This is a genomic window from Streptomyces sp. MK7 (genome assembly GCF_032658145.1).
Classification (GTDB): Bacteria; Actinomycetota; Actinomycetes; order Streptomycetales; family Streptomycetaceae; genus Streptomyces; species Streptomyces spiralis.
In genome coordinates, this window is the sequence record NZ_JAVACL010000031.1 from 1 (window position 1) to 104,207 (window position 104,207).

Consider the following 104,207-nt stretch of genomic DNA (forward strand, 5'->3'; position numbering starts at 1 on the left):
ACGCCCCCGGGGGCCGGGGGGCGCCCCCCGGCCCCCCCGGCCCCCCCGGCCCCCCCCCCCGGGGCGGGCCCCCCCCCCCGGCCGGGGCCCCGGGCGCCCCGCCCGGGGCCCCCGCCCACGGGGGCGCCCCCCCCGGGGGGTCCCGGGGCCCACGCCCCTTTCGCTTGCGGAACCGCCGCGGCGGAGCCGCTACTTCAGACCGGACGTCTTGATCGACTCCACGATCTGCCGCTGGAAGACGAAGAACAGCACCAGCATGGGCAGCGCGGCCACCGTGGCCGCCGCCAGGATGTAGTTCCAGTTGGAGCCGTACTGGGTCTGGAAGGAGGCGATGCCGAGCTGGACCACCGTCAGGGACTGGTCGTTGGTGGCGACCAGCGGCCAGACGAAGGCGTTCCAGTTGGCCAGGAAGAAGAGGATCGCCAGCGCCGAGAGGATGGGCCGGGACATCGGCAGGACGATGTTCCAGTAGACCCGCCAGTGGCCGCAGCCGTCCACGATCGCCGCCTCCTCCAGCTCCCTGGGCAGCCCCAGGTAGAACTGGCGCAGCTGCGCGCGGCGGGCGAGGCGGCGGGTGGCCGAGCGGGTCTGCCGGGCCTGGAGTTCGGCGCGTTTGCGGGCCTGCCAACGCCGGTAGCGGGAAAGGCGGCGGCCTTGGTGGTTGGTGCCGTCACTGGTGGTGGCCAGGTTCACGATGCCCCGGTCGACTCCGATCCAGTCGGTCGGCTCCGTACACCTCGGGATCCGGAATGTCGCAGGTGGCGATCAGGAACCATGTTCCGCCGCGCCGGACGAGATCGCTCTCGCCCTTGCGGTGGGCCACGAGGGTTTTCAGCTGGTCGGGGGAGCAGGCGAAGCGGATGCCCTTCATCCGCCCGTCGATGGTCCAGATGGAGACGGTTCGCGCGTCGTACTGCCAGGACAGGCAGCGGTCGTCGAACGGCTGGGCCGCCTCCGGGCGGAAGGCGATCGGGGTGCCGACCGCCTTGCGGTACCGCTTGGCGGTGGGCGGGCCCAGGTTCCCGGCCTGCAGGTTGGCCTTCAGGACGGCGTAGGCGTCGACGACCTTCTTCACCACCCGCACCACCGGTTGCGCGGACAGCCCGAAGGTGGCCTTCAGGTCCGTGTACACCTCCCTCTGCAGACCGTTGCGGTCTTTGAGTTCCTTGGCGAAGGCAACCTGCGAGGCGTAGGCGGCGGCCCGGTTGCAGGCGCGCAGGGTCGCCTCCAGCGCCGACGCCTGCCCGGGCGACGGCAGCAGCTTCACCTGCACGACCAGCTTCATGACGTCGGACCGTAATACGACTTCCGCACACACAACCGCCGTTCACCCCACGCTCGGCACAGCAGGTGACCCGTAGGACGGTTGTTCGCATCCCCCGGATCCGCCGGGCAGCCAAGCCGGGCGCTCCGCGCCCGACCACAAAACCGATGCGGCGACGCTCCGCGTCGCAGCCGCAGGAGGCGATTCCTCCCCGGCGTGAACGCCCGGGCATCCTCGTCAGAACCAGGTGAAGTTCTCGGCGCTGATGGAACGGCTCACGGCACGCGTCCTGCGGGAGATGCCGTCGAGTCCAAAGGTCGTCATCGTGTCTTGCCCTCATGGTGGAGTACGGAGGCGCGCGCCGCGGGCCGGCTGGGGCACCGTGGGGCGCGGAGGGAGCGAGGCGGCATCGACACCGCGGTGGAACACCTCTGAAATCCATTTCACCGAAACGTAGAGGGGGTCCCCAGGGGTGTCAAGAGGTGAGACTCCCGGGCGTTTCGGGGCGTAGGCCTTGTCCAGGCCAAGGCCTCTCACCTGGAGAAACCGCGCCTGTCGCGCGGACCCTTGACCTTGAAATCGATTTCTGCAATGGCCCTGGACATGCCTCGCAACGCAGTCATCGGCGTGGACATCGGCACGTCGAGCAGCAAGGGCGTCCTCGTCGGCCTCGACGGCACCCTGATCCGCTCGGCCGTACGGGAGCACAGACCCGCACGGCCGGGACCCGGCCACTTCGAAATGGACGCCTCCGTGTGGTGGCGCGAGTTCATCGAGCTCGCCCGCGAGCTGACCGGCCCCGCCGACACCACCGTCGTCGCCGTCGGTGTCAGCGGCATGGGACCCTGCGTCCTGCTGACCGACGAGCACGACACCCCGCTGCGCCCCGCGATCCTCTACGGCGTGGACACCCGCTCGGTCCGCCAGACCGAACGGATCGAGGAGCGGCTCGGCGCCGAGGAGATCATCCGGCGCTCGGGCTCGGCCCTGAGCACCCAGGCCGCGGGGCCGAAGATCGCCTGGATCGCCGAGGAGGAGCCCGAGCTCTACGCCCGGGCCCGCCGCCTCCACATGCCCAGCTCCTGGCTGGTCCGGCAGCTCACCGGCGCCTACGTCCTCGACCACCACTCGGCCAGCCGGTGCACCCCGCTGCCCGGCACCGCAGTCGCAGCGACCCCGGCGCCGGGGCGAGCGGGCAGGCATCCGCTCGCCCCGACCGCCCGCAGAACCCCCGGTGTCCGGCCCGCCCCGCGCGCGGGCCGGACACCGGGCACCAGCACGTGAACCACTGACCGAGCGAACAGGAACCCCCACGACTCCGAGGAGGTTCGCATGGCAGGTTCACAACACTCGGGGCCGCGACACCCGGGCCCCGGCCCTTCGGCCGCGCGCAGTGCCGGCCCAAGGGTCCACGGCCCGCGCGCTTCGACATCGGAGTCGGCCCCTCTCTCCGGCGGGGCACCGGCATTGCCTTCGCTGTCCTTCATTGCAACGCTTCGTTGCATTCAAATCACTGCCATTGCATCGATTTTGCGGCGACGAGCTGGGAGAACCCCTCTTGGTAGATTGACGTGACCATGAACGCAACGTAGCTTTCCGGAAGCGTCAAACACGTCATATCGCGAGACGAGGAATGGCCATGAGCGAGTCCCTCCACACCGTCACGACGCTGCCGACCGCGCGTCCGACCGGCTGCCCCTTCGACCCGCCGGCAGAGCTGCTCGACGCCCGCAGGCACGGCGCCATCAGCCGCTACACCCACCCCGGCGGCAGACCCGGATGGCTGATCACCGGATACGACCTGGTCAGGTCGGTCCTGGCCGACCCGCGGTTCAGCTCGCGCAAGGAGCTGCTGAACGTGGGCGACTTCGAAGTGCCTCCTGCGCCGCCCGGCGAGTTCCTCCTCATGGACGAACCGCAGCACGGGCGCTACCGCAAGCCGCTGGTGGGCAAGTTCACGGTACGGCGGATGCGGCTTCTCACCGAACGCATCGAGCAGATCACCGCCGAATGCCTGGACGCCATGGAGACGGCCGGGCCGCCGGCCGACCTGGTGACCGCGTTCGCCAAGCCCATCCCCACCATCGTGATCTGCGAGATCCTCGGGGTGCCGTACGAGGACCGGGGCTCCTTCCAGCAGCAGATCGACACGTTCATGGGCGGGGAGGTGAGCGACGAGGAGCTGATCGCGGCCTACACCGCGACCCAGGAGTACCTCGCGCGGCTGGTGGCCGCCAAGCGCGCGAACCCCACCGACGACGTGCTCAGCGAACTGACCGACAGCGATCTGACCGACGAGGAGCTGAAGGGGATCAGCCTGATCCTGCTGGCCGCCGGATTCGACACCACCGCCAACATGCTGTCCCTCGGCACCTTCGCGCTGCTGCGGAACCCGGAGCAACTGGCCGCGCTGCGCGCCGACCCCGCGCTCACCGACAGGGCCGTCGAGGAGCTGCTGCGGTATCTGAGCGTCGCCAAGACGTTCATGCGCACAGCCCTCGAGGACGTCGAGCTGGGCGGACGGACCATCGAGGCCGGCACGACGGTCGTCCTGTCGTACAACACCGCCAACCGCGACCCCGAGCGCTTCACCGACCCCCATGTGCTCGACCTCCACAGGCAGGACGCGGCCGGTCACCTGGCCTTCAGCCACGGAATCCACCAGTGCCTGGGGCAGCAGCTGGCCCGCGTCGAGATGCGCGTCGCGTTCCGCGCGCTGGTCGACCGCTTCCCCGCGCTGCGCCTGGCCGTACCGGCCGAAGAGGTCGCCCTGCGCCCGGAGACCGCGGACATCTACGGGGTCAAGAGCCTGCCGGTCACCTGGGGCAAGGAGGAGTCGTGACGACGACGCGGCTGCACGTCGACCGGGAGCGCTGCATCGGCGCCGGGATGTGCGCCCTGACCGCCCCCGAGGTCTTCGACCAGGACCCCGACGACGGCCTCGTGATCCTGCTCCACGCCGAGCCGCCCACCGCCCATCGCACGGCCGCACGGATGGCTGCCAGCGTCTGCCCCTCCGGGGCGATCACCCTCCACGAGCCGGAACCCGGCGGCTCCTGACACCGCGGCGACCGCACCCGCACCACACCCGGACCGCCCCCAGCCACACCCCGACCGGGAACCCGCACCACACCCCGACCGGGAATCCGCACCGCGCGCCGGTGGGAGCCCGCACCGCGCGCCGGTGGGGGGCTCGCGTGTCCGGCACGCGTCAGGAGCCGTCACGCACCGCCCCGGCGGCAGCGGGCAGCGGGTTCGGGGCGGGCGGGAGGCGACCGTCAGCGCTTGAAGTCCATCTCCTCGACGCGTGTCTGCACCGTCCGGCCGCTCTCCCACGCGTTGGCGCCCGGCGCCACCTCCGGCATGGGGATGTCCGCCCGGTTCCGCCGCTTGCGGGAGGTCGAGACGCCGAGCCTCTCGTCCCGGGCCCGGACCATCTCGTCCGCGGCCTGACCGTCCTCGGTGAGGCCCATCATCAACTGCGGAATCCCGTAGGGGAAGTCGTCGCGGTCGTACTGCCACGTGTGGAACGTCTTCCCATAGGTGGTCACGAGGTCCTCGAAGTAGGCGTGTTCGGCCATGTCGGGGATACCGGGGGCGGTGAGGATGCCGGACTTGACCTCGTAGTGGTGGCTGTGCCACAGCCGTTTCTCGTCCTCGGGCAGGCCGCGGAAGCGCTCCTCGCCGATGATGTACTCGATGCCGATCAGACGGGCGTCGGGCGCGTTGCGGTCGAAGATCACGCACTGGTGCAGATCGTGCCGGAGGTGGATGCAGAAGTGCGTCGCCTCCACCTGCCGGCCCATGTCGTCGGCGTACAGGTGGAAGCCGTTGAGATAGGTGCTCATCGCGTCGAGCGGGTACTTCGGCTGCATCGCGCCGGCCGCCAGGTCCAGCGCGCGGTGCTTGAGCGGGTGCCCCGAGCCGATCTTGCCGATCGTGGCCGCCTTGCGCCCGAGCCGGAGGCCCGCCGCAGCCGTCACACCCGCTGCGGCACCGAGGCCGATGGACGCGGCCGACCTCCGGCGGGAGCCGCGCGAACGGTGCGTGCCCAGTGTGAGTGCCATGGGCAGCGAGTGCCCCGTGCCCGGTGCCCGTAACGGACCACCGGCGGTGTTCCGGAGCGAGAGGGCGGCGTCCTTCGTCCCGCCCGCCCCCGCCGCCGATGGCCGCCGGGCAGCGCCTCGGTAGTCTGCTGCCTGATCGAGTCGACCGGGGCCGGGTTCGAACTCCCCACTGTCGTTCCGCAGAGCGGTCCGGAGTGCCGAGGGGCCGGCCGACGCACGCGAACACCGAGGTGAGGGATGCAGTTCACCACCCGACCCACTCTCCAGGGCACCTTCGGCATGGTGTCCTCCACGCACTGGCTGGCCTCGCAGTCGGCGATGGCCGTGCTGGAGGACGGCGGCAACGCCTACGACGCCGCCGTGGCCGGGGCGTTCTTGCTGCACGTCGTGGAGCCGCATCTGAACGGGCCCGCCGGTGAGGTGCCGATCCTGCTCGCGCCGGCGGGCGGTGGGGTGCGGGTGCTGTGCGGTCAGGGTGTGGCGCCGGCCGGGGCGACGGTCGCGCACTACCGGGGGCTCGGGCTGGATCTCGTACCCGGTACCGGACCGCTCGCCGCCGCCGTTCCCGGCGCCTTCGACGCCTGGATGCTGCTCCTGCGCGACCACGGCACCAAGGACCTCGCCGACGTCCTGAAGTACGCCATCGGGTACGCGGAGCACGGGCACGCTCCGGTGGAGCGCGTCGGGGAGACCGTCGCGACCGTACGGCCCCTGTTCGAGACCGAGTGGACCTCCTCCGCCGGGGTCTATCTGCCCGGCGGGCACCCGCCGCGGCCCGGGGAGCTGCTGCGCAACCCCGCGCTCGCCGCCACCTGGAACAGGCTGCTCGCCGAGACCGCGGGCGCCGGCGACCGGGAGGCCCGGATCGAGGCCGCGCGGGAGGTGTGGCGCTCCGGCTTCGTCGCCGAGGCGCTGGTCCGGCAGGCTCAGCGGCCCACCATGGACACCAGCGGCGAGCGCCACGCCGGCACCCTCACGGCCGCCGACCTCGCCGCCTGGTCCGCGACCTACGAAACCCCGGCGACGTACGACTGGAACGGCTGGACCCTGTGCAAGGCGGGCCCCTGGAGCCAGGGCCCGGTCCTCCTCCAGCAACTCGCTCTGCTCCCGCCGGAGCTGCCCCCGTACGGATCCGCCGACTACGTCCATCTGCTGATCGAGGGCTGCAAGCTCGCGATGGCCGACCGGGAGGCCTGGTACGGGGACGCCGCCGACGTACCGCTGGCCGAACTGCTGTCCGCGGAGTACAACGCCGAACGGCGCAAGCTGGTGGGCGACACGGCCTCCTACGAGCTGCGGCCCGGCAGCCCCGGCGGGCGCGCCCCGCGGCTGAGCACGCACGCGCACCGGATCGCCGCGGAGACGGGGGAGTTCGACGCCCTGGGCGTCGGGGAACCGACGGTCGCGGGGCCGTCGACCTCTCCCGTGCCGGGTGAACCGGAGGTCGCCCCCGACGGTGGCACCCGTGGCGACACCTGTCACATCGACGTCGTCGACCGCTGGGGCAACATGGTCTCCGCCACGCCGAGCGGCGGCTGGCTCCAGTCCAACCCCGTCGTGCCCGAACTGGGCTTCCCGCTCGGCACCCGGCTCCAGATGACCTGGCTGGAGGAGGGCCTGCCCAATTCGCTCACCCCCGGCCGTCGTCCGCGCACCACGCTCACCCCGTCGATCGCCCTGCGTGACGGCGTGCCCGTCATGGCCTTCGGCACGCCCGGTGGCGACCAGCAGGACCAGTGGCAGCTGCACTTCTTTCTCGCGGTCGCCCTGCGCGCCGCCGTCCGCGGCGGCCTCGACCTCCAGGGGGCCGTCGATGGCCCGAACTGGCACAACGACTCCTTCCCCGGGTCGTTCTACCCGCGCGGGATGCGCCCCGGCAGCGTCACCGTGGAGTCCCGCACGGCCCCCGGGGTCGTCGCGGAGCTGAGCCGCCGCGGCCACCGCGTGACGATCGGTGACCCCTGGTCCGAGGGACGGCTGTGCGCGGTCGCCCGGGACCCCGGGAGCGGCATCCTGTCGGCCGCCGCGAACCCGCGCGGGATGCAGGGGTACGCGGTCGGGCGCTGAGGCGGCCGTGCCCGGCACCCTCTGTTCATCCCCATTCCACCCGCAGTGCACCGGGTGGGCGGGGATTGTCAGCGGGGCGTGTTCTCATGGAGGCATGATCGAACAGACGGAAACCTGGAGGTCCCCCCTGGACGAGATCCTTGTGGGAGAGTTCGTCGAGCGTCACTCGGCCGACGTGGAGGAGGCGGTCCGCAAGGCGGCCGCGGCCGAGATCATGCCCCGCTTCCGCCGGCTCGCGGACCACGAGGTCGACCAGAAGTCCGGCCCGCACGACCTGGTGACGGACGCCGACCGGCTGACCGAGCGGTACCTCACCGACATCCTCGGCGCCCTGCTGCCCGGCTCCGTCGTGGTAGGCGAGGAAGCGGTGCACGCCGACCCCACCGTCTACGAGGCGATTCGCGGCCAGGCTCCAGTTTGGATCGTCGATCCCGTGGACGGCACGCGGCAGTTCGTCCACGGCGACCCCGGCTTCTGCACCCTGGTGGCCCTGGCCCGGGGCGGGGTCGTGCTGGCCTCCTGGACGTACGCGCCGGCGCACGACCGGCTCGCCACCGCCGTTCGCGGCCGCGGCGCCCTCCTCGACGGCGAGCCGCTGCGTTCCGGCACGCCCGACCCGGAGTGCGCCCTGCGGGTGGCCACCTCCCACCCGGACTACACGACGGACGAGCAGAAGCGTGCCCTGCCCGGCCTGTGGACGGACGGTGTCGAACCCCGGGCCTGCGGCTCGGCCGGGCTGGAGTACCTCGCCATCGCCCGCGGCGAACTGGACGCCACGGCCTTCTCCTGGGAGGCCGCCTGGGACCACGCGGCGGGCCTGCTGCTGGTCGAGGAGGCGGGCGGCGCCCACCTGACGACGGCCGGTGAGCCGTTCCGTGTCACCGGCGGCAACAGCCTCCCGTTCACGGCGGCCCGGGACGCGGCGACGGCCCGCCGGGTGGCCGGTCTGCTGACGCCCTCGCACTGAGGAGGGCCTGCCCGCCGAGGGCCCGGTGCGACCGTCGGGAACCCTCGTTCGGCCGCCGGGAGTCCTCGTTCGGCCGCGGGAGTCCGAGCTCGGCCGGCCCCCGCGATCGGCCGATGAGGTCCGCGTTCGGCCGCCGGGAGCCCGCGTCGGGCCGCCGTATCGACCCGGCCGGGTGCCTCCGTGGCGGAACCTCAGGCTCCGCGGCCCGGTGCCCATGGGTGTCAGTCCAGCGGCATATCCTGACCACGAGTGACCATCGGCTGACGAAGGGGTCCGAAGGTGCCGTCGATGCTCGATGCGGTCGTGGTGGGTGCGGGACCGAACGGACTGACCGCTGCCGTGGAGCTGGCACGCCGGGGCTTCTCCGTGGCCCTGTTCGAGGCGAGGTCCACCGTCGGCGGCGGCGCCCGCACCGAGGAGCTCACCCTGCCCGGCTTCCGGCACGACCCGTGCTCGGCCGCGCACCCCCTCGCCATCAACTCGCCGGCGTTCCGCGCCCTGCCCCTCGACCGCTACGGCCTTCAGTGGCTGCACGCCCGGCTGCCCATGGCCCACCCCTTCCCCGACGGCACCGCGGCGGTCCTGGCCCGCTCCGTCGCCGAGACGGCCGCCTCCTTCGGACCCCGCGACGCGGGCACGTACCGCAGGCTGGTCGCGCCGTTCCTGCCCAAGTGGGACACGCTCGCGCGGGACTTCATGTCCCTGCCGCTCACCGCGCTGCCGCGCGACCCCGTCACCCTCGCCCGCTTCGGCCTGGCCGGGCTGCCGCCCTCGACCTGGCTCATGCGCCGCTTCCGCGACGAGCGGGCCAAGACCCTCTTCGCCGGCCTCGTCGCCCACGTCATGGCCCCGCTCGGCGGTTTCGCCACCGGCGCCATCGGCCTGGTCTTCGCCCTGGCCGCGCACGCCCGCGGCTGGCCCGTGGCCCGCGGCGGCTCGCAGGCGATCTCCGACGCCCTCGCCGCCTACCTCAAGGATCTCGGCGGCGCCGTGCACACCGACTACGAGGTCAAGCGCCTGGACGACCTGCCGCCCGCGCGCGCGTACGTCTTCGACACCTCACCGACCGCGCTCGCCCGCATCGCCGGCCTCGGCCGCTACTACGACGCCTACCGGTACGGCCCCGGCGTCTTCAAGATCGACTACGCACTGGACGGCCCGGTCCCGTGGACCGCCCCCGAGGCCCGCACGGCAGGGACGGTGCAGATCGGCGCGAGCCGGGCCGAGATCGGCACCGCACTGCACGCCGCGTCCCGCGAGGGCCGCGCACCCGGCAGACCGTTCCTGATCACCGTTCAGCCCGGCGTGGCCGACCCCACCCGCGCCCCGGAGGGCAAGCACGTCTTCTGGGTGTACGGCCATGTGCCCAACGGCTGGGACGGCGACCTCACGGACGCCATAGAACGCCAGCTGGAGCGCTTCGCCCCCGGCTTCCGCGACCTGGTCCTGGCCCGGGCCACCGCCGGCCCGGCCGAGGTGGCCGCCCGCAACGCCAACTACGTCGGCGGTGACATCGCCACCGGCGCGGTCTCCGGGCTCCAGATCATGCTGCGGCCCAAGCTGTCCCTGTTCCCGTACCACACCCCCCACCCGGCCGTTTTCATCTGCTCGTCGGCCACCCCGCCGGGCCCCGGCGTGCACGGCATGTCGGGGCACAACGCGGCGAAGGCCGTCTGGAGGAGGCTGCGGCAGCCATGACCACCACCATCACCCTCGCCCGGGGCGACATCACCCGGCAGAGCGCCGACGCCATCGTCAACGCCGCGAACTCCTCACTGCTCGGCGGCGGAGGCGTCGACGGCGCGATCCACCGGCGCGGCGGCCCCGCGATCCTCGAGGAATGCCGCGCCCTGCGCGCCTCCCGGTACGGCGGAGGCCTGCCCACCGGCCAGGCCGTCGCCACGACGGCGGGCGAACTGGACGCCCGCTGGGTGATCCACACGGTCGGACCCGTCCACAGGGGGCCCGGCAGTGACCCGTCGCTCCTGGCCTCCTGCTACCGGGAGTCCCTGCGCGTCGCAGACGAGCTCGGGGCGCGCACGGTCGCGTTCCCGGCCGTCTCCACCGGCGCCTTCGGCTGGCCGCTGGACGACGCCGCGCGCATCGCCGTAGAGGCGGTGCGGGAGTCGGACACCGACGTCGAGGAGGTCAGGTTCGTCCTCTTCGACGAACGGACCTACGAGGCGTTCGCCGCGCAGGTCGGCTGACCACCGGTTCGCGGTACGGACCCCGGCCCGTACGAGGTGATCCGCGTACGAGGCGATTCACGTACGAGGCGATCCGCGCTCTTCCAGCACACTCGACGTCGACGTCGGATTCCCGCCAGCCCCGGGCCGCTCCGTGTCCGATGCTGGACGCATGCAGAAGGGGACGTACATCGATCGGGAGCGCTGCGTGCGCGCCGTCCGCTCCAAGGACGCACGGTTCGACGGATGGTTCTACACGGCCGTCCTGACGACCGGGATCTACTGCCGGCCCAGCTGCCCGGTGGTGCCGCCCAAACCGGAGAACATGACCTTCTACCCGAGCGCCGCCGCCTGCCAGCAGGCCGGGTTCCGGGCCTGCAAGCGCTGCCGGCCCGACACCAGCCCCGGCTCGCCGGAGTGGAACCAGCGCGCCGACCTCGTGGCCCGCGCCATGCGGCTGATCGCCGACGGCGTCGTCGACCGCGAGGGTGTGCCCGGGCTCGCCGCCCGACTCGGCTACAGCAGCCGCCAGGTCGAACGCCAGCTCCTCGCCGAGCTCGGCGCCGGCCCCCTCGCGCTCGCCCGCGCGCAGCGCGCCCAGACCGCCCGGCTGCTGATCGAGACCACCGCCCTGCCGATGGCGGAGATCGCCTTCGCCGCCGGATTCTCCTCGATCCGCACGTTCAACGACACCGTCCGCGAGGTCTACGCACTCTCGCCCAGCGAACTGCGCACCCGAGCGCCCGGGACGCTCACACCCACGGGAACCCCTGGCACCTTCGGGACCACCCCCACCCCCGGCGTCATCTCCCTCCGCCTCCCCTTCCGCGCACCCCTCAACCCGGACAACCTCTTCGGCCACCTGGCGGCGACAGCCGTACCCGGCGTGGAGGAGTGGCGGGACGGCGCCTACCGGCGCACGCTGCGGCTGCCGTACGGGCACGGGATCGTCGCCCTGACGCCCAAGCCCGACCACATCGCCTGCCGCCTCACCCTCAGCGATCTGCGTGACCTGCCCGTCGCCATCAGCCGCTGCCGGCGCATGCTCGACCTGGACGCCGACCCGGTCGCCGTGGACGACCAGCTGCGCACCGACCCGGTCCTCGCGCCCCTGGTCGACAAGGCCCCCGGCCGACGGGTGCCGCGCACCGTGGACGAGGCCGAGTTCGCCGTCCGGGCCGTACTCGGCCAGCAGGTCTCCACGGCCGCCGCCCGCACCCACGCGGCCCGCCTGGTCACCGCCCACGGCGAGCCGGTCGACGACCCCGAGGGCGGCCTCACCCATCTCTTCCCCGCACCGGAGGCGCTGGCCGGCCTCTCCCCGGAGTCGCTGGCGATGCCCCGCACCCGGCGCACGACCTTCACCACACTGGTCCGCCACCTCGCCGACGGCACACTCCACCTCGGTGCCGAGAGCGACTGGCAGGAGACCCGCGCCCGCCTGCTGTCCTTCCCGGGATTCGGCCCCTGGACGGTCGACGTCGTCGCCATGCGCGCCCTGGGCGATCCCGACGCCTTCCTCCCCACCGACCTCGGCATCCGCCGCGCGGCCAAGGAACTGGGCCTGCCCTCGACACCGGCGGCGCTCACGGCCCGTGCGGCGGCCTGGCGCCCGTGGCGGGCGTACGCCGTGCAGTACCTGTGGGCCACGGACAGCCACCCGATCAACTTCCTACCCGTCTGAGGACGTTCACGATGAACACGAAGCAGCACGCCGTCGTCGACAGCCCCTACGGCCCGCTCACCCTCGTCGCCGAGGACGGTGTCCTGTGCGGCCTGTACATGACCAACCAGCGCCACCGCCCACCGGAGGAGACGTTCGGCGCACGCGCCGCCGCACGGGCCTTCGACGCCGCCGAGGAACAACTGGAGGCCTACTTCGCGGGCGAGTTGAAGGAGTTCACCCTGGAACTGCGCCTGAACGGAACACCGTTCCAGCGCCGTGTCTGGGACCGGCTGCGCACGATCCCCTACGGCGAGATCCGCACGTACGGAGAACTGGCCGGCGCACTCGGCTCCCCGGGCGCCTCCCGCGCCGTCGGCCTCGCCAACGGCAAGAACCCCATCGGCATCATCGTCCCCTGCCACCGCGTCGTCGGCGCCGACGGCAGCCTGACCGGCTACGGTGGCGGCCTGGACCGCAAGAAGCGCCTGCTGGACTTCGAGAGCGGAACGGCCTTGTTCTAGACCTGTCCGCTCACTCCGTCGGCCCAACCGCGGTGGTGGTGTGCCCTCGGCGGCGTCCAAGCTCGTAGGACGAACCGTGCAGGCAACAGGGGCCGCTACCGCCAGGAGGACGATTGTGGCGCTCACGGAGGGCGAGCTGCTCGACGCCGGTGACGAAGGCCTCGTGGAACTCTTCGGCGCGAGCCCGGCCGGTGACATTCCCAAGGGTCCGCTGGAGGGCACCGGCATCGTGCGGTGGGGAGGCGGCCGGGTCGCCCGTCCGCTCGCCCGGCTGGTGCGCATGGCCGTGTGGCGGGGCAAGGTCTTCGACCCCGAGGGCTATCTGAGCAATCGCATGACCTCGTTCGACGTGCTCGCGGTGGTGGCCCAGGTCTACAAGGGCCCGAGCCTGATGGACGAGCAGGAGTGCATCGTCATCGACTACTCCAGGATCTCCCTCGCCGCCTGCGGGGTGCGGGACGAGATGCGCCAGGTCGATGAGGGCCTGTACCTCGGTGTGGTCTGGCTGTTCGGGCTCAGGGTCGGCTGGTTCGCTCTCAGGGTGCCGGAGGTCGACCGCACCCTTCCCGGGAAGGGTGCGTGAGCAATGAGGTCTTCCGGTATATCCGTCCGCCGGCCGGCGTCCGCCGCTCGCTCCCGGCGGAGGGGACGCAAGGTCAGATCCGCGCTGCGTGCCTCGGCCGCGGCAGCCGCCTCGGTCGCCGTGGTCCTTGGCACGCCGAACGTCCCGGCGTCCGCCGCGTCCGTCAGCGCCGTACCGGGCACGCTGCACGGCACCGTCACCGGCGCGAGCAAGCCGCTTCCGGGAGCCCGGGTCACGCTCTTCGCCGGCTCTCGCACAGGTGTGCGGGAACTGGGCCACGCGACGACCGACGCCACCGGTTCCTTCGCGATCTCGTACGCTCCGCCCGCTGCCGGAGTCCTCTACGTGGAGGCCGCGCCCGCCGATGACCACCGACTGCTCCTGCGCTCCGTGGTGGCGGTCGGCGAGGGCGGCGCCGTCCCGGCACGAACGGTGAGCCGGGTACGGGTCAACGAGCTCACCACCGTCGCCGCCGGCTACGCCCTGGCCCAGTTCAGCGGGCCACGCGGCGTCGACGGGCCCGGCCCGGGTCTGCAGAACGCCGCGGCGACCGCGTTCAACCTCGCCGACCCGGTCACCGGCGGCCCCGGAGAGGTGGTGACGAACGCCGACAACGGCACCGCCAACGAAACCCTCGCCACCCTCGACACACTCGCCAACCTGGTCTCCCTCTGCGTGTCGGACACCGTCCGGTGCGACCGGATGCTCCGGCTGGCCACACCTGTCGGCGGCACCGCTCCCCGGGACACCGTGCAGGCGGTGCTGAACCTGGTCCGCAACCCCACGTTGTCACCGGCCGGGCTCCATGACCTGGCGCGCACCGCGAGCCACTACACCCCGGCACTCGCCGCGCCGCCCATGGCCTGGATCCTCGCGCTGCGCTACACCGACACCGACCTGTACTCCCCCGGCCGCATCGCCTTCGACGCCAAGGGCAACGCCTGGACATCCAACAACTGGCTTCCCGGCACCCAGAATCCCACCCCCTACATCAGCGTGCTCGACCCGACGGGCCGCCCGATCCTGGGCAGCCCGATCCAGGGCGGCGGCATGAAGGGCGGTGACTGGGGTGCCGCCGTCGCCCCCGACGGCTCCGTCTGGATGAGCAGCTACGGAGGCAACTCGGTGGCGCACTACTCGGCCACCGGCCGGCCTCTGTCTCCTCCCGCGGGGTGGAAGAACGGCGGGCTCATCCACCCGCAGGGAATCGCCGTGGACCAGCGGGGCAACGTGTGGATCGCGAACAACTACGGCCTGGAGACCGCTCCCGGACTGGGCAACGTGGTGGTCTACCCGCACGGCGATCCGTCCAAGGCGATCACGATCACCGGCGGCGGCCTCAACCACCCGTTCGCCGTTCAGATCGACGGCTTCGGGCGTGCCTGGGTCACCAACGCCGGACTCGGCGGCGCCCAGCTGGTGAACACACGCCTGGCGCCGCTCATAGGCAAGTTCAGCGGCAGCGTCACCGTGATCGGGCCGGACTTCAGGCCCACGGCGTCCTCGCCGATCGAGAGCAGCTCCTTCAAGTGGCCCTTGAGCATCGCCATCGACTCCAGGAACAACGCCTGGATCAACAGCTATCTCAGCAGTGAGATCACCGAGCTGCGCCCTGACGGGACCGTGGCGGGTGTGCACAAACTGCCCGAGCGGACCCTTCCCTGGTCGGTGGCCGTCGACGGGTCCGACCGGGTGTGGGTGGCCGGCTTCCTCACCCCGAGCGTGTGGACGCTGTGCGGGGCCGACACCACCGCCTGCCCGCCCGGCAGCACCACCGGCACCATCCTGTCTCCCGCGCAGGGCTACCGGAACAAGGCGATCCAGCACCTCACCGCGGTGCAGGTCGACCAGTCCGGCAACGTCTGGCTGGCGAACAACTGGTCGCACATCGTCCCACCCGCCGGCGGCACGGGACTGGTGGAACTCATCGGACTCGCCACCCCGGTCTGCACACCCCTCACCCCCGTCCCCACGCGCCCGTCCGCGGCGACCGCCACCGCCTGCCCCTCCCGGACCACGGCAGCCACCCCGCCCACCGGAAAACAGGCCGGCACCGGCACCCACCCCTACACCGTGCGCCCCGGAGACACCCTCGCCACCATCGGTCGTGCCCACGGCGAGTCCTGGCAGGCGCTGTACGAGAAGAACAGGACCGCCGTCGGACACGACCCGAACCTGATCACTCCGGGCCTGCGCCTGACCCTCCTCTGAACCTCAGGAACCGGCCTCCTCCAGGGTGCGCAGCAGTGCGGGGAGCGCGGTGCCGATCGGTTCGCGGACGACCTCGTCGGCGATCTCGTCGTAGGGGGTGGGTTCGGCGTTGACGATGATCAGGCGGGCGCCGTGGTCGGCGGCCACTGCGGCGAGGCCGGCGGCGGGCTGGACCTGGAGGCTGGTGCCGACCGCGATGAATACGGTGCAGGCCTTGGTGATGGCGACGGCCTCGCCGAGGACCGCCGGGTCCAGATGCTCGCCGAACATCACCGTGGCCGACTTCAGGATGCCGCCGCACTTCCGGCAGGGCGGGTCGTCCTCGCCCGCCTCGACGCGGGCGAGCGCCTCGTCCATGGGGCCGCGGACCTTGCATCGGGTGCAGACGACGCCGCGGGCGGTGCCGTGCAGTTCCAGTACCTTGCGGGCGGGCATCCCGGCGAGCTGGTGCAGGCCGTCCACGTTCTGGGTGATGACCCGGACCGGCACCCCGGAGCGTTCCAGCTCGGCGACCGCGCGGTGCGCGGCGTTCGGTTCGGCCCGCAGGGTGTGGGTCCTCCGTCGCATCTGCCAGGAGCGGCGGCGGATCTCCGGGTCGCTCATGTAGTAGTCGTAGGTCACGAGCTTCTCGGCCTCCGGATCCCGCCGCCACAGCCCGTTCGGGCCGCGGTAGTCGGGGATACCGGAGTCGGTGGAGACACCGGCGCCGCTGAGGACGGCGACGAGGGGCTTGGTCATGGGACAGAGGGTAGGGGCGGGGAATCGGGCGGGCGAACGGATATTCGTCCGCTCGGGGCCCGCGCGGTGCTACGGTCCGGGCATGGCCAAGGTGACCGTCTCGCTCGACGCCGAACTCGTCGTGGAAGTCATGGTGCTCGCTGGGGTGGGCAGCCCGCAGGACGCCGTCGAGCTGGTCGTCCGCGACTACATCGAACGCGGCCACCGTACGGAGGCGAGGGTGGCCGCGCGTGACGAGGAGCTGCGCGAGATCGACACCAAGCCCCGGGACGTGGAGGGCTGACCCCCGGGCGGGGCCGGTCAGCCGACGCGCCGGCCGTTCTCCAGTTCCGCCGTGCCCGCGTTCTCGGTGAGGACGTCGAGGGCGGCAAGGACGCGGCGGCCCAGGGCATCCGGCAGGTGGGCGGCGAGTTCGCCGCGCGGGACGAGTCGCCAGGACAGCAGCTCCTCCTCCTGGAGGCGGATCGCCTTGAGGTCCTCCTCGGCGAGGACTCCGCCGTCGTAGACGTACGCCACCAGCGGCGGGCGTCCCGTGCCGGGCACCCAGTCGACCGCGAGCAGCCGCCCCGGCTCCCGGTCGAGGCCGATCTCCTCCAGCGTCTCGCGGCGCGCGCCCTGGCGCGGTGTCTCACCGTCGTCCGACTCGACCGTGCCGCCCGGCAGCGCCCATCCCTCCCGGTAGTTGGGCTCGACGAGCAGCACCCGCCCCTCGGCGTCGCGGAAGAGCACGGCAGCACCGGCGAGGACACGGGGCAGCCCGGCGATGTAGGTGGCGTAGTCCGGGAAGTCGGGAGTGGTCATCCTGGAAGGGTAGCCAGTCGCAGCGTCCGCTGCGCCAGGTCGCTGATCCGTACGCCGTCGAAACCGAAGACCGCGCTGCGCACGGTGTCCTCCAGAGGGTCCTTCCACTGGGCCGGGATGCCCTGCGCTCCGGTGAGCACGCCGGCCACCGAACCGGCCGTCGCGCCGTTGGAGTCGGTGTCCAGGCCGCCGCGGACGGTCAGTGCGACGGTGCGGGTGAAGTCGCCGTCGCCGTAGAGCAGACCGGCCGTGAGGACGGCGGCGTTCGGGACGGTGTGGATCCAGCCGAGCCCCGCGGTCTCCTCCGCGAGCGTGGTCAGGGTGTCCTCCCAGGGCAGCCGCGTCTCGTGCAGGGAGACGGCGCGGCGTACGGTGCGGGCCAGACGGCTGCTCGCCGGGATCACCGTGAGCGCGGTGTCGAGCGCGGCACGGACGCCCGGCGCGGTGAACGCCGCCGCGATCAGCGCGGCCGCCCACATGGCGCCGTACACACCGTTGCCGGTGTGCGACAGCACCGCGTCGCGGCGGGCCAGCGAGGCGGCGCGGCGCGGGTCGCCAGGGCTGGTCCAGCCATGGATGTCGGCACGGATCAGGGCGCCGATCCACTCCTGGTAGGGGTTGTCGTACGTCGCGGTCAGGGGCGGTTTGAGACCGTTGGCCAGGTTGCGGTACGCGGCGCGCTCGGCGGTGAACGTCTGCAGATACGGCAGCCGCAGCAGCCACAGGTCGCCGACCTGCTCGGTGCTGAAGCCGAAGCCGTGGGTCTCCAGCAGGTCGAGGCCGAGGATCGCGTAGTCGATGTCGTCGTCGCGGCAGCTGCCGCGGATGCGGCCGCGCACGCAGCTGCGCCACTCGGGCCGCAGCTCCGGGAGGTCGTCGGCTCCGACGGGTTCGGGGAGGTAGTCGGTGAGCGGCAGCGCGGCGGCCCGGCGCAGATAGCGGTCGATGCGGTCGCGGGTCCACACCTCGCCCTGCTCGACCGGCTTGCCCAGCATGTTGCCCGCGATCCGGCCCAGCCAGCCGCCGAGGACGCGGTCGGCGAGTTCCGCGCGGTCGGCAGGGGCCGGACGGTCGGCGGCGGCCGGACGGTCGGTGAGCGTCGGATGGTCGGCGCGGCCCGGATCGGTGCCCACAGGGGTCATAGGATCGGTGTACCCGCTTTCGTCCGCGACGTCCCCCGGCCGTCCTCGGCGGTCCCCTGTGCTTCTCAGGGAGCGGGCGGGGCATGGCGCGGGGGACGGTCGCCGGTTATGGTCGCAGCGGCGCGACTGGCCCCCCTGACGTGCGGGGCCCGGAGAGCAAGGGGATTGCAAGGTGGTGGACGCTGCAGTGCACGGCACCCGCGGGGTGCTGGTTGCCGCGGACAAGTTCAAGGGCTCGCTCACGGCCGTACAGGTGGCCGAGCGGGTGACGGCCGGGCTGCGCCGGGTCGTGCCGGACCTCCAGGTCGAGGCGCTGCCCGTGGCCGACGGCGGCGACGGGACCGTGGACGCGGCGGTCGCGGCCGGGTTCGAGCGCCGTGAGATACGGGTCGCCGGCCCCCTCGGCGACGAGGTGACGGCCGCGTTCGCGCTGCGCGGCGACACCGCGGTCGTGGAGATGGCGGAGGCGAGCGGGCTGCAACGGCTGCCGGCCGGTGTCCTCGCGCCGCTCACGGCGTCCACGTACGGCTCCGGCGAACTGCTGCGGGCCGCGCTGGACGCGGGGGCGCGGACGATCGTGTTCGGTGTCGGCGGCAGCGCGACCACGGACGGGGGCGCGGGGATGCTGTCCGCGCTCGGGGCCCGGTTCTCCACCGCGGCCGGTGAGCCGATCCCGCCGGGCGGCGGCGGACTGGCGGAACTCGCCCACGCCGACCTGTCCGGCCTCGACCCCCGGCTCGCCTCGGTCGAGTTCGTGCTCGCCAGCGACGTCGACAACCCGCTGACCGGACCGAAGGGGGCGCCCGCGGTCTACGGTCCGCAGAAGGGCGCGTCCCCGCAGGACGTGGAGACGCTGGACGCGGCGCTCGCGCACTACGCGAAGGTTTTGGAGGAGGCGATCGGGGCCGGGGCGGCCGAGTACGCGGCGTCGCCCGGGGCCGGGGCCGCGGGCGGCATCGGGTACGGCGCACTCATCCTCGGCGCCCGGTTCCGGGCCGGCATCGAGGTCATGCTGGACGTGCTCGGCTTCGCGCCGGCACTGGCGCGGGCGTCCCTGGTGATCACCGGTGAGGGCTCGCTGGACGAGCAGACCCTGCACGGCAAGGCCCCGGTGGGGGTCGCCACGGCAGCCCGCGCCGCGGACAAGGAGGTCGTCGCCGTCTGCGGGCGCCTGGCGCTGGCACCTGAGGTCCTCGGCAGGGCCGGCATCCGCCGGGCGTACGCCCTGACCGACGTGGAGCCCGACGTGTCGAAGTGCATTGCCGACGCCGGCCCGATCCTCGAACGCGTGGCGGAACACATCGCCCGGGACTTCCTCCTCTGACGACTCCCGGGCGAGCGAACCGACCGCCCGACACCCGGAGGAACCCCCGAAAGAGGCAGGGCACCCTCGGCCCGGCGCTCCCTTGGCCCGGGGGTTCCTCCTCGGCCCTCGTGCCTCCCTCGGCCCGCAGGGCTCTTCGTGGCGGGGGGCGCTTGCCCGGCATACGGGTGGCTCCTCGGGGCGGGGTGCTTGCCCGGCCTACGTGCGGCTCCTGGCGCCCGGTGCCTGCTCGGGCCCGCGGGCTGTGCTCGGTTCCGGGAGCCCCGGGTGGATTCGGCAGCCTCGCCGCGCCGGCGCACGACCGGCGGGACGACCGCGCCCCGGACAGCGGAAGGGCCCCCGAACCGTGAGGTTCGGGGGCCCTTGCCCGTCGTACGCCGTACGCGACCGCTACGGCAGCTGAGCCGCCCGTGCCTCGCGGCGGTTGTCCCGGAAGTTGTTCACCCGGCGCGCCGTGGCGAACAGCGGGATCACCGCGCCCATGACCAGCTGCAGCGCGCAGCCGGTCTGGAGGAGCAGCTGGCCGCTCGGGGCGTCCAACGCCCAGGCGGCGAGCAGGCCCATCGACAGCACGATCCAGGAGAGCATCGCCACCGCCAGGCGCCCCCGCGGCTTGGGGTACTCCACGCGGCTCACCATCAGCCACGCCGTGCCCAGGATCGCCAGCAGCGTCGCCACGAAGGGCAGCTCCAGCAGCACGATGGACACCACCGTCAGCGCGCCGAAGGGCGAGGGCATGCCCTGGAACATGCCGTCCTTCATGGTCACGCAGGAGAATCTCGCCAGCCGCAGCACTACTGCCAGCAGCACCACGATCGCGCCCAGCGCGGCCACCCTCTGGTGGGCGTCGTCCGCGACCATGCCGTAGACGAGGACGAAGTACGCCGGGGCCAGGCCGAAGCTGATCAGGTCCGAGAGGTTGTCCAGCTCCGCGCCCATGGGGGAGGAGCGCAGCTTGCGGGCGACCAGGCCGTCGAACAGGTCGAAGACCGCCGCGCACAGCATCAGGATGACGGCCGTGGCGGCGCTGTGCCGGGCCATGCCCGACTCGCTGCTGCCGGTGAGGTGCGGGATCAGGATGCCGGTGGTGGTGAAGTACACCGCCATGAAGCCGCAGGTGGCGTTGCCCAGGGTGAGGGTGTCCGCTATCGACAGGCGCAGCGAGAGGGGCATCTCCTCCTCGTCGTCCACGTCATCGGCCTCGGGCACCCAGCCGGCCTGGGTGTCGGGATCAATCACGGTCAATGCGAGTCACCCCAGCCACGGTCTTCTGACCGACCTCGACCGCGACCTCCACGCCCTCGGGCAGGTAGAGGTCGACGCGCGAGCCGAAGCGGATCAGACCGATCCGGTCGCCCTGCTCGACCTTGGTGCCCGACGGGACGTAGGGGACGATACGGCGGGCCACCGCGCCGGCGATCTGGATCATCTCGATGTCGCCGAGCTCGGTGTCGAAGTGCCAGACGACCCGCTCGTTGTTCTCGCTCTCCTTGTTGAACGCCGGAACGAACCCGCCGGGGATGTGCTCGACCGACGTCACAGTGCCGGAGAGCGGGGCACGGTTGACGTGGACGTTCAGCGGGCTCATGAAGATCGCGACGCGGGTGCGGCCGTCCTTCCAGGGCATGATGCTCTGCACCACGCCGTCGGCGGGCGAGATGACCCGGCCCTGGGCGATCTCGCGCTCCGGGTCGCGGAAGAACCACAGCATCCCCGCCGCCAGCGCGGTGGCGGGGACGGCTACGGCCCTGGCCGCGCCGGAGCGGCGGGCGCGGACGAGGCTGACGGCCGCGGTGGCGACGGTCGGCAGAAGCCACGGCGATGCTCCGCGCGCGAGGCGTACGCCGGCGAGGCTGTCGCGAGGTGCAGAGGTTTGGCTGTGGGGCATGGATGACCTTCGTAGCGGATGATGCCGCGCTTCGACGGGGGACGGCGGCTTTCCGCGATCGTAGCGGTTAAGGGCCACAACTGGGTAAGCCGGGAAGCCGAGTCGGCGGCCGATAACCGTTGACGGGGTGTGATCTTCTTCTCGGCGAAAACACCCCGTATGCGGACAATCAGCCCTGGAACCGATACTCTTCGAGCAGTCTGCGGCCGATGATCATTTTCTGGATCTCGGCGGTACCTTCACCGATGAGCAGCATGGGGGCCTCGCGGTAGAGGCGCTCGATCTCGTACTCCTTCGAGAAGCCGTAGCCGCCGTGGATGCGGAAGGCGTCCTCGACGACCTCCTTGCAGTACTCGGAGGCCAGGTACTTCGCCATCCCGGCCTCGAGGTCGTTGCGCTGGCCGGAGTCCTTCTTCCGGGCCGCGTTGACCATCATGGCATGAGCGGCCTCGACCTTGGTGGCCATCTCGGCGAGTTTGAACTGAATGGCCTGATGCTGGGCGATCGGCTTGCCGAAGGTGTGCCGCTGCTGGGCGTACTGGACGCCCAGCTCGAAGGCACGCTGGGCGACGCCGCAGCCACGCGCCGCCACATTGACCCGGCCGACCTCGACGCCGTCCATCATCTGGTAAAAACCCCGGCCGGTGGTGCCGCCGAGCACCCGGTCGGCCGGAATCCGCAGGCCGTCCATGATCAGCTCGGTGGTGTCGACACCCTTGTAGCCCATCTTGTCGATCTTGCCCGGGATGGTGAGGCCGGGGCGGACCTCGCCGAAACCGGGCTCCTTCTCCACCAGGAAGGTCGTCATCGACTTGTGCGGCGCGGTGCCCTCGGGGTGACCCTCGTCACTGCGGACCAGGACCGCGACCAGCGAGGAGGTGCCGCCGTTGGTCAGCCACATCTTCTGGCCGGTCAGGACGTACTCGTCGCCGTCCTTGACCGCCTTCGATGTGATCGCCGACACATCCGAGCCCAGCGCCGGCTCCGACATCGAGAACGCGCCCCGGATGTCACCGAGGGCCATCTTCGGCAGGAAGTAGTCCTTCTGCTCCTGCGTGCCGTGCTGCTTGAGCATGTACGCGACGATGAAGTGGGTGTTGATGATGCCGGACACCGACATCCAGCCGCGCGCGATCTCCTCCACGCACAGCGCGTACGTCAGCAGCGACTCGCCCAGGCCCCCGTACTCCTCGGGGATCATCAGACCGAACAGGCCCAGCTCCTTCAGGCCGTCCACGATCTGCTGCGGGTACTCGTCGCGGTGCTCCAGATCGGTCGCGACCGGGATGATCTCCTTGTCGACAAAGTCGCGGACCGTGGAGACGATCTCCTGCTGGACGTCGGTCAGACCGGCGGTCTGGGCGAGACGGGCCATGGCCTACTTCTCCTGCTGCTCGAGTTCCGGGCGGCCCGGCTGCTCGCCGCCGCGCTCCTTGATGTACGTCTCGGTCGGCACCATGACCTTGCGGCGGAACACGCACACCAGTGTGCCGTCCTGCTTGTAGCCCCTGGTCTCGACGTGGACGATGCCGCGGTCGTTCTTCGACTTCGACGGCCACTTGTCCAGGACCGTCGTCTCGCCGTAGATCGTGTCGCCGTGGAAGGTGGGCGCCACGTGCTTCAGCGACTCGATCTCCAGGTTGGCGATCGCCTTGCCGGACACGTCCGGCACCGACATGCCGAGCAGCAGGGAGTAGATGTAGTTGCCGACGACGACGTTCTTGCCGAAGTCCGTCGTCCGCTCCGCGTAGTTCGCGTCCATGTGGAGCGGGTGGTGGTTCATGGTGAGGAGACAGAACAGGTGGTCGTCGTACTCCGTGACCGTCTTGCCCGGCCAGTGCTTGTAGACCGCGCCGACCTCGAACTCCTCGTAGGTGCGTCCGAACTGCATCGCGCTCAGGCCTCCGGGATCTCGAACTTCGACGTACGGGTCATGCCGGCGGCGCGTCCCTTGCCCGCGATGACCAGCGCCATCTTGCGGCTGGCCTCGTCGATCATCTCGTCGCCGAGCATCGCGGAGCCCTTCTTGCCGCCCGCCTCGGACGTGCAGTACTCGTACGCGTCCAGGATCAGCTCGGCGTGGTCGTAGTCCTCCTGGGAGGGCGAGAAGACCTCGTTGGCGGCGTCCACCTGACCGGGGTGCAGCACCCACTTGCCGTCGAAGCCGAGCGCGGCGGCACGGCCGGCGACCTCGCGGAAGCCGTCGACGTTGCGGATCTGCAGGTAGGGGCCGTCGATCGCCTGGAGGTTGTTGGCGCGGGCGGCCATCAGGATCTTCATCAGGATGTAGTGGTAGGCGTCCGCCGGGTAGCCGGGCGGCTGCTCGCCCACGACGAGGGACTTCATGTTGATCGACGCCATGAAGTCGGCCGGGCCGAAGATGATCGTCTCGATGCGCGGGGAGGCCTGGGCGATCTCGTTGACGTTGTTGAGGCCCTGGGCGTTCTCGATCTGCGCCTCGATACCGATGCGGCCCACCTCGAAGCCCATCGTCTTCTCGATCTGCGTCAACAGCAGATCAAGAGCGACGACCTGCTGGGCGTCCTGCACCTTCGGCAGCATGATGCAGTCAAGATTGGGGCCGGCACCCTCGACCACCGTCACGACGTCCCGGTACGTCCACTCGGTCGTCCAGTCGTTGACGCGCACCACCCTGGTCTTGCCCGTCCAGTCACCCTCGTTGAGGAACTTGACGATGGTGTGCCGGGCCTCCGGCTTGGCCAGCGGCGCGCACGCGTCCTCCAGGTCCAGGAAGACCTGGTCGGCCGGGAGGCCCTGCGCCTTCTCCAGGAAGCGCGGGTTGCTGCCCGGTACGGCCAGACAGGAGCGCCGCGGGCGAAGGCGGTTGACGGGCGTAGTCATGCGGGGACCTCCAGGGGGTCGAGCTTGTTCGCTTTCCGGATCTCGTCGACGATGCGGCCGATGATTCCGGTGATGTCGAAGTCCTTCGGGGTGAAGACGGCGGCCACTCCGGCGGCTCTGAGCTGCTCGGCGTCACCGTTCGGGATGATGCCACCCGCGATCACCGGTATATCTGTGGCACCGGCCACACGGAGCCGCTCCAGCACGTCCGGCACCAGCTGGGCGTGCGAACCGGAGAGGATGGACAGGCCGACCGCGTGCACGTCCTCGGCGAGGGCCGCGTCCACGATCTGCTCCGGCGTGAGCCGTATGCCCTGGTAGACCACCTCGAACCCGGCGTCGCGGGCGCGGACGGCGATCTGCTCCGCGCCGTTGGAGTGCCCGTCCAGGCCGGGCTTGCCGACCAGGAAGCGCAGCTTGCCGACACCGAGGTCACGTGCGGTGGCATCCACCTTCCGGCGGACGTCGGCCAGGGCCGAGCCCTCCTCGGCGGCCACCGCGACGGGCGCGGAGGAGACCCCGGTGGGCGCCCGGAACTCGCCGAACACCTCCCGCAGCGCCCCGGCCCACTCCCCGGTCGTGACACCCGCGCGGGCGCACTCCAGGGTGGCCTCCATGAGGTTGCCCGTGCCCTTGGCGGCCTCCTTCAGCCGCTCCAGCGCCTTGCAGGGGCGCGGGTGGTTGAAGGGCGGCTGGTAACGGGTGTCGCGCCAGCGCTGGAGCGAGGCGATGACACGGGCCTCGACCGCAGGGTCGACCGTCTGGATCGCGGTGTCCAGGTCGGCAGTGAGCGGGTTGGGCTCCGTCCCCTCGAAGATGTTGACGCCGACGATCTTCTCCTGACCGGACTCGATACGGGCCCGGCGCTCGGCGTGCGAGGCGACCAGCTGCGACTTCAGATAGCCGGACTCCACGGCGGCCATCGCGCCGCCCAGTTCCTGGATGTGGTCGATCTCGGCGATCACCGCCTCGACCAGCTGCTCCACCTTCGCCTCGATCACCTTCGAGCCCTCGAAGATGTCGTCGTACTCCAGCAGATCGCTCTCGTAGGCGAGCACCTGCTGGATGCGCAGCGACCACTGCTGGTCCCAGGGGCGGGGCAGGCCGAGCGCCTCGTTCCAGGCCGGCAGCTGCACGGCACGCGCGCGTGCGTCCTTGGAGAGGGTGACGGCCAGCATCTCCAGCACGATCCGCTGGACGTTGTTCTCCGGCTGGGCCTCGGTCAGGCCGAGCGAGTTGACCTGGACGCCGTAGCGGAACCGTCGCTGCCGGAGGTCCTCGATGCCGTAGCGCTCGCGCGTGATCCGGTCCCAGATCCGGCCGAAGGCGCGCATCTTGCACATCTCCTCGACGAAGCGGACGCCCGCGTTGACGAAGAAGGAGATGCGGGCGACCACGTCGCCCATGCGCTCCTGCGGCACCTGGCCGGAGTCGCGCACCGCGTCCAGGACGGCGATCGCGGTGGACATCGCGTACGCGATCTCCTGCACCGGCGTGGCGCCCGCCTCCTGCAGGTGGTAGCTGCAGATGTTGATCGGGTTCCACTTGGGCATGTGGGAGACCGTGTACGCGATCATGTCCGTCGTCAGCCGGAGCGAGGGTCCCGGCGGGAAGACATGGGTTCCCCGGGACAGGTACTCCTTGACGATGTCGTTCTGGGTCGTGCCCTGGAGCTTGGTGATGTCGGCGCCCTGTTCCTCGGCGACGACCTGGTAGAGCGCCAGCAGCCACATGGCCGTGGCGTTGATCGTCATCGAGGTGTTCATCTGCTCCAGGGGGATGTCCTGGAACAGGCGGCGCATGTCACCGAGGTGGGCGATCGGCACGCCCACCCGGCCCACCTCGCCGCGGGCGAGGACGTGGTCGGAGTCGTAGCCGGTCTGCGTCGGCAGGTCGAACGCCACCGACAGACCGGTCTGGCCCTTGGCGAGGTTGCGCCGGTACAGCTCGTTGGACGCCTCGGCCGTGGAGTGGCCGGCGTAGGTCCGCATGAGCCACGGCCGGTCCCGTTCCCTGTGCGCCTGCGCGGCTCCGGCAGGCTGACGCTCGCTCATGGACGCCTCTCAGATGTTCCGGAAGCGGTTGATGGCGTCGACGTGCCGGGCGCGCATCTCCTCGTCGCGCACGCCGAGGCCCTCCTCGGGGGCCATGCAGAGCACGCCGACCTTGCCCTGGTGGAGGTTGCGGTGGACGTCGTAGGCGGCCTGGCCGGTGTCCTGAAGGGAGTAGACCTTGGAGAGCGTCGGGTGGATCTTGCCCTTGGCGATGAGGCGGTTGGCCTCCCAGGCCTCGCGGTAGTTGGCGAAGTGCGAGCCGATGATCCGCTTCAGGGACATCCACAGGTAGCGGTTGTCGTACTCGTGCATGTAGCCCGAGGTGGAGGCGCACGTGGTGATGGTGCCGCCCTTGCGAGTGACGTAGACGCTGGCGCCGAAGGTCTCCCGTCCCGGGTGCTCGAAGACGATGTCGATGTCCTCGCCGCCGGTGAGTTCGCGGATGCGCTTGCCGAAGCGCTTCCACTCCTTGGGGTCCTGGGTGTGCTCGTCCTTCCAGAACTTGTAGTCCTCGGCGTTGCGGTCGATGATCGACTCGGCGCCCATGGACCGGCAGATCTCCGCCTTCTGCGGGCTGGAGACGACGCAGATGGGGTTGGCGCCGCCGGCGAGGGCGAACTGGGTGGCGTACGAGCCGAGGCCGCCGCTGGCGCCCCAGATGAGCACGTTGTCGCCCTGCTTCATGCCGGCGCCGTTGCGGGAGACCAGCTGGCGGTAGGCGGTGGAGTTGACCAGGCCCGGGGCGGCGGCCTCCTCCCACGACAGATGCGCGGGCTTCGGCATCAGCTGGTTGGACTTGACCAGGGCGATCTCGGCGAGGCCGCCGAAGTTGGTCTCGAAGCCCCAGATGCGCTGCTCGGGGTCGAGCATGGTGTCGTTGTGGCCGTCGGAGGACTCCAGCTCGACGGACAGGCAGTGCGCGACGACCTCGTCACCCGGCTGCCAGGCGTTCACGCCCGGCCCGGTGCGCAGGACGACGCCCGCGAGGTCGGAGCCGATGATGTGGTACGGCAGGTCGTGGCGCTTGGTGAGCTCCGAGAGCCTGCCGTAGCGCTCCAGGAAGCCGAAGGTGGACAGCGGCTCGAAGATCGAGGTCCACACCGAGTTGTAGTTGACCGAGGAGGCCATGACGGCCACCAGGGCCTCGCCCGGGCCCAGCTCGGGCACGGGGACCTCGTCCAGGTGGATCGACTTGCGAGGGTCCTTGTCGCGGGTGTCCAGCCCCGCGAACATCTCCGTCTCGTCCTTGTGCACGGTGATCGCGCGGTACGACTCGGGGAGCGGCAGTGCGGCGAAGTCGGCGGGCGTGGAGTCCGGCGACTGGATCGCGTCCAGGATGTCCTTCACGGTCACGGTGTTGCCTCCGGCGATGGGCGCCCTGAGGGAGGGGCGCTGAGGGTTACGTCGGTGCTGCTGAGGGGTGGGTGAGGGTGCCGTGGGTTCGGCGGGGGTGCCGTCGGTTCGGCGGGGTGGTGCTCTGGCAGCGCTTTGTGGCGCGGGAGGTTGCCTGTGACGCAGGCGTCCGGACGTGCGGACCATGGGCCCGCTGGGACAGCCGGCATGCGGTGCGGTCGCTGCACGCCGGTCGCCCGGACTCCTTCAACGTATGACACCCCGTGTCAGCTGGCAAGGCACTGAGTGCCATAACTTCCGCTCAGACGAAATCTTTACGCAACAAATGAGCGATGATCGATCGAATGCCACCTCGGGGCCGGGCGAAAGGGGCCCCTGACATGCCAAAACGGCCACCCCGCGGGGTGGCCGTTCTCACAGTGCGTCCGGCCCTCGTGGGCCGTCGCGCGACGTCAGCGCTCCTTCAGCGCCTCCTCGATGGTCCGCATCACCTCGTCCAGCGGGGCGTCGGTGCGGGCGACCGTCACCAGGACCTCGCCCCGCCGGGAGACCGCCGCCGCCGAGGCCGGGGCGGGCTGGGACGCGGTCGTGCGGCCGGCCCCGATCCCGGTTCCGAAGGTCTTGCGGACGATGGCGAAGGCGTGGTCCAGTTGCGTCTCCACGTCCCCCTGGCCGCCCGCCCGCAGCCAGCGCCGCAGCACGTGGTTGTGCGCGGTGACCACGGCCGAGGCGGCGACCTCGGCCAGCAGCGGGTCGTCGTTGGCGTCGTCGGCGTGCGCGTGCTCGTCGAAGTGGCCCAGCAGATAGCGGGTGAACAGGCGCTCGTAGCGGGCCACCGAGGCGATCTCCGCCTCGCGCAGCGTGGGCACCTCGCGGGTCAGCTTGTAGCGGGCGACCGAGATCTCCGGCTGCGCCGCGTACATCTTCATGACTTCCTTGATGCCCCGGCACACCGTGTCGAGCGGGTGCTCGTGCGCGGGGGCGGCGTTGAGCACCGCCTCGGCGCGGATCAGGGTGTCGTCGTGGTCGGGGAAGATCGCCTCTTCCTTGGAGCGGAAGTGGCGGAAGAAGGTGCGGCGGGCGACCCCGGCCGCCGCGGCGATCTCGTCGACCGTGGTCGCCTCGTACCCCTTGGTCGCGAACAGCTCCATCGCGGCGGCGGCCAGTTCCCGGCGCATCTTGAGCCGCTGGGCGGCCGCGCGGGAGCCCGCGGCGCTCTCCGGCGCGTCGGGCGTGGCTGGTGTACGTGAGGACTTGGCGGGCTGGGACATGCCCTGAACGTACTGCATGCGTGCGGCCCGGTGCGCAGGTCCCCGGCTTCCCCCCTGCCCGGCGGGCGGGGGCGGGGCGGCGGGCTCCAGCAGACCGCCCCACTCCCGCTCCGCCCGGAACCGGTCGGTTCCTCGGTCAGCGGCGGGCATATTCGCGGAAACCGCGGCCCGTCTTGCGGCCGAGGCAGCCCGCGGCCACCAGGTGCTCCAGCAGTGGCGCCGGGGCCAGGCCCGGGTCGCGGAACTCACGGTGAAGGACCTTCTCGATGGCCAGCGACACGTCCAGGCCGACCACGTCCAGCAGCTCGAAGGGGCCCATCGGGTAGCCGCCGCCGAGCCTCATGGCCGCGTCGATGTCGTCCAGGGACGCGTAGTGCTCCTGCACCATCTTGATGGCGTTGTTGAGGTACGGGAACAGCAGCGCGTTGACGATGAAGCCCGCGCGGTCGCCGCAGTCCACGGGGTGCTTCCCGATCTTCGCGCACACCTCGCGGACCGTCGCGTGGACGTCGTCCGCCGTCAGCACCGTACGCACCACCTCGACCAGCTTCATCGCCGGCGCCGGGTTGAAGAAGTGCATGCCGATCACGTCCTGCGGGCGCGAGGTGGCGCGCGCACAGGCGACCACCGGCAGCGAGGAGGTGGTCGTGGCGAGCACCGCGCCCGGCTTGCAGACCTTGTCCAGCGTCGCGAACAGCTGCTGCTTGACCGCCAGGTCCTCGGCGACGGCCTCCAGGGCCAGGTCCACGTCGGCGAAGTCGTCGTAGCTGCACGTCGCCGTGATCCGGTCCAGGGTCTGCGCGGCCGCCTCGGCGGTCAGCCGCCCCTTGTCGACAGAGCGCGAAAGCGACTTGCCGATACGGGCCTTCGCCGCCTGCGCCTTCTCCGCGCTGCGCGCGGCGAGCACCACCTCGAACCCGGCCTTCGCGAACACCTCCGCCATGCCGGAGGCCATGGTCCCCGAGCCGGCGACGCCGACGGAGCGGACCGGGCGGCCGGCGGCGAGGGTGTCGCCGTCCAGCGGGGTCAGCGCGTCCCGCACCACGGTGCCGCTGCCCGGAGCCTCGTAGGTGTAGAACCCGCGGCCCGCCTTGCGGCCGGTCAGGCCCGCCTCGCTGAGCTGCTTGAGGATCGGCGCGGGCGCGTGCAGCCGGTCGCGCGACTCGGCGTACATGGCATCCAGGACCGTACGCGCGGTGTCGACGCCGATCAGGTCGAGCAGGGCGAGGGGGCCCATCGGCAGCCCGCAGCCCAGCCGCATCGCTGCGTCGATGTCCTCACGGGAGGCGTACTTCGCCTCGTACATCGCGGCGGCCTGGTTGAGGTAGCCGAACAGCAGCCCGTCCGCGACGAACCCGGGCCGGTCGCCGACCGCGACGGGCTCCTTGCCCAGTTCCACGGCGAGGTCGGTGACGGCGGCGACCGCCTGCGGCGCGGTCAGCACGGAGGAGACCACCTCGACCAGCTTCATCGCCGGCGCGGGATTGAAGAAGTGCAGGCCGAGCACCCGCTCGGGGCGCGCCGAGTCGGCGGCCAGGCGGGTCACGGACAGGGCGTTGGTGCCGGTCGCCAGGATCGTCCCGGGCCGCACGATGCCGTCCAGCTCGCGGAAGATCTGCTGCTTGATCTCGTACGACTCCGGTGCCACCTCGATGACGAGGTCGGCGTCGGCCGCCGCGGTCAGTGCGGTGGAGGTGCGCACCCGGGCCAGGAGGTCCGCGCGCTCCTGTGCGGTGAGCCGGCCGCGCTCGACGGCATGGGCGGTGGAGAGCTCCAGGGCGGCGACGGACCGGGCGGCCGCCGCCTCGCTGATGTCGATGCCGATGACCTCGCGGCCGGCCCGGGCGAGGACTTCGGTGATGCCGGTGCCCATGGTGCCGAGACCGACGACGGCGATCGTCTTCAGCGGGGACAGAGAGGTGTCGGAGAGGGGAGTGGCCATCGCGGGACTCCAGGAATGAGGGTGACGACTGGGAACGCGGCCCGGTGCGCGAAGAAACGCGCACCGGGTGCGAGAAGAGGAATGCGGGTGTGGCCGGGCTACGAGCGCACACGCCCGGTGCCGCTCGCCGTGGGCGTACACACGCCCGGGCGGCGGCGGGATGCCGACCGGCTCTGTCCCCAAGCCGAGTCGTACTGCGGTACCTGACGTACCGAACCGACAACCCTCGCGGCGGCTGCGTCACCAGGCCGCTGCGAGGTGGTGCGAGCGGGTAACTCGCTCGTCTGAGCTTAACCCGTGGGTAACGAGCACGCCAGCCCCCCGAGTTTGTGATGTAGGTCCCGTTCGGGTGGCTCGGCGCCTAGGGTGAGCCTCGTGGACGAAGAGTTGCGATCGCTCACGGAGCGCTTACGGCAGGAGTCGGGCGGCACGGCGGCGTACCGGCGGCTGGAGGCGACCGACGACCCGGAGGAGCTGGCCGAGGTCCTCACGGCTCCGGGGCAGCCGCTGTGGGCCAGGGAGCTCGCGGCCTTCCGGCTGGGCCTCGCGGGCGACCGGCGGGCCTTCGAGTCCCTGGTCCTGCTCCTGAACCACCGTGACCCGCAGCGCTGCGCCGGCGCCGCCCACGCCCTGGCCCGCCTCGGCGATCCCCGCACCGCCCGGGCGGCGGCGGCCCTGGCCACCAACGAGCTGCGCGTCGCCTACGCGCTGCACCCCGTGCGCCTCCTGGTGGAACTGCGTGCCCCCGAGTCCGTTCCCGCGCTGATCACCACCCTGGAACGCCGACTGCGCCCGAACGACCCCTACCGCCGGGTGGCCCTCGCCTGCGTCGAGGGCCTGGGCACGCTCGGCGACGCACGGGCCCGCCCCGTCCTCGGCGAGGCCCTGGCCCACCCGGCCCTCGCCGAGGCCGCGGTACGGGCGCTGGCCCGGATCCCCAAGCAGCGCTGACCGCGGTCCGGATGCCGTAGCAGTGCTGACCGCGGTCCGGATCCCGAGGCAGTGCTGACCGCCGGTCCGGATGCCGTAGCAGCGCCGACCGCCGGCCCGGCCGCGGCACGGACCCCTGGCGGCGGGACCCGCCCTACTCGGCCACCACCGCGAACGCCTCGATCTCCATCAGGAACTCCGGGCGGACCAGGGCGGCCACCTGGACCGCCGAGGAGGCGGGCAGGCGGTCGTCCGGTATGTGGGCGGCGCGGGCCTCGCGGATGGCCGGCATGTGGCTCATGTCCGTGACGAAGTACGTGAGTTTGACGACGTCGTCGAAGCCCGCCCCGGCGGCGGCGAGGCAGCGGCGGAGGTTCTCGAAGACCTGGCGGGCCTGGGCCGCCGGGTCGTCCTCCCCGACGAGCTTGCCGTCCTCGTCCAGCGGGAGCTGGCCGGAGACCGCGACGAAGCGGCCGGTGCCCATGACGACATGGGTGTACTGCGCGGCGGGGGCGACCCCCTCGGGGGCGGGGATCCGGGTCGGCTCGGTCATGGCTCCATGGTGGACCACGGGTCTGACAACCGGGGCCCGGCCCCCGCCCCCGACGGCCGGATCAGCCGCGGAAGCCCACCAGCCCGTGCAGCGTCGCACCCCGCGACGCGCCGGACGAGGAGGGGACCGCCGCCTTCGTGCGCTCGGGCTTCGGGTCGGGCAGCCTCTCGCACTCCGCGTCCGCCGCGCCGGCCCGGCCGCGCGGCACCGTGCCGTCGGTCAGATACCGCGTCAGGTACCCGTCCAGACAGCCGTTGCCGCTCAGCGTGATGCCGTGGTTGCCACCGCCCCGCTCGACGACCAGGCGGGAGCCGGCCAGGAGGTGATGGACCCTCACCCCGCCCTCGTAGGGGGTCGCCGCGTCGTCGGTCGCCTGGAACAGCAGGACCGGTGGCAACTCGGCATTGGCGATGTCCACCGGCCGCCGGGGCGCGGCAGGCCAGAAGGCGCACGGTGCGTTGTACCAGGCGTTGTTCCAGGCCATGAACGGCGCCTTGCCGTACACCGCCCAGTTGTCCGCGCGCCACCGTGTCCAGTCGCGCGGCCAGGCGGTGTCACGGCACTGCACCGAGGTGTAGACGCCGTAGCCGTTGGCGCCCGCGGCGTCGACGGCGCCGTGGTCGGCGTACGCCTGCACCAGCGGCCCGGTCTTCCCCTCGTTCACGTAGGCCGCGAACGCCCGGGCGAGGGCGGGCCAGTAGCCGTTGAAGTAGCCGCCCGGCATGAAGGTGTCCTCCAGTTCGGAGGCGCCGACCCTGCCGTCCGCGGGGTGCCGGGCGAGCGCCGCCCGCATCCTGTACCACTTGGCCTCGACCACCGCCGGATCCGTGCCCAGCCGGTACGTCGCGTCGTACTTGGCGATCCAGGCCATGAGGGCGCGGTGGCGGTCGTTGAAGGCGTAGTCCTGCCGGAGGTTGTCGTCGTACCAGACTCCGGTCGGGTCGACGATCGAGTCCAGGACCAGGCGGCGCACCCGCTCGGGGAAGAGCTTGGCGTACACCGCGCCGAGGTAGGTGCCGTAGGAGTAGCCGAAGTAGTTGATCCGCTGTGCGCCGAGGGCCCGGCGGATCCAGTCCATGTCCGTGGCCGCGTCGACGGTGTCGATGTGCGGCAGCAGGTTCGCGTACTTCCGGCCGCAGGCGGCGGCGTAGGACCGGACGCGCGCGAGGTTGGCCTTCTCCAGCGCGGGGGTGCCCGGCACCGAGTCCGGGCGCACCGGCTTGAAGTAGTCCGGCACGCACGTCATGGCCGGTTCGCTGGCGCCCACCCCGCGCGGGTCGAAGCCGATGACGTCGTACTGCGCCGCGACCGCCTTGGGCAGCGAGGAGGCCACGAAGGAGGCGAGCGAGAGCCCGCTGCCGCCCGGGCCGCCCGGGTTGACCAGCAGCGGCCCCTGGTAGGTCTTCGCGGTGTGCGGGACGCGGGACAGCGCCAGCGTGATCTGCCGCCCGGACGGATGCCGGTGGTCCAGCGGCACCTTCAGGGATCCGCACTGCAGGGTGGGATGGTCGGTGGTGCCGCACTTCCTCCAGCTGACCGCGGGGGCCCGGACGGCGGCCGCGGGGCGCGACGGGCTCGCGTCGGCGGGGACGGCCGTGACGGAACCGGCGACGACGGCGGCGGCGCCGAACAGCACGGCGGCGCGTCTTCTCATGCGTCCTCCCAGGACGGAGAGGCTGCGGACCGCTGGTCTGGCGATCCTCGCCGCATCGTCCCGGAAAGCACCCTTGTAAGAACGCGTTCCGACGATTGTTGACCCGATTGGGCCGTGCGATGCGCTCGAACGACTTCTGCTGAGCGTGAGTTGGACCGGCTCGGACATCGAGGGCGGATGCGGTGCGGCGGTGTCCGGCTTCGCCGGGCGGATGCGCCGCGGCATCCTCGCGCGCGTGGGACCGATGCCGTACTCCTTGGCCAGGTCGTGCACCTGACGGGTCATCCGGCGCTGGTACCACTTCGGGGCGTAGGCGCCGTCGGCGTACAGGCGCTCGTAACGGCGCACCAGATGCGGGTGGTGCCGGCCGAGCCAGGCCATGAACCACTCGCGGGCGCCGGGCCGCGGATGCAGTGTCAGCGGGGTGACGGAGGTGGCCCCGGCCGCCGTGATCGCCCGTGCGCGGGCGTGCCCGGCTCCACGGTGCGCCACAGCTCGGGGTCGGTGAAGCCGACGGAGACGGAGATGCCCACGTCGGTGACCTCGGCCGCCTGCGTCAGCAGGTGCTGGTCGCGCGTGATGAGCGTGCCTTTGGTCAGGATCGAGAACGGGTTCGCGTGGTCGCGCACGGCGGCCGGGATGCCCGGCATCAGGCGGTAGCGCCCCTCGGCCCGCTGGTGGCAGTCGACGTTGGTGCCCATCACGATGTGCTCGCCCTGCCAGCGGCGCGAGGCCGGCTGGCGGCGCAGCAGTTCCGGCGCGTTCACCCCATGCCCACGAGCGACGCTATCCCGTGCCCCCAGGTGCCTGCCGGGCCGGGCCAGGTGAGGGGCGTCCAGAACGAGGCGACCAGCCCGAGGATGGCGGCCAGGGGAATCGCCAGGAACAGGAGACACCCGGCGGTGTCCTCTGAAGTCCTGTCCAGCCTGTCGACCATCGTACCTATCGCGACCAGCACGGTGAGCGCGCACAGCAGCGCGCCGAGAAGGCTCGTCACGAAGGTGAACAAGACCGCTTCCCACACGGCCGGATGGGAACCGTATGCTGCCCGATTGGACGTGACGAGGAGCGCTGGGATCCAGGGCTGGACGCCAGGGCAAACAATCCAGAGCAAAATGATACGAAAATACCGGGGTGGCCCGGGCACATCTTTCTCTCTGGTGCGGCGTCGGGCCGACGTCGGAGCCGCACCGGCCCCGCCGCTGTCGCCGGCCGCCTGGGACTGCTTCCCGTCGAGGGCACCGGCCAGCTTGTTGATCAGAGCCTCGCTGACCTCATCGGTAGGAGCCGTGGCTTTGCCGGTCGGCGTGGCTTCCGCATCCGGCTTCCGAACCCACTCGCCCAAAAGGACATCGGGGACGGCGCCCCCGCCGTTCTGCCCAGGCAGCCCCTCACCCAGCAGCCGCAGGTCGTCGCGCATTGCCCCGAGTTCCGCCTCGACCCGCTCCAGGAACTCGGAGTACTGCTCGCCCTCTTCCCTCAGGGCGACCGTGTCCAACGGGTCCTCGCCGGGAACGGCGTCCGCACTCGGGTCCGACCGTGCCTGTTCCTGTATCTGGTCCCGGGCCTCTTCCTCTTCCCGTTGCCGCTGCTCCTCGGCACGCCGCCGCTGCGCCAGCTCCGCCTGCGCCTGAGCCAGCAGTGTCTCCGTCTTCTCACGCTCCTGGACGGCCTCCCGCATCATCTGCTGCGCCTTGATGACCCGCAGCTCTGCGTTCTGCAGTTGCTCCTGCACCTCGGTGAGCGCCTGCTCCCGTCCTTCGGCCCGCGCGCGCTCCGCCTTCTCCTCCAGCTCTGCGACGCGGGCCGCCCACTCGGCCTGTGTCGTGCGCAGCCCACGGATCAGCTGGTTGACACGCCCCTGCATGTATTCCAGGGCCTCACCGCGCGAGACGGCCCGTGCCAGCGAGTCTTCCGAGCCGTCCGCGCTCCCGTAGAGGTGCAGATGCGCGATGAACTGGCTGCCCTTGGATTGGTAGACGTGCCCGTCTTCCGATGCGCTCCCCCAGAACTCGGCCCGTCTCCGGGCCTCTCCGCCTGGCTCCACCACACTGCTCATTGTTCGGTGATGTGCTGGTCACCCATGGACTGGTAGATGCGGGAGCTTCCCGACGCTTTTGCCTGGAGCCGTACGTTTCCGTGGATCTGTTGCCGGGCGGGTTCGGAGCGCAGCCGGGCCAGCAGGGTGCGCAGTTCCTCGCCGGCGTCGGGGTGCTCGCCGAGCAGTCCCGCCACCCGCTGCTGCCAGTCACTCGCGACATGCTGCCCGGTGGCCTCCGGGTTCCCGCTGTCAGCGGCCGCCAGCAGCGCGCGGCGAGAGGTCTCCAGTTCCCGGCCAACCTCGTCCGCGGCCTGTGGGCGGTGCCTGCGCCACACGGCGACGATGCCGTCCCGCGCCTGCTGCCAACTCTCTGTCACGAGAAGGGTGACTACCGCTGTTCCGGCCTCCCCGGCCAGGGTGTTGAGCAGAGACGGGTCCATGTTTCCCCCCGAGGTGACGACCCGGGCCGCGCTGTCCCGGCCTTGATGAGATGGATTGAGCCACAGTAGCCCAACTCCGGTTAAATGAAGTGATGTTGCTGTTGCCTTTCCAGCTCCGCCTGTGCTGACAGGTCACGACGGCCGAGGGCGTCATCATCGCCCTGGCCCTTCTCGGGGGCCTCGGCGTGACGTGGGCGGCACCGAACGGGGAGACCAAGGACCAACCGTGACCGCGGCCCTGGATCCGACCGCGAACGTCGCGGTCGCTGCCGCGGTCGGCTGGGCGCAGTCGCGGTGTTCTGCTCTGCGGCTCGGCAGGACGGGCAGATGACCTGGGCGGTGGTTCTGTAGCGGCAGGCGAGGCCCTGGCGGCGCGGGCAGCAGCCGACCTGGTCGGGCCCTGCACCCGAGGATGCGCGCCGCGGTGGCCCGGTCCGTCGTGGGGTCGATGCGTCTGGGCATCTCGAACATGTATTCGAATGAACGTCCGGCGCCTTGCCGCGGCCGGTCGAGCTGTTCCGTGGCATTGCGACGACTTCGTGGAAGGAAGGGCCTTCACCCCTTGGTCGAGGGTGAAGGCCCAGCGCTGATGAGGGGCGACCAGAGGTCAGCGCTTGAACATGTCCTTGATCTTCTCCTTGGCCTGGCGTGCGTCGCCCTTGGACTTTTCCGCCTGGCCCTCGACGACCATCGGGTCATCGACAGCGGTTCGTCCCATGGTCCTCTTGAGCTTTCCCTTGACCTGCTCGGCCTTGGCCTTGGCCTTCTCGCCAGCCGACATGGCAGACGCGCCTCCTGCCGTGTTTGACGATTTGTTCGGATTTGCCGGTAAATCTCATTTGCCCGGTACTGTCCCTCGCAAACAGGTGATACGGCCGTGCGCAGGTGGTTCGGTGCGATCACCGAACGCGCGCCTCGCCGCCGGGCCCCTGCCTGTACAGCTGCAGTCACCTTCCCGACCGTTGGTCCTGCCGGTACGGGCGGAACAGCACCTCCGACGACAGGTGGATGAGCTGCTGCCGGAGCGCGGTGCGCGGTCGTACGGCGAGCTGCCGGTAGGCGGCGTGCCATTCCTCTTGTGCGCGTGCGAGGCCGTCGGGGATCGAGCCCATGAAGGGATCCTCGCCGACCTGCGGGCCGCTGCGGCAGAGGCCAGAGTGGAGCTGGGGATCCTTGTCGATGAGCGAGGCGACCGCAGTGGATGATCCGGGGCGCTTCCACCTCACCCTGACCGCCGGCGGCCGCATGGTGCAGCAGGGCTGGTGGGGGAGCGAGGCCACCGCGCGCTGGAAATGGTCCGGCTGGGTCGGGGAGTACAGCGGCCTGCACGGTGCCCGCATCGTCCTCGTCGACGAGGAGACCGGCGAGACGCTGGCCAGCTGGCCGAAGCCCGAGCCGGGTCACGGCTGAGACGCGCGGTCGGGGTCGGCCGACCTGCTCCTGGACGGCGTCGAGGACCAGGTGCCACGGGTACTCCTTCGGCTTGCCCTGACCGGGCCGGTTCGGCACGAAGCCGCCCTCGCCGTACAGGACGCGCCCCCGGCTCACCTCGGTCCACGGGGCTCGGAACTGCGAGTTCGCCCCTTTCTCAGCCGCACGTGAGCGGAGTCAGGCTGGGACCCGCCGTACCGCCCGGCTTGCGGTCCCGCGATGCGGCGGGGGATCAGCGGCCGTCGCGGCCCGTGCGGTCGCGCAGGAGTAGCCATCGTTCGATTCCTGCGTTGACGGCGGGGCGCGCCGCTTCGTGGAACAGAGCGGCGTAGGCCTGGCCGGCGGTGCCCGTGGTGGGGGAGCCGCCGGGCACCTCCTGGGTCGGCATCGACTTCGCCATGCCCTTCCAGGCCCTGTCTGCGTCTCGTGTGCTGAGCACTGAACCTCCAGGCCGAAATAGGGTCATCACGTGAAGCAGAGGCACGCGTGCGTGCAGCCCCGGTAGGGGTTCACGGTCCATTCGAAGGGCATGCGGGAGGCGCCCGGCACGCGGTTGATGATCGAGCGGGCCCGGATCTCGTGGAAGGTGATCCCGCGGAAATCGGGCGTGTCGAAGGTGCGGGTGGTCACCGCGTCCGCGCCGGACAGCGCGGCGTCGGCCCGGCTGTGTTCAAGGGTCCCGGAGCCCCCGGAGTCCGCTGTGCGGTTGTCCCAGCGCATCACGCCTGCCTTGTTCGGTGGCACTGGGCAGCAGAATAGAACATGTGTTCCCTTGATCGTGCGGGCGATCGCTCGGCTGCTGTTCCTGATCGCCCGGGCCGCCGGATCCGATCACTTGCCGGACCCGGATTTGGGGTCCCGGGTGCGGGGTGGTTGGCTGTGTCCCAACCCCGAGAACGGATGTCCTGGAGGAACCCCATGGCGCAGGTCGAGGCCACTACGGAGCGGGTCGTCGCGGCGGACGCGGAGAAGGTGTTCGACGCCCTCGCCGACTACAGCGGCACCCGTGAGCGGCTGCTGCCCGAGCACTTCAGCGAGTACGAGGTGCGCGAGGGCGGGGACGGCGAGGGCACCCTCGTCCACTGGAAGCTCCAGGCCACCAGCAAGCGGATCCGCGACTGCCTCATGGAGGTCGGCGAGCCCACCGACGGCGAGCTCGTCGAGAAGGACCGCAACTCCTCCATGGTCACCACCTGGCGGGTCACCCCGGCCGGCGAGGGCCGCTCCCGGGTCGTCGTCACCACCACCTGGAAGGGCGCCGGCGGCATCGGCGGCTTTTTCGAGAAGACGTTCGCACCCAAGGGCCTCGCCCGGATCTACGACGCCCTGCTCGCCAAGCTCGCCGCCGAGGTCGAGAAGTAGATCCGGGGTCGCAACTCACCCCACGGCGGGCCCTGTTGACCCTCACCGGTTCGAGTGATCTCCCCACAGCCTTGCCCAACGCCGTAACTCGCCGCGCTTGTACGTAGTTGTCGCGTTACGCGTGGACATGGCGCGGTACAAGCGACGAGGGAGAGGCGCGTGGGCGGGATCACTCTGGTGCAGGACGAACCGGTCGTGCCGCCGCCCCCGGACACGGCCGCCGCGGCGCCGGCCGCGCGGACGCCGGCCGCACCGCCGGACGCCGTCCCTCAGCTCGGCCCGCGCCGGGTGCGGCTGGTCTTCCTCGGGCTGATGCTCGCGCTTCTGCTCGCCGCGCTCGACCAGATGATCGTGGCCACCGCGCTGCCCAAGATCGTCGGCGAGCTGCACGGCCTGGACAAGATGTCCTGGGCGATCACCGCCTACCTGCTCACGGCCACCGTCGGACTGCCCGTCTACGGCAAACTGGGCGACCTCATCGGCCGCAAGGGCGTGTTCCAGTTCGCCATCGGCGTCTTCGTCATCGGCTCGGCGCTCGCCGGCCGGGCCCAGACCATGGACCAGATGATCGCCTTCCGGGCCGTGCAGGGCATCGGCGCCGGCGGGCTGATGATCGGCGTGCAGGCCATCATCGCGGACATCGTGCCGCCCCGGGAGCGCGGCCGGTTCATGGGACTCATCGGTGCCGCCTTCGGGCTCGCCTCCGTCGCGGGACCGCTGCTCGGCGGGTACTTCACCGACCATCTGTCCTGGCGCTGGTGCTTCTACATCAACGTGCCCTTCGGCCTGGTCACCTTCGCCGTCGTCACCGTCGTGCTCAAGCTGCCCAGGACCCGGGTCAGGGCCCGCTTCGACGTGCCGGGCACCCTGCTGCTCGCCGCCGCCTCCACCTGCCTGGTGCTGCTGACCAGCTGGGGCGGCACCGAGTACGCCTGGGGCTCGCACGTCATCGTCGGCCTCGGCGCCGGAGCCGCGGCGGCCGCCGTCCTCTTCGTCGTCGCCGAGCACTACGCCGCCGAACCCCTCATCCCTCTGCGGCTGTTCCGGGACTCCGTCTTCAACATCAGCGGCCTGGTCGGGCTGGTCGTCGGCGTGGCGCTGTTCGGCGCGGCCAGCTATCTGCCCACCTTCCTGCAGATGGCCGACGGCGCCTCGGCGACCGAGTCCGGACTGCTGATGCTGCCCATGATGGGCGGCGTCGTGGGCGCGTCGATCCTGTCCGGGCAGCTCATCAGCCACACCGGCCGCTACCGGATCTACCCGGTCCTCGGCTGCGCCCTGTCCGCCGTCGGCATGTGGCTGCTGTCCCGTCTGGAGATCGGCACCACCCGGCTGGAGTACAGCGTCTGGATGGCCGTGCTCGGCGCCGGCATCGGCCTGGTCATGCCGGTCCTGGTGCTCGCCGTGCAGAACTCCGTGCGCCCCGCCGACCTCGGCACGGCGACCAGTGCCAACAACTACTTCCGGCAGATCGGCGGCAGCGTCGGCGCCGCCGTCTTCGGCACCCTGTTCGCCGACCGGCTCGCCGACGCCCTGCACGACCGCCTCCCCGCGCGCGCGGGCACCGGCCTGCCCGACCCGGAGTCGATCACTCCTGAGGTGGTGCGCACGCTGCCGCCGGCCCTGCGCGACGCCTACGTCCAGGCATACGCCGACGCCATGCCGCGGATCTTCCTGTATCTCGTGCCGGTCCTGGTGCTCGGCCTGATCATCGCCTTCTTCCTCAAGGAGAAACCTCTGGTGTCCCACAACACCCCCGCCGCACCCGCCTACGAGGCCGCGCCCGTCTACGGGACGGAGCCCGCCGCACCGGCCGCCGGCGTCTCGGTGCCGGGAGTGCCGCAGGCGCGTTCGCCGTACCCGGCCGGAGTCCCCGTCTGCGGCACCGTGCAGCACGCGGACGGCACCGTCGTGCCCCGCGCGGCGCTCACCCTCATCGACGTCGGCGGACAGCAGATCGGGCGGGGCGCGAGCGGTGAGGACGGACGGTACGCGCTGTCCACGCCGGGTTCCGGGGCGTACGTCCTGATCGCCGCCGCCGGAGGGCACCAGCCGCAGGCGGTCTCCGTGACCGTCGGCGAGCGGCCCGTCGAACTCGACGTCGTCCTCGGCGGCGCCGGACGCCTCGCGGGCACCGTGTGCACCGCGGACGGCACCCCGGTGCGGGACGCCGCCGTCACCCTGACCAACGTCCACGGCGAGGTCGTCGCCGGCACCCGCAGCGGGCGCGAGGGCGGCTACGTCATCACCGAACTGGTCGCCGGGGAGTACACCCTGGCCGCCAGCGCGCCCGCCTTCCGGCCGACCGCGCTTCCCGTCAGCGTGCAGGCCTCGCGGGAGACCCGCCAGGACGTGGAACTGGCGGGCGGCGCCGTACTGCGCGGCACGGTACGGGCCGGCGGCGGGCGGCCGGTGGAGGACGCCCGCGTCACCCTGCTCGACGCCGCCGGCAACGTCGTCGACACCCTCACCACCGGACCCGACGGAACGTTCCGGTTCGTGGACCTGTCCTCCGGCGAGTACACCGTGATCGCGGCCGGCTACCCACCGGTCGCCACGGTGCTCCAGGTGGCGGGCGGCGGCCGCACGGAACGGGACCTTCAGCTCGGACACGAGGACTGATCCGGCCGCGGGGGGCGTGCCCCACCGGGGGCGGGAATGTCGATCGGTGGGGTGTGGCCGGGGGCCGGGCGCCGGCCGACGCGGCGCGTCCGGGGGCGGGGCGTTGGTCGGTGGGTGCGTCCGGGGGCTGACGGGGCGTCGGCCGACGGGGCGTGCCTGGGGGCCGGCGGGTCGGTCGGGCGGACGTGCCTGGGGGGCGGGGCGCTGGCCAACGGGGCGCGTCCGGGGGCCGGATGCCGGCCAGCGGGGCGCGTCCGGGGGCCGGGGTGCTGGTCGGCGAGATGTGCCCGGGGCGGAGGTGTCGGTCGGCGGGACAATGCCCGAGGCGCCGGGGCCCGGGCCGGGAGCGTCTGCTGGTGCTCGCCGACGCGGACGGACTGCGCCCCGGCGAGGCCGATGAGCCCGGTGGGCCGGACACGGCCCTCGCGTTCGAGCGGATCGCGCCGGCCTTCGCCCTGCACACCGACTTCCCCGGCGCCGAGGAGCCGGCCCGCAGGCTGCCGGAGATCAGGCCCGGCCTGAGCGTCGACGAGAGCGGCCGGATCGTCGCCCAGTGCCTCGAACTGGGCTACCCCGTCCTGGAGTTCGGCCAGAACGACCGGGTGCCCGTCACCCCCGACTGGGGTGTGGCCCGCCACGCCGAGTGCAGGGCCCGCCGCGAGCGGGCCGCCCGGGGCCTGCCCGTGCCGGAGGAGGCCACCGACGACGAGGGCGTCGACCTGGAGGACGCGGCCGTCCGCGAACGCCTGGAGTTCCTCAACGAGGCACCGGTGCGAGCCGGACGACCGGCGGTCGCTCGCGGACTGCCTCGCCGTCCTCGCCGGTGAGCGCGGCCGGGCCTTCCTCGTCGAGCTGTCCGAGGCGGCCCGGCGGCTCCTGGGCCGCCCGGCACAGGACCCCGCCGGGCCCCCGGCCGAGCTCGCCCGGGTCTTCCGGTACGGCATCGCCCCCGGTGAGGCGGCCGACGCCGCCGTGCCGGAGCATCTGCGCGCGGCCGGCCTCACCGTGCTCGACGACGGCGAACTCCCGCTGGCCACGACCGTGTTCGCACCCGGCGGCCACCGGATCGAACTGCCCTCGAAGTGGCTCGTGGCGGGCCGCGCCCGGTGAGGGGCGCCCAGGGCGGTCGGTCTGCGTGTCAGTGGGGCGACGTATTGTCGCATTGACGTAGTTTGGAGGGGGTGGGGACCGGTGCGCTCCCTACAGCCTGTAGGGTTACGTCCACCCCACGCCGAACGGAACAGAGACGAGAGGTGGCCGTGTCGACCGTCGCGCCCGAGCCGGACGTCAGCGTTGTCGTCATCGTCTACAACGACGAAGAGCGACTTCCGACAGCCGTTGGTTCCGTCCTTGAGCAAACACTGCGCAATGTCGAGGTGATCATCGCCGACGACTGCTCGACGGACGGCTCCCACGAGGTCGCGCGGGCGCTCGCCGCGGCCCACCCCGACAGGGTCCGCGCCATCCGGCTGCCCGAGAACAGCGGCGGCTGCGGAGAGCCCCGCAACCAGGGCGTGAAGGTGGCCCGCGGCCGGTACGTGATGTTCCTGGACAGCGACGACACGCTGGAGCGCAACGCGTGCCGCAACATGGTCGAGGCCGCCGACCGCACCGACGCCGACCTCGTCTCCGCCCTGTGTGTCCGGGTTCACACCGACAGCCGGCACGACAAGCGGGTCCAGTGGTATCCCTGGCTGTACCGCGAGACCCGCACCCTGGACTCCGTCGCCGAGCTGCCGGACCTGTTCGTCTTCGACACCCTGTCGACGAACAAGTGCTACCGGCGCGACTTCCTCCTCGGCAACGACCTCACCTTCCCGCGGGGCATCCACTACGAGGACCTGCTCTTCTCCGCCCAGGCCTACCTGGCCGCGCGCCGGATCACGCTCATCCCCAACACGGTCTACTTCTGGAACGTGGTCCAGAAGACGGCCGTGAAGTCGATCAGCAACCGGCGCAACGAGATCAGCAACTTCGCCGACCGGGTCGAGATCCACCGCCGTATCGACGCCATCCTGGACCGCCAGGGCCAGGACGAGCTGAGGCTGCGCAAGGACATCAAGTTCCTCAAGCACGACCTGGTGCTGTACCTGCGGGAACTGCCGTTCCTCGACGACGACTACCGGCACCGCTTCGCCGAGCTGGCCCGCGGCTACGTCCAGGACTTCCCCGAGGCCGCCTACGCCGAGCTCGACCGCGTCCACGCCATCTGCGCCCAGCTGCTGCTGCGCGAGGACTGGACCGACCTGATGCCGGCCATCGACACGCTGCTCAACCGCAACAAGATCTCGGCGCCGCTGACCGAGCGGGACGGCCGGATCTACTGGACCGACCGCTACCTCGACGACGACGAGATGCGCTCCGTCCTGGACGTCACCACGCTCGGCTACCACGCCAAGCAGCTCAACCAGATGTACCTGCGCAACCGGCTCACCGACTACACCGCGCGCGGCGGCGACGTGGTGCTCGCCGGCGAGGTCGTCAATCCGCTGCAGACCATCGCCCCGGACGCGAAGCTCACCGCCGAGCTGGAGTTCCGCGCCCGCCGCCGCAGCCTGCAGACCTTCACCTTCCCGGTGCCCGCCCCGCGCCACCAGGGCGACACGATCGCCTGGCGGGCCGAGGTGCCGCTGGCCCGGCGGCTGAGGCCGCTCGGCATCGTCGACGACGTCTGGGACGTCCGGCTGCATCTCACCGCGGACGGCAAGCGGACCACCAGCCGGCTCACCGTCGGCACTGTCGACCTGGAGCACGCCGAGGACGTCCCCGTCCGGCCGCGGCTCACCCGGCTCATGGCGGACCGGCTTCAGGCCCAGGTGTCCGCCAAGGGCCACCTGGCCTTCCGGCTCACCCAGCAGGGCCGGCTCGCCCGCACCGGCCGCGCCGCCGTGGAGCGCAACCTGCACGGCCGCCCCGCGCGCGCCGCCAAGGGCGCCTACCGCAAACTCCGCGCCCTGCGCCGGGACCTGAACTCCGGCCCGCGCAAACTCCAGGTCTACGAGCGCATGTTGACCAGGCTGCCCGTCCGCAAGGGCACCGTCGTCTTCGAGAGCCACCTCGGCAAGCAGTACAGCGACAGCCCGCGCGCGATCTACGAGGAGCTGCGCCGCCGCGGCACGCCGATCACCCCGATCTGGGCCTACGCCGGTGAGCGCCCCCAGGGCTTCCCGAAGGACGTGGAGCTGGTGCGCCGCTGGTCGTGGGGCTATCTCAGGGCGCTCGCCCAGGCCGAGTACTGGATCGACAACCAGGGCTATCCGCTGCGCCTGACCAAGCGCCCGGAGACGACGTACATCCAGACCTGGCACGGCTCCGCGCTGAAGCGGATGGGCTTCGACGAGCCCGGCCTGAGGATGCTGTCCGAGCCCGAACAGCGCTCCTACCAGCAGGCCCTGGACCGCTTCGACCACTTCGTGGTGCGCAGCGAGCACGACGTGCGCACCCTGGCCCGCGCCTACCGCATCCCCGAGCACAAGCTGCTGCGCACCGGCTACCCGCGCAACGACGCCCTGGTGCGGGCCCGGCAGGGCGCCGCGCCCGACCCCGAGGCGCAGCGGCTCGCCGAACGCCTCGGCATCGACCCCGGCCGGCGGGTGCTGCTGTACGCGCCCACGTTCCGCGCCGCACCCGACGGCCGCGTGAAGGACTTCGAGTTCGCGTTCGACGTGGAGGACTTCGCCGCCCGCTTCGGCGACGAGTACACCCTCCTCGTCCGGGCGCACTACCTCAACCGGCTCACCCTGCCCCCGTCCGTGGCCGGACGCGTCGTCGACGTAAGCGCCGAGCCGGACATCACCCCGCTGATGCTGCTCGCGGACGCCCTGATCACCGACTACTCCTCCGTGATGTTCGACTACGCCCTGCTCCAGCGGCCCATCGTGTTCTACGCCCACGACTGGGAGGACTACGCCCAGGACACCCGGGGCACGTACTTCGACCTGCTCGCCGAGGCGCCGGGCCCCGTCCCGCGCACCGCCGAGGAACTCTTCGACGTGCTCGGCGACCTGAGCACCGTGGGCGCCGCCCACGAGGCGCGGCTGAAGGAGTTCGTGGACAAGTACGGTGAGTACGACCGCGGGGACGCCGCGGCGCAGATCGTGGACCGTTTCTTCGGCCCCGCGGGAGAGGCCCGATGACCCAGCGCGACATCTTCTTCGTGGCCAACGAGGTCAACGAACTCGGCGGCGTGGGCCGCTGGCAGACCCAGATGGCCCGGCTGCTGGCCGACCGGGGCCACCGGGTCACCGTCGTCGGCATCGCCCCCGCCCACCATCCGATGGACCTCGGCGAGCCCCCGTTCCGGACGGAGACGCTGTACGCCCGCCGGCCGCCCGGCCGCCCCCGGGCGCGCCGCCTGCTGGGCCCCGCCGACCCGGCCGTCCGCCGGCACGAGGCCCATATGCGCACCGCCGCCGCCCGGCTCACGACGCTGTTCCGAGCCGCCCGGCCCGGCGCGGTGATCATCGTCGCGCAGGTGTGGGCGATGGAGTGGGTGGCGCTCGCGGACACCGCCGGGCACCGCGTCATCGGCATGACCCACGAGTCCTTCGAGACCTGTCGCAAGAGCTCCCGGTTCGCACGGGTGAAGAAGTACTTCCAGGACGTGGACCGGCTGCTGGCCCTCACCCAGGAGGACGCCGACCTCTGGGTCGGTGAGGGACTGAACAACCTCGGCTTCATGCCGAACCCGCTGCCGATCGTGCCCGACACCCCGTCACAGCGCACCGAGAAGGTGGTCGCCAGCATCGGCCGGCTCTCCCACGAGAAGGGCGTCGACCTGCTCCTGGACGCCTGGTCCGAGGCCGTGCAGCGGCAGCCCGGCTGGACCCTGCGCATCTACGGCAGGGGAGAGGCCGAGGCGGAGCTGCGGCAGCGGTGCGCCGACCTGGGGCTGGAGGACTCGGTGGACTTCGCCGGGCAGACCGACGACGTGCCCGGGGCGCTGCGCGCCTCCTCCGTGTTCGTGCAGTCCTCGCGCGGCGAGGGCTTCCCGCTGGTGCTGCTCGAGGCGATGGCCTGCGGCGTGCCCTGCGTGGCGTTCGACTGCGCGCCCGGTGTGCGCGAGATCGTCGGCCACGAGAAGGACGGGCTGCTGGCCCGGCCCGGCAACACCTTCGAACTCGCCCGGCATCTGGTCCGGTTGATGTCCGACGAACAGCTGCGCGACTCCATGGGTGAGCAGGCGCTGCGCAGCGCACGGCGGTTCGACCCGGAGACGATCACCGACCGCTGGGAAGAGCTCTTCGACTTCCTGGAGCGCTGAACCGACCGCCTGGTGACGGTCCGGGCTCTCACACACGCGAAGATCCATCGGCGACACCGACGACGCATGGAGGACGGAGCGCATGACCGTGAGGCATTCCCCTGACCACCGCCGTGAGGGCCGGGACCTGGCGGTCAATCCGCTCTTCAGCCGGGAGCCCCTGCGGGTGCCGCGCTACGCGCTGCCGCAGGGGCAGATGGATCCGGACACCGCCTACCAGGTGGTGCACGACGAGCTGCTGCTCGACGGCAACGCCCGGCAGAACCTGGCGACGTTCGTCTCCACCTGGGCCGAACCGCAGGCGCTGCGGCTGATGGCCGAGTGCGCCCAGAAGAACATGATCGACAAGGACGAGTATCCGCAGACCGCGGAGCTCGAGCTGCGGTGCGTCCACATGCTCGCCCGGCTGTGGCACGCCGAGGACCCGCGGCACGCGATCGGGTGCTCGACGACCGGATCGAGCGAGGCGGCGATGCTCGGCGGACTGGCCCTCAAGCGGCGCTGGCAGCACCGCCGCCGCGCCGAGGGCAAGTCCACCGACCGGCCCAACCTGGTCATGGGCATCAACGTGCAGATCTGCTGGGACAAGTTCGCCGACTACTTCGAGGTCGAGCCGCGCTATGTGCCGATGGAGGGGGACCGGTACCACCTCAGCCCCGAGAAGGCCGTCGAGCTGTGCGACGAGAACACCATCGGGGTCGTCGCGGTGCTCGGCTCCACCTTCGACGGAAGCTACGAACCGGTCGCCGACATCGCGGCGGCCCTGGACGACCTTCAGTCCCGCACCGGCCTGGACGTCCCCGTCCACGTCGACGCCGCGTCCGGAGGGATGATCGCCCCCTTCCTCGACCCGGACCTGGTGTGGGACTTCCGGCTGCCGCGGGTCGCCTCCATCAACACCTCCGGCCACAAGTACGGCCTGGTCATGCCCGGAGTCGGCTGGGCCCTGTGGCGCGACCAGGACGCCCTCCCCGACGATCTGGTCTTCCACGTCAACTACCTCGGCGGCGACATGCCGACCTTCGCGCTGAACTTCTCCCGGCCGGGCGCCCAGGTCGTCGCCCAGTACTACACGTTCCTGCGGCTCGGGTTCGACGGCTACCGGAGCGTGCAGCAGACCTGCCGAGACGTCGCCACCCGGCTGGCCGCCGAGATCGCGGAACTCGGCCCGTTCGAACTGATCACCCACGGCGACGAGATCCCCGTCTTCGCCTTCCGGGTGCGCGAGGACATCGGCAACTTCAGCGTCTTCGACGTCTCCGCCGCGCTCCGGGAACACGGCTGGCTGGTGCCCGCGTACACCTTCCCGAAGGACCGGACCGACCTCGCCGTACTGCGCATCGTGGTCCGCAACGGCTTCAGCCACGACCTGGCCGACCTGCTCCTGGAGGACCTGCGCCGCGTCCTGACCCGGCTGGAGAAGCAGCCGGAGCCGCATCGCAGCGCCGACGACTCCAGCAACTTCGCTCATGGCGCGGAGACGAAGAACGTACGCCGCCCGGGGCGCCACTGACCGAGGAGGTACCCGATGTGCCGCCTGTTCGGCCTCAGCAGTGCCCCGCGGCGCACACACGCCACGTTCTGGCTCCTCGACGCCCCCGACAGTCTCAGCCGGCAGAGCCACCGCGACCCCGACGGCACCGGTCTCGGCTACTTCTCCGCCGACGGCACCCCACACGTGGACAAGGCCCCGATCGCGGCCTACGCCGACCGCGCCTTCGCCGAGGACGCCCGTCAGGTGGAGTCCGCCACCTTCCTCGCCCATGTGCGCTACGCCTCCACCGGCAGCCTGGACGCCCGCAACACCCATCCCTTCGAGCAGGACGGGCGGCTGTTCGCGCACAACGGCGTCATCGAGGGCCTCGACCGGCTCGACGACCACCTGGGCGAGGACCGGGCCCTGGTCCGCGGGGACACCGACTCCGAGCGGCTCTTCGCCCTCATCACCCGGGAGACCCGGCGCCACGGCGGTGACGTCACCGCCGGCATCGAGCAGGCCGCCCGGTGGATCGCCCGGAACCTGCCCGTCTACGCCCTCAACCTCGTCCTCATCACCCCCGACCGGCTGTGGGCGCTGCGCTACCCCGCCACGCACGAGCTGTACGTCCTTGAGCGCCCGGCGGGCGGCCCGCACGGCACGCGGCACCTGGACCACAGCGGCAGCCACGGTCGCATGCGGGTGCACTCCGCCCCACTGGCCGATCGTCCCGCCGTGGTCGTCGCCAGCGAACGCATGGACGACAACCCCGACTGGCGCCTGATGGAGCCGGGCGAACTGCTCCACGTGGGCGCCGACCTGCGCACCACCCGCCGTGTCGTCCTGCCCGACCCGCCGGCGCACCGACTCACCCTGGACGACCTGCGCCCCGCCGCGGCCGCCTCCCAGCAGGCCGCCTAGCCGCGCCACGCGGCTCATCCGATCTGAAGGGGCAGGGCTTCGGCCCGGGCGGCGGCTTGGACCAGGTGCAGGTTGCGCGCCGTCCACCTGGGCGCGGTCTGTGCGGTGCAACTGAGCGCATCCGCTTCCTGGGACCTCGCAGCCGACCTTGCCGCCGTCTCGGAGGCCCGTGAGCACGTCTCGGAGACGCTGACCGAGTGGGGCCTGGAGGACGCCGTACCCACCACGGAGCTCATCGCCGGCGAACTCGTCACCAACGCCCCGCACCATGCCCGCCCACCGGTCCGGCTGCGCCCGATCCTCCACGGCACAGGATTGACCTGCGAAGTCTCCTACGGCAGCAGCACCTCCCCGCATCCGGGGCGAGCCCGCACCTTCGACGAGAGCGGACGGGGACTGTTCATCGTCGCTCAGCTCACCCGGCGCTGGGGCACGCGCTACAACCGCCATGGCAAGATCATCTGGGCGGGAGAGCAACTTCGGACATCAGAGGACGCTCACACCGACGGTCACAACACGTCTGTGCGCGCGGAGCATCGCCCCGTATGACGTGGCCATCATGTGTCCTCCGACTTGCGTCCAGCCGACAACTGATGTCAGCGGTATGGACCTGTGGTGGTTGTGTGGCTCCTGGCCAGCATCTTCGGCGGCATGTAGCGTCGATCGCATGAAGATCCTCATCAGCGCCGACATGGAAGGCGCAACTGGGGTGACCTGGCCCGCCGACGTGCTGCCGGGCACGCCGCAGTGGGAGCGGTGCCGGTCGATGTTCACCTCCGATGTCAACGCCGCCGTGCTGGGTTTCTTCGACGGCGGCGCCGACGAGGTCCTCATCAACGAGGCCCACTGGTCCATGCGCAATCTGCTGCTCGAACGGCTGGACGAGCGGGCCCAGATGCTCACCGGACGGCACAAGTCGCTGTCCATGGTGGAGGGCGTGCAGCACGGCGACGTGGACGGGATCGCCTTCATCGGCTACCACGCGGGCGCCGGCATGGAGGGTGTGCTCGCCCACACCTACCTGGCCAACTCCGTCACCGGGGTGTGGCTGAACGACGTACGGGCCAGCGAGGGCCTGCTCAACGCGCACGTGGTCGCCGAGTACGGCGTGCCCGTCGTCCTGGTCACCGGCGACGACGTGGCCTGCGAGGACGCGCTCGGGTACGCGCCGGAGGCGCTGAAGGTCGCGGTGAAGGACCATGTGTCGCGGTACGCGGCCGTGTGCCGTACGCCGGCCCGCACCGCCGCGGACATCCGGGCGGCGGCCAAGGAGGCGGCCGCCTTGGCGGTCCGGCACGAGCCGGTGAGCGGCGGTCCGTTCACCATCGCGCTGGAGTTCGACGCCGAGCACCTCGCCATGGCCGCCACCGTCGTCCCCGGCGTGGCCCGCGTCGGCGAGCGCAAGGTGGCGTACACCAGCGACACCATGTACGAGGGAATCCGGACCTTCAAGGCGGTCACCACGATCGCCTCGTCCGCGGTGGAGGAGCAGTATGGCTGACGCGCCCGCGCTGGACGAGGTCGTCCGGTTCACGTCCGACCTGATCCGCATCGACACCACCAACCGGGGCGGCGGCGACTGCCGGGAGCGCCCGGCCGCCGAGTACGCCGCCGAACAGCTCTCCGGTGCCGGCCTGGAGCCACTGATGCTGGAGCGCACCCCGGGCCGGACCAACGTCGTCACCCGGGTCGAGGGCACCGACCCGTCGGCGCCGGCACTGCTCGTCCACGGCCACCTGGACGTGGTGCCCGCTCAGGCCGATGACTGGAGCGTGCACCCGTTCTCCGGCGAGGTCCGCGACGGCGTCGTGTGGGGCCGGGGCGCGGTGGACATGAAGAACATGGACGCGATGATCCTCGCCGTGGTCCGCTCCTGGGCCCGGCTGGGTGTGCGGCCGCGCCGCGATGTGGTGATCGCGTTCACGGCGGACGAGGAGGCCAGCGCCGAGGACGGCTCCGGCTACCTTGCCGACGAGCACCCGGAGTTGTTCGAGGGCTGCACCGAGGGCGTCAGCGAGTCCGGGGCCTACACCTTCCACGACGGCGCCGGACGGCAGATCTACCCCATCGCGGCCGGAGAGCGCGGCACCGCCTGGCTGCAGCTGACCGCGCGCGGCCGGGCGGGCCACGGCTCCAAGGTCAACAAGGAGAACGCGGTGACCCGGCTCGCCGCCGCCGTCGCCCGGATCGGCGCCCACGAGTGGCCGTTGCGCCTCACCCCGACCGTCCGCGCGGCACTCACCGAACTCGCCGCCCTGTACGGGGTGGAGGCCGACCTGCGGAACGTGGACGCGCTGCTGGAGAAGCTCGGCCCGGCCGCCCGGCTCGTCGAGGCCACCCTGCGCAACAGCGCCAACCCCACCATGTTCGAGGCCGGTTACAAGATCAACGTGATTCCCGGGGAGGCCGTCGCCCATGTCGACGGGCGGTATCTGCCCGGCGGCGAGGAGGAGTTCCGCGCCACCCTCGACCAGCTGACCGGCCCGGACGTGGACTGGGAGTTCCATCACCGCGAGGTGGCCCTCCAGGCGCCGGTCGACTCGTCGGCGTATCGGGCGATGCGCGCCGCCGTCGAGGAGTTCGCGCCCGAGGGGCACGTGGTGCCGTACTGCATGGCGGGCGGCACCGACGCCAAGCAGTTCTCGCGGCTCGGCATCACCGGCTACGGCTTCTCGCCACTGAAGCTGCCGGAGGGCTTCGACTACAACGCCCTCTTCCACGGCGTCGACGAACGGGTTCCCGTCGAGGCGCTGCACTTCGGTGTCCGTGTCCTGGACCGCTTCCTGCGGACCGCCTGACCACATGGGGGAGAACGTGCAGACCCTGCCGTACGGTTCCTGGCCGTCGCCGATCGACGCGGCCCTCGCCGCCGCGCACGACGGCAGGCCGGAGTTCGTGGGCTTCGTCGGCGACGAGGTGTGGTGGACCGAGCCACGGCCCGCGGAGGGCGGCCGGCGGACGCTGGTGCGGCGGCACCCCGACGGTGCGGAGGAGTCGGTCCTGTCCGCGCCGTGGAACGTGCGCAGCCGGGTCATCGAGTACGGCGGCCGGCCGTGGGCCGGGACGGTCCAGGACGGTGCGCCGCTGGTGGTGTTCGTGAACTTCGCCGACCAGCGGCTCTACCGGTACGAGCCCGGTGGCGAGCCGCGCCCGCTCACGCCGGTCTCGCCCGTCGGCGGCGGACTGCGCTGGGCGGACCCGCGGCTGATCCCGGAGCGGGGCGAAGTCTGGTGCGTGCTGGAGGAGTTCACCGGTGAGGGGCCCAGCGACGTACGGCGCGTCCCGGCCGCCGTACCGCTGGACGGCTCGGCGGCCGGGGACCGCGGCGCGGTGCGCGAACTCACCCGCGAACGGCACCGGTTCGTGACCGGCCCGCGTCTCTCGCCCGACGGGCGGCGGGCGGTGTGGCTGGCCTGGGACCACCCCCGGATGCCGTGGGACGGCACGGAACTGGTGATGGCCGAGGTGACCGAGGACGGCACCTTCGGTGAGAGCTGGACCTGCGGCGGCGGTCCCGAGGAGTCCATCCCCCAGGCCGAGTGGGCCGCCGACGGTTCGCTGCTGTACGTCAGTGACCGCAGCGGCTGGTGGAACCTGTACCAGGCCGATCCCCACCGCGGCTCGCGGCCGCTGTGCCCCCGCGAGGAGGAGTTCGGCGGGCCGCTGTGGAAGGTCGGCCAGCGCTGGTTCGCGCCGCTGGACAGCGGGCTGATCGCCGTCCTGCACGGGCGGGGCGCCGCCGCCCTCGGCATACTCGACCCGGAGACCGGCGAGGTCGTCGACGCGGTGGGCCCCTGGAGCGAGTTCGACGCCACGCTCGCGGCGCACGGCGAGAGGGTGGTGGCCGTCGGGGCCGGTCCGAGCAGTTCCTACGAGGTCGTGGAGCTGGACACCAGGACCGGGCGCACCCGGGTGATCGGCGCGGCCCACGAGGACGCGGTCGACCCCGCCTACTGTCCCGAGCCGCTGATCCGCACCTTCTCCGGACCCGGCGGCCGCGACGTCCACGCCCACATCTACCCGCCCCGCAACCCCGGGTCCCGGGCGCCCGACGGTGAGCTGCCGCCCTACGTCGTGTGGGCGCACGGCGGACCCACCAGCCGGGCCCCGCTCGTACTCGACCTGGAGATCGCCTACTTCACCTCCCGGGGCATCGGCGTCGCCGAGGTCGACTACGGCGGCTCGACCGGGCACGGCCGGGAATACCGCAACCGGCTGCGCGAGCAGTGGGGTGTCGTCGACGTCGAGGACTGCGCGGCCGTCGCCCTCGCGCTCGCCGAGGAGGGTACCGCCGACCGTGCGCGGCTCGCGATCCGGGGCGGCAGCGCGGGCGGCTGGACCACCGCCGCCTCCCTGGCCACCACCGACGTCTACGCCTGCGGCACGATCATCTACCCCATCCTCGATCTGACCGGCTGGGGCACGGGGGAGACGCACGACTTCGAGTCGCGGTACCTGGAGAGCCTGGTCGGACCGCTGGCCGAGGTGCCGGAGCGGTACGCCGAACGCTCGCCCGCCGAGCACGCCGACCGGATCACGGCCCCCTTCCTGCTGCTCCAGGGCCTGGACGACGTGATCTGCCCGCCGGTGCAGTGCGAGCGGTTCCTGTCCCGGCTCAAGGGACGGGGAGTGCCGCACGCGTACCTCACGTTCGAGGGGGAGGGGCACGGGTTCCGGCGGGCCGGGACCATGGTGCGGGCCCTGGAGGCGGAGCTGTCGCTGTACGCTCAGGTGCTCGGCCTGGCACCGGCAGGCATCCCGACCCTGGAGCTCGACACATGAAGGAACTCCTGCGCCCGGCGCGGCTCGCCCCCGGCGCCCGGGTGGCCGTCGTCGCCCCCAGCGGGCCGGTGCCCGAGGAACGGCTGCAGACCGGTCTCGACGTGCTGCGCGGCTGGGACCTGGAGCCGGTGGTGGCCCCTCATGTGCTGGACCGGCACGGCACGTTCGACTACCTGGCGGGCACCGACCCCGACCGCGCCGCCGACCTCCAGCGCGCGTGGTGCGATCCGGCGGTGGACGCGGTGCTGTGCGCCCGGGGCGGCTACGGGGTGCAGCGGATGGTCGACCTGCTCGACTGGGACGCGATGCGGGCGGCGGGACCGAAGGTGTTCGTCGGCTTCAGCGACATCACCGCGCTGCACGAGGCCTTCGCCACCCGCCTGGGCCTGGTCACCCTGCACGGGCCGATGGCGACCGGCATCGACTTCGTCAAGAACGCCCGGGCGCAGGAGCACCTGAAGGCGACCCTGTTCGAGCCGGAGGCGGTCCGCACCATCGCCTCCGGCGGGACCGCCCTGGTCCCCGGGCGGTCCCGGGGCGTCACCCTCGGCGGCTGCCTTGCCCTGCTCGCCGCCGATCTCGGCACCCCGTCCGCGCGGCCCTCGGCGGCCGGGGGCCTGCTCTGCCTGGAGGACGTGGGCGAGGAGACGTATCGCCTGGACCGCTGTCTCACCCAGCTGCTGCGCGCCGGATGGCTGGAGGGGGTGCGCGGGGTGCTCCTCGGGTCGTGGAAGGACTGCGAGGGCCCCGACCGGGTGCGGGCCCTGTTCGCCGACCGGCTCGGCGGGCTCGGGGTGCCCGTCGCCGAGGAGTTCGGGTTCGGCCACTGCGAGGGGGCGTTGACGATTCCCTTCGGGGTGGCGGCCGAACTCGACGCCGACGCGGGCACGTTGACGCTGGACGCGCCCGCCCTGCGCTGACCACGAGGGCGTCGGCGTGTCCGCGGGGCCTTCAGATGTCGTGCCGCCGGCCGGAGGCCACTTGGCGGACCGTCCGCGCTCCACTGAATCTCCGTCAAGAAACCTCCGTCTGAGCGATTGACGCGGTCTGACACGTGTCACAGCATGATTCCGGCCGGTACTTACCGGTAGGTAAGTCGGGTTGCCCTCAGTGTGGAGGCCTTGTGTCCCGTCGTGTGCCCAGATCCCGCGCCGCCCTCGTCCTCGCCCTCTCCGCCGCGCTCACCGCACCCCTCACGCTCACCACCCCCGCGTCCGCCGACGGTCAGTACGGCGTGACCCCGCTGAAGTTCACCGTCCGCGCCGGCGAGCGCACCTGCACCGTCGACGCCGATCTGTACCGGCCGGCCGGCGTGGACCGCGCCCACCCGGCGCCCGCCGTCCTCGCCACCAACGGGTTCGGCGGCAGCAAGGACGACGGCTCGACGGACGCCATCGGCAAGGCCTTCGCCCAGCGCGGATACGTCGCCCTCGTCTACTCCGGCCTCGGCTTCGGCAGATCCGGCTGCCTGATCTCCCTCGACGACCCCGGCATCGACGGCCGGGCCGCCTCCGGGCTGGTCGACTTCCTCGCCGGCAGCCGGAGTGCGGACGACGGCACCCGCGCCGACTACGTCACCCTCGACCACGCCGGCGACCCCCGCGTCGGCATGATCGGCGGCTCCTACGGCGGCGCCATCCAGCTGGCCAAGGCGGCCGTGGACCACCGCGTCGACGCCCTGATCCCGATGATCACCTGGAACGACCTGGCCTACTCCCTCGACCCGAACAACGCCGCCGGCGCCACCGCTGTGCCCGGCGCCTTCAAGTGGCAGTGGACCAACGGTTTCTACCTCATGGGCGAGAGCCAGCCACTGAGCCAGCCCGCCCTGGACCCCTCCCGCGTCAACTCCCTCACCTGCCTGCACTTCGTCACCCGGGCCTGCGACACGATCCGCACCCTCAACTCCGGCAGCTACCCCGCCGACCGCACGGGACAGCTGCTCTCCTACGCCCGCAGCGTCTCCCCGGTGTCCTACCTCGACCGGGTCGAGGCACCCACCCTGCTGATCCAGGGCCAGGCCGACAGCCTGTTCAACCTCAACGAGGCCACCGCCACCTACCGGACCCTCAGGGCCCGGGGCACCGAGACCAAGATGATCTGGCAGTCCTGGGGCCACAGCGGAGGACTCACCGACCCGGCCGCCGGCGAACTGAACCTGACCCGGGGGAACCTGGAGACCAGCTACGTGGGCCGACGCGTCCTCGCCTGGTTCGACCGCTACCTGCACCGGAACCGGCAAACCGACACCGGTCCCGACTTCGCCTACTACCGGGACTGGATCACCGACCCCGACCACACCTACGCCACGGCCGGCCACGTCCCCGCCCTCTCCCGGCGGCTGTACCTCTCCGGCGACGGAAAACTCGTCGGCAACCGCGGCGAGGTCGCGCGCGGCAGCCGTACCTACACCAACCGGCCGATCCCCACGAGCCATTCGGAGAGCTCCCTCGCCGGGGCCCTGGGCCTGCCCGACCCCGCGCCGTACGACACCCACGGCACCTACCTCGCCTGGACCAGCGAGCCGCTGACGCACGCGGTGGACGTGGTCGGCGCGCCGCAGGCCACGCTGAAGGTGAGCTCGCCGGCGGCGGAGCGCACCCAGCGCTCGTCCGACGCCGCCGACAAGCTCGTCCTGTTCGCCAAGCTGTACGACGTGGCACCCGACGGCACCCGGACGCTGGTGCACCGGCTCGTCGCACCGGTCCGTGTGCCCGACGTGACCCGGTCCTTCACGGTGACCCTCCCGGGCATCGTCCACCGCTACGAGCAGGGCCACCGGCTGCGGTTCGTGATCGCGGCGAGCGACGACGCCTACTTCGGGAACCGGGGCGTCAAGCCGGTCACGGTGGCCGCCTCCCCCGGGGACACCGGAGTGCTCCGGCTGCCGGTCGTGGCCCGTTGAACGGGCCCGCATAGAGTGGCGAGATGCAGCACACCGCATCCCGCTACCTCGCCGAGGGCCCCCGCGTCGGCATCCGCCACTTCACGCAGGACGACGCCGAGGAGTTCACGGCCCGCGTCAGGGAGAGCCAGGAACTGCACCGCCCATGGCTCTACCCGCCGGCCACGGCCGACGCCTACGCCGCGTACGCGGGACGGCTGACCGACGATCCGGCGCGGGCCGGCTTCCTCGTCTGCGAGAAGGACTCCGGCCGCATCGCCGGATACATCAACATCAACAACATCGTCGAGGGCGCCTTCCAGTCCGGCGCCCTCGGCTACGGCGCCTTCGCGCACGCCGTCGGGCGCGGGCTGATGAAGGAGGCCCTGAACCTCGTCATCGACCACGCCTTCGGGCCCATGGGCCTGCACCGGCTGGAGATCAACGCCCAGCCGGGCAACACCGCCTCCATCGCCCTCGCCCGCTCCTGCGGCTTCCGCCTGGAGGGCTACTCACCCGACATGCTCTACATCGACGGAGCCTGGCGGGACCACGAACGGTGGGCGATCACCGCCGAGATGCGGACTTGCGGTTGATCTTCACGGTGTCGAGGTCGGTGACGGTCGACCTCAGTCCGCGGAATTCGTAGCCGAGGCCGCGCAGAGCCGTCTCGGCGCGGTCCTCCGCGATCGCGGCGGCCATCTCCTCGCCGTCCTCCGCGTCGCTGACCACCACATACCGCATCGAGAAGTGCTTGAGCGGCGACGGCTCGTACGACAGCGAGCCCTCCTCCGTGAACCGCATGCTCGTCATCCCGTGGTCGGCCGCCTCGGCGAGCAGCCGCGCCCGTGCCTGATCGGTCAGCCCGTCCCAGGTACCCCGGACGATCACCCGGTAGGTGTGCCGTTCGCTCATCGCTCTTCCGCGCTCCTCGCTGTCCGCCGGCATGCGGCGCACTCCTCGCCACCCGCGCGCCCGCGCTGCCGAACGACCGACTGTACGTCGCCCGGCCGTGGCCCGCACACAGGTTTTCGACCCGGCGCCTTTGCGCAATCCTGACCGGTGCCGCCCCTGGTCAGCACAGCGGCGACCGGGTTCCATGGTCGTTGTGACGACGATCCGACGTGAGGTACTGACGCTGCCCGCCGCGCCGCTCGGGCCGGACAACCCGCTGCCCGCGCTGCGCCCGCTCGACGAGGTCCACCACATCGAGGAGCGCGACAGGAACGACCTGCCGCACGACATGGCGCGGCAGGTCGGCTACGCCCCGCTGCACAGCCTGCTGCCGGTCCGGGTCCGTGACGGCTACGGCAGAGCGCGCGAGCCGCGCCGGATCGACGCGCTCGTCCTCGAGAACGACCGGCTGCGCGCCACCGTGCTCCCCGGACTCGGCGGCCGCGTCGCCTCCCTCGTGCACAAGCCCACCGGCCGGGAACTCCTCTACCGCAACCCGGTGTTGCAGCCCGCCAACTTCGCCCTCAACGGCGCCTGGTACTCCGGCGGCATCGAGTGGAACATCGGCGCCACCGGCCACACCACCCTCTCCTGCGCGCCCCTGCACGCCGCCCGCGTGCCCGCCCCCGACGGCGGCCAGATGCTGCGCCTGTGGGAGTGGGAACGACTGCGCGACCTGCCTTTCCAGGTCGACCTGTGGCTGCCGGACGGCTCCGACTTCCTGCACGTCGGGGTGCGCATCCGCAACCCGCACGAGCGGCCCGCGCCGACCTACTGGTGGTCCAACATCGCCGTCCCCGAGGAGCGCCGGGTGCTCGCCCCCGCCGAGGAGGCCTGGCACTTCGGCTACGAGCGCCGGCTGCGCCGGGTGCCCGTCCCGGCGTACGACGGCGTCGATCGGACGTACCCCCTCAACAGCACCTACGCCGCAGACTACTTCTACGAGGTGCCCGACGGACGGCGCCGCTGGATCGCCGCCCTCGACGAGTTCGGCGACGGACTGGTGCAGACCTCCACCGACGTGCTGCGCGGCCGCAAGCTGTTCGTCTGGGGCACGGGCCCCGGTGGGCGGCGCTGGCAGCAGTGGCTGACCGAACCCGGCACCGGCGGCTACTGCGAGATCCAGGCCGGTCTCGCCCGCACCCAGCTCGAACACGTACGGCTGGAGGCGGAGAGCGAGGTGGCGTGGCTGGAGTCGTACGGCCCGCTGGACGCGCCGCCGCCGGCGGGGGAGTGGGACACCGCCGTCCGGCAGACCGAGGAACGGCTCGAGGCCGTACTGCCACGCACCGACGTCGAGGCCGCCTACGCCGCCTGGAAGCCGTACGCCGACGCCGAACCGGGCGAGATCCTCGGCACCGGATCCGGCTGGGGCGCGCTCGAAGTGCTGCGCGCCGGCTGGAAGCTGCCGGGCACTCCGTTCCCCGAGTCCACCCTCGGCGAGGCACAGGAACCCTGGCGGGAACTGCTGCACTCCGGCTCCTTCCCCGAACCGCGCCGGGTCCGGCCGCCCGGCGAGTCGCTGGTCGCCCCGCACTGGCGGGACCTGCTGGAGACGGCCCCGGCCGGCCCGCTCACCGAGTACCACCTCGGCGTCGCCCAGTGGCACGCCGGTGACCGGGCGCAGGCGGTGCGCAGCTGGGAACGGGCGCTGGAACCGGCGCCGTCCGTCTGGCCGTTGCTGCGCTGCCTCGCCGTCGCCGACCAGGAGGCCGGCCACCACGAGCGGGCCGCCGACCGCTACGCCGAGGCCTTCGACGACCTGTGCCACGAGCCGCGGGACGACGGCGAGGCATGGACCGCCGCCACCGCGGCGCTCGGCCGGGAGGCGATCGAGGCGCTGCTACGGGCAGGGCGCCCGGCGGACGCGCGCTCGGTGTGGCGGCGGCTGCACCCGGCGACCCGCGAGCGCGGCCGGTTCCGGCTGCTGGAGGCCGAGCTGCTGCTCGCCGAGGGGCGGCGCGCCGAGGCGCGGGCCGTCTTCGACGAGGGCTTCGAGGTCGCCGACCTGCGGGAGGGCGACGAGCGGCTGGGCCGGCTGTGGGACCGGATCGGCGGCGAGGAACTGCCGCAGGCCTACGACTTCCGGATGCGCCCGTCCTCGTCGTGAGGCGTCACGGGGCCGTCGCGGCCCGGCCGCGGCGGTCCACGTACTCGTACACCGCGCCGTCCGGGTGCATGGCGATCAGGTTGCGGCCCACCGGGGACGGGACCGGGCCCGCCACGATGCGGGCGCCGAGTTCGGTCAGGACCCGGTGGGCCTCGTCGACGTCCTCGACGGCGATGGTCGCCGCCACCTTGCGCAGCACCTCCAGCTGCGACTCGGGGCCGCTCATCAGCAGGAAGCAGCCGACGGCGGCCACCTGGACGCCGCCGCGCTCGAAACGGAGGGCTCTGCCGCCGGCCAGGCGTTCGTAGAAGGGGACGGCGGTCTCCAGGTCGTCGACGCAGACACGCAGGCTGGCTCCCAGAATCTCCATGCCGACGAGCCTAGGGGTGTCTCGCCGATCATGCCGGGCTCGCGCCCTGATCGACGAGACACCCCCCTGGCCGGGGCCCGTATCAGCGCGGCAGCTGCGGCAGCACCTTCGTGCGGTAGAAGTCGAAGAAGCCGCGCTGGTCGGCGCCGATCTGGTTGACGTAGACCCGGTCGAAACCCGCGTCGGCGAACTCCTTGAGCGCGGCCACGTGCTGGTCCACGTCGTCACCGCACACCACGTTCTCGCGGATCACGTCCTCGGTGACCAGCGGCTTGAGCTGCTCGAAGTGGCGGGGAACGGACAGCACCTGGCCCATCTCGCCCGGGAGTTGCTCGTTGAACCACAGGTCGTGCACGGTACGGACGCACTCGTCGCGGTCGTGGCCGAAGCACACCTTCGTGCCGCCGCTGACAGGTTTGGTGCCACCGCCGCCCTTGCGGTACCGGGTGACCATCTCCTCGTTCGGCATCATCGTGATGTAGCCGTCGGCCACGCGCGCCGCGAGCGAGGTCGCCTTCGGGCCGAAGCCGGAGATGTCGATCGGCACGGGTTCGCGGGGGACGGTGTACAGACGGGCGTTCTCCACCGTGTAGTACGTGCCGTGGTGGCTGACCTCCTCCCCGGTCAGCAGCCGGCGTATCACCTGCACCGCCTCCTCCAGCATCTCCATCCGCACCTGCGCGGGCGGCCACCGGTCGCCGAGGATGTGCTCGTTGAGCGCCTCGCCGGTGCCGACGCCGAGCCGGAACCGGCCCTCGGTCATCACCGCGCTGGTCGCGGCGGCCTGCGCCACCACGGCCGGGTGGATCCGCATCGTCGGACAGGTCACGGCCGTCTCCACGGGCAGGGACACCGCCTCGGACAGCGCCCCGATCACCGACCACACGAACGGGCTCTGGCCCTGCGCGTCGTTCCAGGGGTGGTAGTGGTCCGAGATCCACAGCGCCTGGAACCCGGCCTGCTCGGCCATCCGCGCCTGCTCGACGAGTTCCGCCGGGCCGTACTGCTCGCACGACAGGTGGTAGCCGTACTCGGGCATGAAGCTCCTCCACGACGGGGGCGGGTCACATCGCGCACCCGAGTACCCTGCCCCACCGACAAAAACCGGCGCCGTGCCTCCCCGGCCGGGGCCGTGACGTTTGGGTAAGGCGGCCGGGGGGACGCGGTTAGGGCCTTTCGTTCGGATCAGGCCGGATCAGGGCGCGGTGCCAGGCGACCGCGAGCCCGGCGTGATCCAGACGAAAGGCCCTAGTTCCGTACGAGCACGCGACAGTGCCGGAGGCGAACCCGTGACTCGACCCCGCATCGTGATCGTCGGTGCCGGTTTCGCCGGTTACCGTGCGGCCCAGACCCTCTCCCGGATGTCCCGGAACAAGGCCGACGTCACCCTGCTGAACCCGACCGACTACTTCCTGTACCTGCCGCTGCTGCCCCAGGTGGCCGCGGCCATCCTGGAGCCGCGCCGGGTCGCCGTCTCCCTCTCCGGCACCCTGCCCGGCGTCCGCCTGGTCCTCGGTGAGGCCGGCGCCGTCGACATGGACGCGCGCACCGTGCACTACACCGACCCCGAGGGCGTCGGCGGGACGCTGGAGTACGACCGGCTGGTGCTGGCCGTGGGCAGCGTGAACAAACTGCTGCCGATCCCCGGCGTCGCCGAGCACGCGCACGGCTTCCGCGGGCTGCCCGAGGCGCTCTACCTGCGCGACCACGTGACCCGCCAGGTGGAGCTCGCCGCTGCCGCCGCCGACCGCGACAGCTGCGCCGCCCGCTGCACCTTCGTCGTCGTCGGGGCCGGCTACACCGGCACGGAGGTCGCCGCGCACGGCAAGATGTACACCGACTCCCAGGTACGCCGGAACCCGCTGCGGCAGGGTATGCGCCCGCGCTGGCTGCTTCTGGACATCGCCGACCGCGTCCTGCCCGAGCTGGACGAGCGGCTCTCCCGCACCGCGGACCGGGTGCTGCGGGAACGGGGCGTCGACGTCCGGATGGGCACCTCCGTGAAGGAGGCCATGCACGACGGTGTGCTCCTGACGGACGGTGAGTTCGTCCCGACCCGCACCCTGGTGTGGTGCGTGGGCGTACGGCCCGACCCGCTCGTGGAGGACACCGGGCACCCACTGGAGCGCGGGCGGCTCGTCGTCGACCCCTACCTCCAGGTGCCGGGGCGGCCCGAGGTGTTCGCGGCGGGCGACGCCGCTGCCGTGCCCGATCTGAACAAGCCCGGCGCGTACACCCCGATGACCGCCCAGCACGCCTGGCGGCACGGCAAGATCGCCGCCATCAACGTCGCCGCCTCGCTCGGCGCCTGCGCGCGGCGCCCCTACCGCCACCGCGACCTGGGGTTCGTCGTGGACCTCGGCGGCACCCAGGCCGCCGCCAACCCGCTCGGCGTCCCGCTCTCCGGTCCGTTGGCCGGCGCCGTCACCCGCGGGTACCACCTCGCGGCGATGCCGGACAACCGGGTACGGGTGGCGTCGGACTGGCTGCTCAACGCCGTACTGCCACGCCAGGCCGTCCAGTTGGGGCTCGTACGGTCCTGGTCGGTGCCGCTGGAGTCCGCCTCCCCGGAGCTCGCCCGGGTGGCCGGCGGGCCGGAGCGGCCGGGGGCGGGAGCGCAGGTGGGGGCCGGAACGGGTCCGGAGGCGGCGGACGCCGCGGACACCGGCTCCCGGGGGGCCGGCGCGTCCGGGGAGCCGGGAGCCACCGAGATCATCGAGAACACCGAGAAGGCCCAGGCGGCGGGCGCCGAGCCCGCGAGGAACCAGCCGGGCGGGGAGCCCGCGAAGAACCAGCCGGGCGGGGAGCCCGCGAAGAACCAGCCGGGCGGGGAGCCCGCCAGGAAGCAGCCCGGTCCCGGACATCACGAACACCATCCCGCCCCCGGCCCGGTCAAGCGTGACGACATCCCTGCGGAAGGAGACTCATGAACACCGCCGAACTCGTCGACCTCGGGCAGCAGTTGCGTGTCGACAGCGTGCGGGCCTCGGCGGCGGCGGGCTCCGGGCACCCCACGTCCTCCATGTCCGCCGCCGATCTGATGGCCGTGCTGCTGGCGAACCACCTCCGCTACGATTTCGACCGGCCGGAGCACCCCGGCAACGACCGCTTCGTGCTGTCCAAGGGGCACGCCTCCCCCCTCCTGTACTCCGCCTACAAGGCGGCCGGCGCGATCGACGACGACGAACTGCTCGGCTTCCGCAAGCTGGGTAGCCGCCTGGAGGGGCACCCCACACCGCAGCGGCTGCCGTGGGTGGAGACCGCCACCGGATCCCTGGGGCAGGGCCTGCCGATCGGCGTCGGCATCGCGCTCGCCGGCAAGCGGCTCGACCACGCCGACTACCGGGTGTGGGTGCTGTGCGGGGACAGCGAGATGGCCGAGGGGTCGATCTGGGAGGCCGCCGAGACCGCCGGGTACGAGCACCTGGACAACCTGATCCTGATCGTCGACGTCAACCGGCTCGGCCAGCGCGGCCCCACCCGGCACGGCCACGACCTGGACGCCTACGCCCGCCGCTTCCGCGCCTTCGACTGGCACACCGTCGAGATCGACGGCCACGACGTGGACGCCGTCGACCGCGCCTACGGCGAGGCGATCTCCACGAAGGGACAGCCCACCGCGATCATCGCCCGCACGCTCAAGGGCAAGGGCGTCAAGGAGTCCGAGGACCGCGAGGGGCTGCACGGCAAGCCGCTCAAGCACGCCGACGAGGCGATCGAGGAACTCGGCGGCGTCCGCGACATCCGGGTCCGCGTGCACGAGCCGCCGTCCGCCCGCGCGCTGCACGCCGTCGGGGACGGCAGCCTCGAACTGCCCCGCTGGGACCGGGGCGAGGAGGTCGCCACCCGCGACGCCTACGGTCAGGCGCTCGCCGCGCTCGGCACCGCGCGCGGCGACGTGGTGGCCCTCGACGGCGAGGTCGGCGACTCCACCCGCTCGGAGTTCTTCCACAAGGAACACCCCGACCGCTACTTCGAGTGCTACATCGCCGAACAGCAGATGATCGCGACGGCGGTCGGCTTCGCCCGGCGCGGCTGGGTGCCGTACGCCTCCACCTTCGCCGCCTTCCTCACCCGGGCCCACGACTTCGTGCGGATGGCCTCCATCAGCGGATCCGGCGTCAACCTCAACGGCTCGCACGCGGGCGTGTCGATCGGGCAGGACGGGCCCAGCCAGATGGGCCTGGAGGACCTGGCGATGATGCGGGCCGTGCACGGCTCGACCGTGCTGTACCCGAGCGACGCCAACCAGGCCGCGAAACTCGTCGCGGAGATGGCCGGCCTGGACGGCATCCGCTATCTGCGCACCTCGCGCGGGGAGAGCCCGGTGATCTACGGTCCGGACGAGGAGTTCCCCGTCGGCGGCAGCAAGGTGCTGCGCTCCTCCGACGCGGACCGGCTGACGATCGTCGCCGCCGGCGTCACCCTGCACGAGGCGCTGGCCGCCGCCGAGGCCCTGGACGGGGAGGGCATCGCGGTCCGCGTGATCGACCTGTACTCCGTCAAGCCCGCCGACCGGGCCACCCTGCGGCAGGCCGCCCAGGACACCGGCTGCCTGCTCACGGTCGAGGACCACCGCGAGGAGGGCGGCCTCGGCGACGCGGTCCTCGAGGCCTTCCTCGACGGGCGCCCGGTGCCGCGCCTGGTCCGGCTCGCCGTCCGTACGATGCCCGGCTCGGCCTCGCCGGCCGAGCAGCTGCACGCGGCCGGCATCGACGCCGAGTCGATCGCGGCCTCCGCCCGGCTGCTGGTGGAGGAGGCGGTGGTGCCGTGAGCGGCGATGCCCGCACGGTACGGGCCGGCCGGCGCACCGTGGAAGTGCACCGGCCGGACAAGGTCCTCTTCCCGGGCGGCGACGGCGGCGACGGCGGTGAGGACGGCGAGGGAAGCGGCAAGGAGGGGGAGCGCGCAACGGAGTACACGAAGGGCGACCTGGTCGACTACTACCGGTCGGTCGCGCGGTATCTGCTGCCGCATCTGCGCGGCCGCCCACTGATGCTGGAGCGGCACCCGGACGGCCTGGACGGGCCGGTGTTCATGCAGAAGAACACCCCGGAGCACTACCCCGACTGGATCACCCGGGCCGAGGTCGCCAAGGAGGGCGGCACGGTCACGCACACCGTCTGCGACGACACCGCCACCCTCGTGTACCTCGCGGACCAGGCCTGTCTGACCCTGCACCGCTGGCTGTCCCACGCGGGCCGCCCCGGCCGGCCGGACCGGATGGTCTTCGACCTCGACCCTTCCGACGACGACTTCGGGCCGGTGCGGGAGGCGGCCCGGCTGCTGGGCGAGCTGCTCGACACACTGGAGCTGCCCTCGGCGCCGATGACGACCGGCTCGCGCGGACTGCACGTGGTCGTGCCCCTTGACGGCCGCCACGGCTTCGACGAGGTGCGGGAGTTCGCCCGGGACGTCGCGGAGCTGATGGCCGCCGCGCATCCCGACCGGCTCACCACGGCCGCCCGCAAGAAGGACCGAGGCGACCGCCTCTACCTCGACGTGCAGCGCAACGCCTACGCCCAGACCGTCGTGGCCCCCTACACCGTCCGCGCGCGGCCCGGCGCGCCCGTCGCCGTACCCCTCTCCTGGGACCAGCTCGACGCCCCGGATCTCGGCCCGCGGCGCTGGACCGTCGCCGACGCCGTCGACCAGGCCCGGACCCGCCCCTGGGCCGGACTGCCCGCCCGCGGCCGTTCCCTGGGCCCGGCACGACGGCGCCTCGACGCACTGCGCGGCTGATGGGCAGGTTTGGCCGAGGAAGCTTCGGCCACACGGAGGGGGAGAGGTGGCCATGGCGAACAAGGACGACACAGCGCACGACGCGGCGCAGGACACCGCGAAGCCGAAGCGTTCGCAGAAATCACAACAACCACAAGAATCACAGGAAGCCCAGGAGCCACGCACCAACGCCAACACCGACGACGACACGCGTGCGAACGACCACCGTGCGGCCCCGCACCGGCCTCGGCCCATGGAGGTGCTGCGCGAGGCACGCGCCCAGTTCGCGGAGCTGACCGGCCTGACGGCCGAGTCCGTGACGACCTTCGAGCAGACGGAGGACGGCTGGTCGCTGGAGGTCGAGGTCCTGGAACTCGCCCGTGTGCCCGACACCATGAGCCTGATGGCGAGCTACCAGGTCGAACTCGACACCGAGGGCCAGCTCACCGGCTACCGGCGCGAGCGCCGCTACGAACGAGGCCGGGCCGACGCGCACCGGTCCGGCGGCCGCTAGGCCGCCCGCAGGCGCGGACGCCACCCATCCCATACTCAGAGAAGGAGGCACGGTCCGCATGACCGTTGTTCCGGCAGCGACCTCCGGCGGTGGAGGCGGCAGCAGCGGCCTCTACGACGTACTGGAACTCGTCCTCGACAGGGGACTGGTGATCGACGCGTTCGTGAGGGTGTCCCTGGTCGGCATCGAGATCCTGAAGATCGACGTACGGGTCGTCGTGGCCAGCGTGGACACGTATCTGCGCTTCGCCGAGGCGTGCAACCGGCTCGATCTGGAGGCGGGCCCCCGCAAGAGCCCGGGTCTGCCCGAGATCGTCGGCGAGGTCACCGAGTCCGGTGCGCGCGGCAAGTCCAAGGGGGCGCTCTCGGGCGCCGCCGAGACCATCTCCGAGGCCTTCAAGCAAGGTCGGGCGGAGCACTCGGGCGAGGGCGAGGGCGAGGCCCGGCCGCGGCCCCGTAAGGCCACGTCGTCGCGCAGGAGGGAGGAGCAGGAGTGAGCACGTACGTCTACGGGATCATGGCCGCCTCGCACCCTTCGCCGCCGCAGGGCACGGCCGGTGTCGGTGAGCGACCGGTCCGCGTGCTGAAGGCGGACGAACTGGCAGCCGTGGTCAGCGACGCCCCCGAGGAGCTGCGGCCCAAGCGCAGGGACCTGCTCGCCCACCAGAACGTGCTCAGTGAGGCCGGTGCCGAGGGCTGCGTGCTGCCCATGCGCTTCGGCAGCGTCGCCCCGGACGACGCCACCGTCACCGGGGTGCTCACCGAACGCGCCGAGCACTACACCGAACGCCTGCGGGCGCTGGACGGCAAGGTCGAGTACAACGTCAAGGCCGGCCATGTCGAGGAGGCCGTACTGCATCGCGTGATGGCCGAGAACCCGGACATCAGGGCGCAGGCCGAAGCCAACCGGCTAGCGGGTGGCGGCAGTTACGACGACAGGCTCCGGCTCGGCGAGATGGTCGCCGGCGCGGTCAAGGCCCGCGAGGCCGAGGACGGCGCCCAGGTGGTGCGCGCGCTGACGCCCGCGGCCGCCGCGGTCAGCTCGGGCCCGGAGTCCACCGGATGGCTGGTGAACGCGTCTTTCCTGGTGGGCAGGGAGGCGGCGGCGCGGTTCCTGGACGCCGCCGAGCAGGTCCGCAGGGACATGCCCCACCTGGAACTGCGAGTGAACGGGCCGCTGCCGCCCTACAGCTTCGTCGAGCCCGGCCCGTCCGAGCCGGCGGCCAGCACGGCGGGAGCCGACGTGGGAACGGGATGACGCCATGGGACTGATCTCGGAAGTGCTGCTGCTGCCGTTCGCCCCCGCACGTGGCAGCGGCTGGGTGATCAAGCAGGTGCTGCGCGAGGCGGAGCGCGTCTACTACGACCCGGCCACCGTCCAGGCCGAACTCGCACGGCTGGAGGAGCGGCTGGAAGCGGGCGAGATCACCGAGGAGGAATTCGACCGCCAGGAGGACGAGCTTCTGGACCGGCTGGCGGTCGGCATGCGCGGGGGACCGGGAACAGGTGAGGGGACGGCACGATGAACAGGATGGGACTCGGCCTCGCGGTAGGGGCCGGATACCTGTTGGGACGTACGAGGAAACTGAAGCTGGCCGTCGCCGTGGGCAGCCTGGCGGCGGGAAAGAAGCTGAACCTCGGCCCGCGCGCGGTGGCGGACCTGGTCAACCAGCAGCTGAAGGACAACCCCCAGTTCAAGGAGATCGGCGACCAGCTGCGGCAGGATCTGCGGGGCGTCGGCAAGGCCGCCTCCGGCGCCATGGTCGAACGGCAGATGACCACGCTCGCCGACCGGCTGCACGGCCGTACCGCACAGGTCCGCGACCAGCTGGCCGGCGCCGTGCCCGACACCGGCGGCGGGAAGCGGCGCGGCGGTGAGCGGGCGGCCCGGGAACGCGGGAGCGAGGACGAGCACGAGGAAGGGTACGAGGCGGAGTACGACGACGAGTACGACGACCGGGAGGGCCGCGAGGCCGACGAGGAAGCTGAGGCCACCGGTGAGTCCGGCGAGGCCGATGAGTCCGGCGGGCCGCGGCGGCAGCGCGCGCGGAAGGCTCCGGTGAAGGAGACCGCCCAGAAGGCCCGGGCCCGCGCGCCGGGCAGGAAGCCGGCGAAGAAGGCCCCGGCCCGTGAGACGGGCGGGAAGAAGCCGGCCGCGAAGGAGAGGGCCGCGGCCGGCGGCGCGAGCCGCTCCGCGCGGTCCGGGAACTCGAAGGGCGGCGGTGACCGATGACCGAGACCCTCGGCTCCGCGAGGAACGCAACCAGCCGTGCGGCCGGCGCGGCGACCAAGGAGACCCCGCTGGCCGCACTGGCCCACAGCGAGGCCGCCGACCGGCTCAAGGCGGAGGCGCAGGAGTACGTCGCCGCCCAGGCCGAGCGGCTGCTGGCCGGCTTCGGCCACAAGCTCGGCGACGCCACCGGCAAACTGAACGACATCGCCGAGGGCAACAGCCCGGGCTTCGCCCGGCTCGCCCTCGACGCCGGCCGCAAGCTCGCCGAGGGCAAGGGTCCGGTGCGCTCCGTGCTGGAGCTCGGCGCCTCGCGCGCCAAGGACAACGTCATGGGCGCGCTGAAAGGCCTCGGCGGCGGCAAGGGCAAGCGCAAGGGCCGCGGCGGCAACAAGCCCACCGTCATCATCGAGTACATCGATGTCGGTGTGCCGCTGCGCACCGCATACGACCAGTGGACCCAGTTCCAGGACTTCAGCACCTTCGCCAAGGGCGTCAAGAGCGCGAGCCGCGCCGACGACACCACGTCCGACTGGCAGGCGAAGATCTGGTGGTCCAGCCGTAGTTGGAAGGCCACGACGACCGAGCAGATACCGGACTACCGCATCCAGTGGACGTCGGAGGGCGCGAAGGGCAGCACGAAGGGCGTCGTCTCCTTCCACCGGCTGGAGGAGAACCTCACCCGCGTCCTGCTGGTCATTGAGTACTACCCCAGCGGCTTCTTCGAGAAGACCGGCAACATCTGGCGCGCCCAGGGGCGCCGGGTCCGCCTCGACCTGAAGCACTTCGCCCGCTTCATCACCCTCAAGGGAGAGGCGGAGGACAGCTGGCGCGGGGAGATCCGCGACGGCGAGGTCGTCCGCAGCCACGACGACGCGGTCGCCGAGGAGGAGCGGGAGCACGAGGAAGAAGGCCAGGAAGAGGACCGGGAAGACGGCGAGTACGAGGAAGACGAGGACGAGGGAGAAGAGGAAGAGGACGAAGGCGAAGAGGACGACGAGGACGACGAGGACGAGGACGAAGAGCAGGAGGAGGGCAGGGGCCGCGGGACGTACGCGGACGACGATTATCCCGAGGACGAGGACGAGGACGAGGACGACGGCGAGGGCGACGAGGAGTACGAGGAAGAGGAGTACGCCGAGGGCGGGAGCCGCCGATGACGACGCCGAGCCGGCTGCCCGAGCCGTACGGCCCGAGCAGTGGCGCCAACCTCGCCGACATCCTCGAACGGGTGCTCGACAAGGGAATCGTCATCGCGGGCGACATCCGGATCAACCTGCTCGACATCGAACTGCTCACCGTCAAGCTCCGGCTCATCGTCGCCTCGGTCGACAAGGCCAAGGAGATGGGCATCGACTGGTGGGAGAGCGACCCGGCGCTCTCCTCCCGGGCCCGCCGTGACGAACTCGCCAGGGAGAACGCCGAGTTGCGCGAGCGGCTGGCCCGGCTGGAGGAACTGGAGCAGGGCACCGGCCGTAGCCGCGGCCGCACCCACCCGAAGGAGGCATCATGACCGGACTGCGGTACGTCTACGCCGTCTGCCGCCCCCTCGGCGCGCCCCTCCAGGCCCAGCTGACCGGCGTCGTCGGCGCGCCGGTCAAGCAGCTGCCCCACCACGGCCTGATCGCCGTCGTCAGCGAGGTGCCGGAACGGGACTTCGCCGAGGAGCCGCTGCGCGCGCATCTGGAGGACCTGGACTGGCTCTCCGCCACCGCCCGCGCCCACCAGGGGGTGGTCGACGCGCTCACCGTCGTCACCACCCCGCTGCCGCTGCGGATGGCCACCGTCTTCCGGGACGACAGCGGGGTGCGCACCATGATCGAGTCCTGTGAGGAGCACTTCCGCGCCACCCTGGACCGGCTCCAGGGGCGTGTGGAGTGGGGGGTCAAGATCTATCTGGAGGCCGAGCCGCCGCAGGAGGCGGCGGCCCCGGAGCCCGAGCCGAAGGCCGCGTCCGGGCGGGACTATCTGCGCCGCCGGCGGCAGCAGACGATGGCCCGTGAGGACGTGTGGGAGAAGGCGGAGGCGTTCGCGACCCGGCTGCACGAGAAGCTCTCCGCGTTCGCCGAGGACTCCCGGCTGCACGCGCCGCAGAACGCCGCCCTTTCCGGCACCGCCGGACGCAATGTGCTCAACGCCGCCTACCTCGTGCCGCGCGCCCATTCCGAGGAGTTCGTGGAGGTCGTGGACCGGACGAAGGACGACGCCCCCGGGTTGCGCGTGGAGTTGACCGGGCCCTGGGCGGCGTACTCCTTCGCGGGGGAGCTGCCGCAGGAGGGGACATGACGGTCGTCGAACGCCGGGAGATCGCCCTGGTCGACCTGCTCGACCGGCTGCTGGCCGGCGGGGTCGTCATCACCGGGGACGTCACCCTGCGCATCGCGGACGTCGACCTCGTGCGGATCGACCTGAACGCCCTGATCAGCTCGGTGAACCGGCAGGTGCCGTCCCCCTTCGAGATCCCGGAGGTGCCGTCGTGACCCCGCGCAGGCGTGTGGACCTGGAACCCGACACGGTGGAGCGCGACCTCGTCAAGCTGGTGCTGACGGTCGTGGAGCTGCTGCGCCAGCTCATGGAGCGCCAGGCGCTGCGCCGTTTCGACGAGGGCGACCTGACCGAGGAGCAGGAGGAGCGGATCGGACTGACGCTGATGCTCCTGGAGGACCGCATGGCGGAGCTGCGTGACCGCTACGGGCTGCGGCCCGAGGACCTCAATCTGGACCTCGGGCCGCTGGGACCGCTGCTTCCCCGGGAATGACACATGCATCCCCGGGGATGACGTACGCCGGGCTACCACCTGTACCAGCGAGCCCGGCCTCCGCCTGCGGCCGTCCCATGGATCAGGAAGCCCAGCAGCCAGACGACGAGCACCGCCAACGCGATCCACCAGAGCACCTTCACCGCGAATCCGACCCCGAAGAGAACCAGCGCCAGAAGCAGTACGAGCAGAATGGGAACCATGATGACCTCCTGCTCTCCGGGTGTCCCGAAAACGGGACATCATTCCGGTGGGCCGGACGTCAGTCGTCCTTGCGGCACAGAATTTCCCCATGCAGTACGGCGAACCAGCCGTCCTCCCGCTCCCCCCACTCCCGCCACGCCCGTGACACGGCCCGCAGCCGCTCCTCGGTCGCGTGGCCGCCCCCGGTGGCGCGCTCGGCGTACGCCGACGCCAGGGTGCGGTCGGCCCACAGCCCGCTCCACCACTCGCGCTCGGCCGGGGTCGCGTACGTCCAGGTGCTGGACGTGGCCGTGACGGCTGCTTCCGTGAAGCCCGCGGCCAGCGCCCACGAGCGCAGCCGGCGCCCCGCGTCGGGCTCGCCGCCGTTGGCGCGGGCCACCCGCTCGTACAGGTCCAGCCAGTCGTCCAGGCCCGGTGCTTCGGGGTACCAGGTCATCGCCGCGTAGTCCGCGTCCCGCACGGCGACGAAGCCGCCCGGCTTCGTCACCCGCCGCATCTCGCGCAGCGCCCGCACGGGATCGCCCACGTGCTGCAGCACCTGGTGGGCGTGGACCACGCAGAACGTGTCGTCCGGGTAGTCCAGGGCGTGCACGTCCGCGACCGCGAAGTCGACGTTGCCCAGCCCGCGGCCTGCGGCCGTGGCGCGGGCCTGCTCCAGGATGCCGGGCGCCCGGTCGACACCCGTGACATGCCCGTCGGGCACCAGTTCCGCCAGGTCCGCGGTGATGGTGCCAGGCCCGCAGCCGATGTCCAGGATCTTCATGTGGGGCTTCAGCGAGCCGAGCAGGTAGGCCGCCGAGTTGGCGGCGGTGCGCCAGGTGTGCGAGCGCAGCACGGACTCGTGGTGGCCGTGCGTGTAGACGGCCGTCTCCCGCGGTTTCGGCATGGCTGTACCCCTTCTCGTCACCTGGCCCCGCACGGGCCCGCGGCCCCGGGGCGGTACGGATCACGGTACGCGCGTATGTCGAATGTTGAGACCCTCGTTTCGAAATGTGGACCGACGGGTGATCGCGGGCGATCAGCCGGACGGCAGCGGCCGGTACACCGTCAGCGCCTCCGGCAGCTTCTCCAGCCGGACCTCGCCCTCCACCTCCGTGACCTCGCCGTCGTAGGCGAGGAGGGTGCCGGGCGCCAGGCCGGTCAGTCGCAGCCGGCCCACCTGGACGGCCGCGTGCGCCGGGGAGCGGGTGAGCGGGCCCGCGAGGGCCGCGGACAGCAGCCGCAGGGCCGGCCTGCGGCCACCGTGCACGACCCGCACGTCGAGCACCCCGTCCGCCAGGTCCAGCCGGCGGCCCGGCGCGAGGCCCATGCGGTGGTAGGTGCCGTTGCCGGCGAACAGCAGCCACAGCGGGCGGCGGCGCCCCTGGAACTCCGCCTCCAGCGGATGGCGGTCCGCGCGCAGCACCCGCAGCGCCGCCAGCACCCCGGCCGGCCAGCCGCCGATCCGGTCGGCCCAGCGCTCGCGCTCGCGCACCAGCTCCGGGTACACCCCCAGGCTGAAGGTGTTGAGGAAGACGCCCTGCCCGCGCCCGGAGCTGAAGCGGCCCACGTCCACCCGCACGCCCTCGCCCCGTTCCAGGGCCCCGGCCAGGTCCCGCACGTCCTCCACGCCCAGGTCGTAGGCGAAGTGGTTGAGGGTGCCGCCGGGCAGCACGGCGAGCGGCAGGCCGTGCCGCAGGGCGGCCCGCGCGGCCGTGTTCACGGTGCCGTCGCCGCCGCACACCCCGAGCACCCGGGCCCGGCCGGCCGCCTTCTCCGCCTCGGCGGGGAAGTCCTCCGGCTCGCACACGACGACCTCCGCCTCCGGCAGCGCGTCGCGCAGCGCCCGGGCCCGGTCCGCGGTGCCGGAGGCGTTGTTCGTGACGAGGACCAGGCCCTCGCCCCCGGGCAGCGCGGGCACGGCGGCCCGCGGCCGGGCGGGCGCCGCGATCTGCGCGCGCGTCGGCACCAGGCCCCGTACGGCGAACGCGGCTCCCGCGCCGAGCGCCGCGCCCGCCAGCACGTCGCTCGGGAAGTGGACGCCGGTGTAGACGCGGGAGACCGCCACCGAGAAGGCCACCGGTGCCACGGCCGCGCCCCAGCCCGCGGACTCCAGGGCGACGCCGGTGGCGAAGGCGGAGGCGGAGGCCGCGTGGCCAGACGGGAAGGACGTCGTGATCGGCTGCCGCTGGAGCCGGCGCACATGCGGCACCGGGTCCAGCAGGGGCCGGGGGCGGCGCACCGAGCGCTTGCCGAGCGTGTTGATGGTCAGCGACGCCAGGCCGAGGGAGGCCAGGCCGCGGGCCGCGGCCCGGCGGGCGCGCGGCGTCCGGCTCGCCGCGATCGCCGCCGCGGCCGCGAACCACAGCACGCCGTGGTTCGCGCTCCGGCTCAGCCGGGGCAGCACGGGCCCGGCGCCGGGCCAGTGGCGTTCGGCCGCGACCTGGAACAACCGGGAGTCCAGGGCGAGCAGTCGTGTCAGGGTGGCGTGGGCGCCGGTTCGCGGGGCGGTGAGGTCGACATCTGGGCTCATACCGGCACCGTTACCCTGAAGTGGCCGTTTCCTGCGCGCGAAGGCGCGCGGGACGGCGCCACCGCCCCCCTTCCGTTCCGGGAACCCGTATGCGCCTGCTCCTCGTACGCCACGGCGAGACCCCGTCCAACCTGGCCTCCCTGCTGGACACGGCCGTACCGGGACCGGGCCTGACCGAGCTCGGCCGGCGGCAGGCCGCCGCGCTGCCCGAGGCGCTGGCCGATGAGGACATCGAGGCCGTCTACGCCTCCACCCTGGTCCGCACCCAGCTCACCGCCGCGCCGCTGGCCGCCGCCCGCGGGCTCGAGGTGATCGTCCGGGACGGCATCCGCGAGCTGTCCGCCGGCGGGCTGGAGGGGGAGCCCGGCGACTCCGAGCGCGGCCGGGTCTACCTGCGGACGTTCCTGGCCTGGGCCGCCGGGGACCGCGAACGCCGGATGCCCGGACCGGGCGGCGAGACCGGGACCGAGGCACTGGCACGGTTCGACGCGGTCGTCGAGGAGGCCGCCCGCAGCGGGGCCGGGACGGTCGCCATGGTCAGCCACGGCGCGGCCGTCCGCCTGTGGAGCGCGGTCCGCGCCCACAACCTCGACGCCGGCTTCGCCGCCGCCCACCCGCTGCGGAACACGGGCGTGGTGATCCTGGAGGGCTCGCCCGCCGACGGCTGGAAGGCCCTGTCCTGGGCCGGCGCCCTCGTGTCCCCCGCCCGGGAGGGCGGTCCGGCGGGCCAGCCCGTGGACACCGCGTACGACACCCGGCTCGACACCCCGCCGGACACCTCACCCGGCATCCGGCCCGGCGCCCCGTACGGCCACGACGTCCCCTACGGCGCCGAATAAGCGTTTGCCGGGATCCCGGGGGCCCCGTCAGAATGCCGGACCATGGGACATCTGGAAGCCGCGCACCTGGAGTACTACCTCCCCGACGGGAGGGCGCTGCTCGGCGATGTGTCCTTCCGGGTGGGTGAAGGCGCCGCGGTGGCGCTCGTCGGTCCCAACGGTGCCGGCAAGACCACCCTGCTCCGACTGATCTCCGGCGAGCTGAAACCGCACGGCGGCACCGTCACCGTCAGCGGCGGGCTGGGCGTGATGCGGCAGTTCGTGGGGTCGGTGCGGGACGAGACGACCGTACGCGACCTGCTCGTCTCCGTCGCCCCGCCACGGATCCGGCAGGCCGCGCGGGCCGTCGACGCGGCCGAGCACGCCATCATGAAGGTCGACGACGAGGCCGCCCAGCTCCGCTACGCGCAGGCCCTCGCCGACTGGGCCGAGGTGCGCGGCTACGAGGCCGAGACGCTGTGGGACATGTGCACCACGGCCGCGCTCGGGGTGCCCTACGACAAGGCGCAGTGGCGCCAGGTGCGCACCCTGTCCGGCGGCGAGCAGAAGCGGCTGGTGCTGGAGGCGCTGCTGCGCGGCACCGACGAGGTGCTGCTGCTCGACGAGCCGGACAACTACCTCGACGTGCCCGGCAAGCGCTGGCTGGAGGAGCGGCTGCGCGAGACCCGCAAGACCGTCCTCTTCGTCTCCCACGACCGGGAGCTCCTCTCCCGCGCCGCCGAGAAGATCGTCTCCGTGGAACCCGGCCCGGCCGGTGCCGACGCCTGGGTGCACGGCGGCGGCTTCGCCACCTACCACGAGGCCCGGCGCGAACGCTTCGCCCGCTTCGAGGAGTTGCGCAGACGCTGGGACGAGAAGCACGCGCAGCTGAAGAAGCTGGTGCTGAACCTCCGCCAGGCCGCCTCCGTCAGCCACGAGATGGCCTCCCGTTACCACGCCGCACAGACCCGGCTGCGCAAGTTCGAGGAGATCGGCCCGCCGCCCGAGCCGCCGCGCGAGCAGGACATCCGGATGCGGCTGAAGGGCGGCCGCACCGGCGTACGGGCCGTCACCTGCCAGAACCTGGAACTGACCGGCCTGATGAAACCCTTCGACCTGGAGGTCTTCTACGGCGAACGGGTGGCCGTCCTCGGCTCCAACGGCTCCGGCAAGTCGCACTTCCTGCGGCTGCTGGCCGGCGGGGACGTGGCGCACACCGGCAGCTGGAAGCTCGGTGCGCGGGTGGTGCCCGGCCACTTCGCCCAGACCCACGCGCACCCCGAACTCCAGGGCCGCACCCTGCTGGACATCCTGTGGAAGGAGCACTCCCAGGACCGGGGCGCCGCCATGTCCCGGCTGCGCCGCTACGAGCTGACCGGCCAGGCCGAACAGGCCTTCGACCGGCTCTCCGGCGGCCAGCAGGCCCGGTTCCAGATCCTGCTGCTGGAACTGGAGGGGGCCACGGCCCTGCTCCTGGACGAGCCCACCGACAACCTCGACCTGGAGTCCGCCGAGGCGCTCCAGGAGGGCCTGGAGGCGTTCGAGGGCACCGTCCTCGCGGTCACCCACGACCGCTGGTTCGCCCGCTCCTTCGACCGCCACCTCGTCTTCGGCAGTGACGGCAGGGTCCGCGAGACCCCCGAGCCGGTCTGGGACGAACGCCGGGTGGAGCGGGCGCGGTAGCGCCTGGCGTCACCTCCAGCGGAGGATGGCGCCGAGGCCACCGGACGGCGTGCCCTCGGCCGTGGCGGCCACCGGCTCCAGCGACAGCGCGATGGCGTCGGTGGTGACCGCGGAGCGGATCAGGGCGTCGTCGGCGCGGGCCGGCCAGGACCGCTGCTCGCCCAGGGTCTTCAGATCCGTGCGGCGCACCGCCAGCTGGTCCGGATCCTCGCCGATCCACACCTCCTGGTGGGCGTCGGCCCCCTCCGGGAAGATCAGCAGCTCCTCCAGACGGTGCTCGCGGGCCGCCTCGACCAGCGCGGGTACGCCCTCCACGGCCGCCGCCCGGCCCTCGTCGTCCGGGGCGCGGGCCGCCCGGAACCGGTCCAGCTCCTCCTCGACACGCTGGTGCACGTGCTCGGCGCGGATCCGCTCCACGTCCTCGTCCAGCAGCCGGCTGCCGGCGCCGCGGGTGGCCTCCACCACACGGTCGTCCAGCCGCTGCGGCAGCCGCTCGCGCACCTCGCGCCGCTCCCTGTCGTCACCCACGAGGATCAGCAGGTCGGCCTGTGTCTCCTCCTGGCACACGCTGAGCGCGTCGGCGATCTCCGCCGCGTTGTGCTCCCAGGTGTTCTCCACCTTCAGCTGGAAGTGCCGCTCGGACCAGTCCACGTTGCTCGTCCGGTGGATCGGCCACTGCTGCCCGACCACCGTGCCGGCCTCCTTGCGGCCCAGCGCACTGCGCAGCTCGAAGTCCGCGCCCTTGCGGTCGACGTACGCCACGATCGCCACCGGATCCTCGCCCGCCAGCCCCAGCAGCGGTGCCACGCGGGGCAGCGGCGCCCACTCCGCCCAGCTGACGCCCCGGGGCGGCCGGGCCAGGGGCGGGTCGAGGACGACCCTGCCGTCGCGGGCGAACAGGGCCCGTCCGTGCGGGTCGGGGGAGTGGCGCATCTCGTCGATCGCGGTCTCCACGGCCCGGCAGGTGGCCTCGTCCGCGCCCTGCCCCGCCAGCTCTCGGGCCATCGCCTGGGCCGTCAGGCGTATCTGCTGCGCGGTGTCCTCCGCCTTCCGGGAGGTGTCGACGTACACCGAGGCCCAGGGGCCCGGCTGTTCGTACAGTGGATGCAGAAAGGCGAGATCCATGGCTCCCTCCCGGATGCCGCTCGGTGGTAGTGCACGCCGGGCGGGTACCCGTACCGCATGAACGAACACGACGAGCGGGGCATCACCATGACCGGAGTGGAACCGGGCCGGCTGGACGACCAGCAGCTCATGAAGGAGCTGGAGACCATCCACCGCACCCGCCACGACACGCTGCTGTACGGCTCCAACGACGCGCTGCGGGCCCACAACGAGCGCATGGCGCAGCTCGAGGGCGAGTACCTGCGCCGCAACCCCCGCCGCACCGTCGCCGCCGGCCGCACCCGGGAGGGAGCCCGGGAACGCGGCTGCGGCGAGTCGGCGGCTCCTCGTGCCTGAGGCCCCGCCGTCACCCGGCCGCGAGTTGCCGTCACCCGGCTGCGCGTCACCCGCCCGGTCGCGCACCCCGGACGTCCCGCCCTCCGAACGTGCCCGCCGGCGTGCTTCCTGCGGCACGCCGGCGGGCACCCCACGGCCCGGAGTCAGCCGGCCTTCTGCGCGAACACGTCCAGGAACGCCTGGCAGAACGCCTTCAGATCGGCCGGCTTGCGGCTGGTGACCAGCTTGTTCGGGCCGTTCTCACAGACCTTCACCTGCTCGTCGACCCAGGTGCCGCCCGCGTTGCGGACGTCCGTGCGCAGGCTCGGCCACGAGGTCAGCACGCGGCCGCGTACGACATCGGCCTCCACCAGCGTCCACGGCGCGTGGCAGATCGCGGCCACGGGACGGCCCTGCTCGAAGAAGTCCCGCACGAACGAGACGGCCTTCTCGTCCATCCGCAGGAAGTCCGGGTTCGCCACGCCGCCCGGCAGGACCAGCGCGTCGAAGGAGTCGGCGGAGGTGTCCCCGACCACCGCGTCGACGGGGAACGTGTCCGCCTTGTCCAAGTGGTCGAACGCCTGGATCTCACCGGACTTGGTGGACACCAGCACGGTCTCGTGGCCGGCGTCCTGCGCCGCCTTCCGGGGCTCGGTCAGCTCCACCTGCTCGACGCCCTCGGGTGCGGCCAGAAATGCGATGCGCATGATGCTTCGACGTCCTTTCGTCGTCCCTCTTCCTCGCCGGTCAGCCGTCCGGCTTCCCTCGCCGGTCAGCTGTCCGGATTCCCTCGCCCCTCAGCTGTCCGGTCCGTCCGGTCCGCCGTCCGGCTCGGCGCGGCTGATGTCGGCGAGCGCCGAACGCGGATCCCAGGCCTCCGCCAGGTCGCCCAGGCTGACCATGCCGACCGGCATGCCGTCCTCGACGACGGGCAGCCGGCGTACGGCGTGTTCGCGCATGAGCGCGACGGCCGCCGACACCGGGTCGTGCGGGCCCACGACGAGCGGATGGGACGTGCACACGGCCCGCGCGCTCACCGCCTGCGGATCGAGGCCCTCCGCCACGGCCCGCACCGCGATGTCGCGGTCGGTGAGCATGCCGACGATGTCCTGCCCGTCGGCCACCACCACGTCGCCGATGTCCTGGGCGCGCATCAGCCGGGCCGCCTCGACGAGCGAGGCGTCGGGGCGGACGGCCACCACGCCCGGTGTCATGACGTCCCTGACGTATTCAGCCCTCACTGAGGCCCTGCCTGCCTTTCCGCCCGGCGCCGGGTCTACGCACGGTCCTCCCGGGCGGGCCGCTCCGTGTGGGTGAGTTCCTTCGCCAGCTCCTGCACGTTGGCGTACTGAGCCTTGCGCGGCAGCCGCTCCAGTGCCTCGATCAGCGCGTCGGGCGCGTTCTTGCGGCGCAGTGTGCGCGCCAGTTCGCCCGGGCCCGCGGGAAAGGCGCTGCGGCCCAGGATTCTGGCCAGCTCCAGGCGCACGGTCTCCAGGGAGGCCCGGGACGCGCCCGGCGCCACCGGTCCGCCCCAGACCTCCGGGTCGTCCTCGGCGGCGGGCTCCGGGTCGTGCCACTCCTCGGTCCGCGTGGGATGACCTGACCTGAGCAGGCCCTGCAACTCGTGCTTCATCTCGTCGTCACGGTGGACACTCAGCCGGTCACTGCCTCGCTGCATGTCTCCCTCCACATCGTCGGGGGTGGCCACCGCGTACCCGTGCACGCGGAGCCGACACGGCATTTCCGCACCGGATGGTGGCTCGAATGCCACACGCCCCGGCCCCGGCCGGGGCGGGCGCCCGCGGCCGGGCGTTTGGCGCCGGAGGCCGGGGGCAGGCGCAGATCCAGTGCTTCGGACCTCAGGCACGTCCGTGGAGGCGGCGCGCGAGTCCGCGCGCGTGGGCGGCCGCTCCGGATCCGCGTCCGCGCTGCCACGGTCACCCTCCACTCAGAGCACTCCAAGGGAGCTGCGAGCACCATGCTGCATACGCGAGCGAACGCGAGGCACCACCCGCACGACGACGCCCCGGACACCTCCGAGGCCTTCCGCCGGCTGGCCGAACTCCCCCCGGGACGGCGGCGCGACGCCGTCCGCGACGAGATCGTCGAGGCCTGGCTGCCCATGGCCGAGCGGATCGCCGGCCGCTTCCGCAGCCGCGGCGAGAGCCTCGACGACCTGCGCCAGGTCGCCGCCCTCGGCCTGGTCAAGGCGGTCGACCGCTACGACCCCGGACGCGGCAACGCCTTCGAGAGCTACGCCGTGCCCACCATCACCGGCGAGATCAAGCGCCACCTCCGCGACCACATGTGGACGCTGCACGTACCGCGCCGTGTGCAGGACCTGCGCAAGCGCGTCCGGTTCGCCCAGCAGGAGCTGTCCCGGACGGTCTCCGGCCGCGGCCCGACCGTCGCCGAGATCGCCGAGATCGCGCACCTGAGCGAGGAGGACGCCCGGGTCGGCCTGGAGGCTCTGGAGAGCTCGGCCGCCCTCTCCCTCGACGCGGAGCTGTCCGGCAGCGAGGAGGGCCACCGCCTGGTCGACGCACTCGGCTCACCCGACCCCGCGCTGGACACCGTCGTGGACCGCGAGGCCGTCAGGCCACGCCTGGCGGCGCTGCCCGAGCGCGAGCGGGCCATCCTGTACATGCGCTTCTTCGGTGACATGACGCAGAGCCGGATCGCCGAGCAACTGGGCATCTCCCAGATGCACGTCTCCCGTCTCATCACCCGCTGCTGCGACCGAGTCCGCGACCAGGTGATGCGGGACATGCCGTAGGGCCCTGGGGGGTACCTCCCACGCCGTTCAGGCAGTGGGGGAGCATGGCAAGGCGGAGGAGGGAGTCGATGCGGTGCATCGGCGACCGACGACAACGCGGCGAGGCGCGGTGCCAGGCGCCGCGAGCCCGGCGCGATCGGCGACACACCTCTGGACGCCGGCGGCTCGCGCAGGCGTCACCCGATAGGCCGTTGGCGTCCCGCGAATGGGGCTCGGCATCGCGCGGCCCGTGGCGCCGGGGGCTGTGATGGCTGGGACGGCCCGAACGCCGTACGTCCGCCGCCCCCGGCCCGAGGAGCCCCGCAATGCGCCGCAGCACCCTCCACGCCCTGTCCGCCGCCGTCCTGGCCGGCCTCATGACGGGCACCGCCGCGTCGGCCGCCGTCGCGGTGGAGGCGACGGAGGCCGGACCGACCCCGAACACCCTCCGGCAGGCACGTGGCCCGGGAGACCTTCCCGGCCCCGGATCCCGGCCGCAGGCGGCACCGTCCCCCGACGCGGCCAACCCCGGGACGGTGCTTCCCGGCCCTTCCGAGGACCCCCTCCTGCTCGGCCCGCCGACCCTCGACCAGCAGACCCTGCCCCTGCTGCCTTCCACCCCGGACCAGCCGCCTGGTGACCCCGGCAGCTACCCGCGCGACTCCGGCAGCTACCCGCGCGACTCCGGCAGCTACCCGCGCGACTCCGGCGGCCACCCCCTGGCCTCCGACCCGACGGACCACTCGGCCCACGGCCCGACCGACCCCATCGGCCCGAACGGCACGACGGGCGGGACGGACTCGACGGGGAAGACCGATCCGAACGGCGGGATCGAACCGAACGGCACGTCCGACCCGACCGGTAAGTCCGATACGTACGACCCGTCGCGCCCCTCCGATCCCTTCGCCCCTTCCGGATCCACGGACTCCACCGGCTCTTCCCACTCCGCCGGCTCCTCCGACACCGCCCCGTCCCGCGGCGACAGCGCGCAGGACTCCTCCGGCGGTCGTCAGGACACCGACGAGTCGGGCGGCCACGAGAGCTCGGACACCTCGTCCCACGGATCGGGGTCCGGCGACTCCGGCGGGTCGGACAGCGCTGCCCAGCACGGTGTGGAGGCCGGAGCGGGCGGGGCGTTCACCGGATCCCTGCCGGCGCTGATCGGCGGCGGCACGCTGATCGCGTCCGCCCTGGGCGCCGCCGGGCACCGGATGTGGCGCCGCCGGAGCGCCGACATCTGACCCGTACCCGTCCCGGCACCGGGGCCGCAGGACACCGCACGGGCCCGCACCACCGGGTGAGTGGCCTTCGCGACGCGGCAGGGCACCCATGGGACGGCGCCCGCCTGGGTACCCGCACGCGCAAGGCCCGACGGCGAGCCCAGGCCCGGCGGGGAGACGACACGGCGGCGAGGACTGCGCGGAGGTTGCCATGCGGCGGACGGACCCGGAAGGGCACGGCCCCGTCCGCTACGGGCCGTCGGCCCTCCCCGGCGACGGACTGCCGGTGCTGCCCGAACTGTCCGCCGCGCTCGCCGCGGCCGCGGGCCGGACCCGGGCCCGGGACAGACCGATCGGCGGCGGCACCGCGCTCCTGGACGCGGCCGGCGGCTACTGGCGGCGGCGCGGCCTGCCCACCCGGCCCGAGCACGTGGCGGCCGGACCCGGCGCGCCGGCCCTGCTGCTGGCGCTGACCGCGGCGCTCGACGGCGACGTTCTCGTCCCCCGGCCCTGCGCCGCCTGGTGGGCGCCGTACGCGCGTCTGCTCGGCAGACCGGCCTTCCCCGTCGCCACCCCGGCCGAGTGCGGCGGCGTACCCGACCCCTACGCGCTGCTGGAGACCGTCCGCAGGGTCCGCGCGGAGGGCGGCGACCCCCGGCTGCTGGTGCTGTCCGTCGCCGACGACCCCACCGGCACGGTCGCGCCGCCGGAGGTGCTGCACGAGACCGTCGAGGCCGCCGCCGGCGAGGGCCTGCACCTGGTCAGCGACGAGACCTGGCGCGACACCTGGCACACCCCGCACCAGGCGATGCTGCTCAGCCCTGCCGAGATGCTGCCCGAACGGGTCACCGTGGTCACCGACCTGGCCGGCGCCTTCCTGCCCAGCGGCTGGCCCGCCGCGATCGCCCGCTTCCCCGCCGGAGCCACCGGGGACGCGCTGCACGCGCGCGTGCTCGACATCCTCACCGCGCTGGACGCCCGGATCGCCGAGCCCGTCGCCGCCGCTGCCGCCTACGCCCTCGACGAACCCGAACCCGTCACAGCGCGCCTGACCGCCACCGTGCGGCTGCACGCGCGCGTGGCCCGCGCCCTGCACGCCGCCGTCGTCGCGGCGGGCGCGCTGGCCCGGCCGCCGCAGGCCGGCCGTCACCTCTACGCCGACCTCGGCCCGCTGCGCCCCGCCCTCGTCGCCCGTGGCGTCGGCGACGCGCAGGAACTGGAGGACTTCCTCGGTGCCCTGCTGGGCATGCCCACGCCCGGCGGCCACCGCTTCGGCGACGACCTCGGCGCGCTGCGCGTGCGGCTGTCCACCACGGAGCTGCTCGGCGACACCGAGGAGGAGCGCACGGAATGCCTCTTGTCGCCCACGCCGTTGGAACTGCCGCACCTGCAACGCGCGTTGATCTCCTTGAGGTCCGTCTTCGACGATCTTCGCGACGACGCTCAGCGATGGGAGCCTCCTCGATGACGCAGCAGTCCGAGCCGACCACGTCCCCGTCCGCCACCGCGACCACGTCCACGCACACCCGGGAGGCCGACGACGCCGCGCCCCCGGCCCGCCTCGCGTCCCGGCGGACCGCCGTCCCGTTCCCGCCGCAGGCCGAGCCCCGGCCGCCCGCGGAGCGGCGGCTGTGGCCGCGCACCTTCCACGACCGTCTCACCGCCCCGCTGCCCGGCCTGAAGGCCTTCGCCCGGTTCGCCCGCGAGGGCGCCGTACGCCCCGGCAAGGAGGGCCTGGCCGACATCCCTCTGCTGCCCTACGAGCCCGGTCCGCTGCCCCGTGTGGACGCCCGTACCGTCGCCGTCACCTGGGCGGGGCACGCCAGTTGGGTCCTCAGGATCGGCGGGCTGACGGTGCTGACCGACCCGGTGTGGTCCCGCCGCATCATCGGCACCCCGGCCCGTATCACCCCCGTCGGCGTCGCCTGGGACGCGCTGCCGCCGGTCGACGCCGTCGTCATCAGCCACAACCACTACGACCACCTGGACGCGCCCACCCTGCGCAGACTCCCGCGGGACACACCGGTGTTCGCGCCGGCCGGACTCGGCCGCTGGTTCCGGCGCCGCCGGTTCACCCGCGTCACCGAGCTGGACTGGTGGGAGGCGTCCGAACTGTCCGGGGTCCGCCTCGACTTCGTGCCCGCGCACCACTGGTCCAAGCGCACCCTCACCGACACCTGCCGCAGCCTGTGGGGCGGCTGGGTGCTCACCGACCCCGACGGACAGCGCGTGTACTTCGCCGGCGACACCGGCTACGGCCACTGGTTCTCCCGTATCGGCCGCCGCTACCCCGGCATCGACCTCGCCCTGCTTCCCATCGGCGCCTACGACCCGCGCTGGTGGCTCAGCGACGTCCACTGCGACCCGGAGGAGGCCGTGCGGGCAGCCCAGGACGTCGGCGCCCGCCGCATGGCTCCCATGCACTGGGGCACGTTCGTGCTGTCCGCCGAGCCGGTCCTGGAACCCCTCACCCGTGTCCGCGCCGCCTGGGACAAGGCGGGCCTGCTTCGGGAGGACCTGTGGGACCTCCCGGTGGGCGGCTCCCGGATCCTGGAGTGACTCCGCGGACGGCCGCGGTCGGCCGGTCGGCCGGTCGGCCCGTCAGCCGGTCAGCCGGACCGGTGGACGGCGGCCGTGCGCCGGACGCGGCGCCAGACGCCCGGAGCCGCACCGATCAGCACGGTCAGGGCGACGGCGGCCACCACACCCTCCCAGGGCTCCGGGAACAGGGAGCCCCCGAGGATGCCGATCACCTGGTACGTCGCCGCCCAGGCCAGACAGGCGGGAAGGTTGCCGCGGGAGAAGCGCCGCAGCGGCCACTTCGCCAGCAGGCAGGCCAGCATCACCGGTACGCGGCCGGCCGGCACGAGCCGGGACAGCACCAGCACGGCCACTCCGTGTTCGGCCAGCTTCTCCTGGGCCTGCTCCAGTCGGTCCTGCGGTGCGCGCGAGCGGATCGCCTCCAGCCAGCGCGAGCCGTTCCTCGACCCCAGCCCGCGCCGCCCCAGCCAGTACAGGGCCGCGTCCCCGCAGAACGCGGCCAGTGACGCCGTCGCGAACACCAGCGCCAGCGAGAACGGCGCCGTCTGATGCACCGCGACCACCGCCGCCGAACTGACCAGCGCACCCGTCGGCACCACCGGCACCAGCGCCCCGATCAGCACCAGCAGGAACAGCGACGGATAGCCGATCGCCTGCTGGGTGGACTCCGTCGGCACCACCGTCGCCGCGGCGGCGGCCAGTCGTATCACCGGGCGACCTCCAGGCGCACACTCTCCCCGTGCCCCAGCCGGTGCACGGCCACGCCCGGAGCGCGCAGCGCCGCGAGGCGCACGAACTCGTCGCCCGGCGCATGGAACTCGTGGGGGCGCACGGCATCCATCCCGATCGGCCAGTACGTGCCGTAGTGCACCGGCACCGCGCAGCGCGGCGCGAGCCGGGCCAGCGCCTGCGCCGCCCGCCCCGCGTCCAGATGCCCCTCGCCGAGGTACGGACCCCAGCCGCCCACCGGCAACAGCGCCACGTCGACCGGGCCGACCTCCTCGGCCATCGTCTCGAACAGGCCGGTGTCACCGGCGAAGTACGTCCGCGCCTCACCCTCGACGACGTAGCCGAGCGCGGGCGAGCGATGCGGGCCCACCGGCAGCCGCCGCCCGTCGTGCCGGGCGGACACCGCCCGCACCACGACGGCACCGACCGAGACCCGCTCCCCGGGCGCCACCTCGGTGATCCGCAGCCGCCCGGGCCGCGCGAGGCGGCGCAGCCCCGGCACCGCCCGGAGTGCGCCCCGGGGCACCAGCAGGTGTGTGCCCGGGGCGAGGCGGTCCAGCGAGGGAAGGTGCAGATGGTCGGCGTGCAGATGCGAGACGAGCGCCACGTCCGTGTGCCAGGCGCCCGGCGGCGGCAGCGCGCCCCGGCGGCGCCGCAGATGCGCGAGCCGGCGGGCGAACAGCGGATCGGTCAGCGCACGGACGCCCGAATCCTCGACCGTGCATGTCGCGTGACCCCACCAGGTGATCTCCACCGGCACCTTCTTTGCCTCCTTCGCGCGACTCCCCCTGAGCCTACGTGCGGCGGTAGGGTCGGCGGCGCAACCCGGAGGTGAGGGGGACGCCATGGGAGAAGTGCGCGATGCCCGCGGCGAGGCCGCCGCGACGCCGGTCCGTGTGACCGCGATCGCCAGCCTGACACCCCTGGAGGAGCTGAACGACGAGCCGTTCCTCGTGGACTCCCGCGGCCAGCACGCGATGTGCGCCCGCTGGGCGGCCGAGCACGGCTATGTGGTCGCCCGTGAACTCCTGGTCCGCGGCCTGCGCCCGGACCACTGCGCCCTGTGGGACGGCGTCCGTCCCGGCGTCGACGTGTTCGTCGCGCCCAGCCGCCGGGTGCTGGAGCAGGCACTGTCCTCCGTCGAGGAGTTCACCGCCGAGTGCGCGCGACGCGGGGTCCGGGTGGAGACCGTGGGCCAGGCCGAGCCGTCCTACGACGCCCAGATGAAGGCCCGGGTGCACCGCCGCCTGTCCATGCCCACGGCCGGCTACGACGGCGGATAGCGCCGCGGAACGGGCCGGCCGCCCGGCGCGCACCGGGCCGCTCCGGCGCGGGGGGCTCCGCCGGACGTGTGACAAGCTGGGGCAGGTTCGTGCAGAAGTCCGGCCCGGAAGGTGAGGAGCGGCGGCGTGCGTGGCGGGTGGTGGCGGCGGGCCGCCAGTCAGGTCGGGCGGAGCGTCGCCGTGTGGGGCGTCTCCACGGTCACCATGCTGGTGCTGGCCGGGATCCTGCCGGACTTCCGGCTCCAGTCCGCCGACGGCGACAGCGCCACCACCATCGCCGTCACCGCCGCGCTCGGCGCCGGTGCCTTCGGTGTCCTCTCGGCCGTCGTCTGGCCGCTGCTGGTACGGCTGCTGCTGCTCGTGCCCGCGCTGGTCCTCGGGCTGCTGGTGTTCTTCCTCAACGGCTCACTGCTCCTGCTCGCCCTGCGCATCAACCCCTCCGGCCAGCCCCGGGCGGCCCCCGAGACCGCCGTCATCGTGGCCGCCGCGATGTCCGCCGTCGCCTCCGCCACCGGCGCCGCCCTCGCCGTCCGCGACGACGACGCCTACCGGCGCCGCCTGGCCCGGCTCGCCGACCGCCGCCGTGGGCGCCGGCCACCCTGCGACTCCACTCCCGGCACCCTGGTCGTCCAGCTCGACGGCGTCGGCCACGACGTGCTGCGGGACGCCGTGGACAAGGGGCTGATGCCGACCGTGGCGCGCTGGCTCGGCGCCGCACCCGGCCGGGAGGACCAGGACCAGCCGGAACCGACCCACCGGCTCGTCCCCTGGCGCACCGACTGGTCCAGCCAGACCGGTGCCAGCCAACTCGCCATCCTGCACGGCACCAACCACGACATCCCCGCCTTCCGCTGGTACGAGAAGGACACCGGCGAGGTGATGGTCTGCAACCGCCCCACCAGCGCCGTCGAACTCCAGCGCCGCGCCGTCGCCCGCACCCGCGACGGCGGGCTGCTCACCGCCGACGGCGCCAGCCGCGGCAACCTGTTCAGCGGCGGCGCCGGCGAATCCGCCCTCGTGCTCTCGGTGTCCGCCCGGCGCGGACCCGGCAACCGCTCGCGCGCCGGCTACTTCGCCTACTTCTCCGACCCCGCCAACGCCGTCCGCACCGCCCTGTCCTTCGTCGCCGAGGTCGCCCGCGAGATCGGCCAGTCCCTGCGGGCCCGGATCCGCAGACAGCGCCCGCGCGTCTCCCGGGGCGGCCTGTACCCGCTCGTCCGCGCCTTCGCGACCGTCGTCGAACGGGACGTCGTCGTGGCCGCCGTGATGGGCGACCTGCTCGCCGGGCGCACCGCCGTCTACGCCGATCTCGTCGCCTACGACGAGGTGGCCCACCACTCCGGTCCGCGCAGCCGGGACGCGGCGAAGGTGCTCGAGCGCCTGGACCGCGCGCTGGCGCTGATCGAGAAGGTCGCCGAGCACGCCCCGCGCCCGTACCGGACCGTCGTCCTGTCCGACCACGGCCAGAGCCCCGGCGAGACCTTCCGCGCCCGCTACGGCCTCACACTCGGCGACCTGGTACGGGCGGGCTGCGGACTGCACGTCCCGCGCCGGGCGGAGGGCACCCGCAGCGGCGCCGAGGCCCGGGCCGCCGTACGCGCCGCCCTGCGCCGCCCGGTCGAGGAGGGCGGCGAGCACCACCGGCCCGCCCGCCACTCGGAGCCGCTGGTGCTGGCCTCCGGCAACCTCGGCCTGGTCTCCTTCCCGGACGTGCCGCACCGGATGAGCCGGGAGGAGCTGGACGCCCGCCACCCCGGGTTGCTGACCACCCTCGCCAACCACCCCGGCGTCGGCTTCCTGCTGGTGCGCAGCGAGGAGCACGGCGGCCTGGTGCTCGGCGCACGCGGCGCCGAGATACCCCTGGACGAGCTGGACGGCAACCCCGGTCCGCTCGCCGCCTTCGGCCCCGGCGCCGCCGACGCCGTCCGCCGCACCCACTCCTTCCCGCACGCCCCCGACATCCTGGTCAACTCCTTCCACGACCCGGCCGACGGCGAGGTCCTCGCCTTCGAGGAGCAGATCGGCTCCCACGGCGGCCTCGGCGGCGCGCAGACCCGCCCGTTCCTGCTGGCGCCGCTCGCCTGCTCCCCGCCCGTGGCGGAGGGCGGGGAGCTCGTCGGCGCCGAGCGGATCCACCGCGTACTGCGCCGCTGGCTGCGCGAGGCCACCGGCCCGCAGGTGCCGCTCCCGGCGGAGGCGGAACCGGGACCGCGGGAGCGGGCCGCCTGACCGGTACGTCGGCGGACAGCGGCGTCAGTACCGGGCAGGGGCGTCAGTACCGCGGCCAGAACCCCGACCGGACCTTGCCGAAGTCGTTCATGGCGACGACCGCCGTCGCCATGCGCGAACCGGGGGAGGTGTCGCTGAACGACACCACCGTGTCCAGCGAGTCCGCGAGCGTCATCAGCTTCCGCAGGGTGACCTGGTCGTCGCGGAACTCCTTCGCCGGCAGCCGGCTGTGGACGCCCTGGAGCACCTGGATGTGGTTCGTCAGCCGCTTCTTCGCCGAGTCCCGGTCGCGCTCGTACAGGTCGTCCAGCGCGTGGAAGGTGACCTCGCTGGTCCACAGGCCGACCGCGTGCACGGTCACGGTCTCCTCGGCCAGCGTGAAACCCGTCGACAGGTCGATCTCGTGCCGGTGTCCCTCGCGGGTCACCGTGTCGACGTACTGCACGGTGGCGGAGCCCGGCTCCGGGGCCTCGCCGCCGGAGGGGACGGCGAGTTCCAGCACGATCCAGTACGTCTCCCCGAAGGCGAGGTCGGGCGCGAAGATCCGGATGCCCTTCTCCTCGGTGACGAGGTCCGGCAGGGGCTCGGCACCGTAGTCCGCGCGGGCCTGCTCGGCCGCCCGGCCCACCTCCCGCAGCACCGCCGCCCGGGCCCGGGGATCGGTGACCAGGTCGTGGCCGTACAGGTGCCGGATCTCCACGTCCGGCGCGATGTCGAGTCTGAGCTGGATGTCGATGGCGGCCAGGTGGTCGCGCCGGTTCAGGTCGGCGAGGAGGTCCGCGCCCACCTGCTCGGGCCGGGTGACGAACGTCGAGTGGCCGCCCGCGAGCCCGGCCAGCGCGGCCAGTTCCGGCATCCGGGCGTCGGAGCCGAAGCCGAAGCACGACAGGGTGAGGTCCCCGCGGAGCTTGGCCGCGACGTTGGTGCGGATGCGGATCCAGTCCCGTTCGCCGGAGGTCGGGTCGCCGTCGGAGAACAGGTACAGGCAGTTGACCGTGCGCCCGCCCACCGCGTTGCGGCCGATCTCGTCGATGCCGTACTGCACCCCGAGATTGATGTCGGTGCCGCCCTCGGCGCTCAGCGCGGACACCACCTGGGCGAACCGCTCGGGCGGCAGGTCCCGCTTGGCGGTGGCGGCCAGCACGGTGCGCACCCGGTGGTCGAAGGTGATGATGCCCAGGCAGTCCGAGGGACGCAGCTTGTCGTAGAGGGCCTGGAGGGCCGCCTTGACGCAGTCCAGTTTCTCGCCGTACATCGAGCCACTGGTGTCCACGACGAACACGAAGTTGACGGGCAGCGGCTCGGCCGGGATGTCCTCGGGGTGGGCCTCGCCGGCCTTGAGGGTGATCTCCAGGAAGTGGGTCGTCGCCTCGTCCGCCTTGTACTCGCCCCGGACCGCGGCGAGTCCGTGACTCACCGCGACGGCCCGGCCGGGCGGCGGTCCGGGCACCTGGTCGGTGCGGGCCGCCACGAAGTCGTCGAACCGGATCTCGTCCTGCCCGATGATCACGCCCTGCTCGATGAGATCCCGCACCCCGAGCGGGGAACGGGTGCCGAAGGCGTTGTTGCGGCGGATGAACAGGCCGTCGTGGGGGAGGGGGCCGCCGGTGCGCCGGAACGGGGGAGGACCGTAGCCGGAGGCGCTCCGCCGGAGAGGGGCATCGCGGGCGCCCTGGCGGACACGGGCATGCTGCGAGGAGCGACGCAGCTCCCAGGGCTGCACGCTGTCCAGGTGTGCTTCGCGCGCCTGCTCCTCGGCCATCCACTCGGCCTCCGCGACAGGCCGCATCGCCGCCCGTGGGGGCATGCCGGCGGGGTCCTGCCACGGAGGGGCACTGCCCGGCTCCGGCGTGTCGGGCGGAGGAGGGGCGGCAGCGGCGGTAGGGAGAGGCTCGTCCGTGGGGGAGGCCATGGCGGGAGGGCCGAGTCGCCGGTCCTCCCGCCGCGCGTCGTCCGCGGCCGCGGCGGGCAGGAGCGGCCACGCTCCCGGCCTGATCTCACGCCCGTCCCGCAGCCACCGCCACAGCAGCCCGTCCGGGCTGTCGGGATCCGGCTCGGTGACGTCCGGGTGGACGACGGCCGTCACACCGCTCGAGCAGGAGAACATTCCGCGTGCCCAGTCGCGGGGGGACTCCGTGAGCGTGTACGCGTCCCGCAGGCCGTGCCGTACGGCGTGGGCGCGGCACTCCGCCTCGCGCCGCGCGTGTCGGTCCGTGCCGCCGTGCGCCGGTGCGTCCGCGCCCAGCAGCTCCACCACCAGGAACGCGTCCCGGCCGATGTGCGCGACGGACGACGGGGGCGTTTTCGCCGATCCCCCCTCGCACAGCCGTAACACGGCACCGCAGCACAGCAGGGCCCACAGCGCGCGGCCCGGTGCGGGCAGGCGGCCGTATCGCTCGGTGCCGGGATGCACCACGAGGACCGCGTCCGGGTGCTCCGCGAGCAGTGCCTGGGCCTGCGCCGGCGTGGTGGCCGTGTCGGACAGGGGGACCAGCCGGGACGCGTGGGCCCGCGATCTCGCCTCCCGGGCCAGGTCGTCGACCGTACGACCCAGGCCGGCGACGGCGGGCGGACCGACATACACGACGGCCTTCCGCCCACGGTCGCCGCTGTGGTGCTCACTCGGCATGGACATCCTCCGTGGTACGGGCGGGGAGCGGGCACCGGGCCTCGAGTCCCGTGCGGGTGCGCACCCCACCTCCGAACATTCCCTCGGCCCGCAACTGCCGCAGCCACGCGTCGAGTTCGCCGCTCAGGCCGGTGCTCTCCCCGGCCAGGCGCGCGGCCCGGTCCCGCCGCTCGGGGTCGTTGGCCAGCAACAGCAGTTCGATCTTGAGCGCGATGCTGTACGGGTCCCGGCCGTCGAGTTTCAGCGCCTCCTCGACGTAGCCGGACGCCACGTCCAGGTTGTCGCGGGTCAGCGCGATCCGGGCCTTCCAGTACCAGAAGACCGACGAGTCCCGTGCCAGCCGGGACGCGTCCAGGGCGCGTTCGGCCTGGTCGGGTTCGCCGCCCTCGACATGCCGGCGCACCGCGGTCAGGGAGCGCTCGGCGGGGCTACGGCCGCCGTCCTTCGCGCGGGCCGCCTGCCCGGTGACCGTGCGCACCGTGATGAGCAGCACGGCCAGCAGGAACAGCAGGAGCATGCCCACGAGGACGACGAACTGGCGGACGCTCTTGCTCTCGGCGAGTGTGGCGAAGATCCCGAGGATCGCGACGGCGAAAGCGAGCACGACGACCGCGCCGAAGAGGGCGGTCGCCTGCCCCGAGGTGAGGGTCCGGAACATTCGCCTGCGGATGATGTCGCGCACGAGGTCCCGGTAGAGCAGGTACAGGACGCCGAGAGCGACCCCACCAAATCCCGCGATTCCCCCGAGGACTTGGAAGAGTTCGACCATGGAACGGACTGTAGGCCCTCACCGCACCGCCCGGCAGGGGATTCGCCGACCTTCTCCGGCAGGTCGTGGCCCGTTCGACGGGTGTGCGCGGCGTCGATGTGATCGGATGGAGGGCAGGCAAGCCCGGGAAACGGGCACCTAGGCGAAAGGTATGGAACACACCGTGGCAACCACGCGCACCGCTCACACCGTCTGGGAAGGCAATCTGCTCGAGGGCAACGGCGTCGTCACCTTCGACTCCTCCGGCATCGGCCGGCAGCCGGTGTCGTGGCCGTCGCGCGCCGAGCAGGCGAACGGGAAGACCAGCCCCGAGGAACTGATCGCCGCCGCCCACTCCAGCTGCTTCTCCATGGCGCTGTCGCACGGCCTGGCCGGTGCCGGCACCCCGCCCACCAGGCTCCAGACCAAGGCCGACGTCACCTTCCAGCCGGGTGAGGGCATCACCGGCATCCACCTCACCGTCGAGGGCACGGTCCCCGGCATCGACAACGACGCGTTCGTCGCCGCCGCCGAGGACGCCAAGAAGAACTGCCCGGTCAGCCAGGCCCTCACCGGCACGACGATCACCCTGGAGGCGAAGCTGGCCTGACCCGCCACGGACGGCTCGACCAATGCTGAGCGCCGCGCCCCGATCCGGGGCGCGGCGTCGTCGTTTCCGGGCACCGGGGTACCCGGACCGCAGGCGTCACGGCGGCGTCGCGCGGGGACGGCGACCGGCGTCGCAACCCGGCATTGACAACGCCACACTCAGGTTTTGTGCTGGACTACGGGACGGTGCCCTGCTGGAACCGGCGGAACAACCGGCGGTGGAAAGGGGACGGAGATGACACGCGCGGTCGGGATCGATCTCGGGACGACGAACTCGGTGGTGGCGGTCCTGGAGGGCGGCGAGCCCACCGTCGTCGCCAACGCCGAGGGCGCGCGGACCACGCCGTCGGTGGTGGCGTTCGCCAAGAGCGGGGAGGTGCTGGTCGGCGAGGTCGCCAAGCGGCAGGCCGTGACGAACGTGGAGCGCACCGCCCGCTCCGTCAAGCGCCACATGGGCGAGGCGCAGTGGCGCTTCCCGGAGCAGGGCTCCGTCGACGGCACCCGCTACCAGGCCCAGGAGTTGTCCGCGCGGGTCCTGCAGAAGCTGAAGCGGGACGCGGAGGCCTACCTCGGCGAGGACGTCACCGACGCGGTGATCACCGTACCGGCGTACTTCGACGACGCCCAGCGGCAGGCGACCAAGGAGGCCGGGGAGATCGCCGGCCTGAAGGTGCTCAGGATCATCAACGAGCCCACCGCCGCAGCGCTCGCCTACGGCCTCGACCGGGGCGAGGAGCAGACCGTCCTCGTCTTCGACCTCGGCGGCGGCACCTTCGACGTGTCCCTCCTGGAGATCGGCGAGGGCGTGATCGAGGTCAAGGCCACCAACGGCGACACCCACCTCGGCGGCGACGACTGGGACCAGCGGGTCGTCGAGCACCTGGTCAAGCGGTTCAAGGGGCAGTACGGCGTCGACCTGGCGGCCGACAAGATGGCGGTGCAGCGGCTGCGCGAGGCGGCGGAGAAGGCCAAGATCGAACTGTCGTCGTCCTCGGAGACCACGATCAACCTGCCCTACATCACCGCCTCCGCCGAGGGCCCGCTGCACCTGGAGGAGAAGCTCACCCGCGCCCAGTTCCAGGAACTCACCACCGACCTGCTGGACCGGTGCAAGCAGCCCTTCCACCAGGCGGTCAAGGACGCCGGGATCAAGCTGTCCAGCGTCGACCACGTGATCCTCGTCGGCGGCTCCACCCGCATGCCCGCCGTCACCGACCTGGTGCGCGACCTCACCGGCAAGGACCCGCACAAGGGCGTCAACCCCGACGAGGTGGTCGCCGTCGGCGCCGCCCTCCAGGCGGGCGTGCTGCGCGGCGACGTCAAGGACGTCCTGCTGCTCGACGTCACGCCGCTGTCCCTGGGCATCGAGACCAAGGGCGGCATCATGACCAAGCTGATCGAGCGCAACACGACCATCCCGACCCGGCGTTCGGAGATCTTCACGACGGCCACCGACAACCAGCCCTCGGTGGGCATCCAGGTCTACCAGGGCGAGCGGGAGATCGCCGCGTACAACAAGAAGCTGGGCGTCTTCGACCTGACCGGTCTGCCGCCCGCCCCGCGCGGGGTGCCGCAGATCGAGGTCGCCTTCGACATCGACGCGAACGGCATCATGCACGTCTCGGCGAAGGACCTGGCCACCGGCCGCGAGCAGAAGATGACGGTGACCGGCGGCTCGGCCCTGCCCAAGGAGGACATCGACCGCATGATGCGGGAGGCCGATCAGTACGCCGAGGAGGACCGCAAGCGCCGCGAGGCCGCCGAGACCCGCAACCAGGCCGAACAACTCGTCTACCAGACCGAGAACTTCATCCGCGACAACGGCGACCGCATCCCCGCGGACACCAAGTCCGAGGTGGAGGCGGCCGCCGCCGAGCTGAAGACCCTCCTGGAACAGAACGCCGACACCGCCCCCCTGCGCACCGGCGTCGAGAAACTCGCCTCCGTCAGCCAGAAGATGGGCCAGGCCATGTACGCCCAGTCCCAGCCCACCTCGACGGAGACCACCGGCCAACAGCAGAGCCCACGCCCCGACCAGGAGGACGAGGGCGTGGTCGACGCCGAGATCGTCGACGACGAACGAGACACCAAGGGCGGAGCCGCCTGACCCCGCGCCCCCGAGCCCCGCGAACGCCCCGGCCCGGACGGCCGGATGACGTGACGAGGCCCGCGCCCGCACACCCGGAGCGCTCGGGCGACCGGGGCGGGCCCGGTCCGGCTGCGCGGTTGGGTGGCCCGCGGCATGGCGTGGCGGGGTGGTCTCGGGGCCTGTCCTGGTGGCGTGGGTGGCAGGCCGAGTATGGCCTTGCCCGCGCGTGGGCGGGTGGCGCCGGGGTCGGGCCTGCGCGCCGGTGATGGGTCTGCCGGGGCGGTTGGGCGGCCGCGGCCGGCCCGGTCCGGTCCGGCTGTGCGGGGTGGTGGCCTGGGGTGTGGCGCGGTCGGGTGGTCTCGGGCGTGGTCCTGGTGGCGTGGGTGGCAGGCCGAGTACGGCCCTGCCCGCGCGCGGTCGGGCAGGGAGGGCCGCGTACACGTGTTGATCCAGGGGCGGTGGCCCGGGACGGGTCCGGCCGCCCGGGGCGCAGCGAACGTGAGCCGCGAGCGGTTCCGCACGGAGCCGCCCCCGGCCGGGCCGGTGGCCGGTCAGGGCTTGATGGCCACGCCCGCGTAGACGGGCACGATGCCCTCCGTCTGGGCTGCCACGTCCTCCGGTTCCGGGCGCCAGCCGGTGACCGGGATGACGCCCGGTCCCAGCAGCCGCAGGCCGTCGAAGAAGCGGGCGAACTCGGCGAGGGAACGGGGGTGGAAGGGGGTGCCGCCCTGGCGGAACAGGCCGGCGGCCTTCGCCACGGCCTCCGGGTTCAGGTCCGGTGTCACCTGCGACAGGATCAGATGGCTGCCCGGCGCGAGGGCGTCGACGTACCGCTTCAGCAGACCGTGCACGTCGTCGCCGTCGGCCGCGTCACCCAGGTAGTGCGTCAGCGCGACCAGCGACAGGGCGACCGGCCGGGAGAGGTCCAGCGTCTCCGCGGCCGCCCGCAGAATCGTGTCGGGGTCGCGGACGTCGGCGTGCACGTACTCGGTGCTGCCCTCGGCGGAGCCGCGCAGCAGCGCCTGCGCGTGCCGCAGCACGATCGGGTCGTTGTCGGCGTACACGACCCGCGACTCCGGCGCGATCCGCTGGGCCACCTGGTGCAGATTGGGCTCGGTCGGGATACCGGTGCCGATGTCGAGGAACTGCCGGATCCCGGCCTCGGCCGCCACCCGGACCGCCCGGTGCATGAACCGGCGGTTGGCGCGCGCCCCGCGCACGGCGGTCTCGTCGACGGCGAGGATCCGGCGGGCCAGTTCCTCGTCCACCGGGTAGTTGTCCTTGCCGCCCAGCCACCAGTCGTACACCCGCGCCGGGTGCGGGCGGCCGGTGTCGAGACGGACGGGCGCTGCGTCGGATCCGGTCATACGGCTGTGACTCCTCGGCTCGGTCGGGGCGTTGGAAGTGGGAAGAAGGACAGCGAACGGAAGGTCTCAGAAGTTCTCGCGGCACTCGCGCAGCAGCTTGCGGGTGCGCTCCGCCGACGCGGCGCGCGCCGTCATGTGGTCCAGCACCTCCAGATGCGCCGCGACCTCCTTGCGGGAGTCCAGGTACAGCGCGCCGGTCAGATACTCGGTGTAGACCATGTCCGGCAGCTCCGGCTCGGCGAAGCGGAACAGCGAGAACGGCGCGTACGTACCCGGGTGGGGACCGTCCGCGAACTCGGCGATCTGCACCGTCACCCGGTCCCGCTCGGTGTACTCCAGCAGCTTGTCCAGCTGCCCGCGCATCACCGCGCCGCGGATGCTCACCGGCCGCCGCAGCACCGTCTCCTCGACGATCACCCACAGGTGCGGCGCGTCGTCCCGCTCCAGCAGCTCCTGCCGGGCCATCCGCAGCGACACATGCCGCTCGATCGACTCCGGGCCGGTCTGCCCGACCGTCCCGGCCTCCAGCACGGCCCGTGCGTACTCCTCGGTCTGCAGCAGTCCGGGCACGAAGTGCGGCTCGTAGGAGCGGATCAGCCGGGCGGCGCCCTCCAGGCTCACATACAGGCTGAACCAGTCCGGCAGCACGTCGTGGAACCGCTGCCACCAGCCCGGCTGGTTGGCCTCCTCGGCGAGCCGCACGAACGCGGCGGCCTCCTCCTCGCCCACCCCGTACGTCGGCAGCAGCATCTGCACGTACGGGATCCGCAGCGCGACCTCGGCCAGCTCCATGCGCCGCACGGTCGCCGCGGCCACCCGCAGCACCCGCGCCGCTTCCTCGCGGGACAGGCCGGCCGCCTCCCGCAGTTCCTGAAGCCTCCTGCCGAGCACCACCTGGCCCACGGTGGGCGCGGGCCGCCGCTCACTCACGCCACGCCTCCCCGAACGCGCCGAAGTCCAGCCAGCAGTCTCTCACGGTGCCTCAAGACACCATGGAGTGAAGGTACTTCACCGTCGCCGGGTCGGCCGGCAGAAACGTCTCGATCGCCAGTTCCGCCACCGTCACGTCCATGGGCGTGTTGAAGGTGGAGATCGACGAGACGAACGACAGCACCCGCCCCTCGTGCTCGATCCGCATGGGCAGCGCGAAGTACGGCACGTCCTCCTCCGGCTCCTCCACGACGGCGCCGTCCGTCTCCGGCACCGGGAAGGCCGCCACCTCCTCGTACAGCGCGCGCAGCGCTCCCGAGCGGTGCAGCGCGATCTGACGCCCCATCTGCGCCAGCAGATGCCCGCGCCACTCGCGCAGGTTGCGGATGCGCGGCGCGAGACCCTCCGGGTGCAGGGTCAGCCGCATCGCGTTCAGCGGCGGGGTCAGCAGCGCCTCGGGGACGCCCTCCAGCAGCATGGTGATGCCCCGGTTGGCCGCCACCACGTCGTACACGGCGTCGACCACCAGCGCGGGATACGGCTCGTAGCCCCGGATCAGCCGCTCCAGGCCCTCCCGCAGCGCGCCCAGCGCCGGGTCGTCCAGCGCGGTCTCCGGGTAGTGCGGTGCGTAACCGGCGGCCAGCAGCAGCGCGTTGCGCTCCCGCACCGGCACGTCCAGGTGCTCGGCCAGCCGCAGCACCATCTCCTCGCTGGGCCGTGACCGGCCGGTCTCGATGAAACTGATGTGCCGGGCCGAGGAGTCGGCACGCAGAGCGAGTTCCAGCTGACTGACCCGCCGCCGCTCCCGCCAGGCCCGCAGCAGCGGGCCCACGCCCTGACCGGCGGGGGCGGTGGGAGGCACGGGGGCACCGGTCGCGACAATGGTCATGAGTACGACCGTAGTCGAACAGCTGTCGATGAGGGGGCGCACATGAACGGGCCATGGAGGCCGTCCTGGGAGGCGACGGCGGTGTACCGGGCCAGAGTGCGCGGCTGCCTGCTGGGCGGTGCCGTCGGGGACGCCCTCGGCTACCCGGTCGAGTTCAGCTCCCTGGACCGCATCCGTGCCGCGCACGGCCCGCACGGCGTCACCGGCCTGGTGCCCTCCCCGGGCGGCGCCGGGGCGGTCGGACTGATCAGCGACGACACCCAGATGACCCTGTTCACCGTGGAGGGCGTCCGGCAGGCCCACGAGCGGGAGCGGCGCAAGGGCATCGGCGGCGGCTGGTCCCGGATGGTGCGCTGGGCCTACGCGCGCTGGCTGGAGACCCAGCTGCGCACCGGCCCCGAGGACAGCGAGCTCGCCCGGCCCACCGGCGGCGGCTCCTACGCCGGTCCGCGCGGCGGCCTGGTCACCGAGCGGTGGCTGTATGCGCGCCGTGCCCCCGGCAACGCCTGCCTGTCGGGCCTCGCGCAGGACTTCGTGCCCGACCTCGAGGCCGAACTCGGGCGGCCCGGACCCGTCAACTCCGACTCCAAGGGCTGCGGCGCCGTGATGCGCTCGGCGCCCTTCGGGCTCACCCGCACCGACCCCGGGACGGCCTTCTCCATGGCCGCCCGCTGCGCCCAGATGACCCATGGCCACCCCACCGGCTACTACGCGGCCGGCGCGCTCGCCGCGATCGTCGCCCACATCGTGGCCGGGGACTCCGTCGAGGGCGCGGTCCTGCGCACCCTGCGGCTGCTCGCCCGGCATCCCGGCCACGAGGAGACCACCGCCGCCCTGGAGCAGGCCCTGGACCTGGCCGCGCAGGGCAGCCCCACCCCGGAGAGACTCGAGCGGCTCGGCGGCGGCTGGATCGCCGAGGAGGCGCTGGCCATCGGCGTCTACAGCGCGCTGGCCGTCCCCCGTGTGGCGGACGCGCTGCTGCTGGCCGTCAACCATTCGGGCGACAGCGACTCCACCGGCTCCGTCTGCGGCAACATCCTCGGCGCCCGGTACGGCGACCACGGCCTGCCGCACGCCTGGGTGCGGCAGGTCGAGGGCCGGGACCGGATCGCCGCGCTGGCGGACGACCTGGCCGCCGAATGCGTGCCCGACTGAGGGGTCCTTGCACTATGCCCGCCCGGGTCGCGCGGCCTGGCACCGCACCTCGCCGCGTTGCCGAAACGCCCAGGTAGCTCCGCTACCAGGGCGCTCCGGCGCCTTGCGATGCTCCCCCGCTGCCCGAACGGCGTGGGAGGTACCCCCAGCACCAGACCACGCGACCTGATCGGACGCTCATAGTGCAAGGACCCCTGAGCCCCGAGGCACGCGCGGCCCCTGCGACCAGCGACGCACCGCCGGTCTTGTGGCAGTCTGAACAGGACCGCGCAGGTGCCGTGACGTCCAGGAAGGGAAACGCGCCCATGCCCGTGGAACCGCTGTCGCAGAAGGAGATCGAGGACCGTCTGGCCGAACTGCCCGGCTGGTCCGTCGCAGGCGACCGCCTCACCCGTTCCTTCCGGCTCGGCTCGCACTTCGCGGCCACCGCGATGGTGGTGCACATCGCCCAGGTGCAGGAGGAGCTGAACCACCACTCGGACCTCACCCTCGGTTACAACACCGTCTCCCTCGCCGTGAACACGGACAGCGCGGGCGGCGCCGTCACCGACAAGGACTTCGAACTCGCCCGCCGCGTCCAGGACCTGGCAGGGGTCCACGGGGCGAGCTGAGCCGCGCCCGGAGGGGGGAGCCGCGTGCTGGACTACGACAAGGAAGCCGAACGCTACGACGCCTCCCGCGGCGGCGAGCCCCGCGCCGCCGCCGCGGCCGAGGCGGTCCTCGGCCTGCTGCCCGAGGACACGCGGCGACTGCTGGACGTCGGCTGCGGGACCGGCATCGTCACCCGCCGCCTGGCCGCCGCCCGCGACGGGGCGCGGGTGACCGGCGTGGACCGGGCCCCCGCGATGACCCGGCAGGCCGCCACCCGCCTGCCCGGCGCCGTCGTCCTCGCCGACAGCCGCCGCCTGCCCTTCCCGGACGGCCGGTTCGACGCGGTCACCAGCGTCTGGCTGCTGCACCTGGCACCCACCCCCGCCGACGCCCGGGCCATCGTGGCCGAGTGCGCCCGGGTGCTCGAGCCCGGCGGCGTGTACGTCACGACGGTCGACAAGGCCGCCGCGCACAACGTCGGCAGCGACGTCGACGCCGTCCTCGCCGCCCGGCCGCCCAGCCCGGCCGCCCGCGACGCCGCGGACCGCGTCGCCGGATACGCGGCCGAGCACGGCCTGGTGCCGGCCGGGCAGGCCCGCTTCACGGGCCGCGGGCAGGGCCGCAGCCCCCGCCGCACCATCGCCGACCTCAGACGCGGCTGGTTCGTCACGCTGCCGCCCGGTGAACCTCTCGCCGAGAGCTTCGCCGCACACCTGGCGGCGCTCCCCGACCAGGACCGCCCGCGCCCCGACCCGGTGTTCACCCTGCGGGCGTTCCGCAGGCCGGCCGGCGCCTGAACCCGCCGTCCGCCCGAACGCGGCCTCCGCCGAACCCACCCCCCGAGCGCGTGGTGGCGCCCGCGGTCGGGCTGGTCAGCACGGTGATCGGCGGCTGGTGCGCGCCGGCGCAGGTGGTGCCGTTGATCGCGAAGCCGGTGGGAGCGGTGTTGGTGCCGCTGTAGCTGAACTGGGCGCCGGTGTTCACCGCGGCCCCGGCGGCGATGGTCCCGTTGTACGAGGCGTTCTTCACGGTGACCGACTGCCCGGATTGCGACCAGCTGCCGTTCCAGCCGTTCGACAGCTTCTGGTTGCCCGAGTAGGCGTACGTCAGGGTCCAGCCGTTGATGGCGTCGGTGCCGCGGTTGGGGATGGCGAGGTCGGCGGTGAAGCCGGAGCCCCAGTCGTTGGTCCTGTAGTCCACGCTGCACTGAAGTCCCGCCGCGTGCGCGGCGGTGGAACCCGTGGCCAGCATGGTCGTCGGGAGCGCGAGGGCCGCCACTAAGGCGGTCCACAAACGCCGTGTGCCGCGGCGTCTGCGTCTGGAGTGCATGTGCTGGTTCCTCCTTGCGGCTCGGAGAAGAAGGTGGGGGAGGAGCAACAAGCCGTGAACCAGTGGGAGCGCTCCCATAGTGCGGACGGGGGTGGGGCCGGTCAAGTACTTGAAGGGTCGAAATGATTCGCCCGCCGGCCGACCCCCTCCTGTGCTGCACGGTTGAGGGAAAGTCGGCGAAAATCCGTGACCCCCCTGTTCTTTGCCGTCACTTGGCGCTACCTTCACTCGCACCAGTGGGAGCGGTTCCATCAGTCGACGCGTCCGTCACGGCACGCCCGATCTGCAAGGAGTCGCTCATGCGACACCCCCCGCATTCAGTACTTTTAGCCGTCGCCGGTGCGGTCGCGCTCGTCGGGAGCGTGGTGGTTCCGGTGGTCACGGCACAGGGAGCCACACCCGCCTGCACGGTGGAGTACTCCGTCACCAACCAGTGGGCGACCGGTTTCCAGGCCGCCGTGAACATCACCAACAACCGTGCCGCGCTGACCGGCTGGAGCCTGACCTTCGACCTGGCCGACGGCCAGAAGGTCACCCAGGGCTGGAACGCCAAGTGGTCCCAGTCCGGTACGACGGTGACCGCGGCCGACGAGAGCTGGAACGGCTCCCTCGGCACCGGCGCGAGCGTCAGCGCCGGGTTCCTCGGCTCCTCGTCGGGCGCCGGCGCCGTGCCGACCACGTTCAAGCTCAACGGCACCACCTGCAACGTGGATTCCGAGCCGACGACGCCACCGCCGTCGACACCGCCGCCGACGGACCCGCCGGCGAGCGGCACGGCCCCCGCGCTGCACGTCTTGGGCAACAAGCTGGTGGACGCCGACGGCAGGAACCGCAGGCTGCTCGGCGTGAACCGGTCCGGCGGCGAGTTCATGTGCGTCCAGGGCTACGGCATCTTCGACGGCCCCGTCGACGACGCCGCCGTCAAGGCGATCGCCGACTGGAAGGCGAACGCCGTCCGTATCCCCCTCAACGAGGAGTGCTGGCTGGGACTTTCCGACATCAAGCCCGAGTACGCGGGCGCGAACTACATCGGCGCCGTCAGGGACCTGGTGGCCCGCGTCGAGGCGCACGGCATGACCCCGATCGTCGAACTGCACTGGACCAACGGCCAGTACACCGGCAACTCGGCGGGCTGCTCCGACGTGCACGCCACCTGCCAGAAGCCGATGCCCGACGCCCAGTACACCCCGTCGTTCTGGAAGTCGGTCGCGAGCACCTTCAAGGACGACCAGTCCGTCGTGTTCGACCTGTTCAACGAGCCGTACCCGGACCGGGCGACCTCCAGCGTCACCGACGCCTGGAAGTGCTGGCGCGACGGCGGCACCTGCCCCGGCATCGGCTACGAGGTCGCCGGCATGCAGGACCTGGTCGACGCGGTGCGCGGCACCGGCGCAAAAAACGTGATCATGGCGGGCGGGCTCGCGTACTCCAACGACCTGAGCCAGTGGCTGACGTACAGGCCGACCGACCCGGCCGGCAATCTCGTCGCGGCCTACCACGTCTACAACTTCAACACCTGCTCGAACGAGAGCTGCTGGAACTCCACGATCGCCCCGGTCGCGGCCCAGGTGCCGCTGGTCGCGGGGGAGATCGGTGAGAACACCTGCTCGCACGGGTTCGTCGACCAGGTCATGAAGTGGTTCGACGACCACAACCTGTCCTACCTGGGATGGACCTGGAACACCTGGGACTGCTCCTCGGGTCCGTCCCTGATCTCCGACTACGACGGTACGCCCACGGCGTACGGAGCCGGGCTGCGCGACCATCTGCGCGCCCTCAACCCGTAAGTCGCCTCGGCAAGTTCCCCAACAGGAGGAAAACCCCACATCATGAGCCGCAGCAGAACAGCGATGCTCGCCGCCCTGACCCTCGTCGCCGGGGGCACGGGCATGGCCCTCGCCGTCGCACCCGCCAACGCCGGCACCTCCGCCGCGCCCTGCACCGTCGACTACCAGGTGCAGAACCAGTGGTCCACCGGCTTCACCGCCGCCGTCACCATCACCAACAACAGTGCCGCGATGTCCAGTTGGTCGCTGAAGTGGTCCTACGCCGGCGACCAGAAGGTCACCAGCGGCTGGAACGCGAAGATCACCCAGAGCGGCACCGCCGTCACCGCCACCAACGAGAGCTACAACGGCACCCTCGCCACCGGCGCCTCGACCAGCTTCGGCTTCCAGGGCACCTACAGCGGGACCAACGCGATCCCCGCGACCTTCACCCTCGACGGCGTCACCTGCAACGTCGACGGCGGTGGCGGCGATCCCACCACTCCGCCCCCGACCACGCCGCCCCCCACCACCCCGCCCCCGGGCGGCAAGCTCGACAACCCGTACGTCGGCGCCAAGGGGTACGTGAACCCCGAGTGGTCGGCGCACGCGGCGGCCGAGCCGGGCGGCAGCCGCGTCTCCAACCAGTCCACCGCCGTCTGGCTCGACCGGATCGCCGCGATCAACGGCGTCAACGGCGGCATGGGCCTCAAGGCCCACCTCGACGAGGCCCTGAAGCAGAAGGGCTCCGGCGAGCTGGTCATCGAG

98 protein-coding genes and 4 pseudogenes are annotated in these 104,207 nt (G+C 72.4%); 60 read left to right on the top strand and 42 right to left on the bottom strand.

The genetic code is table 11. The features are described 5' to 3' along the window. Window positions 1-189 precede the first annotated feature (189 nt). Both R2S09_RS27750 and R2S09_RS27755 read right to left on the bottom strand, forming a co-directional pair. Window positions 190-693, bottom strand: coding sequence for a carbohydrate ABC transporter permease (locus R2S09_RS27750; protein WP_316743973.1), 504 nt, complete (start codon window positions 691-693; stop codon window positions 190-192). Then, window positions 671-1,285, bottom strand: coding sequence for a hypothetical protein (locus R2S09_RS27755; RefSeq protein WP_316743975.1), 615 nt, complete (start codon window positions 1,283-1,285; stop codon window positions 671-673). The genes R2S09_RS27750 and R2S09_RS27755 overlap by 23 nt, the downstream gene beginning before the upstream one ends. Before the next feature lie 582 nt (window positions 1,286-1,867). Between R2S09_RS27755 and R2S09_RS27760 the strand changes: the two genes are divergently transcribed. From R2S09_RS27760 to R2S09_RS27770, 3 genes are all read left to right on the top strand, one after another. Continuing rightward, window positions 1,868-2,548 (top strand): FGGY family carbohydrate kinase, encoded by a 681-nt coding sequence (locus tag R2S09_RS27760; RefSeq protein ID WP_399144811.1) that lies wholly within the window; start codon window positions 1,868-1,870, stop codon window positions 2,546-2,548. 355 nt (window positions 2,549-2,903) lie between these two features. Continuing rightward, window positions 2,904-4,106, top strand: a complete 1,203-nt coding sequence (locus R2S09_RS27765) for a cytochrome P450 (protein ID WP_316743977.1) — start codon at window positions 2,904-2,906, stop codon at window positions 4,104-4,106. Continuing rightward, on the top strand, window positions 4,103-4,324 hold the full coding sequence (locus tag R2S09_RS27770; RefSeq protein ID WP_316743979.1) for a ferredoxin: 222 nt from the start codon (window positions 4,103-4,105) through the stop codon (window positions 4,322-4,324). Before R2S09_RS27765 ends, R2S09_RS27770 begins: the two co-directional genes overlap by 4 nt. A 218-nt stretch (window positions 4,325-4,542) precedes the next feature. Here R2S09_RS27770 and R2S09_RS27775 read toward each other — a convergent pair whose 3' ends face one another. Further along, a complete protein-coding gene (locus R2S09_RS27775) occupies window positions 4,543-5,331 on the bottom strand; it encodes an OBAP family protein (protein ID WP_316743980.1) in 789 nt (262 codons plus the stop codon). A gap of 237 nt (window positions 5,332-5,568) precedes the next feature. Here R2S09_RS27775 and R2S09_RS27780 point away from each other — a divergent pair, with 237 nt between their 5' ends. The 8 genes from R2S09_RS27780 to R2S09_RS27815 all read left to right on the top strand — a co-directional run bounded on the left by R2S09_RS27780 (window position 5,569) and on the right by R2S09_RS27815 (window position 15,532). After that, entirely contained in the window at window positions 5,569-7,398 is a 1,830-nt protein-coding gene (locus R2S09_RS27780; RefSeq protein ID WP_316743983.1) for a gamma-glutamyltransferase, read from the top strand. Window positions 7,399-7,492: 94 nt separating this feature from the next. Further along, window positions 7,493-8,365, top strand: coding sequence for an inositol monophosphatase family protein (locus R2S09_RS27785; protein ID WP_316743985.1), 873 nt, complete (start codon window positions 7,493-7,495; stop codon window positions 8,363-8,365). A 288-nt stretch (window positions 8,366-8,653) separates the two neighbouring features. Next, window positions 8,654-10,063, top strand: a complete 1,410-nt coding sequence (locus tag R2S09_RS27790; protein WP_306187928.1) for an NAD(P)/FAD-dependent oxidoreductase — start codon at window positions 8,654-8,656, stop codon at window positions 10,061-10,063. Further along, window positions 10,060-10,572, top strand: coding sequence for an O-acetyl-ADP-ribose deacetylase (locus R2S09_RS27795; RefSeq protein WP_316743990.1), 513 nt, complete (start codon window positions 10,060-10,062; stop codon window positions 10,570-10,572). The genes R2S09_RS27790 and R2S09_RS27795 overlap by 4 nt, the downstream gene beginning before the upstream one ends. A gap of 151 nt (window positions 10,573-10,723) precedes the next feature. Then, entirely contained in the window at window positions 10,724-12,235 is a 1,512-nt protein-coding gene (locus R2S09_RS27800) for an AlkA N-terminal domain-containing protein (protein WP_316743992.1), read from the top strand. A gap of 11 nt (window positions 12,236-12,246) precedes the next feature. Further along, window positions 12,247-12,738, top strand: a complete 492-nt coding sequence (locus R2S09_RS27805) for a methylated-DNA--[protein]-cysteine S-methyltransferase (protein ID WP_316743994.1) — start codon at window positions 12,247-12,249, stop codon at window positions 12,736-12,738. A 115-nt stretch (window positions 12,739-12,853) separates the two neighbouring features. Beyond that, complete coding sequence (locus tag R2S09_RS27810) at window positions 12,854-13,321, top strand: hypothetical protein (protein ID WP_316743996.1); 468 nt, start codon at window positions 12,854-12,856, stop codon at window positions 13,319-13,321. 120 nt (window positions 13,322-13,441) lie between these two features. Beyond that, on the top strand, window positions 13,442-15,532 hold the full coding sequence (locus R2S09_RS27815) for a LysM peptidoglycan-binding domain-containing protein (RefSeq protein ID WP_316743997.1): 2,091 nt from the start codon (window positions 13,442-13,444) through the stop codon (window positions 15,530-15,532). Between the two features lie 3 nt (window positions 15,533-15,535). On the opposite strand, the gene R2S09_RS27820 is transcribed toward R2S09_RS27815, so the two are convergent. Continuing rightward, window positions 15,536-16,270 carry a Sir2 family NAD-dependent protein deacetylase gene (locus R2S09_RS27820; RefSeq protein ID WP_306187918.1) on the bottom strand — a complete coding sequence of 245 codons (735 nt, stop codon included), beginning with the start codon at window positions 16,268-16,270 and terminating at the stop codon, window positions 15,536-15,538. Window positions 16,271-16,352: 82 nt separating this feature from the next. Here R2S09_RS27820 and R2S09_RS27825 point away from each other — a divergent pair, with 82 nt between their 5' ends. Then, entirely contained in the window at window positions 16,353-16,553 is a 201-nt protein-coding gene (locus R2S09_RS27825) for a type II toxin-antitoxin system VapB family antitoxin (RefSeq protein ID WP_316743998.1), read from the top strand. A gap of 17 nt (window positions 16,554-16,570) precedes the next feature. Here R2S09_RS27825 and R2S09_RS27830 read toward each other — a convergent pair whose 3' ends face one another. Together R2S09_RS27830 and R2S09_RS27835 are read right to left on the bottom strand one after the other, a co-directional pair. Then, window positions 16,571-17,071 (bottom strand): NUDIX hydrolase, encoded by a 501-nt coding sequence (locus tag R2S09_RS27830; protein ID WP_306187917.1) that lies wholly within the window; start codon window positions 17,069-17,071, stop codon window positions 16,571-16,573. Continuing rightward, window positions 17,068-18,213: an ADP-ribosylglycohydrolase family protein gene (locus tag R2S09_RS27835; RefSeq protein ID WP_306187915.1), complete on the bottom strand. Its 1,146-nt coding sequence runs from the start codon at window positions 18,211-18,213 to the stop codon at window positions 17,068-17,070. The genes R2S09_RS27830 and R2S09_RS27835 overlap by 4 nt, the downstream gene beginning before the upstream one ends. Before the next feature lie 172 nt (window positions 18,214-18,385). Here R2S09_RS27835 and R2S09_RS27840 point away from each other — a divergent pair, with 172 nt between their 5' ends. Then, the gene (locus R2S09_RS27840; RefSeq protein WP_316743999.1) at window positions 18,386-19,537 is read left to right on the top strand and encodes a glycerate kinase; all 1,152 of its coding nucleotides are present in this window, start codon (window positions 18,386-18,388) and stop codon (window positions 19,535-19,537) included. 390 nt (window positions 19,538-19,927) lie between these two features. On the opposite strand, the gene pssA is transcribed toward R2S09_RS27840, so the two are convergent. From pssA to R2S09_RS27885, 9 genes are all read right to left on the bottom strand, one after another. Then, a complete protein-coding gene (gene pssA, locus R2S09_RS27845) occupies window positions 19,928-20,746 on the bottom strand; it encodes a CDP-diacylglycerol--serine O-phosphatidyltransferase (protein WP_306188095.1) in 819 nt (272 codons plus the stop codon). Between the two features lie 22 nt (window positions 20,747-20,768). Beyond that, entirely contained in the window at window positions 20,769-21,425 is a 657-nt protein-coding gene (locus R2S09_RS27850) for a phosphatidylserine decarboxylase (protein WP_306187911.1), read from the bottom strand. Window positions 21,426-21,594: 169 nt separating this feature from the next. Next, window positions 21,595-22,800 (bottom strand): acyl-CoA dehydrogenase family protein, encoded by a 1,206-nt coding sequence (locus tag R2S09_RS27855; RefSeq protein WP_316744001.1) that lies wholly within the window; start codon window positions 22,798-22,800, stop codon window positions 21,595-21,597. A gap of 3 nt (window positions 22,801-22,803) precedes the next feature. Next, a complete protein-coding gene (locus tag R2S09_RS27860) occupies window positions 22,804-23,316 on the bottom strand; it encodes a MaoC family dehydratase (RefSeq protein ID WP_306187907.1) in 513 nt (170 codons plus the stop codon). Window positions 23,317-23,321: 5 nt separating this feature from the next. Continuing rightward, complete coding sequence (locus tag R2S09_RS27865) at window positions 23,322-24,287, bottom strand: CoA ester lyase (protein WP_306187904.1); 966 nt, start codon at window positions 24,285-24,287, stop codon at window positions 23,322-23,324. Further along, entirely contained in the window at window positions 24,284-26,341 is a 2,058-nt protein-coding gene (locus R2S09_RS27870) for a protein meaA (RefSeq protein ID WP_316744002.1), read from the bottom strand. The genes R2S09_RS27865 and R2S09_RS27870 overlap by 4 nt, the downstream gene beginning before the upstream one ends. 9 nt (window positions 26,342-26,350) lie before the next feature. Continuing rightward, window positions 26,351-27,688: a crotonyl-CoA carboxylase/reductase gene (gene ccrA, locus R2S09_RS27875; RefSeq protein ID WP_306188094.1), complete on the bottom strand. Its 1,338-nt coding sequence runs from the start codon at window positions 27,686-27,688 to the stop codon at window positions 26,351-26,353. A gap of 458 nt (window positions 27,689-28,146) precedes the next feature. After that, a complete protein-coding gene (locus R2S09_RS27880; protein ID WP_316744003.1) occupies window positions 28,147-28,965 on the bottom strand; it encodes a TetR family transcriptional regulator in 819 nt (272 codons plus the stop codon). A gap of 136 nt (window positions 28,966-29,101) precedes the next feature. Then, window positions 29,102-30,907 carry a 3-hydroxybutyryl-CoA dehydrogenase gene (locus R2S09_RS27885; protein WP_316744004.1) on the bottom strand — a complete coding sequence of 602 codons (1,806 nt, stop codon included), beginning with the start codon at window positions 30,905-30,907 and terminating at the stop codon, window positions 29,102-29,104. A gap of 375 nt (window positions 30,908-31,282) precedes the next feature. On the opposite strand from R2S09_RS27885, the gene R2S09_RS27890 reads away from it, so the two are divergent. Continuing rightward, window positions 31,283-31,858, top strand: a complete 576-nt coding sequence (locus tag R2S09_RS27890; protein ID WP_316744006.1) for an adenylosuccinate lyase — start codon at window positions 31,283-31,285, stop codon at window positions 31,856-31,858. Window positions 31,859-31,991: 133 nt separating this feature from the next. Here the strand turns inward: R2S09_RS27890 and R2S09_RS27895 are convergent, their stop codons facing one another. From R2S09_RS27895 to R2S09_RS27925, 7 genes are all read right to left on the bottom strand, one after another. Beyond that, entirely contained in the window at window positions 31,992-32,390 is a 399-nt protein-coding gene (locus tag R2S09_RS27895) for a RidA family protein (RefSeq protein ID WP_306187895.1), read from the bottom strand. Between the two features lie 61 nt (window positions 32,391-32,451). Then, complete coding sequence (locus tag R2S09_RS27900; protein WP_316744066.1) at window positions 32,452-34,044, bottom strand: alpha/beta hydrolase; 1,593 nt, start codon at window positions 34,042-34,044, stop codon at window positions 32,452-32,454. 416 nt (window positions 34,045-34,460) lie between these two features. After that, entirely contained in the window at window positions 34,461-34,811 is a 351-nt protein-coding gene (locus R2S09_RS27905) for a hypothetical protein (protein WP_316744008.1), read from the bottom strand. Further along, window positions 34,808-36,103 (bottom strand): hypothetical protein, encoded by a 1,296-nt coding sequence (locus tag R2S09_RS27910; protein WP_316744010.1) that lies wholly within the window; start codon window positions 36,101-36,103, stop codon window positions 34,808-34,810. The genes R2S09_RS27905 and R2S09_RS27910 overlap by 4 nt, the downstream gene beginning before the upstream one ends. Continuing rightward, entirely contained in the window at window positions 36,100-36,525 is a 426-nt protein-coding gene (locus R2S09_RS27915; protein WP_316744012.1) for a hypothetical protein, read from the bottom strand. Before R2S09_RS27915 ends, R2S09_RS27910 begins: the two co-directional genes overlap by 4 nt. A 607-nt stretch (window positions 36,526-37,132) precedes the next feature. Further along, entirely contained in the window at window positions 37,133-37,306 is a 174-nt protein-coding gene (locus tag R2S09_RS27920; RefSeq protein WP_306187890.1) for a CsbD family protein, read from the bottom strand. Between the two features lie 166 nt (window positions 37,307-37,472). Next, window positions 37,473-37,637 (bottom strand): hypothetical protein, encoded by a 165-nt coding sequence (locus R2S09_RS27925; RefSeq protein WP_306187888.1) that lies wholly within the window; start codon window positions 37,635-37,637, stop codon window positions 37,473-37,475. Between the two features lie 67 nt (window positions 37,638-37,704). On the opposite strand from R2S09_RS27925, the gene R2S09_RS27930 reads away from it, so the two are divergent. Next, window positions 37,705-37,935, top strand: a complete 231-nt coding sequence (locus R2S09_RS27930; protein WP_306187886.1) for a hypothetical protein — start codon at window positions 37,705-37,707, stop codon at window positions 37,933-37,935. A 253-nt stretch (window positions 37,936-38,188) separates the two neighbouring features. Here R2S09_RS27930 and R2S09_RS27935 read toward each other — a convergent pair whose 3' ends face one another. Both R2S09_RS27935 and R2S09_RS27940 read right to left on the bottom strand, forming a co-directional pair. Beyond that, window positions 38,189-38,395, bottom strand: coding sequence for a hypothetical protein (locus tag R2S09_RS27935; RefSeq protein ID WP_306187884.1), 207 nt, complete (start codon window positions 38,393-38,395; stop codon window positions 38,189-38,191). A gap of 32 nt (window positions 38,396-38,427) precedes the next feature. Further along, window positions 38,428-38,676, bottom strand: a pseudogene (locus R2S09_RS27940) (radical SAM protein); the annotation flags it as partial. A 198-nt stretch (window positions 38,677-38,874) separates the two neighbouring features. On the opposite strand from R2S09_RS27940, the gene R2S09_RS27945 reads away from it, so the two are divergent. The 15 genes and pseudogenes from R2S09_RS27945 to R2S09_RS28015 all read left to right on the top strand — a co-directional run bounded on the left by R2S09_RS27945 (window position 38,875) and on the right by R2S09_RS28015 (window position 57,863). Further along, window positions 38,875-39,318, top strand: coding sequence for an SRPBCC family protein (locus R2S09_RS27945; protein ID WP_306187883.1), 444 nt, complete (start codon window positions 38,875-38,877; stop codon window positions 39,316-39,318). Window positions 39,319-39,477: 159 nt separating this feature from the next. After that, window positions 39,478-41,940 carry an MFS transporter gene (locus R2S09_RS27950; protein ID WP_316744013.1) on the top strand — a complete coding sequence of 821 codons (2,463 nt, stop codon included), beginning with the start codon at window positions 39,478-39,480 and terminating at the stop codon, window positions 41,938-41,940. Between the two features lie 332 nt (window positions 41,941-42,272). Then, window positions 42,273-42,722, top strand: a pseudogene (locus R2S09_RS27955) (PAS sensor protein); the annotation flags it as partial. Continuing rightward, window positions 42,706-43,050 (top strand): annotated as a pseudogene (locus tag R2S09_RS27960) (SAM-dependent methyltransferase); the annotation flags it as partial. The pseudogenes R2S09_RS27955 and R2S09_RS27960, both read left to right, overlap by 17 nt. A gap of 149 nt (window positions 43,051-43,199) precedes the next feature. Further along, window positions 43,200-46,076 (top strand): bifunctional glycosyltransferase family 2 protein/CDP-glycerol:glycerophosphate glycerophosphotransferase, encoded by a 2,877-nt coding sequence (locus R2S09_RS27965; protein ID WP_306187879.1) that lies wholly within the window; start codon window positions 43,200-43,202, stop codon window positions 46,074-46,076. After that, a complete protein-coding gene (locus tag R2S09_RS27970) occupies window positions 46,073-47,203 on the top strand; it encodes a glycosyltransferase (RefSeq protein WP_316744015.1) in 1,131 nt (376 codons plus the stop codon). The genes R2S09_RS27965 and R2S09_RS27970 overlap by 4 nt, the downstream gene beginning before the upstream one ends. A gap of 82 nt (window positions 47,204-47,285) precedes the next feature. Next, entirely contained in the window at window positions 47,286-48,716 is a 1,431-nt protein-coding gene (locus R2S09_RS27975; RefSeq protein WP_306187876.1) for a glutamate decarboxylase, read from the top strand. 15 nt (window positions 48,717-48,731) lie between these two features. Continuing rightward, a complete protein-coding gene (locus R2S09_RS27980; protein WP_316744017.1) occupies window positions 48,732-49,601 on the top strand; it encodes a class II glutamine amidotransferase in 870 nt (289 codons plus the stop codon). Between the two features lie 72 nt (window positions 49,602-49,673). Continuing rightward, window positions 49,674-50,150 (top strand): ATP-binding protein, encoded by a 477-nt coding sequence (locus R2S09_RS27985; protein WP_316744018.1) that lies wholly within the window; start codon window positions 49,674-49,676, stop codon window positions 50,148-50,150. 118 nt (window positions 50,151-50,268) lie between these two features. Further along, window positions 50,269-51,102: a M55 family metallopeptidase gene (locus tag R2S09_RS27990; protein WP_316744019.1), complete on the top strand. Its 834-nt coding sequence runs from the start codon at window positions 50,269-50,271 to the stop codon at window positions 51,100-51,102. Next, window positions 51,095-52,399 (top strand): M20/M25/M40 family metallo-hydrolase, encoded by a 1,305-nt coding sequence (locus R2S09_RS27995; protein ID WP_316744021.1) that lies wholly within the window; start codon window positions 51,095-51,097, stop codon window positions 52,397-52,399. Before R2S09_RS27990 ends, R2S09_RS27995 begins: the two co-directional genes overlap by 8 nt. A gap of 4 nt (window positions 52,400-52,403) precedes the next feature. Continuing rightward, complete coding sequence (locus R2S09_RS28000; protein ID WP_306187868.1) at window positions 52,404-54,383, top strand: prolyl oligopeptidase family serine peptidase; 1,980 nt, start codon at window positions 52,404-52,406, stop codon at window positions 54,381-54,383. After that, the gene (locus tag R2S09_RS28005) at window positions 54,380-55,303 is read left to right on the top strand and encodes an LD-carboxypeptidase (protein WP_316744024.1); all 924 of its coding nucleotides are present in this window, start codon (window positions 54,380-54,382) and stop codon (window positions 55,301-55,303) included. The genes R2S09_RS28000 and R2S09_RS28005 overlap by 4 nt, the downstream gene beginning before the upstream one ends. 215 nt (window positions 55,304-55,518) lie before the next feature. Beyond that, the gene (locus R2S09_RS28010; protein ID WP_316744026.1) at window positions 55,519-57,288 is read left to right on the top strand and encodes a CocE/NonD family hydrolase; all 1,770 of its coding nucleotides are present in this window, start codon (window positions 55,519-55,521) and stop codon (window positions 57,286-57,288) included. A 23-nt stretch (window positions 57,289-57,311) separates the two neighbouring features. Next, window positions 57,312-57,863: a GNAT family protein gene (locus tag R2S09_RS28015; protein ID WP_316744027.1), complete on the top strand. Its 552-nt coding sequence runs from the start codon at window positions 57,312-57,314 to the stop codon at window positions 57,861-57,863. Here the strand turns inward: R2S09_RS28015 and R2S09_RS28020 are convergent. Then, entirely contained in the window at window positions 57,835-58,182 is a 348-nt protein-coding gene (locus R2S09_RS28020; RefSeq protein ID WP_306188090.1) for a DUF6204 family protein, read from the bottom strand. The two genes, R2S09_RS28015 and R2S09_RS28020, sit on opposite strands and share 29 nt — an antisense overlap. Window positions 58,183-58,366: 184 nt before the next feature. On the opposite strand from R2S09_RS28020, the gene R2S09_RS28025 reads away from it, so the two are divergent. Beyond that, window positions 58,367-60,331, top strand: a complete 1,965-nt coding sequence (locus R2S09_RS28025) for a DUF5107 domain-containing protein (RefSeq protein WP_316744029.1) — start codon at window positions 58,367-58,369, stop codon at window positions 60,329-60,331. A 4-nt stretch (window positions 60,332-60,335) separates the two neighbouring features. Here R2S09_RS28025 and R2S09_RS28030 read toward each other — a convergent pair whose 3' ends face one another. Continuing rightward, window positions 60,336-60,701, bottom strand: a complete 366-nt coding sequence (locus tag R2S09_RS28030) for a VOC family protein (RefSeq protein WP_316744031.1) — start codon at window positions 60,699-60,701, stop codon at window positions 60,336-60,338. A gap of 82 nt (window positions 60,702-60,783) precedes the next feature. After that, a complete protein-coding gene (locus R2S09_RS28035) occupies window positions 60,784-61,740 on the bottom strand; it encodes an LLM class F420-dependent oxidoreductase (RefSeq protein ID WP_316744032.1) in 957 nt (318 codons plus the stop codon). 250 nt (window positions 61,741-61,990) lie between these two features. On the opposite strand from R2S09_RS28035, the gene R2S09_RS28040 reads away from it, so the two are divergent. From R2S09_RS28040 to R2S09_RS28100, 13 genes are read left to right on the top strand one after another with little or no spacing between them, the layout of a single operon-like run. Then, entirely contained in the window at window positions 61,991-63,631 is a 1,641-nt protein-coding gene (locus R2S09_RS28040) for an NAD(P)/FAD-dependent oxidoreductase (protein WP_306187858.1), read from the top strand. After that, window positions 63,628-65,475: a transketolase gene (locus R2S09_RS28045; protein WP_306187856.1), complete on the top strand. Its 1,848-nt coding sequence runs from the start codon at window positions 63,628-63,630 to the stop codon at window positions 65,473-65,475. The genes R2S09_RS28040 and R2S09_RS28045 overlap by 4 nt, the downstream gene beginning before the upstream one ends. Continuing rightward, window positions 65,472-66,443: a non-homologous end-joining DNA ligase gene (ligD, locus tag R2S09_RS28050; RefSeq protein ID WP_316744034.1), complete on the top strand. Its 972-nt coding sequence runs from the start codon at window positions 65,472-65,474 to the stop codon at window positions 66,441-66,443. Before R2S09_RS28045 ends, ligD begins: the two co-directional genes overlap by 4 nt. Before the next feature lie 52 nt (window positions 66,444-66,495). Then, on the top strand, window positions 66,496-66,936 hold the full coding sequence (locus tag R2S09_RS28055; RefSeq protein WP_316744036.1) for a gas vesicle protein: 441 nt from the start codon (window positions 66,496-66,498) through the stop codon (window positions 66,934-66,936). A gap of 58 nt (window positions 66,937-66,994) precedes the next feature. Then, window positions 66,995-67,432 (top strand): gas vesicle structural protein GvpA, encoded by a 438-nt coding sequence (locus tag R2S09_RS28060; RefSeq protein WP_306187850.1) that lies wholly within the window; start codon window positions 66,995-66,997, stop codon window positions 67,430-67,432. After that, a complete protein-coding gene (locus R2S09_RS28065; RefSeq protein ID WP_316744037.1) occupies window positions 67,429-68,193 on the top strand; it encodes a GvpL/GvpF family gas vesicle protein in 765 nt (254 codons plus the stop codon). The genes R2S09_RS28060 and R2S09_RS28065 overlap by 4 nt, the downstream gene beginning before the upstream one ends. A gap of 4 nt (window positions 68,194-68,197) precedes the next feature. After that, window positions 68,198-68,461 (top strand): gas vesicle protein GvpG, encoded by a 264-nt coding sequence (locus R2S09_RS28070; RefSeq protein ID WP_306187846.1) that lies wholly within the window; start codon window positions 68,198-68,200, stop codon window positions 68,459-68,461. Next, window positions 68,458-69,168, top strand: coding sequence for a DNA primase (locus R2S09_RS28075; protein WP_306187844.1), 711 nt, complete (start codon window positions 68,458-68,460; stop codon window positions 69,166-69,168). Before R2S09_RS28070 ends, R2S09_RS28075 begins: the two co-directional genes overlap by 4 nt. Then, window positions 69,165-70,325: an SRPBCC family protein gene (locus R2S09_RS28080; protein ID WP_306187843.1), complete on the top strand. Its 1,161-nt coding sequence runs from the start codon at window positions 69,165-69,167 to the stop codon at window positions 70,323-70,325. The genes R2S09_RS28075 and R2S09_RS28080 overlap by 4 nt, the downstream gene beginning before the upstream one ends. Then, window positions 70,322-70,678 carry a gas vesicle protein gene (locus R2S09_RS28085; RefSeq protein ID WP_306187841.1) on the top strand — a complete coding sequence of 119 codons (357 nt, stop codon included), beginning with the start codon at window positions 70,322-70,324 and terminating at the stop codon, window positions 70,676-70,678. Before R2S09_RS28080 ends, R2S09_RS28085 begins: the two co-directional genes overlap by 4 nt. Then, a complete protein-coding gene (locus tag R2S09_RS28090; protein WP_316744039.1) occupies window positions 70,675-71,451 on the top strand; it encodes a GvpL/GvpF family gas vesicle protein in 777 nt (258 codons plus the stop codon). Before R2S09_RS28085 ends, R2S09_RS28090 begins: the two co-directional genes overlap by 4 nt. Beyond that, window positions 71,448-71,645 (top strand): gas vesicle protein, encoded by a 198-nt coding sequence (locus tag R2S09_RS28095; RefSeq protein WP_306187837.1) that lies wholly within the window; start codon window positions 71,448-71,450, stop codon window positions 71,643-71,645. The genes R2S09_RS28090 and R2S09_RS28095 overlap by 4 nt, the downstream gene beginning before the upstream one ends. Next, on the top strand, window positions 71,642-71,923 hold the full coding sequence (locus R2S09_RS28100) for a gas vesicle protein K (RefSeq protein ID WP_306187836.1): 282 nt from the start codon (window positions 71,642-71,644) through the stop codon (window positions 71,921-71,923). Before R2S09_RS28095 ends, R2S09_RS28100 begins: the two co-directional genes overlap by 4 nt. A gap of 32 nt (window positions 71,924-71,955) precedes the next feature. Here R2S09_RS28100 and R2S09_RS28105 read toward each other — a convergent pair whose 3' ends face one another. The 3 genes from R2S09_RS28105 to R2S09_RS28115 form a co-directional block, all read right to left on the bottom strand. Beyond that, a complete protein-coding gene (locus R2S09_RS28105) occupies window positions 71,956-72,126 on the bottom strand; it encodes a hypothetical protein (protein WP_030170702.1) in 171 nt (56 codons plus the stop codon). Between the two features lie 59 nt (window positions 72,127-72,185). Further along, window positions 72,186-73,013, bottom strand: a complete 828-nt coding sequence (locus R2S09_RS28110) for a class I SAM-dependent methyltransferase (RefSeq protein ID WP_306187834.1) — start codon at window positions 73,011-73,013, stop codon at window positions 72,186-72,188. 132 nt (window positions 73,014-73,145) lie between these two features. Beyond that, on the bottom strand, window positions 73,146-74,639 hold the full coding sequence (locus tag R2S09_RS28115) for a phosphatase PAP2 family protein (RefSeq protein ID WP_316744041.1): 1,494 nt from the start codon (window positions 74,637-74,639) through the stop codon (window positions 73,146-73,148). 89 nt (window positions 74,640-74,728) lie between these two features. Between R2S09_RS28115 and R2S09_RS28120 the strand changes: the two genes are divergently transcribed. Next, on the top strand, window positions 74,729-75,478 hold the full coding sequence (locus tag R2S09_RS28120; RefSeq protein WP_306187830.1) for a histidine phosphatase family protein: 750 nt from the start codon (window positions 74,729-74,731) through the stop codon (window positions 75,476-75,478). Window positions 75,479-75,520: 42 nt separating this feature from the next. Beyond that, a complete protein-coding gene (locus R2S09_RS28125; RefSeq protein ID WP_316744043.1) occupies window positions 75,521-77,140 on the top strand; it encodes an ATP-binding cassette domain-containing protein in 1,620 nt (539 codons plus the stop codon). A 9-nt stretch (window positions 77,141-77,149) separates the two neighbouring features. Here R2S09_RS28125 and R2S09_RS28130 read toward each other — a convergent pair whose 3' ends face one another. Beyond that, a complete protein-coding gene (locus R2S09_RS28130; protein ID WP_306187828.1) occupies window positions 77,150-78,265 on the bottom strand; it encodes a Vms1/Ankzf1 family peptidyl-tRNA hydrolase in 1,116 nt (371 codons plus the stop codon). A 57-nt stretch (window positions 78,266-78,322) separates the two neighbouring features. On the opposite strand from R2S09_RS28130, the gene R2S09_RS28135 reads away from it, so the two are divergent. Then, window positions 78,323-78,601 carry a DUF6158 family protein gene (locus R2S09_RS28135; RefSeq protein ID WP_306187827.1) on the top strand — a complete coding sequence of 93 codons (279 nt, stop codon included), beginning with the start codon at window positions 78,323-78,325 and terminating at the stop codon, window positions 78,599-78,601. Window positions 78,602-78,744: 143 nt separating this feature from the next. On the opposite strand, the gene R2S09_RS28140 is transcribed toward R2S09_RS28135, so the two are convergent. The 3 genes from R2S09_RS28140 to R2S09_RS28150 form a co-directional block, all read right to left on the bottom strand. Further along, on the bottom strand, window positions 78,745-79,287 hold the full coding sequence (locus R2S09_RS28140) for a type 1 glutamine amidotransferase domain-containing protein (RefSeq protein ID WP_306187826.1): 543 nt from the start codon (window positions 79,285-79,287) through the stop codon (window positions 78,745-78,747). Between the two features lie 90 nt (window positions 79,288-79,377). After that, on the bottom strand, window positions 79,378-79,794 hold the full coding sequence (locus tag R2S09_RS28145) for a CBS domain-containing protein (RefSeq protein ID WP_306187825.1): 417 nt from the start codon (window positions 79,792-79,794) through the stop codon (window positions 79,378-79,380). Between the two features lie 62 nt (window positions 79,795-79,856). After that, complete coding sequence (locus R2S09_RS28150) at window positions 79,857-80,258, bottom strand: DUF2795 domain-containing protein (protein ID WP_316744046.1); 402 nt, start codon at window positions 80,256-80,258, stop codon at window positions 79,857-79,859. A 300-nt stretch (window positions 80,259-80,558) separates the two neighbouring features. Between R2S09_RS28150 and R2S09_RS28155 the strand changes: the two genes are divergently transcribed. From R2S09_RS28155 to R2S09_RS28170, 4 genes are all read left to right on the top strand, one after another. Further along, the gene (locus tag R2S09_RS28155) at window positions 80,559-81,356 is read left to right on the top strand and encodes a SigB/SigF/SigG family RNA polymerase sigma factor (protein ID WP_316744048.1); all 798 of its coding nucleotides are present in this window, start codon (window positions 80,559-80,561) and stop codon (window positions 81,354-81,356) included. Between the two features lie 305 nt (window positions 81,357-81,661). Beyond that, complete coding sequence (locus R2S09_RS28160; protein WP_316744049.1) at window positions 81,662-82,576, top strand: hypothetical protein; 915 nt, start codon at window positions 81,662-81,664, stop codon at window positions 82,574-82,576. 190 nt (window positions 82,577-82,766) lie between these two features. After that, window positions 82,767-84,023 (top strand): aminotransferase class I/II-fold pyridoxal phosphate-dependent enzyme, encoded by a 1,257-nt coding sequence (locus R2S09_RS28165; RefSeq protein ID WP_316744050.1) that lies wholly within the window; start codon window positions 82,767-82,769, stop codon window positions 84,021-84,023. Continuing rightward, on the top strand, window positions 84,020-85,114 hold the full coding sequence (locus tag R2S09_RS28170) for an MBL fold metallo-hydrolase (RefSeq protein WP_306187817.1): 1,095 nt from the start codon (window positions 84,020-84,022) through the stop codon (window positions 85,112-85,114). The genes R2S09_RS28165 and R2S09_RS28170 overlap by 4 nt, the downstream gene beginning before the upstream one ends. Before the next feature lie 50 nt (window positions 85,115-85,164). Here R2S09_RS28170 and R2S09_RS28175 read toward each other — a convergent pair whose 3' ends face one another. Together R2S09_RS28175 and R2S09_RS28180 are read right to left on the bottom strand one after the other, a co-directional pair. Further along, entirely contained in the window at window positions 85,165-85,806 is a 642-nt protein-coding gene (locus R2S09_RS28175; protein ID WP_306187815.1) for a DedA family protein, read from the bottom strand. Then, window positions 85,803-86,585, bottom strand: coding sequence for an MBL fold metallo-hydrolase (locus R2S09_RS28180; RefSeq protein WP_316744052.1), 783 nt, complete (start codon window positions 86,583-86,585; stop codon window positions 85,803-85,805). The genes R2S09_RS28175 and R2S09_RS28180 overlap by 4 nt, the downstream gene beginning before the upstream one ends. A gap of 85 nt (window positions 86,586-86,670) precedes the next feature. On the opposite strand from R2S09_RS28180, the gene R2S09_RS28185 reads away from it, so the two are divergent. Continuing rightward, window positions 86,671-87,108, top strand: coding sequence for a hypothetical protein (locus R2S09_RS28185; protein ID WP_306187813.1), 438 nt, complete (start codon window positions 86,671-86,673; stop codon window positions 87,106-87,108). A 126-nt stretch (window positions 87,109-87,234) separates the two neighbouring features. After that, window positions 87,235-89,337, top strand: a complete 2,103-nt coding sequence (locus R2S09_RS28190) for a phage holin family protein (RefSeq protein ID WP_316744053.1) — start codon at window positions 87,235-87,237, stop codon at window positions 89,335-89,337. A gap of 43 nt (window positions 89,338-89,380) precedes the next feature. Here R2S09_RS28190 and R2S09_RS28195 read toward each other — a convergent pair whose 3' ends face one another. Then, a complete protein-coding gene (locus R2S09_RS28195) occupies window positions 89,381-91,966 on the bottom strand; it encodes a VWA domain-containing protein (RefSeq protein ID WP_306192879.1) in 2,586 nt (861 codons plus the stop codon). Further along, window positions 91,956-92,735, bottom strand: a complete 780-nt coding sequence (locus R2S09_RS28200) for a M48 family metallopeptidase (RefSeq protein ID WP_306192881.1) — start codon at window positions 92,733-92,735, stop codon at window positions 91,956-91,958. The genes R2S09_RS28195 and R2S09_RS28200 overlap by 11 nt, the downstream gene beginning before the upstream one ends. Window positions 92,736-92,898: 163 nt before the next feature. Here R2S09_RS28200 and R2S09_RS28205 point away from each other — a divergent pair, with 163 nt between their 5' ends. Together R2S09_RS28205 and dnaK are read left to right on the top strand one after the other, a co-directional pair. After that, window positions 92,899-93,324 (top strand): OsmC family protein, encoded by a 426-nt coding sequence (locus tag R2S09_RS28205; protein ID WP_306192883.1) that lies wholly within the window; start codon window positions 92,899-92,901, stop codon window positions 93,322-93,324. Window positions 93,325-93,558: 234 nt separating this feature from the next. Beyond that, window positions 93,559-95,430: a molecular chaperone DnaK gene (gene dnaK, locus R2S09_RS28210; RefSeq protein WP_316744056.1), complete on the top strand. Its 1,872-nt coding sequence runs from the start codon at window positions 93,559-93,561 to the stop codon at window positions 95,428-95,430. Window positions 95,431-95,963: 533 nt separating this feature from the next. Here the strand turns inward: dnaK and R2S09_RS28215 are convergent. The 3 genes from R2S09_RS28215 to R2S09_RS28225 form a co-directional block, all read right to left on the bottom strand. Then, window positions 95,964-96,779, bottom strand: coding sequence for an SAM-dependent methyltransferase (locus R2S09_RS28215; protein ID WP_306192885.1), 816 nt, complete (start codon window positions 96,777-96,779; stop codon window positions 95,964-95,966). 66 nt (window positions 96,780-96,845) lie between these two features. After that, window positions 96,846-97,709: a helix-turn-helix transcriptional regulator gene (locus tag R2S09_RS28220; RefSeq protein ID WP_306192887.1), complete on the bottom strand. Its 864-nt coding sequence runs from the start codon at window positions 97,707-97,709 to the stop codon at window positions 96,846-96,848. Window positions 97,710-97,761: 52 nt separating this feature from the next. Then, a complete protein-coding gene (locus tag R2S09_RS28225; protein WP_316744059.1) occupies window positions 97,762-98,598 on the bottom strand; it encodes a helix-turn-helix domain-containing protein in 837 nt (278 codons plus the stop codon). 42 nt (window positions 98,599-98,640) lie between these two features. Here R2S09_RS28225 and R2S09_RS28230 point away from each other — a divergent pair, with 42 nt between their 5' ends. The 3 genes from R2S09_RS28230 (at window position 98,641) to R2S09_RS28240 (ending at window position 101,141) form a co-directional block, all read left to right on the top strand. Then, on the top strand, window positions 98,641-99,753 hold the full coding sequence (locus tag R2S09_RS28230; RefSeq protein ID WP_316744060.1) for an ADP-ribosylglycohydrolase family protein: 1,113 nt from the start codon (window positions 98,641-98,643) through the stop codon (window positions 99,751-99,753). A gap of 305 nt (window positions 99,754-100,058) precedes the next feature. Beyond that, window positions 100,059-100,364, top strand: coding sequence for a 4a-hydroxytetrahydrobiopterin dehydratase (locus R2S09_RS28235; protein ID WP_306192891.1), 306 nt, complete (start codon window positions 100,059-100,061; stop codon window positions 100,362-100,364). A 24-nt stretch (window positions 100,365-100,388) separates the two neighbouring features. After that, complete coding sequence (locus R2S09_RS28240) at window positions 100,389-101,141, top strand: class I SAM-dependent methyltransferase (protein WP_306192892.1); 753 nt, start codon at window positions 100,389-100,391, stop codon at window positions 101,139-101,141. 40 nt (window positions 101,142-101,181) lie between these two features. Here R2S09_RS28240 and R2S09_RS28245 read toward each other — a convergent pair. Then, a pseudogene (locus R2S09_RS28245) lies at window positions 101,182-101,673 on the bottom strand (cellulose binding domain-containing protein); the annotation flags it as partial. A 299-nt stretch (window positions 101,674-101,972) separates the two neighbouring features. Between R2S09_RS28245 and R2S09_RS28250 the strand changes: the two are divergent. Next, complete coding sequence (locus R2S09_RS28250; RefSeq protein WP_316744063.1) at window positions 101,973-103,460, top strand: cellulase family glycosylhydrolase; 1,488 nt, start codon at window positions 101,973-101,975, stop codon at window positions 103,458-103,460. A 42-nt stretch (window positions 103,461-103,502) separates the two neighbouring features. Then, window positions 103,503-104,207: cellulose binding domain-containing protein (locus R2S09_RS28255; RefSeq protein WP_316744064.1), on the top strand; the 705-nt coding region annotated here is incomplete at its 3' end.

What these genes read in the sequence shown, in the direction of transcription:
- R2S09_RS27755 (WP_316743975.1), bottom strand. Translation starts at nt 1,285, where the DNA reads ATGAAGCTGGTCGTGCAGGTGAAGCTGCTGCCGTCGCCCGGGCAGGCG.
- R2S09_RS27760 (WP_399144811.1), top strand. Translation starts at nt 1,868, where the DNA reads ATGCCTCGCAACGCAGTCATCGGCGTGGACATCGGCACGTCGAGCAGC.
- R2S09_RS27765 (WP_316743977.1), top strand. Translation starts at nt 2,904, where the DNA reads ATGAGCGAGTCCCTCCACACCGTCACGACGCTGCCGACCGCGCGTCCG.
- R2S09_RS27775 (WP_316743980.1), bottom strand. Translation starts at nt 5,331, where the DNA reads ATGGCACTCACACTGGGCACGCACCGTTCGCGCGGCTCCCGCCGGAGG.
- R2S09_RS27780 (WP_316743983.1), top strand. Translation starts at nt 5,569, where the DNA reads ATGCAGTTCACCACCCGACCCACTCTCCAGGGCACCTTCGGCATGGTG.
- R2S09_RS27785 (WP_316743985.1), top strand. Translation starts at nt 7,493, where the DNA reads ATGATCGAACAGACGGAAACCTGGAGGTCCCCCCTGGACGAGATCCTT.
- R2S09_RS27790 (WP_306187928.1), top strand. Translation starts at nt 8,654, where the DNA reads ATGCTCGATGCGGTCGTGGTGGGTGCGGGACCGAACGGACTGACCGCT.
- R2S09_RS27795 (WP_316743990.1), top strand. Translation starts at nt 10,060, where the DNA reads ATGACCACCACCATCACCCTCGCCCGGGGCGACATCACCCGGCAGAGC.
- R2S09_RS27800 (WP_316743992.1), top strand. Translation starts at nt 10,724, where the DNA reads ATGCAGAAGGGGACGTACATCGATCGGGAGCGCTGCGTGCGCGCCGTC.
- R2S09_RS27805 (WP_316743994.1), top strand. Translation starts at nt 12,247, where the DNA reads ATGAACACGAAGCAGCACGCCGTCGTCGACAGCCCCTACGGCCCGCTC.
- R2S09_RS27820 (WP_306187918.1), bottom strand. Translation starts at nt 16,270, where the DNA reads ATGACCAAGCCCCTCGTCGCCGTCCTCAGCGGCGCCGGTGTCTCCACC.
- R2S09_RS27825 (WP_316743998.1), top strand. Translation starts at nt 16,353, where the DNA reads ATGGCCAAGGTGACCGTCTCGCTCGACGCCGAACTCGTCGTGGAAGTC.
- R2S09_RS27830 (WP_306187917.1), bottom strand. Translation starts at nt 17,071, where the DNA reads ATGACCACTCCCGACTTCCCGGACTACGCCACCTACATCGCCGGGCTG.
- R2S09_RS27835 (WP_306187915.1), bottom strand. Translation starts at nt 18,213, where the DNA reads ATGACCCCTGTGGGCACCGATCCGGGCCGCGCCGACCATCCGACGCTC.
- R2S09_RS27850 (WP_306187911.1), bottom strand. Translation starts at nt 21,425, where the DNA reads ATGCCCCACAGCCAAACCTCTGCACCTCGCGACAGCCTCGCCGGCGTA.
- R2S09_RS27855 (WP_316744001.1), bottom strand. Translation starts at nt 22,800, where the DNA reads ATGGCCCGTCTCGCCCAGACCGCCGGTCTGACCGACGTCCAGCAGGAG.
- R2S09_RS27860 (WP_306187907.1), bottom strand. Translation starts at nt 23,316, where the DNA reads ATGCAGTTCGGACGCACCTACGAGGAGTTCGAGGTCGGCGCGGTCTAC.
- R2S09_RS27865 (WP_306187904.1), bottom strand. Translation starts at nt 24,287, where the DNA reads ATGACTACGCCCGTCAACCGCCTTCGCCCGCGGCGCTCCTGTCTGGCC.
- R2S09_RS27870 (WP_316744002.1), bottom strand. Translation starts at nt 26,341, where the DNA reads ATGAGCGAGCGTCAGCCTGCCGGAGCCGCGCAGGCGCACAGGGAACGG.
- R2S09_RS27880 (WP_316744003.1), bottom strand. Translation starts at nt 28,965, where the DNA reads ATGTCCCAGCCCGCCAAGTCCTCACGTACACCAGCCACGCCCGACGCG.
- R2S09_RS27885 (WP_316744004.1), bottom strand. Translation starts at nt 30,907, where the DNA reads ATGGCCACTCCCCTCTCCGACACCTCTCTGTCCCCGCTGAAGACGATC.
- R2S09_RS27895 (WP_306187895.1), bottom strand. Translation starts at nt 32,390, where the DNA reads ATGACCGAGCCGACCCGGATCCCCGCCCCCGAGGGGGTCGCCCCCGCC.
- R2S09_RS27900 (WP_316744066.1), bottom strand. Translation starts at nt 34,044, where the DNA reads ATGAGAAGACGCGCCGCCGTGCTGTTCGGCGCCGCCGCCGTCGTCGCC.
- R2S09_RS27910 (WP_316744010.1), bottom strand. Translation starts at nt 36,103, where the DNA reads ATGAGCAGTGTGGTGGAGCCAGGCGGAGAGGCCCGGAGACGGGCCGAG.
- R2S09_RS27915 (WP_316744012.1), bottom strand. Translation starts at nt 36,525, where the DNA reads ATGGACCCGTCTCTGCTCAACACCCTGGCCGGGGAGGCCGGAACAGCG.
- R2S09_RS27920 (WP_306187890.1), bottom strand. Translation starts at nt 37,306, where the DNA reads ATGTCGGCTGGCGAGAAGGCCAAGGCCAAGGCCGAGCAGGTCAAGGGA.
- R2S09_RS27925 (WP_306187888.1), bottom strand. Translation starts at nt 37,637, where the DNA reads ATGGGCTCGATCCCCGACGGCCTCGCACGCGCACAAGAGGAATGGCAC.
- R2S09_RS27930 (WP_306187886.1), top strand. Translation starts at nt 37,705, where the DNA reads ATGAGCGAGGCGACCGCAGTGGATGATCCGGGGCGCTTCCACCTCACC.
- R2S09_RS27945 (WP_306187883.1), top strand. Translation starts at nt 38,875, where the DNA reads ATGGCGCAGGTCGAGGCCACTACGGAGCGGGTCGTCGCGGCGGACGCG.
- R2S09_RS27970 (WP_316744015.1), top strand. Translation starts at nt 46,073, where the DNA reads ATGACCCAGCGCGACATCTTCTTCGTGGCCAACGAGGTCAACGAACTC.
- R2S09_RS27975 (WP_306187876.1), top strand. Translation starts at nt 47,286, where the DNA reads ATGACCGTGAGGCATTCCCCTGACCACCGCCGTGAGGGCCGGGACCTG.
- R2S09_RS27980 (WP_316744017.1), top strand. Translation starts at nt 48,732, where the DNA reads ATGTGCCGCCTGTTCGGCCTCAGCAGTGCCCCGCGGCGCACACACGCC.
- R2S09_RS27990 (WP_316744019.1), top strand. Translation starts at nt 50,269, where the DNA reads ATGAAGATCCTCATCAGCGCCGACATGGAAGGCGCAACTGGGGTGACC.
- R2S09_RS27995 (WP_316744021.1), top strand. Translation starts at nt 51,095, where the DNA reads ATGGCTGACGCGCCCGCGCTGGACGAGGTCGTCCGGTTCACGTCCGAC.
- R2S09_RS28000 (WP_306187868.1), top strand. Translation starts at nt 52,404, where the DNA reads ATGGGGGAGAACGTGCAGACCCTGCCGTACGGTTCCTGGCCGTCGCCG.
- R2S09_RS28005 (WP_316744024.1), top strand. Translation starts at nt 54,380, where the DNA reads ATGAAGGAACTCCTGCGCCCGGCGCGGCTCGCCCCCGGCGCCCGGGTG.
- R2S09_RS28015 (WP_316744027.1), top strand. Translation starts at nt 57,312, where the DNA reads ATGCAGCACACCGCATCCCGCTACCTCGCCGAGGGCCCCCGCGTCGGC.
- R2S09_RS28020 (WP_306188090.1), bottom strand. Translation starts at nt 58,182, where the DNA reads ATGAGCGAACGGCACACCTACCGGGTGATCGTCCGGGGTACCTGGGAC.
- R2S09_RS28025 (WP_316744029.1), top strand. Translation starts at nt 58,367, where the DNA reads ATGGTCGTTGTGACGACGATCCGACGTGAGGTACTGACGCTGCCCGCC.
- R2S09_RS28030 (WP_316744031.1), bottom strand. Translation starts at nt 60,701, where the DNA reads ATGGAGATTCTGGGAGCCAGCCTGCGTGTCTGCGTCGACGACCTGGAG.
- R2S09_RS28035 (WP_316744032.1), bottom strand. Translation starts at nt 61,740, where the DNA reads ATGCCCGAGTACGGCTACCACCTGTCGTGCGAGCAGTACGGCCCGGCG.
- R2S09_RS28045 (WP_306187856.1), top strand. Translation starts at nt 63,628, where the DNA reads ATGAACACCGCCGAACTCGTCGACCTCGGGCAGCAGTTGCGTGTCGAC.
- R2S09_RS28055 (WP_316744036.1), top strand. Translation starts at nt 66,496, where the DNA reads ATGGCGAACAAGGACGACACAGCGCACGACGCGGCGCAGGACACCGCG.
- R2S09_RS28060 (WP_306187850.1), top strand. Translation starts at nt 66,995, where the DNA reads ATGACCGTTGTTCCGGCAGCGACCTCCGGCGGTGGAGGCGGCAGCAGC.
- R2S09_RS28070 (WP_306187846.1), top strand. Translation starts at nt 68,198, where the DNA reads ATGGGACTGATCTCGGAAGTGCTGCTGCTGCCGTTCGCCCCCGCACGT.
- R2S09_RS28075 (WP_306187844.1), top strand. Translation starts at nt 68,458, where the DNA reads ATGAACAGGATGGGACTCGGCCTCGCGGTAGGGGCCGGATACCTGTTG.
- R2S09_RS28080 (WP_306187843.1), top strand. Translation starts at nt 69,165, where the DNA reads ATGACCGAGACCCTCGGCTCCGCGAGGAACGCAACCAGCCGTGCGGCC.
- R2S09_RS28085 (WP_306187841.1), top strand. Translation starts at nt 70,322, where the DNA reads ATGACGACGCCGAGCCGGCTGCCCGAGCCGTACGGCCCGAGCAGTGGC.
- R2S09_RS28090 (WP_316744039.1), top strand. Translation starts at nt 70,675, where the DNA reads ATGACCGGACTGCGGTACGTCTACGCCGTCTGCCGCCCCCTCGGCGCG.
- R2S09_RS28095 (WP_306187837.1), top strand. Translation starts at nt 71,448, where the DNA reads ATGACGGTCGTCGAACGCCGGGAGATCGCCCTGGTCGACCTGCTCGAC.
- R2S09_RS28105 (WP_030170702.1), bottom strand. Translation starts at nt 72,126, where the DNA reads ATGGTTCCCATTCTGCTCGTACTGCTTCTGGCGCTGGTTCTCTTCGGG.
- R2S09_RS28110 (WP_306187834.1), bottom strand. Translation starts at nt 73,013, where the DNA reads ATGCCGAAACCGCGGGAGACGGCCGTCTACACGCACGGCCACCACGAG.
- R2S09_RS28115 (WP_316744041.1), bottom strand. Translation starts at nt 74,639, where the DNA reads ATGAGCCCAGATGTCGACCTCACCGCCCCGCGAACCGGCGCCCACGCC.
- R2S09_RS28120 (WP_306187830.1), top strand. Translation starts at nt 74,729, where the DNA reads ATGCGCCTGCTCCTCGTACGCCACGGCGAGACCCCGTCCAACCTGGCC.
- R2S09_RS28125 (WP_316744043.1), top strand. Translation starts at nt 75,521, where the DNA reads ATGGGACATCTGGAAGCCGCGCACCTGGAGTACTACCTCCCCGACGGG.
- R2S09_RS28130 (WP_306187828.1), bottom strand. Translation starts at nt 78,265, where the DNA reads ATGGATCTCGCCTTTCTGCATCCACTGTACGAACAGCCGGGCCCCTGG.
- R2S09_RS28135 (WP_306187827.1), top strand. Translation starts at nt 78,323, where the DNA reads ATGAACGAACACGACGAGCGGGGCATCACCATGACCGGAGTGGAACCG.
- R2S09_RS28140 (WP_306187826.1), bottom strand. Translation starts at nt 79,287, where the DNA reads ATGCGCATCGCATTTCTGGCCGCACCCGAGGGCGTCGAGCAGGTGGAG.
- R2S09_RS28145 (WP_306187825.1), bottom strand. Translation starts at nt 79,794, where the DNA reads ATGACACCGGGCGTGGTGGCCGTCCGCCCCGACGCCTCGCTCGTCGAG.
- R2S09_RS28150 (WP_316744046.1), bottom strand. Translation starts at nt 80,258, where the DNA reads ATGCAGCGAGGCAGTGACCGGCTGAGTGTCCACCGTGACGACGAGATG.
- R2S09_RS28155 (WP_316744048.1), top strand. Translation starts at nt 80,559, where the DNA reads ATGCTGCATACGCGAGCGAACGCGAGGCACCACCCGCACGACGACGCC.
- R2S09_RS28160 (WP_316744049.1), top strand. Translation starts at nt 81,662, where the DNA reads ATGCGCCGCAGCACCCTCCACGCCCTGTCCGCCGCCGTCCTGGCCGGC.
- R2S09_RS28165 (WP_316744050.1), top strand. Translation starts at nt 82,767, where the DNA reads ATGCGGCGGACGGACCCGGAAGGGCACGGCCCCGTCCGCTACGGGCCG.
- R2S09_RS28170 (WP_306187817.1), top strand. Translation starts at nt 84,020, where the DNA reads ATGACGCAGCAGTCCGAGCCGACCACGTCCCCGTCCGCCACCGCGACC.
- R2S09_RS28185 (WP_306187813.1), top strand. Translation starts at nt 86,671, where the DNA reads ATGGGAGAAGTGCGCGATGCCCGCGGCGAGGCCGCCGCGACGCCGGTC.
- R2S09_RS28195 (WP_306192879.1), bottom strand. Translation starts at nt 91,966, where the DNA reads ATGCCGAGTGAGCACCACAGCGGCGACCGTGGGCGGAAGGCCGTCGTG.
- R2S09_RS28200 (WP_306192881.1), bottom strand. Translation starts at nt 92,735, where the DNA reads ATGGTCGAACTCTTCCAAGTCCTCGGGGGAATCGCGGGATTTGGTGGG.
- dnaK (WP_316744056.1), top strand. Translation starts at nt 93,559, where the DNA reads ATGACACGCGCGGTCGGGATCGATCTCGGGACGACGAACTCGGTGGTG.
- R2S09_RS28215 (WP_306192885.1), bottom strand. Translation starts at nt 96,779, where the DNA reads ATGACCGGATCCGACGCAGCGCCCGTCCGTCTCGACACCGGCCGCCCG.
- R2S09_RS28225 (WP_316744059.1), bottom strand. Translation starts at nt 98,598, where the DNA reads ATGACCATTGTCGCGACCGGTGCCCCCGTGCCTCCCACCGCCCCCGCC.
- R2S09_RS28230 (WP_316744060.1), top strand. Translation starts at nt 98,641, where the DNA reads ATGAACGGGCCATGGAGGCCGTCCTGGGAGGCGACGGCGGTGTACCGG.
- R2S09_RS28235 (WP_306192891.1), top strand. Translation starts at nt 100,059, where the DNA reads ATGCCCGTGGAACCGCTGTCGCAGAAGGAGATCGAGGACCGTCTGGCC.
- R2S09_RS28250 (WP_316744063.1), top strand. Translation starts at nt 101,973, where the DNA reads ATGCGACACCCCCCGCATTCAGTACTTTTAGCCGTCGCCGGTGCGGTC.